At 71.6% G+C, this 115,343-nt stretch carries 97 protein-coding genes and 1 tRNA gene (1 of these 98 running past the window's edge); 74 read left to right on the top strand and 24 right to left on the bottom strand.

Annotated features, from left to right (window positions below):
• Positions 1–357, bottom strand: the 5' end (the start) of a protein-coding gene (locus ACYVK7_RS00490; protein ID WP_460885714.1) for a helix-turn-helix domain-containing protein. 453 nt of this gene lie to the left of the window's left edge; only the first 357 of its 810 coding nucleotides appear in the window; it begins with the start codon at positions 355–357; its stop codon lies off the left edge, out of view.
• Between the two features lie 97 nt (positions 358–454).
• On the opposite strand from ACYVK7_RS00490, the gene ACYVK7_RS00485 reads away from it, so the two are divergent.
• The gene (locus tag ACYVK7_RS00485; RefSeq protein ID WP_460885713.1) at positions 455–1,852 is read left to right on the top strand and encodes an MFS transporter; all 1,398 of its coding nucleotides are present in this window, start codon (positions 455–457) and stop codon (positions 1,850–1,852) included.
• On the opposite strand, the gene ACYVK7_RS00480 is transcribed toward ACYVK7_RS00485, so the two are convergent.
• The 3 genes from ACYVK7_RS00480 to ACYVK7_RS00470 are packed head-to-tail and all read right to left on the bottom strand — an operon-like array spanning position 1,842 to position 4,020.
• The gene (locus tag ACYVK7_RS00480) at positions 1,842–2,102 is read right to left on the bottom strand and encodes a DUF6457 domain-containing protein (protein ID WP_460885712.1); all 261 of its coding nucleotides are present in this window, start codon (positions 2,100–2,102) and stop codon (positions 1,842–1,844) included. The two genes, ACYVK7_RS00485 and ACYVK7_RS00480, sit on opposite strands and share 11 nt — an antisense overlap.
• On the bottom strand, positions 2,099–2,731 hold the full coding sequence (gene mobA, locus ACYVK7_RS00475) for a molybdenum cofactor guanylyltransferase (RefSeq protein ID WP_460885711.1): 633 nt from the start codon (positions 2,729–2,731) through the stop codon (positions 2,099–2,101). Before mobA ends, ACYVK7_RS00480 begins: the two co-directional genes overlap by 4 nt.
• Positions 2,728–4,020, bottom strand: a complete 1,293-nt coding sequence (locus ACYVK7_RS00470) for a molybdopterin molybdotransferase MoeA (protein ID WP_460885710.1) — start codon at positions 4,018–4,020, stop codon at positions 2,728–2,730. Before ACYVK7_RS00470 ends, mobA begins: the two co-directional genes overlap by 4 nt.
• 89 nt (positions 4,021–4,109) lie before the next feature.
• Here ACYVK7_RS00470 and ACYVK7_RS00465 point away from each other — a divergent pair, with 89 nt between their 5' ends.
• Positions 4,110–4,499, top strand: coding sequence for a VOC family protein (locus tag ACYVK7_RS00465; protein ID WP_460885709.1), 390 nt, complete (start codon positions 4,110–4,112; stop codon positions 4,497–4,499).
• A gap of 3 nt (positions 4,500–4,502) precedes the next feature.
• Here the strand turns inward: ACYVK7_RS00465 and ACYVK7_RS00460 are convergent, their stop codons facing one another.
• Complete coding sequence (locus ACYVK7_RS00460) at positions 4,503–4,823, bottom strand: antitoxin VbhA family protein (RefSeq protein ID WP_460885708.1); 321 nt, start codon at positions 4,821–4,823, stop codon at positions 4,503–4,505.
• Positions 4,824–5,050: 227 nt separating this feature from the next.
• Between ACYVK7_RS00460 and ACYVK7_RS00455 the strand changes: the two genes are divergently transcribed.
• The 6 genes from ACYVK7_RS00455 to ACYVK7_RS00430 all read left to right on the top strand — a co-directional run bounded on the left by ACYVK7_RS00455 (position 5,051) and on the right by ACYVK7_RS00430 (position 13,123).
• On the top strand, positions 5,051–6,397 hold the full coding sequence (locus ACYVK7_RS00455; RefSeq protein ID WP_460885707.1) for an MFS transporter: 1,347 nt from the start codon (positions 5,051–5,053) through the stop codon (positions 6,395–6,397).
• 2 nt (positions 6,398–6,399) lie between these two features.
• Positions 6,400–8,694: a molybdopterin oxidoreductase family protein gene (locus ACYVK7_RS00450; protein WP_460885706.1), complete on the top strand. Its 2,295-nt coding sequence runs from the start codon at positions 6,400–6,402 to the stop codon at positions 8,692–8,694.
• Positions 8,691–10,331 (top strand): FAD-dependent oxidoreductase, encoded by a 1,641-nt coding sequence (locus ACYVK7_RS00445; protein WP_460885705.1) that lies wholly within the window; start codon positions 8,691–8,693, stop codon positions 10,329–10,331. Before ACYVK7_RS00450 ends, ACYVK7_RS00445 begins: the two co-directional genes overlap by 4 nt.
• A 158-nt stretch (positions 10,332–10,489) precedes the next feature.
• Complete coding sequence (locus ACYVK7_RS00440; protein ID WP_460885963.1) at positions 10,490–11,254, top strand: oxidoreductase; 765 nt, start codon at positions 10,490–10,492, stop codon at positions 11,252–11,254.
• A 51-nt stretch (positions 11,255–11,305) separates the two neighbouring features.
• The gene (locus ACYVK7_RS00435) at positions 11,306–12,049 is read left to right on the top strand and encodes an SDR family oxidoreductase (protein WP_460885704.1); all 744 of its coding nucleotides are present in this window, start codon (positions 11,306–11,308) and stop codon (positions 12,047–12,049) included.
• Positions 12,050–12,103: 54 nt separating this feature from the next.
• Positions 12,104–13,123, top strand: coding sequence for a zinc-binding dehydrogenase (locus ACYVK7_RS00430; protein WP_460885703.1), 1,020 nt, complete (start codon positions 12,104–12,106; stop codon positions 13,121–13,123).
• A 27-nt stretch (positions 13,124–13,150) separates the two neighbouring features.
• Here the strand turns inward: ACYVK7_RS00430 and ACYVK7_RS00425 are convergent, their stop codons facing one another.
• Positions 13,151–14,047: a LysR family transcriptional regulator gene (locus ACYVK7_RS00425; protein WP_460885702.1), complete on the bottom strand. Its 897-nt coding sequence runs from the start codon at positions 14,045–14,047 to the stop codon at positions 13,151–13,153.
• 262 nt (positions 14,048–14,309) lie between these two features.
• On the opposite strand from ACYVK7_RS00425, the gene ACYVK7_RS00420 reads away from it, so the two are divergent.
• From ACYVK7_RS00420 to ACYVK7_RS00380, 9 genes are all read left to right on the top strand, one after another.
• Complete coding sequence (locus ACYVK7_RS00420) at positions 14,310–15,740, top strand: ATP-binding protein (RefSeq protein ID WP_460885701.1); 1,431 nt, start codon at positions 14,310–14,312, stop codon at positions 15,738–15,740.
• 461 nt (positions 15,741–16,201) lie between these two features.
• Positions 16,202–17,566 (top strand): MFS transporter, encoded by a 1,365-nt coding sequence (locus ACYVK7_RS00415; RefSeq protein ID WP_460885700.1) that lies wholly within the window; start codon positions 16,202–16,204, stop codon positions 17,564–17,566.
• 115 nt (positions 17,567–17,681) lie between these two features.
• Positions 17,682–20,279, top strand: coding sequence for a nitrite reductase large subunit NirB (gene nirB / locus ACYVK7_RS00410; RefSeq protein ID WP_460885699.1), 2,598 nt, complete (start codon positions 17,682–17,684; stop codon positions 20,277–20,279).
• Positions 20,276–20,692 carry a nitrite reductase small subunit NirD gene (gene nirD, locus ACYVK7_RS00405; protein WP_460885698.1) on the top strand — a complete coding sequence of 139 codons (417 nt, stop codon included), beginning with the start codon at positions 20,276–20,278 and terminating at the stop codon, positions 20,690–20,692. Before nirB ends, nirD begins: the two co-directional genes overlap by 4 nt.
• An 83-nt stretch (positions 20,693–20,775) precedes the next feature.
• Positions 20,776–21,588: a uroporphyrinogen-III C-methyltransferase gene (cobA, locus tag ACYVK7_RS00400; RefSeq protein ID WP_460885697.1), complete on the top strand. Its 813-nt coding sequence runs from the start codon at positions 20,776–20,778 to the stop codon at positions 21,586–21,588.
• Positions 21,589–21,640: 52 nt separating this feature from the next.
• Positions 21,641–22,732 (top strand): uroporphyrinogen-III synthase, encoded by a 1,092-nt coding sequence (locus ACYVK7_RS00395; RefSeq protein WP_460885962.1) that lies wholly within the window; start codon positions 21,641–21,643, stop codon positions 22,730–22,732.
• 79 nt (positions 22,733–22,811) lie between these two features.
• Positions 22,812–24,593 carry an RNA polymerase sigma factor gene (locus tag ACYVK7_RS00390; RefSeq protein ID WP_460885696.1) on the top strand — a complete coding sequence of 594 codons (1,782 nt, stop codon included), beginning with the start codon at positions 22,812–22,814 and terminating at the stop codon, positions 24,591–24,593.
• A 121-nt stretch (positions 24,594–24,714) separates the two neighbouring features.
• Positions 24,715–25,293 carry a sigma-70 family RNA polymerase sigma factor gene (locus ACYVK7_RS00385; protein ID WP_460885695.1) on the top strand — a complete coding sequence of 193 codons (579 nt, stop codon included), beginning with the start codon at positions 24,715–24,717 and terminating at the stop codon, positions 25,291–25,293.
• Positions 25,290–27,038, top strand: a complete 1,749-nt coding sequence (locus ACYVK7_RS00380; RefSeq protein ID WP_460885694.1) for a hypothetical protein — start codon at positions 25,290–25,292, stop codon at positions 27,036–27,038. The genes ACYVK7_RS00385 and ACYVK7_RS00380 overlap by 4 nt, the downstream gene beginning before the upstream one ends.
• 12 nt (positions 27,039–27,050) lie before the next feature.
• Here ACYVK7_RS00380 and ACYVK7_RS00375 read toward each other — a convergent pair whose 3' ends face one another.
• Positions 27,051–28,487 carry an oxygenase MpaB family protein gene (locus tag ACYVK7_RS00375; protein ID WP_460885693.1) on the bottom strand — a complete coding sequence of 479 codons (1,437 nt, stop codon included), beginning with the start codon at positions 28,485–28,487 and terminating at the stop codon, positions 27,051–27,053.
• A 154-nt stretch (positions 28,488–28,641) separates the two neighbouring features.
• On the opposite strand from ACYVK7_RS00375, the gene ACYVK7_RS00370 reads away from it, so the two are divergent.
• The 5 genes from ACYVK7_RS00370 to ACYVK7_RS00350 all read left to right on the top strand — a co-directional run bounded on the left by ACYVK7_RS00370 (position 28,642) and on the right by ACYVK7_RS00350 (position 36,330).
• Positions 28,642–29,754: a hypothetical protein gene (locus tag ACYVK7_RS00370; RefSeq protein WP_460885692.1), complete on the top strand. Its 1,113-nt coding sequence runs from the start codon at positions 28,642–28,644 to the stop codon at positions 29,752–29,754.
• A 97-nt stretch (positions 29,755–29,851) separates the two neighbouring features.
• Positions 29,852–31,177, top strand: coding sequence for a M18 family aminopeptidase (locus ACYVK7_RS00365; protein ID WP_460885691.1), 1,326 nt, complete (start codon positions 29,852–29,854; stop codon positions 31,175–31,177).
• A gap of 419 nt (positions 31,178–31,596) precedes the next feature.
• Complete coding sequence (locus ACYVK7_RS00360) at positions 31,597–33,090, top strand: helix-turn-helix domain-containing protein (RefSeq protein ID WP_460885690.1); 1,494 nt, start codon at positions 31,597–31,599, stop codon at positions 33,088–33,090.
• Entirely contained in the window at positions 33,087–33,839 is a 753-nt protein-coding gene (locus ACYVK7_RS00355) for an HAD family hydrolase (RefSeq protein WP_460885689.1), read from the top strand. Before ACYVK7_RS00360 ends, ACYVK7_RS00355 begins: the two co-directional genes overlap by 4 nt.
• Positions 33,840–34,026: 187 nt before the next feature.
• Positions 34,027–36,330, top strand: coding sequence for a sodium-translocating pyrophosphatase (locus tag ACYVK7_RS00350; RefSeq protein ID WP_460885688.1), 2,304 nt, complete (start codon positions 34,027–34,029; stop codon positions 36,328–36,330).
• An 83-nt stretch (positions 36,331–36,413) separates the two neighbouring features.
• Here the strand turns inward: ACYVK7_RS00350 and ACYVK7_RS00345 are convergent, their stop codons facing one another.
• Positions 36,414–36,992 (bottom strand): DinB family protein, encoded by a 579-nt coding sequence (locus ACYVK7_RS00345; protein ID WP_460885687.1) that lies wholly within the window; start codon positions 36,990–36,992, stop codon positions 36,414–36,416.
• A 160-nt stretch (positions 36,993–37,152) separates the two neighbouring features.
• Here ACYVK7_RS00345 and ACYVK7_RS00340 point away from each other — a divergent pair, with 160 nt between their 5' ends.
• The 8 genes from ACYVK7_RS00340 (at position 37,153) to ACYVK7_RS00305 (ending at position 48,914) form a co-directional block, all read left to right on the top strand.
• Positions 37,153–39,822 carry a M14 family zinc carboxypeptidase gene (locus ACYVK7_RS00340; protein ID WP_460885686.1) on the top strand — a complete coding sequence of 890 codons (2,670 nt, stop codon included), beginning with the start codon at positions 37,153–37,155 and terminating at the stop codon, positions 39,820–39,822.
• Positions 39,823–40,000: 178 nt separating this feature from the next.
• A complete protein-coding gene (locus ACYVK7_RS00335; RefSeq protein ID WP_460885685.1) occupies positions 40,001–41,596 on the top strand; it encodes a M20/M25/M40 family metallo-hydrolase in 1,596 nt (531 codons plus the stop codon).
• 67 nt (positions 41,597–41,663) lie between these two features.
• Entirely contained in the window at positions 41,664–41,996 is a 333-nt protein-coding gene (locus tag ACYVK7_RS00330; protein ID WP_460885684.1) for a CD225/dispanin family protein, read from the top strand.
• A gap of 79 nt (positions 41,997–42,075) precedes the next feature.
• Positions 42,076–43,278: a hypothetical protein gene (locus ACYVK7_RS00325; protein ID WP_460885683.1), complete on the top strand. Its 1,203-nt coding sequence runs from the start codon at positions 42,076–42,078 to the stop codon at positions 43,276–43,278.
• 63 nt (positions 43,279–43,341) lie between these two features.
• The gene (locus tag ACYVK7_RS00320; RefSeq protein ID WP_460885682.1) at positions 43,342–44,913 is read left to right on the top strand and encodes a DUF7059 domain-containing protein; all 1,572 of its coding nucleotides are present in this window, start codon (positions 43,342–43,344) and stop codon (positions 44,911–44,913) included.
• A 137-nt stretch (positions 44,914–45,050) separates the two neighbouring features.
• On the top strand, positions 45,051–45,992 hold the full coding sequence (locus ACYVK7_RS00315) for a LysR family transcriptional regulator (protein ID WP_460885681.1): 942 nt from the start codon (positions 45,051–45,053) through the stop codon (positions 45,990–45,992).
• 177 nt (positions 45,993–46,169) lie between these two features.
• Positions 46,170–47,294, top strand: a complete 1,125-nt coding sequence (locus ACYVK7_RS00310) for a S1 family peptidase (RefSeq protein ID WP_460885680.1) — start codon at positions 46,170–46,172, stop codon at positions 47,292–47,294.
• A 162-nt stretch (positions 47,295–47,456) separates the two neighbouring features.
• A complete protein-coding gene (locus tag ACYVK7_RS00305; protein WP_460885679.1) occupies positions 47,457–48,914 on the top strand; it encodes a S1 family peptidase in 1,458 nt (485 codons plus the stop codon).
• Between the two features lie 76 nt (positions 48,915–48,990).
• Here the strand turns inward: ACYVK7_RS00305 and ACYVK7_RS00300 are convergent, their stop codons facing one another.
• Positions 48,991–49,929 (bottom strand): phosphatase PAP2 family protein, encoded by a 939-nt coding sequence (locus ACYVK7_RS00300; RefSeq protein WP_460885678.1) that lies wholly within the window; start codon positions 49,927–49,929, stop codon positions 48,991–48,993.
• A 220-nt stretch (positions 49,930–50,149) separates the two neighbouring features.
• On the opposite strand from ACYVK7_RS00300, the gene topA reads away from it, so the two are divergent.
• Complete coding sequence (gene topA / locus ACYVK7_RS00295; protein ID WP_460885677.1) at positions 50,150–52,966, top strand: type I DNA topoisomerase; 2,817 nt, start codon at positions 50,150–50,152, stop codon at positions 52,964–52,966.
• A 57-nt stretch (positions 52,967–53,023) separates the two neighbouring features.
• On the opposite strand, the gene ACYVK7_RS00290 is transcribed toward topA, so the two are convergent.
• Positions 53,024–53,425 (bottom strand): pyridoxamine 5'-phosphate oxidase family protein, encoded by a 402-nt coding sequence (locus ACYVK7_RS00290; protein WP_460885676.1) that lies wholly within the window; start codon positions 53,423–53,425, stop codon positions 53,024–53,026.
• A gap of 73 nt (positions 53,426–53,498) precedes the next feature.
• Between ACYVK7_RS00290 and tmk the strand changes: the two genes are divergently transcribed.
• The 6 genes from tmk (at position 53,499) to ACYVK7_RS00260 (ending at position 59,888) form a co-directional block, all read left to right on the top strand.
• A complete protein-coding gene (gene tmk / locus ACYVK7_RS00285) occupies positions 53,499–54,209 on the top strand; it encodes a dTMP kinase (protein WP_460885675.1) in 711 nt (236 codons plus the stop codon).
• A complete protein-coding gene (locus ACYVK7_RS00280) occupies positions 54,206–55,342 on the top strand; it encodes a DNA polymerase III subunit delta' (RefSeq protein WP_460885674.1) in 1,137 nt (378 codons plus the stop codon). Before tmk ends, ACYVK7_RS00280 begins: the two co-directional genes overlap by 4 nt.
• A 155-nt stretch (positions 55,343–55,497) precedes the next feature.
• Positions 55,498–57,168, top strand: coding sequence for an enoyl-CoA hydratase-related protein (locus tag ACYVK7_RS00275; RefSeq protein ID WP_460885673.1), 1,671 nt, complete (start codon positions 55,498–55,500; stop codon positions 57,166–57,168).
• 243 nt (positions 57,169–57,411) lie between these two features.
• Positions 57,412–58,086, top strand: a complete 675-nt coding sequence (locus tag ACYVK7_RS00270; RefSeq protein ID WP_460885672.1) for a hypothetical protein — start codon at positions 57,412–57,414, stop codon at positions 58,084–58,086.
• Positions 58,087–58,149: 63 nt separating this feature from the next.
• A complete protein-coding gene (locus ACYVK7_RS00265; RefSeq protein WP_460885671.1) occupies positions 58,150–59,691 on the top strand; it encodes an alpha/beta hydrolase in 1,542 nt (513 codons plus the stop codon).
• Positions 59,692–59,815: 124 nt separating this feature from the next.
• Positions 59,816–59,888, top strand: a tRNA-Thr gene (locus ACYVK7_RS00260).
• 78 nt (positions 59,889–59,966) lie between these two features.
• On the opposite strand, the gene ACYVK7_RS00255 is transcribed toward ACYVK7_RS00260, so the two are convergent.
• Both ACYVK7_RS00255 and ACYVK7_RS00250 read right to left on the bottom strand, forming a co-directional pair.
• Positions 59,967–60,353, bottom strand: coding sequence for a DoxX family protein (locus tag ACYVK7_RS00255; protein WP_460885670.1), 387 nt, complete (start codon positions 60,351–60,353; stop codon positions 59,967–59,969).
• A 69-nt stretch (positions 60,354–60,422) separates the two neighbouring features.
• Positions 60,423–61,265 (bottom strand): SDR family NAD(P)-dependent oxidoreductase, encoded by an 843-nt coding sequence (locus ACYVK7_RS00250; RefSeq protein ID WP_460885669.1) that lies wholly within the window; start codon positions 61,263–61,265, stop codon positions 60,423–60,425.
• A gap of 114 nt (positions 61,266–61,379) precedes the next feature.
• Here ACYVK7_RS00250 and ACYVK7_RS00245 point away from each other — a divergent pair, with 114 nt between their 5' ends.
• A complete protein-coding gene (locus ACYVK7_RS00245; RefSeq protein WP_460885668.1) occupies positions 61,380–61,988 on the top strand; it encodes a TetR/AcrR family transcriptional regulator in 609 nt (202 codons plus the stop codon).
• A 29-nt stretch (positions 61,989–62,017) separates the two neighbouring features.
• Here the strand turns inward: ACYVK7_RS00245 and ACYVK7_RS00240 are convergent, their stop codons facing one another.
• Positions 62,018–63,535, bottom strand: coding sequence for a hypothetical protein (locus ACYVK7_RS00240; protein ID WP_460885667.1), 1,518 nt, complete (start codon positions 63,533–63,535; stop codon positions 62,018–62,020).
• Between the two features lie 43 nt (positions 63,536–63,578).
• Complete coding sequence (locus ACYVK7_RS00235) at positions 63,579–63,971, bottom strand: ribosomal maturation YjgA family protein (protein WP_460885666.1); 393 nt, start codon at positions 63,969–63,971, stop codon at positions 63,579–63,581.
• Between the two features lie 23 nt (positions 63,972–63,994).
• On the opposite strand from ACYVK7_RS00235, the gene def reads away from it, so the two are divergent.
• Positions 63,995–64,684 carry a peptide deformylase gene (gene def / locus ACYVK7_RS00230; protein ID WP_460885665.1) on the top strand — a complete coding sequence of 230 codons (690 nt, stop codon included), beginning with the start codon at positions 63,995–63,997 and terminating at the stop codon, positions 64,682–64,684.
• A gap of 12 nt (positions 64,685–64,696) precedes the next feature.
• Here def and ACYVK7_RS00225 read toward each other — a convergent pair whose 3' ends face one another.
• The 3 genes from ACYVK7_RS00225 to ACYVK7_RS00215 all read right to left on the bottom strand — a co-directional run bounded on the left by ACYVK7_RS00225 (position 64,697) and on the right by ACYVK7_RS00215 (position 66,877).
• Entirely contained in the window at positions 64,697–65,275 is a 579-nt protein-coding gene (locus ACYVK7_RS00225) for an alpha/beta hydrolase family protein (protein WP_460885664.1), read from the bottom strand.
• 77 nt (positions 65,276–65,352) lie between these two features.
• Positions 65,353–66,222, bottom strand: a complete 870-nt coding sequence (locus ACYVK7_RS00220; RefSeq protein WP_460885663.1) for a hypothetical protein — start codon at positions 66,220–66,222, stop codon at positions 65,353–65,355.
• A 34-nt stretch (positions 66,223–66,256) separates the two neighbouring features.
• Entirely contained in the window at positions 66,257–66,877 is a 621-nt protein-coding gene (locus ACYVK7_RS00215; protein ID WP_460885662.1) for a hypothetical protein, read from the bottom strand.
• 299 nt (positions 66,878–67,176) lie between these two features.
• On the opposite strand from ACYVK7_RS00215, the gene ACYVK7_RS00210 reads away from it, so the two are divergent.
• The 7 genes from ACYVK7_RS00210 to ACYVK7_RS00180 all read left to right on the top strand — a co-directional run bounded on the left by ACYVK7_RS00210 (position 67,177) and on the right by ACYVK7_RS00180 (position 75,486).
• Positions 67,177–69,738, top strand: a complete 2,562-nt coding sequence (locus tag ACYVK7_RS00210) for an ATP-dependent Clp protease ATP-binding subunit (protein WP_460885661.1) — start codon at positions 67,177–67,179, stop codon at positions 69,736–69,738.
• Positions 69,739–70,062: 324 nt separating this feature from the next.
• The gene (locus ACYVK7_RS00205; protein WP_460885660.1) at positions 70,063–71,109 is read left to right on the top strand and encodes a TRAP transporter substrate-binding protein; all 1,047 of its coding nucleotides are present in this window, start codon (positions 70,063–70,065) and stop codon (positions 71,107–71,109) included.
• A 23-nt stretch (positions 71,110–71,132) separates the two neighbouring features.
• Positions 71,133–71,636 (top strand): TRAP transporter small permease, encoded by a 504-nt coding sequence (locus ACYVK7_RS00200; protein WP_460885659.1) that lies wholly within the window; start codon positions 71,133–71,135, stop codon positions 71,634–71,636.
• A gap of 14 nt (positions 71,637–71,650) precedes the next feature.
• Positions 71,651–72,955, top strand: coding sequence for a TRAP transporter large permease (locus ACYVK7_RS00195; RefSeq protein WP_460885658.1), 1,305 nt, complete (start codon positions 71,651–71,653; stop codon positions 72,953–72,955).
• The gene (kduI, locus tag ACYVK7_RS00190; RefSeq protein ID WP_460885657.1) at positions 72,925–73,824 is read left to right on the top strand and encodes a 5-dehydro-4-deoxy-D-glucuronate isomerase; all 900 of its coding nucleotides are present in this window, start codon (positions 72,925–72,927) and stop codon (positions 73,822–73,824) included. The genes ACYVK7_RS00195 and kduI overlap by 31 nt, the downstream gene beginning before the upstream one ends.
• Positions 73,825–73,882: 58 nt before the next feature.
• On the top strand, positions 73,883–74,632 hold the full coding sequence (locus tag ACYVK7_RS00185) for an IclR family transcriptional regulator (RefSeq protein WP_460885656.1): 750 nt from the start codon (positions 73,883–73,885) through the stop codon (positions 74,630–74,632).
• 104 nt (positions 74,633–74,736) lie between these two features.
• Complete coding sequence (locus tag ACYVK7_RS00180) at positions 74,737–75,486, top strand: SDR family oxidoreductase (protein WP_460885961.1); 750 nt, start codon at positions 74,737–74,739, stop codon at positions 75,484–75,486.
• Positions 75,487–75,549: 63 nt separating this feature from the next.
• Here the strand turns inward: ACYVK7_RS00180 and ACYVK7_RS00175 are convergent, their stop codons facing one another.
• Positions 75,550–76,302 (bottom strand): IclR family transcriptional regulator, encoded by a 753-nt coding sequence (locus tag ACYVK7_RS00175; RefSeq protein WP_460885655.1) that lies wholly within the window; start codon positions 76,300–76,302, stop codon positions 75,550–75,552.
• Positions 76,303–76,371: 69 nt separating this feature from the next.
• Between ACYVK7_RS00175 and eda the strand changes: the two genes are divergently transcribed.
• From eda to ACYVK7_RS00160, 3 genes are read left to right on the top strand one after another with little or no spacing between them, the layout of a single operon-like run.
• The gene (eda, locus tag ACYVK7_RS00170) at positions 76,372–77,037 is read left to right on the top strand and encodes a bifunctional 4-hydroxy-2-oxoglutarate aldolase/2-dehydro-3-deoxy-phosphogluconate aldolase (RefSeq protein ID WP_460885654.1); all 666 of its coding nucleotides are present in this window, start codon (positions 76,372–76,374) and stop codon (positions 77,035–77,037) included.
• Positions 77,034–78,134 carry a sugar kinase gene (locus tag ACYVK7_RS00165; RefSeq protein WP_460885653.1) on the top strand — a complete coding sequence of 367 codons (1,101 nt, stop codon included), beginning with the start codon at positions 77,034–77,036 and terminating at the stop codon, positions 78,132–78,134. The genes eda and ACYVK7_RS00165 overlap by 4 nt, the downstream gene beginning before the upstream one ends.
• A gap of 48 nt (positions 78,135–78,182) precedes the next feature.
• Positions 78,183–79,178 (top strand): NAD-dependent epimerase/dehydratase family protein, encoded by a 996-nt coding sequence (locus tag ACYVK7_RS00160; protein ID WP_460885652.1) that lies wholly within the window; start codon positions 78,183–78,185, stop codon positions 79,176–79,178.
• A 3-nt stretch (positions 79,179–79,181) separates the two neighbouring features.
• On the opposite strand, the gene ACYVK7_RS00155 is transcribed toward ACYVK7_RS00160, so the two are convergent.
• Positions 79,182–80,228, bottom strand: coding sequence for a LacI family DNA-binding transcriptional regulator (locus tag ACYVK7_RS00155; protein WP_460885651.1), 1,047 nt, complete (start codon positions 80,226–80,228; stop codon positions 79,182–79,184).
• A gap of 282 nt (positions 80,229–80,510) precedes the next feature.
• On the opposite strand from ACYVK7_RS00155, the gene ACYVK7_RS00150 reads away from it, so the two are divergent.
• From ACYVK7_RS00150 to ACYVK7_RS00130, 5 genes are all read left to right on the top strand, one after another.
• Positions 80,511–81,539, top strand: coding sequence for an ABC transporter permease (locus tag ACYVK7_RS00150; protein WP_460885650.1), 1,029 nt, complete (start codon positions 80,511–80,513; stop codon positions 81,537–81,539).
• Positions 81,533–82,456, top strand: coding sequence for a carbohydrate ABC transporter permease (locus ACYVK7_RS00145; RefSeq protein WP_460885649.1), 924 nt, complete (start codon positions 81,533–81,535; stop codon positions 82,454–82,456). Before ACYVK7_RS00150 ends, ACYVK7_RS00145 begins: the two co-directional genes overlap by 7 nt.
• 84 nt (positions 82,457–82,540) lie before the next feature.
• Positions 82,541–84,202: an ABC transporter substrate-binding protein gene (locus ACYVK7_RS00140; protein WP_460885648.1), complete on the top strand. Its 1,662-nt coding sequence runs from the start codon at positions 82,541–82,543 to the stop codon at positions 84,200–84,202.
• Between the two features lie 120 nt (positions 84,203–84,322).
• Entirely contained in the window at positions 84,323–85,864 is a 1,542-nt protein-coding gene (locus tag ACYVK7_RS00135) for a GH39 family glycosyl hydrolase (protein WP_460885647.1), read from the top strand.
• 210 nt (positions 85,865–86,074) lie between these two features.
• Positions 86,075–86,719 (top strand): DUF624 domain-containing protein, encoded by a 645-nt coding sequence (locus ACYVK7_RS00130; RefSeq protein WP_460885646.1) that lies wholly within the window; start codon positions 86,075–86,077, stop codon positions 86,717–86,719.
• 92 nt (positions 86,720–86,811) lie between these two features.
• Here the strand turns inward: ACYVK7_RS00130 and ACYVK7_RS00125 are convergent, their stop codons facing one another.
• Entirely contained in the window at positions 86,812–88,434 is a 1,623-nt protein-coding gene (locus ACYVK7_RS00125; RefSeq protein WP_460885645.1) for a GH35 family beta-galactosidase, read from the bottom strand.
• Positions 88,435–88,587: 153 nt separating this feature from the next.
• On the opposite strand from ACYVK7_RS00125, the gene ACYVK7_RS00120 reads away from it, so the two are divergent.
• Both ACYVK7_RS00120 and ACYVK7_RS00115 read left to right on the top strand, forming a co-directional pair.
• The gene (locus tag ACYVK7_RS00120) at positions 88,588–90,264 is read left to right on the top strand and encodes a metallophosphoesterase family protein (RefSeq protein WP_460885644.1); all 1,677 of its coding nucleotides are present in this window, start codon (positions 88,588–88,590) and stop codon (positions 90,262–90,264) included.
• Between the two features lie 57 nt (positions 90,265–90,321).
• Positions 90,322–91,242 (top strand): hypothetical protein, encoded by a 921-nt coding sequence (locus ACYVK7_RS00115; RefSeq protein WP_460885643.1) that lies wholly within the window; start codon positions 90,322–90,324, stop codon positions 91,240–91,242.
• On the opposite strand, the gene ACYVK7_RS00110 is transcribed toward ACYVK7_RS00115, so the two are convergent.
• A complete protein-coding gene (locus tag ACYVK7_RS00110; RefSeq protein WP_460885642.1) occupies positions 91,239–91,610 on the bottom strand; it encodes a winged helix-turn-helix transcriptional regulator in 372 nt (123 codons plus the stop codon). The genes ACYVK7_RS00115 and ACYVK7_RS00110 overlap by 4 nt on opposite strands.
• Positions 91,611–91,614: 4 nt before the next feature.
• On the opposite strand from ACYVK7_RS00110, the gene ACYVK7_RS00105 reads away from it, so the two are divergent.
• The 4 genes from ACYVK7_RS00105 to ACYVK7_RS00090 all read left to right on the top strand — a co-directional run bounded on the left by ACYVK7_RS00105 (position 91,615) and on the right by ACYVK7_RS00090 (position 93,894).
• Positions 91,615–92,424 (top strand): SDR family NAD(P)-dependent oxidoreductase, encoded by an 810-nt coding sequence (locus ACYVK7_RS00105; RefSeq protein ID WP_460885641.1) that lies wholly within the window; start codon positions 91,615–91,617, stop codon positions 92,422–92,424.
• A gap of 130 nt (positions 92,425–92,554) precedes the next feature.
• Entirely contained in the window at positions 92,555–92,794 is a 240-nt protein-coding gene (locus ACYVK7_RS00100) for a hypothetical protein (protein ID WP_460885640.1), read from the top strand.
• Between the two features lie 44 nt (positions 92,795–92,838).
• A complete protein-coding gene (locus ACYVK7_RS00095; RefSeq protein ID WP_460885639.1) occupies positions 92,839–93,192 on the top strand; it encodes a YnfA family protein in 354 nt (117 codons plus the stop codon).
• A gap of 171 nt (positions 93,193–93,363) precedes the next feature.
• Positions 93,364–93,894 carry a pyridoxamine 5'-phosphate oxidase family protein gene (locus tag ACYVK7_RS00090; RefSeq protein ID WP_460885638.1) on the top strand — a complete coding sequence of 177 codons (531 nt, stop codon included), beginning with the start codon at positions 93,364–93,366 and terminating at the stop codon, positions 93,892–93,894.
• Between the two features lie 91 nt (positions 93,895–93,985).
• Here ACYVK7_RS00090 and ACYVK7_RS00085 read toward each other — a convergent pair whose 3' ends face one another.
• Complete coding sequence (locus ACYVK7_RS00085) at positions 93,986–96,106, bottom strand: alpha-glucuronidase (protein WP_460885637.1); 2,121 nt, start codon at positions 96,104–96,106, stop codon at positions 93,986–93,988.
• A 179-nt stretch (positions 96,107–96,285) separates the two neighbouring features.
• Between ACYVK7_RS00085 and ACYVK7_RS00080 the strand changes: the two genes are divergently transcribed.
• Positions 96,286–97,467, top strand: a complete 1,182-nt coding sequence (locus ACYVK7_RS00080) for a GDSL-type esterase/lipase family protein (protein WP_460885636.1) — start codon at positions 96,286–96,288, stop codon at positions 97,465–97,467.
• 23 nt (positions 97,468–97,490) lie between these two features.
• On the opposite strand, the gene uxaC is transcribed toward ACYVK7_RS00080, so the two are convergent.
• Positions 97,491–98,921, bottom strand: a complete 1,431-nt coding sequence (gene uxaC, locus ACYVK7_RS00075) for a glucuronate isomerase (RefSeq protein WP_460885635.1) — start codon at positions 98,919–98,921, stop codon at positions 97,491–97,493.
• Between the two features lie 230 nt (positions 98,922–99,151).
• Here uxaC and ACYVK7_RS00070 point away from each other — a divergent pair, with 230 nt between their 5' ends.
• The 12 genes from ACYVK7_RS00070 (at position 99,152) to ACYVK7_RS00015 (ending at position 113,705) form a co-directional block, all read left to right on the top strand.
• Positions 99,152–100,159 (top strand): LacI family DNA-binding transcriptional regulator, encoded by a 1,008-nt coding sequence (locus ACYVK7_RS00070; RefSeq protein WP_460885634.1) that lies wholly within the window; start codon positions 99,152–99,154, stop codon positions 100,157–100,159.
• Between the two features lie 55 nt (positions 100,160–100,214).
• Positions 100,215–101,450 carry an extracellular solute-binding protein gene (locus ACYVK7_RS00065; protein ID WP_460885633.1) on the top strand — a complete coding sequence of 412 codons (1,236 nt, stop codon included), beginning with the start codon at positions 100,215–100,217 and terminating at the stop codon, positions 101,448–101,450.
• A complete protein-coding gene (locus ACYVK7_RS00060; RefSeq protein ID WP_460885632.1) occupies positions 101,451–102,569 on the top strand; it encodes an ABC transporter ATP-binding protein in 1,119 nt (372 codons plus the stop codon).
• Positions 102,570–102,603: 34 nt separating this feature from the next.
• Positions 102,604–103,533, top strand: a complete 930-nt coding sequence (locus ACYVK7_RS00055) for an ABC transporter permease (protein ID WP_460885631.1) — start codon at positions 102,604–102,606, stop codon at positions 103,531–103,533.
• Complete coding sequence (locus tag ACYVK7_RS00050; protein WP_460885630.1) at positions 103,533–104,387, top strand: ABC transporter permease; 855 nt, start codon at positions 103,533–103,535, stop codon at positions 104,385–104,387. The genes ACYVK7_RS00055 and ACYVK7_RS00050 overlap by 1 nt, the downstream gene beginning before the upstream one ends.
• Positions 104,380–105,873, top strand: coding sequence for a mannitol dehydrogenase family protein (locus ACYVK7_RS00045; RefSeq protein WP_460885629.1), 1,494 nt, complete (start codon positions 104,380–104,382; stop codon positions 105,871–105,873). The genes ACYVK7_RS00050 and ACYVK7_RS00045 overlap by 8 nt, the downstream gene beginning before the upstream one ends.
• Before the next feature lie 129 nt (positions 105,874–106,002).
• Positions 106,003–107,106, top strand: a complete 1,104-nt coding sequence (locus ACYVK7_RS00040) for a Gfo/Idh/MocA family protein (RefSeq protein ID WP_460885628.1) — start codon at positions 106,003–106,005, stop codon at positions 107,104–107,106.
• Positions 107,107–107,303: 197 nt separating this feature from the next.
• Positions 107,304–108,635, top strand: coding sequence for an ABC transporter substrate-binding protein (locus ACYVK7_RS00035; RefSeq protein WP_460885627.1), 1,332 nt, complete (start codon positions 107,304–107,306; stop codon positions 108,633–108,635).
• 50 nt (positions 108,636–108,685) lie between these two features.
• Positions 108,686–109,627, top strand: a complete 942-nt coding sequence (locus tag ACYVK7_RS00030) for a carbohydrate ABC transporter permease (RefSeq protein ID WP_460885960.1) — start codon at positions 108,686–108,688, stop codon at positions 109,625–109,627.
• Entirely contained in the window at positions 109,624–110,511 is an 888-nt protein-coding gene (locus tag ACYVK7_RS00025) for a carbohydrate ABC transporter permease (protein ID WP_460885626.1), read from the top strand. Before ACYVK7_RS00030 ends, ACYVK7_RS00025 begins: the two co-directional genes overlap by 4 nt.
• Before the next feature lie 5 nt (positions 110,512–110,516).
• The gene (locus tag ACYVK7_RS00020; protein WP_460885625.1) at positions 110,517–111,221 is read left to right on the top strand and encodes a Poxvirus protein I5; all 705 of its coding nucleotides are present in this window, start codon (positions 110,517–110,519) and stop codon (positions 111,219–111,221) included.
• A 126-nt stretch (positions 111,222–111,347) separates the two neighbouring features.
• Positions 111,348–113,705 (top strand): rhamnogalacturonan lyase, encoded by a 2,358-nt coding sequence (locus ACYVK7_RS00015; RefSeq protein ID WP_460885624.1) that lies wholly within the window; start codon positions 111,348–111,350, stop codon positions 113,703–113,705.
• A 61-nt stretch (positions 113,706–113,766) separates the two neighbouring features.
• Here the strand turns inward: ACYVK7_RS00015 and ACYVK7_RS00010 are convergent, their stop codons facing one another.
• Positions 113,767–114,789 (bottom strand): LacI family DNA-binding transcriptional regulator, encoded by a 1,023-nt coding sequence (locus tag ACYVK7_RS00010; RefSeq protein WP_460885623.1) that lies wholly within the window; start codon positions 114,787–114,789, stop codon positions 113,767–113,769.
• A gap of 86 nt (positions 114,790–114,875) precedes the next feature.
• Between ACYVK7_RS00010 and ACYVK7_RS00005 the strand changes: the two genes are divergently transcribed.
• Complete coding sequence (locus ACYVK7_RS00005) at positions 114,876–115,259, top strand: L-rhamnose mutarotase (RefSeq protein ID WP_460885622.1); 384 nt, start codon at positions 114,876–114,878, stop codon at positions 115,257–115,259.
• The last annotated feature ends 84 nt before the right edge of the window (positions 115,260–115,343 follow it).

The raw sequence follows: 115,343 nt of genomic DNA, 5'->3' as shown, positions 1-115,343 counted from the left end.
GAGCAGGAGCCGGTGGGCCAGCTCGGTGGCACCGTCGACCCGCACGACGGCAGGTGGGGGCCGGTCGCCGGCGATCTCCTGCCAGAGGGTCGCGCCGACCGAGACGAACGTGCACACGTCGCCACCCGACGGGTGCGCGAACCGCTGCTCCCGACCCGGCACCTGGGCGTAGCCCCGCGTGACGTCCACCGACTGCTCGACGCCCGCGCTCAGCCGCCGGAAGCGTCCGCGCCGAGGTAGCACCAGCCCGAACGTGCCGGCCGGCTCCGCGGCGGACCACCCGGTGTGCTCGTCGGCGCACTCCACGACCCGCACCGAGTACTCGGATGCGGTGAGGACCGGCGTGGAGCGGCGCACGAGCCCACCGTAGACGGGCTCACCGACACCCGGTCGGCGCACTGTGCCGAGCAAGGATGTTCAAGACCCGTCCGTCCGGCCGCCGGACGCTGGGACCATGCGCAAACCCCTGCTCCTCGTGGTGCTCCTCGCCGCGCAGACCATGGCCTCGATGGACGGTTCCATCGCCAACGTCGCCCTGCCCGCCGTCCAGCGCGACCTCGGTGCGACCGGTGCGACGCAGCAGCTGGTGCTGTCCGGCTATCTGCTGGCTCTCGCGAGCCTGATCGTCACGGGCGCGCGGCTCGGTGACCTGCTCGGGCACCGCAGTGCGTTCCGGTGGGGGCTGGCCGTCTTCACCGCCGCGTCGCTGGCCTGCGGCCTGGCTCCGACGCCGGGCGTCCTGGTCGCCGCGCGCGTGGTCCAGGGAGCGGGGGCGGCGCTGCTGGTCCCGCAGGTGTTCTCGCTGATCCAGCACCACTTCCAGGGCCCTGCCCGACGCCGGGCCGTCGGTGTCTACTCGACGGTCCTCGCTCTCGGGGTCGCGCTGGGCCAGGTGCTCGGCGGACTGCTGGTCTCCGCGGACCTGTTCGGGCTGTCGTGGCGGCCGGTGTTCCTGGTGAACGTGCCCGTGGGCGTGCTGCTGCTCGTGGCGTCGGGGAGGGCGCTGACGGCCGCCGCCGGAGCACCGTCGGGGCGTGTCCGGGTACGCGATCTCGACCCCGCGGGCATCGCGGTCCTCGCGCTCGGCATGGGTGCGTTCACGGGGTCTCTCACGCTGGGGCGGGAGGCGGGCTGGCCGTGGTGGGCGCTGGGCGCCCTCGCACTGTCGGTGGCGCTGCTCGCGTGGTTCCTGCGGCATCAGGCGCGAACGGACCGGCCCCTGCTCGACCTGGCCGTCCTGCGCCCGCGCGGCCTGAAGCCCGGCCTGCTGGCCTGCGCCGTCGTGATGGGGTGCTACGCGGCCTTCCTGTTCGTCTTCACGCTGCACGTGCAGGACGACCGAGGCTGGACGCCGCTCGCGGCCGGCCTCGCCTTTCTCCCGTACACGGTCGGGTTCGGGGCCATGAGCCTGACCTGGGCGCGGATGCCGGAGCGCCTGGTGCGTGCGTTGCCGGTGGCAGGGCCGGTCGTGCTGGCGGCCGTCGTCACCGCCGTCTCGACCGGGGCGTCGCCCTGGAGCCTCGCCCCGCTGCTCGTCCTGGCGGGCGCGGGTCATTCGGCCGGGTACAGCCCCCTGATCGCCGGGCTGTCCGAGCTGGTCCCGCCCGGCAGGGCATCCGCCCTCTCGGCGCTCAACACCACCGGTCCGCTCGTGGCCCAGACCGTGGCGATCGCCGCCATCGGCGGGGTCTACCTGGCCTCGGGAATGTCCAGGGCGCTCCTCACGGTCGCGGTGGTGCTCCTGATGGGAGCGGCCTGCGCCGCGGTCGCCCGGCACACCGGCCGCCCGCAGGCCACCGGTACCGACACCGCTACCGGCGCCTCCCCCGGCACCGCACGCGTCAGCCGGTGACCCAGCGGGCCGCGAGACCGCTCGCCTTCTCGGTCGCGTCGGGTCCGCTGCTCGTCGTCGCCGCCATGTCACCGGCAGCGGCCAGCCCGTCCGCGAAACCCACGGCGTAGGTGGTGACCGGCGCGGCGGGCCGGGCGACGGCGTGCGCGGCGTCGCGGGCCAGGTCGAGCACCTCCGGGACGTCGATGGTGCCAGGGGGAAGGCCCAGCTCGGCCTCCAGGGCCTCCACCCAGCTGTCGAGGTCAGTCATCTCGGGTCCTTTCGGTCGTCGTCCGCCGCGGCGCCGAGCCGGGCCGCGTCCGCCGGGGTGTCGATGTCGTCGCTCCAGCCTGCCGGGTCCGGCACCTCCGCGCAGCGCAGCCCACCGACCAGCCGCCGCATGGCGGCGCCGTCCGCCTCGATCCCGCTCAGGGCGAGGTCGAACGCCGAACGGCGGTACAGCCCGACCAGCCACTGGGGCCGGCCGTCACGGACCAGGTAGGCGCCGTCGACGGGTTCACGTGAAACGGTCCGCTCGAGGAGCCCGACGGCCCCCGCGGCGTGCGGCACGTCGACCGCCAGCAGCAGCACCCACGGTGCGCTCGGGCCCGGGACGGCGCGCAGCCCCGCCGCCACGCCGGCGACCGGCCCACCGAACGGCGGGTCCTCCTGGGTGAGCACGACACCTGGACCGCGGTCGCCCGCGGCCGGGAGCGACTGGGCGAGCTCCGGCGGACCCACCACGACGACCGCTCGCGCCCGCGTGCTCGCCTCGAGCGCCCGGTCGAGCAGGCGCGCGCCGTCGACGACGAGGCCCGCCTTGGACATACCGCCGAGCCGCGCCGCCCGGCCACCGGCCAGGATCACCGCGTCGTACGCGACGCCGGGGGCATCTGTCATCGGAGCATCAGCACCTGGACGGGGTCGCCGGCGCACACCTTCTCCACGTCGGGCGGCACCAGCGCCAGGCCGTCGGCGGCGGCGAGTGCCGACAGTGCGTGGTGGGACCCCGTCGGTACGACGCCGACGGCGCTCGGGTTGGTGCCGACCGCCGCGTCGCCGTCCGGCAGGGGGACCAGGCGGACCGGGACGACGCGCAGCCGCCCGGGCGAGCCGGCCCAGCCGGCGGCGGCCACCTGCGCGACCAGCCGTGGTCCCCCCGGAGTCTTCGCGCCGCGCAGCCGGTCGATCGCGGGGTGCGTGAACAGCTCGAACGAGGCGTACGCCCCCACCGGGTTGCCGGGCAGCGCCAGCCAGGGCACGCCGCGCCAGCGGGCAAGGGCCTGGGGCTTGCCGGGGGAGATCGCGACGGCGGCGACATCGGCGTCGGTGACGGAGGGATCGCCGGCCGCGGCACGGGCGGGCGCCGCCAGCACCTCGCGCACCACGTCCGCGGCGCCGGCCGAGACACCGCCCGCCGTCACGACCAGGTCTGCCCCCGAGCCCACGGCCTCGTCGAGTGCGGCGCGGAGGGCCACCGGGGCGTCGGGCACCGGCCCGAGCCGGACGACGTCGGCGCCGGCCGCCCGGGCCGCCGCCGCGAGCATCGGGCCGTTGGAGTCGGTGATCTGTCCCGGCCCCAGCGCCGTGCCGGCCGGCACCAGCTCGGACCCGGTGGAGAGGACGGCGACCAGCGGCCGGCGTCGAACCGGGACCCGCACCGTCCCCGACGCCGTCAGCGCGCCCACGAGTGCCGCCGTCACCTCCGTACCGGCGGGCGCGAGGAGGTCGCCCCCGCCCACGTCCTCGCCCGCGCGCCGGACGTGCGGCCGGGGGCGCCGGGCAAGCGTGACCGACGACTCCGTCCAGGGCGCACCCGCGACGAACCGGCCGGTGGAGGTGTGCTCGACGGGTACCACGGCGTCGGCGCCGGACGGGAGCGGGGCACCGGTCATGATCCGCAGGGCCTGCCCAGGGCCGACCACGGGCAGGTCGCTCTCGCCTGCCGCGACGTCGCCCGTCACCTGGAGCGTCACCGGGCTGCCGTCGGGCGGCAGGTCTGCCAGCCGTACGGCGTACCCGTCCATGGCCGCGCCGTCGAAGGGCGGGACGGAGGCGGCGGCGTACTGGTCCTCCGCGAGCACCGAGCCGAGCGCGTCCTCGAGGTCCAGGTCCACCGCCCGCAGCGGCGTGACGAGGGCGAGCACGCGCTCGACGTGCGCGGTGACGCTGCGTGCCTGCGGCTCCATGGGACCGACCATAGGACAGCCGGAGGCGGCGGGCGTTTCCGATCCCGCACAGCCCGCCGGCGTGCAGGGTGAGCAGTGATAATCGCCGTATGCGCCTCCACCACATCCAGGTCGCCTGCCCACGGGACGGCGAGGACGTCGCCCGACGCTTCTACGGGGACGGGCTCGGGCTCACCGAGGTGCCCAAGCCCGAGGCTCTCGCCGGTCGCGGTGGCTGCTGGTTCCGGGCCTTCGACGACGAAGGCCGGACGACCGCCGAGATCCACGTCGGCGTCGAGGAACCGTTCACGCCCGCGCGCAAGGCGCACCCGGCCCTCGTGGCCGACGACGTCACGCACCTCGAGACCGTCGGTGCCCGCCTCGCGAGCCTCGGGTTCGAGATCACGTGGAAGGACCGCCACACCTTCGACGGCTACGAGCGCTTCCACGCGTTCGACGGCGCGGGCAACCGCGTGGAGGTGCTGACGCCGGCCGGGTGACGATCAGGGCGACCTCGTCACGAGTGCGTCGAACATGGTGGATGGCGCAGAACTCGTCGAGATCGTTGGTGCGCGGAGTGGCACCGATGACGTTGCGGAGGACACCGGTCTGCTGGTCGACGTATTGCCGCTCACGAACGCGACGGCATCCGAGCGCGCGGCATCGGTGACCGGGAGGCCTTCCATCGTGTTGTTGTGCATGGCTGCTTCGACGATCCGCAGTCGTTCAGCTCGTTGCGGGAGACCCCGAGCATGTCCGCAGCTTCCTGTGTGGAGAGCATGCGTGCGCGACGGCGAGGACCACGAACCCGGCGGTGGTTTCACCTGCGTGAGGTGAGATCGCGACCGGGGCGACGGGGCAACCTCTCACACTGTGAAGTGGCCCCCTGTGCGTTCTTCCTTACGGTCGATTAACTGCTCTTTGTCAGGCGATGAAACACCGCCTCCCTAGGTTCATCGCGTCGGTCCGACGTCGGGCCGGCCCCGGACACGGCACCTGTCGGTCCGGGCGCGCCCGGCGTCGTCGGGCACCCGCCTGCAGGGAGGACGACGTGTCCACACCGACAACACGCGACGACACACGCGGTGACACACACGACGACAAGGCCTCGGCCACGAGCGCCCAGCACCGCACCGGGCGCTGGATCGAGCACTGGGACCCCGAGGACAAGGCCCTCTGGGAGGACGGCGGACGCCGCACCGCCCGGCGTAACCTCGTGCTCTCGATCGCCGCGGAGTTCCTCGGGTTCGGCGTGTGGGCACTCTGGTCGATCGTCGTGCCGCAGCTGCCCGCGGCGGGCTTCGACCTGACCGTCGACCAGATGTTCTGGCTCATCTCCGTACCGAGCCTGGTCGGCGCGACGCTCCGCATCCCCTACACGTTCGCCGTCCCGGTCTTCGGCGGCCGCAACTGGACCATCGTGTCCGCGCTGCTCCTGCTGCTGCCCACGGGCGCCATCGCCCTCACGGTCGGCGACCCGACCACGCCGTTCCCCGTGCTGCTCGGGGCAGCGGCGCTCGCGGGCTTCGGCGGTGGAAACTTCGCGTCGTCCATGGCGAACATCTCGTTCTTCTTCCCCGAGCGCGAGAAGGGCGCGGCACTGGGCTGGAACGCCGCGGGCGGCAACATCGGCACGGCGGCGGTGCAGCTCGCGGTGCCGCTCGTGATCGTGACCGGCGCGGGGGTGGCGCTCGAACGGGCCGGCCTGATCTTCATCCCGTTCATCCTGCTGGCCGCGTTTCTCGCGTGGCGCTACATGGACAACCTCACCGAGGCGAAGGCCGACCCGCGGTCGTTCGCGGTGGCGACCCGGAGCGCGCACACGTGGGTCATCAGCTTCATCTACATCGGTACGTTCGGGTCGTTCATCGGTTACGCGGGGGCCTTTCCGACGCTGCTCGCGTCCCAGTTCCCCGAGGCCGCGCTGTCGCTCGCGTTCCTGGGAGCCCTCGTGGGGTCGGTCGCGCGGCCGCTCGGCGGCGTCCTCGCCGACCGGGTGGGCGGCACGGTGGTGACGCTCGCGTCCTTCGCGGTCATGGCCCTCGGTGCCGTCGGCGCGATCATGGCCCTCGGATCGGGCAGCTTCGCGCTGTTCTTCGGGTCGTTCCTCGTGCTCTTCGTCGCGACGGGCGTCGGCAACGGCTCCGTGTACCGGATGATCCCCGCGGTCTTCCGGGTGAGCGGCGGGACCGCGAAGGCGGCGGCCGGGTGCATCGGCATCGCCGGCGCGGTGGGTGCCTTCGGCGGGTTCCTGATCCCGCGCGGGTTCGCGCTGTCCACGACGGTGGCGGGCTCGATCGTGCCGGCGTTGTGGCTGTTCGTCGCCGGGTACGCCGTCATGGCCTTCGTCTGCTGGTTCGTCTACGGTCGCGGCGCCATGGCCGAGGCGCGGGTCTGAGCATGGTCACCTCCTCAGGCGCCGGCCCCGCGGTCCGGGTCGACTCGCACTGCCCGTACTGCGCCCTGCAGTGCGGGATGTCGCTGACCCGACCTCCGGCGGGCGAGCCCGGTGCGAACAGGCCGGGCACGCCGGAGGTCCAGCCTCGTGACTTCCCCACCAACCGGGGCGGCCTGTGTCAGAAGGGGTGGACGTCGGCAGCGGTGCTCGGGGCGGCCGACCGGCTCGTCACCCCGCTGGTCCGGGGCGCGTCCGGTGAGCTGGAACCGACGAGCTGGGACGTGGCGCTCGACCTGGTCGCGACCCGGCTCGGCGCCCTGGCCGCCGAGCACGGACCCGAGGCGGTGGCCGTGTTCGGGGGCGGCGGCCTCACCAACGAGAAGGCGTACGCGCTGGGCAAGTTCGCGCGCACCGTGCTGCGTACGCCGAACATCGACTACAACGGGCGGTTCTGCATGGCGTCCGCCGCGGCGGGGATGAACCGGTCGTTCGGTGTGGACCGCGGGCTGCCCTTCCCGCTGGCCGACGTCGGGGGAGCTCAGGCGGTGCTCCTCCTCGGGTCGAACCTCGCGGAGACCATGCCGCCTGCCGTGCAGCACCTCGCCGGGGCGCGGGCGGCGGGCGGGCTCGTCGTCGTCGACCCGCGGCGGAGCGCGACGGCCCGGCTCGCGGACGCCCCCGCGGCGGATCAGCCCGCCGAGGGCGTCCACCTCGCCCCCGTGCCGGGCACCGACCTCACGGTGCTGCTCGGGCTGCTGCACGTGGTGCTCGCGGAAGGGCTCGCGGACGGGGAATATCTCGCCGAGCGGACCACCGGGTTCGACGACGTCGCCCGGTCCGTCGCGGGCTGGTGGCCCGAGCGGGTCGAGTCCGTGGCGGGCGTGCCCGCCGACGAGCTCCGGCGCGTGGCCCGGCTGCTGGCCGCCGCGGCCCCGGTGCACGGCGGCGCGGGCGCCTACGTGCTGACCGGCCGCGGCGTCGAGCAGTCGACGCAGGGCACGGCCACCGTCACCGCGGCGATCAACCTGGCACTGGCACTGGGCCTGCCGGGCAGGGGCGGGTCCGGGTACGGCGCCATCACGGGGCAGGGGAACGGGCAGGGCGGCCGGGAGCACGGGCAGAAGGCAGACCAGCTCCCCGGCTACCGCAAGATCGACGACCCCGCGGCGCGCGCCCACGTGGCGGCGGTCTGGGGCATCGACCCGGAGACCCTTCCGGGCCCCGGCCTCCCGGCGGTCCAGCTCCTCCGCTCCCTCGGCGCCCCGGCCGGCGACGCGGAACGGCCGGGCGGCCGGGCCGGCCCCAGGGCGCTGCTCGTGCACGGGTCCAACCTCGTGGTGAGCGCACCCGACGCGAGCAAGGTCGTGGGCCGCCTGAAGAGCCTCGACCTGCTGGTGGTGTGCGACGTCGTGCCCAGCGAGACGGCGCAGCTCGCCGACGTGGTGCTCCCCGTGACCCAGTGGGCCGAGGAGGAGGGCACCATGACGTCGCTCGAGGGGCGCGTCATCCGCCGCCGGGCCGTCGTGGCGCCGCCGGGCGAGGCCCGTTCGGAGCTGTGGGTCCTCGCGGAGCTCGCCCGACGCCTCGGTGCGCCGGAGTCGCTCGCCTTCCCGACCGATCCGGCCGCGGTGTTCGACGAGCTGGCACGCGCCTCGGCGGGCGGCCCGGCGGACTACTCCGGGCTGTCCCACGCCCGGCTCGACGCCGACGAGGCCGCGGGCGGCCCCGGCCTGTTCTGGCCGGTCCCCGCAACCCCCTCCGACGTGTCAGATCTACAGGTCACCGGAGTGACGCACACGTCTGACACGTCCCGGCATCCCGGGACGCCGCGGCTGTTCCTCGAACGGTTCGGCACCCCGGACGGGCGGGCGCGGATGGTCGCCGTCGACCACGTGGGCCCGAGCGACGACGTGCGTCCGGACGCGCCGTTCTACCTGGTCACCGGGCGGGTGCTGCAGCACTACCAGTCGGGCGCGCAGACGCACCGCGTCGCGGAGCTGGAGCGGATCGTGCCCGAGCCGTACGTCGAGCTGCACCCGGTCCTGGGCTCCCGCGCCGGTGTGCCCGACGGCGCCCGCGTGCGGCTGACCAGCGCGCGCGGCCGGGCCGAGGCGACGGCCCGCTGGACCGACACCGTGCGCCCCGACACGGTCTTCATGCCGTTCCACTGGAGCGGCATCGGGTCGGTCAACCAGGTGACCACGGACGCCACCGACCCGATCTCCGGGATGCCGGAGTTCAAGGTCTGCGCGGTCGACGTCTCGGCAGTCACACCACAGAAGGAGCCCTCGACATGAACCTACGTGTCCCCGTGAAGATCGTCGTGGTGGGCTTCGGGATGGTCGGCTCGCGGCTGGTCGACGAGCTGCTGCGTCGCGAACCGGAGGCTTTCGACATCACCGTGCTCGGCGCGGAACCTTATGAGCCGTACAACCGGGTGCTGCTCAGCGACGTGGTGGCCGGGCGTACCGAGATCGGCGCCATCACCATGCCGCTGCCCGACGGCGCCCGGGTCACCGTGCTCCGGGGCGTCACCGCGACATCCGTCGACCGCGAGTCGCGCATGGTGACCGCCGACGACGGCACGACGCACGCCTACGACCACCTGGTGCTCGCGACCGGCGCGGCGGCCCGCATCCCGCCGATCCCCGGCCTGCGCACCGCCGACGGCGGACTGCCCGCCGGCGTGCACGCACTGCGAAACCTCGACGACGCACGGGAGATCGTGGCGGCCACCGCGAACGCCCCGCGTGCCGTGGTGGTGGGCGGCGGGGTGCTGGGGCTGGAGGCCGCCGTCGGGCTGGCGGGACGAGGCCTGAGCGTGACACTGGTCCACAACGCCGAGTCGCTCATGGAGCGCCAGCTCGACCCGGCGGCAGCGGACGTGGTCCGGGCGGGCCTCGAGGCACAGGGCGTCACCGTGCTGCGGAGCTGCCGGTCCAAGGAGGTGCTCGTGGCGGGTGGGCGGGCGGTGGGCATCCGGGTCGAACGTCAGGCCGGGCCGCGTGACGTCGAACCGCGTGACGCCGTGCCGCGGGACGAGGTCGTCGCCGCCCGGCTGATCGTCGTCTCCGCGGGGACGGTGCCGGAGACAGGTCTCGCCGCCGCGGCCGGGCTGACGACCGAGCGCGGCGTCGTCGTCGGCCACGACCTCGCGAGCCCCGACGACCCGCGGGTCCACGCGATCGGCGACTGCGCCCAGCCGCCGGCCGGCTCGCGTGGGCTCGTCGCGGAGGGCTGGGACCAGGCGCGTCGCCTGGCGGAGCTGCTCGTCTCCCTGGTGGAGCCGGTCACACCGCCCACCCTGTCCCACCTCCGCCTGCCGAGCGCCGCGGCCCGGCCCAGCATGGCCGTGCGGCTGGGAGCCCTGCTGGCGGGCGGTGCCACCAGCCGTGCACAGTCGGACCGAGGGATCGACACGCGGGGGACCGACGTCGTCAAGGTCAAGGGCGGTGCGCTCAGCGTCACCACGATGGGGGTCTGCGGCCCGTCGCGGCCGCACGGTGACGCACAGCGTGCGGTGCGCCTCGCCGACCCGGCGGCAGGCCGGTACGTCGAGGTGGTGGTGTCGGACGGCATCCTCGTGGGCGCCACGTGCGTGGGCGACCCGCGGGTCGCCGCCGACCTCACGGCCGCCTACACCCGCCGTACGCCGGTCCCGCTGGACCCCGCGTTCCTGCTCCTGACACCGGTGATGCCGACGGCGGCCCCGGCGACCTCCCCCGAGCACATGCCGGACGACGCGGTGGTGTGCCGCTGCAACGGCGTGACCAAGGGCGACATCGCCGACTCGTGCGAGGCGGGCGCGCACACGGTCGACGACGTCGCGCGCGACACCCGGGCGACGACGGGCTGCGGCTCCTGCCGGGACGCGGTCTGTGGCCTGGTCGACTGGCTCCGGGAGCGTGAGGACGCGGTTCCGGAGCCGGCGTGAGCGCCACCCAGCGATTCGGCCCGTACATCGCGACGAAACCGGGCCCCATCGCTGGGTGACCGCGCAAACGGGGGTATAGGCATCACCTATGACCTCTGCTGTCTTTTGGTCTTTGCTTCCCGTTCTTGGGTGCTCATACCGTCAATGGCGTGAACACAATGCAGAACACGTCAGCATTTTCTGGTCTCGCCGGTCAGCGGGCACTCGTCACCGGTGGCTCTCGCGGCATCGGCGCGGCGATCGTGCGCCAGCTCCTCGAGGCGGGTGCCGACGTCCTGGCCACCGCCAGGTCGACTGCGTACACGCCGCCGGACGGCGCCGCGTTCGTCACGGCCGACATCCGGACCGAGGCCGGCACCCAGGCGTTGGCCCAGGCCGCGCAGGAGACGCTCGGCGGAGTGGACGTACTGGTCCACAACGCGGGCGGAGCCCAGGCCAACGCGGACGCCAGCGCGCTCTCGATCAGCGACGAGGGCTGGCTCGACGCGCTCGACCTGAACCTCCTGGCCTCGGTGCGGCTGGACCGGCTCCTGGTCCCGGCGATGCGGGACCAGGGCTCCGGGGCGATCGTGCACATCTCCACGGCCGCGCTCCTCCCGCCCGTGCCCACGTTCGCGCACTACCAGGCGGCCAAGGCAGGCCTGGAGACGTACAGCCGGGCGCTCGCGGCGGAGCTGGCCCCGTCCGGGGTCCGCGTCAACGCCCTGGCCCCTGGCCGGACCGCCACGCCGGGCGGCGAGGCGACGCGGAAGCGCTGGGCGAGCGACGACGCCGGATCGGGCGCCGTCGACACGCCGCCGCTGGGGCGGGACGGCCGGCCCGAGGACATCGCGAACGCGGTGCTGTTCCTCGTGTCCGACAAGGCGAGCTGGATCACCGGGACCCATTTCAACGTGGACGGCGGGGAATACCCGCGAGGCTGACCTGGGAAAAATTTCCCTCTCGTTCACCACAGGAAACAAAGGAAAGCCGGTATGGGCAGGTACATCGGAAAGAACACGGTGATCACGGGCGGCAGCAGCGGCATCGGGTTCGCGATGGCGAGGTTGCTGGCCGACGGCGGGGCCCGTGTGCTGATCACGGGCCGGTCCGCGGCGGCCCTCGACGCCGCGCGGGACCGCCTCGGGGCGAACGCGATGGCGGTCCGGGCCGACGTGGCGTCGCTTCCCGACCTCGAGACCCTGGCCGGCCGCGTGCGGGACGAGCTCGGCACGGTCGACGCCCTCTTCGTCAACGCGGGCATCTCGGTCCCCACCACCTTCGGGTCGACGACGGAGGAGGAGTACGACGAGCTGTTCGCGGTCAACGTCAAGGGCGCCTTCTTCACGGTGCAGCGGCTCGCCCCGCTCCTGAGCACGGGCGCCGGCGTGGTCCTCACCACGTCGGTCGCCGGGTCCGTCGGCATCGTGGACACCAGCGTCTACGCGGCGGGCAAGGCGGCGCTGCGCTCCATGGCACGCACCTTCTCCCGCGAGCTGCTGCCGCGCGACATCCGGGTCAACGCGATCAGCCCGGGCCCCGTCGACACCGGAACCCTGGAACGCACGATGACCAAGGAGGCCGCCGAGCAGTTCAAGGCGGAGCGCGCTGCTACCAACCCCATGCGGCGCTTCGGCACACCTGAGGAGATGGCCGCGGCGGCCGCGTTCCTCGCCTTCGACGCCACCTACACCGCGGGCGTCGAGCTCGCGGTGGACGGCGGCGCCACGCAGCTCTGATCGCCCCGAGGCGTGCCGCCCGGCACGCCGGGGACCCGACCGAAAGGATTCCCCATGCCTGTCCACGCATCGTCAGCGGTCGTGCTGCGCGCGCACCGTACGGACCTGACCCAGCGCCCCGGCTCACTGCTGGAGGTGGTGCCCGTGGAGCTGCCACCTCTGAGTGATGGCCAGGTGCGGGTGGAGAACAGCCTCCAGCAGATCATCGCGGCCGCGGGCGACCTCCTGTTCGAACGGCCCCAGCTGCCCGTCCCGCCCTTCCAGGTCGGCGAGCCGCTCTACGGCCCGGCGATCGGCCGGGTCGTCGAGTCCCGCGCCGCGGGCCTTCCGGTGGGCACCTCCGTGCTCCACCTCGCGGGCTGGCGCGAGCACAGCACGCTCGGCGCCGCCGAGGTCTTCCCCGTGCCCGACGGCGTCTTCCCCGGTCCCGAGTACCTGCTCAACCAGGGCGTGCCCGCCTACCACGGCATCGTCGACATCGCGGAGGTCGGCGAGGGCGACGTCGTGCTCGTCAGCGGAGCGGCCGGCGGCGTCGGCTCGATGGCGGCGCAGATCGCCAAGGCCCGGGGCGCAGCCGCGGTGATCGGGATCGCCGGCGGACCGGACAAGGCGCGCTTCCTCGTCGAGGAGCTCGGCCTCGACGCCGCGATCGACTACCGGTCCGAGAACCTTGACGACCGGCTCGCCGAGCTCGCCCCCGACGGGATCACCGTGTTCTTCGACACCGTGGGCGGTACCCAGTTCGAGGCCGCGATCCGGCACGCGGCGCCGGGTGCCCGGTTCGCCCTGTGCGGCGTGCTCGCCGGGCAGATCGGCGGTGGCGACGGTGGGTTCCCGCGCCTGGACATCATGACGGCGCTCGTCAACGAGATCCAGATCCGGCCCTTCTCGACCAAGCACACCCCCGACCAGATCCAGGCCTGGAACAGCCACTACGCCCGGTGGTACGCCGAAGGCCGGATCACGTTCGCGCACACGCTCCTCGAAGGCGGCCTCGAGCGAGCCGTCACCGCCCAGGACGAGCTGCATGCCGGGGTGCATCGCGGCAACGTGATCGTGCGGTTGGCCCGGTAGTCGGCGGCGCCCCTTTCCTCTCGCCGGTCAGGCCACCGACGAGAGGGAAGCGGACCGGGCCCAGGTCTCCTGGTGCAACAGCTCGAGCAGGGCGGTCTCCGCAGGGCCGGCGTCGCGCCGGAGCACCGCGACGACGGGCTGCGACACGGCAGGGAAAACGGGCCGTGCCAGGTGCTCGTAACCGTCGGGCACCGCCGAGGCAGGGACGAGCGTGACCCCCAGCCCGTGGGCGGCCCAGCGCGCGGCCGTCGCCGTCTGGGACACGCGGGCGGCGGTGGCCGGGGACAGCTCGTTGTTCCGCAGCACCTCCCGCAGCACCCCGTCGAGCGCGCTGTCGCGGTCGAACCGCACCCAGGGCTCGCCCGCCAGCTCGCGCAGGTCCACCCGGTCCGCTGCGAGCTGCCGGTGCCCATCGCCCAGCACCGCGACGAACTCCTCCTCGCCCAGGTGGTGGGCGTCGTCGGGCGTCTGCTCGCACTGCGCCATCAGGGCGAGATCCAGCACACCACGGCGGCCGAGCCGATCCATCTCGGCGGAGCTCGGCTCCTCGAAGACGGTGACCTCCAGCCGCGGGAAGCGGCGGCGCAGCGCGCCCAGCGCGCGGGGCAGCTGTCGGGTGCCGAAGCCCAGCTGCGCCGAGACCACCAGCTCGCCCACCAGATCGTCGGCGCCGGCCCGCGCCATGGCCGTCGCCCGGCGCGACGCGTTCACCGCGACTTCCGCCTCCCGCAGGAACGCGCGGCCGACCATGGTGGGCACCAGTCCGGTCGGGGTGCGGGCGAACAGCTTGACGCCCAGCTCCCGCTCCAGTCCACGGATCTGCTGGGACATCGACGGCTGGGCGACGTGCAGCAGCTCGGCCGCCGCCGTCACCGAACCCTCCTCGGCGACGGCGAGGGCGTACTCGTACTGGCGAAGGCTCATCGGTTCTCGTCCCGTTGGTGCGGCGGACGGCGTCCACCGAGTGGTCATCGTTGCGATAGCAACCGCTACAACACGGAAGGAGGCGTGCGTACTCCGTGGTATGCCTGCGGACGCACCAGCGTCGTCCCCGGGTACACGCAGGGGCCTGTGTGACCCGACCGACAGGTTGGATCACGTTCCCTCGCGCGTGGATTGCCGACGACGGTACCCTGAATGTTGGTAACTTCAATGTTACTAACATCGATGGGAGTGAGGTGGGCGGATGTCGGGGTACGTCGAGCGGCAGCGGCAGACCGCTGAACTGCAGCACCTGTTCGACCAGGTGACCGGAACGACCGATCGCCCGGGTCGGGCAGTCCTGATCAGAGGGCGGCGCCGCGTCGGCAAGTCGCGCCTCGTCGAGGAGTTCGTCGAATCGGCCGGGGTGCCCAGCGTGTTCTTCACGGCGTCCGGCCGGTCGATCAGGGACGATCTCTCGGCGTTCGCTGAGGACGTTGCGACATCGACGTTGCCTGGTGCGGACCTGTTCGCGGGGGACCCGCCATCGAGCTGGGACAACGCCCTTCGTCTGCTCGTAGCTGCGCTACCGGCGGACGGACCATCGATCGTGGTTCTGGACGAGCTGCCCTACGTGACGTCCGCAGACGATGGCTTTGAGGGGGTGCTGCAACGGCACTTCGACCGTGAGCTCAGCAGGCGACCTGTGCTCTTGATCGGGATCGGCTCCGACCTGGCAATGATGGAGGCGCTCAACGACTACGACCGGCCCTTCCACCAGAGGGCGACCGAGATGGTGGTGCCGCCGCTGTCACCCTCCGAGGTCGGGCGGATGCTCTCTCTCGAAGCCGGTGATGCTCTGGACGCCTATCTCGTGACTGGTGGATTCCCCTTGATCTGTCGTGACTGGGGGAAGGGCAATGACCTGTGGTCATTTCTCGAGTCAGCCCTCACGCACGCGACGTCGTCGCTCCTGGTCAGTGCCGAGCGTTCGCTGGCTGCCGAGTTTCCGGGTGATGTTCAGGCCCGTCGTGTCCTGGAAGCGATCGGACAGGGTCAGAGACGCTTCGGCGAGATCGGCTCGAAGGCCGGGGAGATCAAGAGCACGCCGCTCACCAGATCATTGGGGCTGCTGAGGGCAAAACGTGTAGTCACGGCAGAACGCCCGCTCGCGCTCAAGATGTCGGCCGACACGAGATATCGGATCGACGACCCCTATCTGCTGTTCTGGCTGCGCTTCCTCGGGCCGCATCTCGCGGAGATCGAACGCGGACGCGGCGACAGGGTCCTCAAGCGGATCCGTGACGAGTGGACACGATGGCGCGGTCGTGCGATCGAGCCGGTCATCCGGGAGTCGATCGCGCGGATGTCTCACGAGGACTTGCAGGTACCTGTTGACGCATCGATGGCGGTCGGAGGTTTCTGGAATCGCACCAACACCGTCGAGGTCGACCTCGTTCTGGCGGACAAGGAACCGGTTGCGAAGAGCATCTTCGGCGTCGGCTCGGTCAAGTGGACCACCAAGCCGTTCGGTGCCAAGGAACTCGGGGAGTTGGTAACTCACCGGAGCCAGGTTCCCGGCGCGCTGGACGATGGCACGCTAGTAGTGGTCAGCCGGAGCGGCGTCGATGATCGGGTCCGTGCTTCCGGGGCTGTTGTGCTCGGCCCTGATGAGCTGCTTGCCCAGTGGAAATGAGCTGTCGTGACGTGAACCCGCGGATTAAAAGTTCGCTGCCTGAGCGCGGCCGTCAGACAGGCAGCCGTGGAAGTGGTCGTTGTGGCTCCACGGGTGCCTGTCGTTGATCCGGCGGAGCCGGCGACCGCCGGCTCGGGCGATCGGGTTGGGCACGGTCCGGAGGTCCATGCGACTCCACGCTAGCGGTGCAACCTGGAATAAGAGCTCGCGCGGACAGGGGCCACAGGCCTAGCATCTGCAGCATGTCAGCCGCTTCGTGCTCGGCCGCATGCGCGGCAGTGACCAGGACGTCCCGCTAGCGGCGGGACGTCCGGCTCACAGCAACACCTCACCTGGAACGTCCAGTCGCTTCGTGACTCATCCGGAGCGGCCCTTCGTGCTGCTCGCAACTCTTCAGAGCGACGGAGCAACAGATGCGTCCAGGCATTTCCTCTTCTACCCGCGTGCACGGTGCCACCCCTGTGCGCGCATGGCTCGTGCTGTGCGCGATGTCCATGCTGCAGTTCTTCATCGCGGTCGACGTGACCGTGGTCAACATCGCGTTGCCCTCGATCGGCGCGGACTTCGGCGTCGAGGGCCACTCCCTGACCTGGGTCGTGGTCGGTTACACGATCGCCGGCGGCGGGCTGCTGATGCTCGGCGGTCGGCTCAGTGACCTTCTTGGCCGCCGCCGCACTCTTCTGGCCGGTACGACTCTCTTCGGCGCGGCTTCCCTGCTGGCGGGCCTGGCCCCGTCCTTCCCGGTCCTGGTCGCCGCGCGCCTGCTCCAGGGAGCTGGCGAGGCCGTCGCCCTGCCCGGGGCGATGGCGACCATCGTGCTGCTCTTCCCTGAGGGTCCACGCCGGTCGCGCGCCCTGAGCGTGTGGGCCGCCGTGGCCAGCTGCGGCCTGGTTCTCGGGTTCGCCCTGTCGGGGATCATCACCGCCCACCTGGGCTGGCGCTGGATCTTCCTGATCTCGGTGCCGTTCATCCTGGTCGTTGTCGTGGCCGCGCTCGTCCTGGTCCCGGCAGACCGGTCCGCGTCCCGGGAGCGGGTCCGACTGGACATTCCGGGCTCGCTCCTGCTGACCGCGTGCCCGTTGTTGTTCGTCTACGCCGCGGTCGAGGCGGGCGAGCCTGCGACCAGTCCGTGGGTGAGCGTGGCCGTGCTGGTCGGAGCGGTGCTGGCCGCTGTCGGGTTCGTGCGGGTCGAGTCGAGGTCGCCGAACCCGCTGGTCCCGCTGACGTTCTTCGCGGACCGCGCACGGCTGCGGGCGAACCTGACGACGATGCTGCTCAGTGGTGCGTTGTCGACCTCGTTCCTGCTGTTCACCTTCTACCTGCAGGACAGGCTCGGTATCGGGCCTCTGGGGGCAGGCCTCACGATGCTGCCCCTGGCCGTGGCGCTGATCGCGGCATCGGTGCTCGTGCCCCGGCTGCTGGGGCGCTGGGGCGCTCGCGCGTGCGTGCTGGTCGGGCTCGCGGCTGCTGCCAGCGCGATGGCTGTGGTCGCGCTCGTGGCCGTCCTGGGTGGCGGGGCGGCATGGCTGCTCCCGGCGATGCTGCTGATCGCAGCGGGCATGTGCTTCGGAATCGTGGGTCTGCAGTACATCGCGGTCAGCGGGACCACCGACGAGGACGCCGGGATCGCCTCCGGCGTCCAGCGAGCAGCGGACCAGCTCGGCGGAGCAGCCGGTGTGGCTGTCTACGTAGGTCTCGGGTTCGCCCCCGCCCTGCACGCCGGAGATCCGTTCGTGATCGCCGCGGTACTCGCCGTCATCGGGCTGATCGTCGGTGCCCTGGTCATCTCCCGCTCGCCGGCCACGATGCGCACGCCCAGAGTCTGATCCGCGCCTGACCCGAGCGCGCTCACCGGTCCTCGCGCAGGCCTGTGAGGAAGATGTTCGGCCCGGGTAACGACCGGCGCACCAGCGCGAAAAACCCGCGCCCTACGGTCAAGACATGGTCAATTCCGGCACATCCCAGCACCTTGTCGTGGTCGGCGGTGGCATGGTCGCGCAGCGGCTCGTCGAGGCGTTGCGCGCCCGGGACACCGCCGGCCGCTACCACGTCACCGTCTTCGCGGAAGAGCCCCGCGCGCCCTACGACCGGGTGGGGCTGACCCGCTGGTTCGAGGACGGCGCCGAGGGAATCGCCCTCGGCGACCCGGCCCTGTGGGTCGACCCGCACGTCACCCTGCACACCGACCGCAAGATCGAGTCGATCGACCGCGAGGCGAGGACGGTCACCGACCGCCTCGGCCACGTGCACGCCTACGACGAGCTGGTGCTCGCCACCGGCTCCAGCGCCGCGATGCCGCCCATCCCGGGCAACGACCTGCCGGGCGTCTTCGTGTACCGCACCATCGATGATGTTGCGGCCCTGCGCGGCTGGGTGGAGCAGAAGCGCAAGAGCTATCCGGAAGGCAAGCCGGTGCGCGGCGCCGTGATCGGCGGCGGCCTGCTCGGGCTGGAGGCCGCCGGTGCGCTCACGGCGCTGGACGCCCAGGCCACGGTTATCGAGTTCGGCACGCACCTGATGGGCGTGCAGGTCGACCTCGGCGGCGGCCAGGCGCTCAAGCGCCTCATCAACGGCAAGGGCATCGGCGTCCGCGCCGAGACGGCGACCAGCCAGATGAAGCCGCACCGCCGCACGGGTCACGTGGGCCGGCTCGACTTCGCCGACGGCGGCCGGCTCGACGTCGACGTCGTCGTGGTGGCCACCGGGGTGCGCCCCCGGGACGAGCTCGCCCGCGCGGCCGGGCTGCCGGTCGGGGAGCGTGGCGGCGCCGTCGTCGACCTGTCGTGCCGCACCGAGGACCCGCACATCTGGGCCGTGGGCGAGGTGGCCTGCATCGAGGGCCGCTGCATCGGCCTGGTCGCGCCGGGCAACACGATGGCCGAGGTGGTCGTGGACCGCCTGCTCGGCGGCCTCGCCGAGTTCCCCGGCGCGGACACCGCGACCAAGCTCAAGCTCTCGGGCGTCGACGTGGCGTCGTTCGGCGACGCGCACGCCCGGACCGAGGACGCCGTCGAGGTGGTCTGGGCCGACCCGGTGGCCGGCGTCTACAAGAAGCTCGTCCTGTCCGACGATGCCCGCACCCTGCTGGGCGGCGTCTTCGTGGGCGACGCCGGACCGTACGCCAGCCTGCGCCCGATGCTCGGCGCCGAGCTGCCCGGCGACGACCCCAGCGCGTTCCTGCTGCCGGAGGGTGGTGGCGGCGCCCCGAACCTGGAGCTGCCGGACGAGGCCAACATCTGCTCGTGCAACAACGTCTCGGCCGGGACCGTCCGGGGCGCCGTCACCGAGCACCGGTGCACGGACGTCCCGGGGGTGAAGGCCTGCACCCGGGCCGGGACCACCTGCGGCGCCTGCCTGCCGCTGGTGAAGAAGCTCGTCGACACCGAGCTGGAGCGCGCGGGTATCGAGGTCAGCACCGCCCTGTGCGAGCACTTCGACCTGTCCCGCGCCCAGCTCTTCGACGCCGTCCGGGTGGCCGACCTGCACTCGTTCAGCGAGATCGTGAGCCGGTTCGGGACCGGCCCCGGCCACCGCGGCTGCGACATCTGCAAGCCCGTCGTCGCGTCGATCCTGGCGAGCCTCGGCAACGGCCACATCCTCGCCGGCGAACAGGCCACGCTGCAGGACACCAACGACCACATGCTGGCCAACCTGCAGAAGGACGGCACCTACTCGGTGGTCCCGCGGATGCCCGGCGGCGAGGTCACGCCGGAGGGCCTGATCGTCGTCGGCCAGGTCGCCAAGGACTTCGGGCTGTACACGAAGATCACCGGTGGCCAGCGCATCGACATGTTCGGCGCCCGCGTGGAGCAGCTGCCGGAGATCTGGCGCCGTCTGGTCGACGCGGGCTTCGAGTCCGGGCACGCGTACGGCAAGTCGCTGCGCACGGTGAAGTCGTGCGTGGGTTCCACGTGGTGCCGCTACGGCGTGCAGGACTCCGTGGGCATGGCGGTCGAGCTGGAGCTGCGCTACCGCGGTCTGCGCTCGCCGCACAAGCTCAAGATGGGCGTCTCCGGCTGCGCCCGCGAGTGCGCGGAGGCACGCGGCAAGGACGTGGGCGTCATCGCGACGGACAAGGGCTGGAACGTCTACGTGGGCGGCAACGGCGGCCAGACGCCGCGGCACGCGAAGCTGCTCGCCGAGGACCTGACGTCGGAGGAACTCCTGCGCACCATCGACCGGTTCCTCATGTACTACGTGCGCACGGCCGACCGGCTGCAGCGCACCGCGCCCTGGATCGAGGAGGTCGACGGCGGCCTGGACGGCGTGCGCGAGGTGATCATGGCGGACTCGCTCGGCATCTGCGCCGACCTGGACGCCGCGATGGCCCGCCACGTCGAGCACTACGAGGACGAGTGGAAGGCCGTGCTGGAGGACCCGGAGAAGCTGCGCCGGTTCTCGTCGTTCGTCAACGCCCCCAAGGACGCCGACCCGACGCTCGCGTACGTCGAGGAACGCGGCCAGCGCCGCCCCGCGACGTCGGAGGAGCGCGCGGCCGGCGTGATCATCGCGGGCCCGAGGCTGGAGGTACGAGCATGAGCGTTCACGACGTGTCAGAAGCACAGGTCACCGGGGTGACCTGGGAGTCCGACAACTCGGGGGTGGCTCGGTTCGAGCCAGCCTGCCTGGTCTCCGAGCTGTTCCCCGAACGTGGGGCGGCGGCGCTGTTCGGGGACGTACAGGTGGCGCTGTTCCGGCTGCCCGACGGGCGCGTCTACGCCGTCCAGAACCTCGACCCGTTCTCCGGCGCGTACGTGATGGCGCGGGGGATCGTCGGCACGCGGGCCGGAGTGCCCACGGTGGCCGCCCCGGTCTACAAGCAGGTCTTCTCCCTGGTCACGGGCGAGTGCCTGGTGGCGGCCGACAAGGTCCCCCAGGGCAACCTGTCGCCGAACCTGGCGACCTACCCGGTCGAGATCCGTGCCGGCGTGGTCCACGTGGGGCTGCCGTGACCACCCCCGCTCAGTGCGGGATCTTCGCCCCTCCAGGAGGCCCTGAGGGGGCGAAAAGCCAGCACTCAACGAAGAAGGGGCGGGTGACGCTTGTCGGGGGTGGGCCCGGCGCGGTCGATCTCCTGACCGTGCGGGCCTGGCGGGCCCTGCAGGCGGCCGACGTCGTCGTGGCCGACCGGCTCGGGCCCGTCGAGATCCTCGCCGAGCTCCCGCCGCACGTCCGCGTGATCGACGTCGGCAAGGAGCCCGGCCGGCACCCCGTACCCCAGGAGCGCATCAACGAGCTGCTCGTCGAGCACGCCCGTGCAGGCGACCACGTGGTGCGGCTCAAGGGCGGTGACCCGTTCGTGCTCGGCCGGGGCGGTGAGGAGGTCGTCGCGTGCGTGGCCGCCGGTGTTCCCGTGGAGGTGGTGCCAGGCGTGACGTCCGCCGTCGCGGTGCCGGGCCTGGCCGGCATCCCGCTCACCCACCGCGGGGTCACCACGGCCTTCCACGTGGTCTCGGGCCATTGCGCCCCCGACCTGTCAGACCCTCAGGTCACCGGAGTGAACCGTCGGTCTGACAGCTCGGGACCGCTCGACGACGCAGCCCTCGCCTGTGTGCGGGACGGCGCGGCTACTCTTGTCGTACTGATGGGAGTGCGGTCCCTCGGCGCGATCGTGGCGCAGTCCCTGGCCGCCGGCGCCGATCCCGGAACTCCGGTGGCGATCGTGGAGAACGGCTCCACGTCGGAGCAGCGCGTCACACGGGCGCGTCTCGAAGAGGCAGCCGACGTGGCGTCCACCCGCGGCGTACGGTCACCCGCGGTCGTCGTCATCGGCCGCGTGGCAGCGGCAGGACTCCTGGTCGAGGTGGAGGGTACGAGTGAGCGACGTCTGGCAGGTGCCGGTGTCTGATGTCGCAGCGCCCGCGCACGCCCAGGCGACCCGTCCGGCACTGGGCCAGGTCATGGCCGGCGCCACGGTGCTCGTCACCGCGGAGCGCCGGGCCGGGGAGCTCGCCGCGGCGCTGGAGCGGCGGGGGGCCACGATCCGGCACGCGCCGGCGCTGAGCATGATCCCCCACGTCGACGACGAGACCCTGATCGCGGCGACCCGCGCGATCGTCTCCGCCCCGCCGGACGTCGTCGTGGTCACCACCGGGATCGGCTTCCGCGCCTGGATCGAGGCCGCCGACGCGCACGGCCTCGCGGAGCCGCTCCTCGGCCTGCTCGCCGGGACCCGGATCGTCGCGCGCGGCCCCAAGGCCCGCGGCGCGATCCAGGCGGCCGGGCTGCACGCGGACTGGGTCGCGGAGTCGGAGACCTCGGCAGAGGTGGCTGAGGTGCTGCTCAGCGAGGGTGTGCAGGGCCTGCGCATCGCCATCCAGCACCACGGCGCCGGTGCCGACGGGCTGGACGAGGTGTTCGAGAAGGCAGGTGCGCAGGTGGCGAGCCTCGTCGTGTACCGGTGGGGCCCGGCGCCCGACCCCGCGGCGGTCCGCGACTCGGTGCACGCCGTGGCCGACGGCGAGATCGACGCCGTGGTCTTCACCTCGGCCCCCGGAGCCGAGGCGTGGCTGGGGGTCGTCGAGCAGGAGCGGCTGCTCGACCGGGTCCGGGCACGGTTCGTCGATGGCGGGATGGTCGCTGCCGCCGTCGGGCCGGTGACCGCCAAGCCCCTGGAACAGCGCGGGATCGTGCCGCTGCAGCCCGAGCGCGGGCGGCTCGGGGCGCTCGTCCGGGCGCTGGTGGGCCACTACGAGCACATCGAGTCCGTGGCGCTGGGCACGGTCGCCGGCTCGCTGGTGATCCGCGCCCGTGTCGCGGTGCTGGACGGCAAGGTGTTGCCCCTGTCACCCACCGGGGTGGCCGTGCTGCGGCTGCTCGCCGCGGCCGAGGGCGACGTCGTGTCGCGCGAGGAGGTGCTGGCGGCACTGCCGGGCGACTCGCAGGACCCGCACGCCGCGGAGGTCGCGATCGCGCGCCTTCGCGAGGCTGCCGGGCGGCGTGACCTCATCCGCACGGTGGTGAAGCGGGGCTACCGCATCGAGCTGGCCTGAGCCCACGCCTCGAAAGGGTCCGGGCTCAACGGTCCGCTCCCTCCGTCCGTTACAGGCGGTGGGACGAGAGGAGACCGACATGGTCCAGTGGGAGGCCGAGCTGACGGAGCTCGTGACACGGCGCAGCGGCGCGCTGGTGGGATACGCGTACTCGCTCACGCGGGACAAGCCGCAGGCCGAGGACCTGGTGCAGGACGCGCTGGTCAAGGTCTACTCCAGGCTGCGCCGACCGGGTCTCTCCGGCGACCGGCCGGCCCGGATCAACCTGGACGCGCAAGAGGCGACCAACGCGGAGGGCTACGTGCGGCGCGCGATCCTGACCATCTACCTGGACGGGTACCGCCGGCGCAGCCACTGGTCCGGGCTGAAGCACCTGCTGGCCGAGGACGCCCAGTCGCCCGGCGCCGACCGGGTCGCCACCGCCCGCGTCGACGTGGGGGTCGCGCTCAGGCGGCTCTCGCCGCGGCAGCGCGAGGCCGTGACGCTGCGGTTCTTCGAGGACCTGACCGTGCCGCAGATCGCGGCGGCCCTCGGGACCAGCCAGGGCACGATCAAGCGACACCTGTCCGACGCGACGACCGCGCTGCGGGACCTGCTCGCCGAGGTGCCGGTGCCGGAGGTCGAGACGAGCCTGGACGAGCGGCTGGGCAGCGTGACGCGTGCGGTGCGCCGCCGCCGGACGGCGAAGGTCGGTGCGGTGGCAGGGGTCTCGATGGTCCTTGCCGTGGTGCTCGCCTACGGTGCGCTCGCCGCCGCGCCGTGGGTCCGGTCGGAGCCGGTGCCGCCGGCCACGCCGAGCCCCGACGCGGCGGCGGTCGGTGGGGGCTGGGCACCCTCCGGCTGGCGCCAGCTGGGCCCGGAGTTCCACTGCGGCATGGAGGTGACGGCGCTGACGTCGTCGTCCGACACCGTGCGGCTGGAGCTCACGGGCGACATCGAGGTCGCGGAGGGCGTCGAGGGGCAGGGCCCCTTCCTGGAGGCGCCCCTGCGGATCACGCGGACGGACGCGGCAGGCTCCGAGCTCGGCGGCATGGTGCCACGCCTCGTCTTCGCGCAGGACGGCCAGGTGGTCGACCTCGGCCCGGGCTGGAACGAGGGCGGGTACGACATGCCCGACGGCGGCGGGTCGGCCGACGTCGTCGCCGAGGCGGGCCCCGCCACCACGTGCGGGGCGTGGACGATGAGCATGTCGGGCTTCGAGTCGTACCAGGACCAGCGACCGGCCGGCACGTACGACGTGTACGCCGTCCAGGCGTGGGCGGCTTTCGACGGCCCGGACGACGAGTCCGGCACGTTCGGCCTGGCCGTCAGCGAGCCCGTCACCATGGAGGTCCCGGCGGTCGAGATGCCGGACGACCTGCCGGTAGCCGTCGAGATCCGCGACGGTTACCAGCCGCCGTGGCTCGAGGGGACCAGCCTCGCCTGCGGCGTCCACGCGTCCGACATCCCCGCGGGCCCGCGGGTGCCCGCCGAGCGGTCGGGCCTGCGGCTGGGCACCGAGACACCCGGTGCCTTCGGCGAGGGCGACGACGTGACGGTGACGTTCACGGAGACCGAGGGGCAGCCCGTCCACACGACCCGCACGCCGATCAGCGTGCTCTGGCTCAGCGGGGGGCGCGTGGTCGGCGTCGGCAGGGACGTGTGGTCCGAACCGACCGAAGACCTGCACGTCGACGCGGACGGCACGACGTCCGTCGTCGTACCGGTCGAGCCGGACCGGACGTGCCTCGCAGACCCGGAGGGCGGGATGCCGGAGTCGGGCTACGAGCTGTACGTGCTCACGGAGCTCGCACCCGGCTCGGGCGGCGAACGGCAGTTCGTGTCCGTCAGCACGCACCACCACTACAGCGTCACGGACTGACCGCCGCGGCGTCACGGGTGGCCGCAGCGTTTCGCGAGACCGGAGACCAACGAAACCTTCCCGGTGCGCGTCATGGTGGGTGTGGAGACGATGACAGCACACACGCACCGGGGAGGTGGCCATGGCGGGATGGGAGAACGAGCTCGATGAGCTCATGCGGGTGCGCGGCGGCGCCCTCGTCCGCTATGCCTACATGCTCTCGGGAGACCGTGCGCTCGCCGAGGACCTGGTCCAGGACGCACTGGTGAAGGTCTACTCACGGCTGCGCGGCCGGCCCGGCCGCTCCGGGACCGTCGGTGTGACCGCGGGCAACCTCGCGCACGACCTGGACTCCCCGTTCACGAACGCCGAGGGCTACGTGCGGCGCGCGATCCTCACCATCTACCTGGACGGCTACCGCAAGCGCCAGCGCTGGGGCGGCATCAAGCACCTCCTGGCCGACGACCCCAGCACGCGTGGCGCCGACCAGGCGGCCTCGGCCCGGGTGGACGTGATGGCGGCGCTCGCGCAGCTCGGCGCCCGGGAGCGAGCCTGCGTGGTGCTGCGCTACTTCGAGGACCTGACGGTGCCGCAGATCGCCGAGTCGCTGGGCACCGCCCAGGGCACGGTCAAGCGTTACCTGTCCGACGCGACCAAGAACATGCAGGAGATCCTGCGCCCCGACGACTTCCGTCCTGCCGAAGGGAGGGCCGCCCGATGAGCCGCATCGACCGGAACGAGAACCCGAACAACGACGACGACTTCCTGCGCGGCGCGCTCCACGGCGCTGCCGACGCGATGCCTGGTGCGGGGGTGGACGACCTGAACGTCTCATTCGGTGTGGTGCGAGACCGCGTCCGACGGCGTCGGGCGGTCAAGATCGGCGGTGCCACCGGCGCCGGTCTCGCCCTGGTGGGCGTGCTGGCCTTCGGCGCCACGCAGACGCCGCTGTTGGACCGGAACGAGCCGGTGCTCCCGGGCCAGTCCCAGAGCGCGACCCCGGAAGAGCCCCCGAGCCAGGATCCGGACGCTGCCCCGAGCGGGCCGTCGGCGACGAGCGTGATCCAGGACGGGTACGCCCCGCAGTGGATCGAGGACCTGGGCGCCGGCCTGACCTGCGGTATGCCCGCGGAAGACCTGGAGACGACGGCGCAGGGCTGGACGGCCTCGTCGGCCGGTGACGTCTACGCGCTGGCGTCCGACCAAGATGGTGGGTCCGTGCCGTCGTGGGGCATGTCAGCGCTGGTGGCGGGTAGTGAGGGAACGCTCGGCGTCCCGCCGGTCCTCGTCTGGAGCCAGGACGGCGTGGTCGTGGACCTGGGCCCGAATGTCTTCGACGGAGCCGGCCAGCGCGCGCCGCTGCTCAGCTCCGAGGCAGGTGACGTCACCGAGGCACAGGGAGGCGCGTACACGTCGTGCGCGCCCACCGAGACCGAGACCTATCAGACGCCGTTGCCCGAGGGCGACTACGAGGTGGCCGTGGTCGCGTTCCCCGAGGTTTCGTCCGGCCAGTGGGCGACGGCCGTGAGCGAGGCGGTCTCGGTCCGCGTCGACGCGGACGGCGCGCACAGCCTGAGGGGGCCGCGTGGTGGTGCGGGCACGATCGAGCCGCCGGAACCCGCCGAGGGCGAGCTCACCCGTCTCGTGCTGGACCGCAGCACCGACTGGGTCACCGCCGAGCAGACCCAGCGGGGGTACGTGACCACCGGCACGCCGTCGGTCACGGCACGGTGCGAGAGCACCGACCCGGGCGACGTGGTGCGGTACGAGGTGGTGCAGGCGTCCACCGACGAGTCGTTCGCAACCGACGAGGTTCCGTGCGACGGCGCTCCCTTCGAGTCCGCGGCGGTGGTCGGTGGCGGGGAGGAACTCATCGGCATCCGCCTGACGAGCGTGCCTGACGGCGTCGCCCGGTTCTGGGCCGTGCTGGGACCTGGGGGCGGGGCCGGGAGCGGGGCCGGGGGTGGGAGCGGTGACGCCGCGGGCGGGTGCTCGGCGAGCAACCTCGACCTGGAGTACGACCCGGCGACCGCCCCGACCGAGGCTGCCGGGGCGACCGCTGCGGCCATCGTCGAGGCGGCGAAGGCGTGCGACTCCGACCAGCTGATCCAGCTCGCGACGGACGACAGCACCCAGCTCATGTTCACCGCGGAGACCCCGGAGCAGGTCTTCGGCCTGCCCGAGGTCGACACGCTTCCGTACGAGACGGTGGTGCGGCTGCTGGCCGGCACCGGGGGCGTCGTCAACGGCGGGGACCCCGGGAACGAGACGATCACGTGGCCGCGGGTCTCGACAGAGGAGTTCGCGGACTCGGACGAGGCCTGGGCGGAGGTCGTCTCAGCGGGCCTGCTCACGCAGGCGGAGGCCGAGATCCAGCGGGCGGACGAGGCGTTCGGGTACACGGGGATGGTCATCGGCATCGACAGGTCCGGCACCTGGCGCTATTACGAACCCAGCAGCCCCTGAGGTGTCAGACGCTCAGGTCACCCCGGTGACCTGAGCGTCTGACACGTCGGGCCGCTCTGCGCCGTAGCTCGCCAGGATCGCGTCGCTACGCCGGCGCCCCCAGCTCGCGAGACGTTCCCTGCCCCGGCGGGTGCGTCCGAGCAGGTGGTATCGCCACACGTTGAGCGGCAGCAGGTAGGCGTGTGCCCACGGCGGACGCAGCGGCAGGCCGAGCTCGCGCAGGCTGCGGGTCCCCAGGAACACCGTCAGCATCGACAGCAGGCGCTCGCGCTCCAACCGCGCCCGCCACGGCTGCCACCAGGACGGGCCCGGGTAGGTCCGGTCGGCCTGTGCGGCGACCACGGCCCGGGCAAGACGCGGACCGGCGTCCGAGATATCGGCCTGAGCGAGCAGCACGTGATGGTTCATGCGGTGCCGCGCCCACTCGTCGTCGACCAGGAAGTCGGGGTGCACGCCCATCAGGTGCCCCACCCACTTCCACAGGTGCATCAGGGCCTGGCTGTCCGACGGCGGGATGCGCACCCCGAGCGCCCGGCACCCCAGGATCAGCGTGCCGTCGAACAGCCCGAGCGTCGCCGCCTGGTCCGCCTGGTTGATCGGCAGGCCCCAGCGCGCGGTGTCCCAGCGGCCGGGCCGGTCGAGGAACGACGCGTTGACCAGGGCGTGCATCGCCCGGACCTGCACCGTGGCCCGCCAGGCCGGGGCGTAGGGCCGGAGCGCCCCGGGCTCGGACAGCCCGACCGTCCACTCCTGCGTCTCCGCGAGCCGGCGCAGCGTGTTCCCGGTCAGAGCACCGGTTGCCGCGAGCAGGTCGGTCGGTCCGCCGAACCGGTAGCCGCCCACCAGCGAGAGCTGGAGCAGCACGTCGCCCGCGTTCTGGCCCAGGCGCCGCTGCACGGCGGCGCCCTGCTCGACGAGGTCCCAGTCCACCCAGTCGGGCACGGTCGTGACCTCGGCGAGGAACTCGCGGAGCGCCCGCGGCGCTGTGCTGAGTTCGGTCGGTTGCACGGGTGCTGCGCTGAGTTCGGTCGGTTGCACGGGTGCTGCGCTGAGTTCGGTCGGTTGCGCTGACTTCGGTCGGTTGAATGACCGATCTCGAGGCAACGGACCGATCTCGCCGTCCGGCCCGTGCAAGGGACCGATCTCATTGCTGACCCCCGCCCCCGGCCCCCGTCCGGCCAGCGCCGCCCGGAGCTGGGCATGGGTCACCCGCCCGGGTGCCCCGGACGGGAGTCGCATCGCCGCCGCGAGCGCCGCACCGGCGTCGTCCGCCTCGAGGAACGCGCGGCCGATCCGGTCCATGAGCGCCTCGTCCACGCCGCGTGCTCGCCCGAGCAGGCGCAGGGGCCGGCCGATCCGGACCCCGCGGGCCTCGGCGGAGCGGAACCGGGTGGGGTACGCGGGCGCGCCGGGCCGCCCGACGTCGTTCGCTGTCTCCCCGCGCACCATGTCCCCATCCTGACCCGCGAGCGCCGAGGACCAGAACACAAGCCAGTACCGAGCGCCCAACGGTTCCGGGGTGTGGTGCGTCCTAGGGGGTGAAAGCCAGGGAAGCACTGGCGGACGCGACCGGTCGTAGACGGTCACACCAAGGAGGCGGACGATGAGCAACGACGACAACCACGAGCTGGGCGGCGGTGCGGTGGAGCTGGGTTCGACGGCGGTGCGAGCCCGCACGACGGGGCGCCGGACGATCCGGAGGGTAGCCATCGGCGGCGGTGTGCTGGCGCTGGCCGGAGCCTCCGTCCTGGGCTCGACGCAGCTCGCGGCGGCCGGTCTGCCAACGCAGGTGCCTGCTGGGTCGGGGCAGTCGGTGTCGGCCGAGCTCCGTGACGCGGACCAGCCCGAGCTCCTGGCCGGCACCGGGCTGGAGTGCGGGGCGAACTTCGCCGGTCTCGACCTCGCGACGACGGTGCGTCTGGACGCCACCGGCGACCTGACCACCGAGTCCGTGCACTACGAGGGCGAATGGTCCACCTACTCGTCCCTGCCCCTGCGGGCGGCCGACGCCGCGGGTGCCGACGCGTCGGAGCGTGGCCTCAACTCGCCCACCCTCGTGTGGGTCGACGAGGAGGGGACGGTGGTCGACCTCGGCGGCTGGGACGAGTACCCCATGTACCTCGCGCACGAGGACACCGGGCCGCAGGCCCAGGAGGACGGGACGTCGTCGTGCGCCGCTGACGGCGCCGACCAGTGGCTCCCCGACGGCACGTACGACGTCTACCCGATGACCGTCGAGTACTCGACGAGCACCCTCGTGGCCGGCGACGCCCTGTCCGCGACGATCGTGGACGGGAAGCCGCGGTGGGCTCCGGGCAGCCAGGAGGCGCCGGTGCCCTTCGACCTCCCGGGCGACCCCGACGAGACGCTGGTCCCCGACCATGCGCTCGGCAGCGTGGTGGTCGACCGGACCGGTACCTGGGAGCGCCGGGACACCTACCGGGTCGTCCGGCCGGAGGCCGACCTCGTCGAGGGCGAGCGGTACGAGCTCCAGGCCCGCTGCACATCGTCCGACCCGGCCGACAAGGTCACGTACCGGCTGGTCGGCGCGTGGGGTGACGTCACCGGTGAGATCCCGTGCGACGGCCACGACATCACCGACGGGCCGTGGGGCTACTCGCACCCCGTCGTCCCGGGCAGCCCCACCGGTGTCGAGCTCACCGACGTGCCCGACGGCGTCGCGCTCGCCTACGCCCGCCTGGCGCTCGCTCCCTGACCCTGCGCCGGCTGTGAGCGTGACGGCTGCGTCCTCGTGCCCGTACCGGGCGCAACGGTCACGCTCACAGCCAAGAGGGAGCGGACATAATGGGGCGGTGACTGTTCCGACATCGCCCATCCAGCCCGCCGTCGTCCCCGAAGAGGCTCGCGCCCACACCGAGGACCTCGGCGCGTTCGTGACGGCGTCGCCGTCGTCCTACCACGCGGCCGAGGAGGCGGCGCGGCGCGCGCAGGAGGCGGGCTTCACCCGCCTCGCGGAGGACGCCGCGTGGACCGTGACCCAGGGCGGGCGCTACGTGGTGGTGCGCGACGGCTCGGTCATCGCGTTCACGGTGCCCGACGGCGCCGGTCCCACCACGGCGTTCACCATCGTGGGCGCCCACACCGACTCCCCGAGCTTCAAGCTCAAGCCCCGGTCGACCACGCACGGCGCAGGCGGCTGGTGGCAGGCGGGGGTCGAGGTGTACGGCGGGCCGCTGCTCAACTCCTGGCTCGACCGGGAGCTGGAGCTGGCCGGGCGGATCGTCACCCTCGACGGCACCGAGCACCTGGTGCGCACCGGTCCGATGCTGCGGATCCCGCAGCTGGCGATCCACCTGGACCGCGGGGTCAACGACAACGGGCTCACCCTGGACAAGCAGCGGCACACCCAGCCCGTCTGGGGGCTCGGGGACGCGGAGGGCGCCGACGTGCTGGGGGCGCTCGCGGCGGACGCCGGCGTGGACCCGGCGACGATCGGCGGGTACGACGTGGTGCTGGCCGACACGCAGCAGCCCCGCACGTTCGGTGCCGGCCAGGCACTGTTCGCCTCGGGGCGTCTGGACAACCTGCTCTCCACGCACGCGGGCCTGACGGCGCTGCTGCGGGCGTCCGCCGGCTCGACCGCTGGAGGCTCGATCCGGATGTTCGCCGCGTTCGACCACGAGGAGATCGGCAGCGCGTCCCGCTCGGGCGCCGCCGGACCGTTCCTCGAGGAGGTCCTGGCGCGCGTCTCGACGGCCCTCGGCGCGACGGCGGAGGAGCGCGCCCGCGCGTTCGCCGCGTCGCTGCACGTGTCGTCCGACGTCGGGCACGCGGTGCACCCGAACTACGTCGAGCGCCACGATCCGGCAAACCACCCGGTGGCAGGTGGCGGCCCGATCCTCAAGATCAACGCCAACCAGCGCTACGCCACGGACGCGCACGGCGCGACCGCGTGGAGCCTGGCCTGCTCGACGGCCGGCGTGCCCACCCAGGAGTTCGTCTCCAACAACGCGCTGCCGTGCGGCTCGACGATCGGACCGATCTCCGCGACCCGTCTGGGCATCCGCACTGTGGACGTCGGCGTACCAATTTTGTCGATGCACTCGGCGCGCGAGCTCACCGCCGTCGTCGACCCGTGGTACCTGGCGCGCGCCATGGAAGCGGTCCTCCTCCGCTGAACCGTCGAATCCTCCCGGAACCGGGTGGATGCGCCGCTAATCGGAGTGACCTGCGCTTACGCATGTTTCGTTGGTTCTGTCCCGGTCTACAATTGGCGTAATTCGGGCACTAGTTGGACGTTTGTCCAAAAAAGATCTGGGCTGACCTGCGAAAACGTACGGTCTAGGTTGCCCGTTGGTCTGGAAGAAAATACCTAGTACGGTCCGGATGCATGGACCTCAGGGGGGTGATACCACTGTGGTCATCCGAGCCGTGAACTCGGCAAAAGAGAAATGCCGGACCTCAGGAGCCCCCGTTGCCTCGTGCCACCGTTCGCACTTGTGCCCGATGCGGTTGTGTACTCAGCCGTTACAACTCCGAAGCACGGTGCGCCGCGTGCCGGCGCACCGAGTCAGTTCCCGTAGTCTCCCTCCCCAGCGTGCCCACCCGGGTCTGGCAGGACGAAGCGGTCCGGGCGGCGCTCGCCGACTGGGACTTCGGTCAGGTCAGCCGCATGGTGCGGCAGCTCGTCCCCCTGCGCCAGGAGGACGTGGCGGCCCTGACCGGGCTGAGCCAGTCCTACCTGTCGATGCTCGAGTGCGGTGACCGCCGGCTCACCGACGTCTCGCGGGTGGTCCAGTTCCTCACCGGCCTGGGCACGCCACCGGACCTGGTCCGGCTGCCGCTCCCCGGCATCAGCCCGCTGCCCGACGCCGCGCCGGCGCGCACCGCCGTGTCCGGTCAGCCGGCGGCTCCGGAGCCGGTCACGCCCACGGCGCCCGACCCCACGCTGCCGTGGACGGCGGACCGCATGCTCACCGCGCTCCGCCTGGCGCACGTCGCCGACAACACGGCCGACTGGCTGCCCACGGACGCCAACGGCCCCGTGTCGGCCACCGCGATGAGCGACGCGGCGGGGAGCGAGACGCCGCGTCCGGCGTCCGGCATCGCCCTGAACTCGATGATCCAGCGCTGGGACGCCGAGCAGGCCGAGCCGCTGCGCCGTGCGACGGCGGGCACCCGCGTCTCCCACGAGCTGTGCGGGCACCTGCAGGGCACGCTGGACGAGCTGCGGGTCATGGACAAGGGTTCGGGCAGCGGGGCGGTGGCCGACCTGGCCCGCGCCCACCTCGCCCTGGTGGTCCGCGTCCTGGAGCGCAGCACGTACGACGAGGTGACGGGCCGCCGGCTCACCGCCGTCGCCGCCGACACCGCCACGCAGGCCGGCTGGTTCGCGTTCGACGCGGGGCGCCCGGACGCGGCACGCGCCTACATGCTCGCCGGGCTGCGCGCCGCGCACGCGGCGGCCGACGACCGGCTCGGCGCCGGTGCCCTCTCCTACCTCGCGATCCACGGCTACTCCAGCGGCGACCCGCGGGACGCGGTCCGCGCCGCGGAGGCGGGCCGACGCCGGATCGCCCGCCTCGACGCGCCGCACCTGTCGGCGACGCTGCTCACCCGGCAGGCGCGCGGCCACGCCGCCGCCGGCGAGGGCGAGGCGGCACGCCGGGCGCTCGGCGAGGCCTCGGAGCTGTGCGCCCGCGGACGCGGGGAGGACGACCCGCACTGGCTGTACTGGATGAACGAGGGCGAGATCCACGGACAGTCCGGGTCGGCGCACCTCGCGCTCGGCAACACGGCGCGCGCCGTGGAGAGCTTCGGCCACGCGATCCAGGCGGAGCGCGCGGGCGAGCGCCGGACGCACGGGCTGTTCCTGAGCCGGGCGGCTCAGGCGCACGCCAGGGCCGGCGACCTCGACGCCGCGTGTGCCACCGGCGACGAGGCGGTGAGCATCGCGGAGACGGTGCAGTCGGCGCGGCTGCGGGAGCACCTGCGCGACCTGTCGGCCGACCTCCGCCGTGGCGGGTCGTCAAGGCGGTCAGGGGTGGGTGCCCGGGTGCTGACCGAGCGGATCGCGGCACTCGCGTCGTGACCGCACCGGCCACCTCCCGCGGTGCGGCCAGAGCCCTCGTGCTCTGGGACATCGACCGGACGCTCGTCTACGTCGGTGAGGTGGACCGGACGGCATACCGGGAGGCGTTCGCCGAGGTCGTCGGCCGACCCGCCGAACGCCTCCCGGCCAAGGGCACCGGCGTGACCATGCCGCTGGCGATCCGCGGGCTGCTGGAGGACAACGGTGTCGGCGCGCGCGAGGCGGACGAGCTGCTGCCGCGCATGCTCGAGGCGGTCCCGCTGCGGTTCGCCGCCCACGCCGAGGACGTACGGCGGCTCGGCGTCGTGCTCCCCGGCGCCATGCAGGCGCTCAAGACCGTCGCGGCCGAGCCGGACCTGGTGCCGACCGTCGTGACGGGGAACCTCGAGGCCAACGCCCTGATCAAGCTCCGTGCCTTCGGCATGGACCAGTACGTGCACGCCGCGCTGGGCGGGTACTCGTCCGACGACGCGCACCGGCCCGCGCTCGTGGCCGTCGCCCAGCGCCGCGCGGGCGACCGGTACGACCACACGTTCGACGCAGCCAACACGGTCATCGTCGGGGACTCCCTCGAGGACGTGCGCACGGGGCTCGAGGGCGGCGCGCACGTGGTCGGCGTGGCCTCCGGCACGACGTCGGCGGACCGGCTCGCCGAAGCGGGTGCCGACGTGGTGCTGCCCGACCTCACCGACTCCGCACGGCTGCTCCAGGTGATCCGGGTGCTCACCACCGAGGACGAGGCGCGGTAGGCACGACCGGTACGGGGTGCGGAACACCCGGTGCCACGACATAGTGACCGTCATCACATGTGGGTAGACTCTGGTCTCTTCCCGCCATCGACGTTGCCGGCGGGACGCAGAGGCCTTGTACGGGTCAACCCCGTGCAGGGCAACACACTTTCTGGGGGACCTCCCCGGAGCTCGTCGAGGAGGACGAATGCTCGAAGACGGCATTGTTTTCGGCGCAGGCAGCTACACCACGGTGGCGGTGATCGCCCTCATCGCGGCCCTCGCCCTCGGGTGCGCGTTCGTGCTGCGCCGCCAGGTGCTCGCCGCACCCGATGGAACCGCCAAGATGCAGGACATCGGCCAGGCCGTGCAGGAGGGCGCCTCGGCCTATCTGAAACGACAGTTCCGCACCCTCGTGCTGTTCGCGGTCGTGGTGTTCGGGCTGCTCTTCCTGCTGCCCGGTGACGGCGGCGTGCGAGTGGGACGCTCCATCGCGTTCCTGTTCGGCGCCGGGTTCTCCGCGGCCATCGGCTACCTGGGCATGTGGCTCGCGGTGCGGGCGAACGTCCGCGTCGCCGCGGCCGCCACGCGCCCCGGCGGCCGGGCCGAGGGCGCCCGGATCGCCTTCCGTACCGGCGGCGTCGTCGGTATGTCGGTGGTGGGCCTGGGTCTGCTCGGTGCGGCGCTCGTCGTGCTCGTCTACGACGTGGACGCGCCCGCCGTGCTCGAAGGCTTCGGCTTCGGTGCCGCGCTGCTCGCCATGTTCATGCGGGTGGGCGGCGGCATCTTCACCAAGGCGGCCGACGTCGGCGCCGACCTGGTCGGCAAGGTCGAGCAGGGCATCCCCGAGGACGACCCGCGCAACGCGGCCACCATCGCGGACAACGTGGGCGACAACGTCGGCGACTGCGCGGGCATGGCCGCAGACCTCTTCGAGTCCTACGCCGTGACCCTCGTGGCCGCGCTGATCCTCGGCAAGGCCGCCATGGGCGAGCAAGGTCTCGTGTTCCCGCTGATCGTCACCGCGATCGGCGCGTTCGTCGCACTGCTGGGCGTGTTCATCACCCGGGTGCGCGGGAGCGAGAGCGGCCTGGCCGCGATCAACCGCGGGTTCTACGTCTCGGCGATCGTCGGTGCCGTGCTGGCCGGCATCGCTGCCTTCTCGTACCTGCCGTCCTCGTTCGACCAGGTGCCCGGTACCGCTGACCTCTCCGGCGTGACCGCCGACCCGCGCGTCGTGTCCGCGCTCGCCGTCCTCATCGGTGTGGTGCTCGCCGGCGTGATCCTCTGGGTGACCGGCTACTTCACCGGCACGGACAAGAAGCCGACGCTGCACGTGGCCGCGACCTCCCGGACCGGCGCGGCGACCGTCGTCCTCTCCGGTATCGGCGTGGGCTTCGAGTCCGCCGTCTACACGGCGGGCATCATCGCCGCGGCGATCTGCGGCGTGTTCCTGCTGGCCGGCGGCTCCGTCCCGCTCGCGCTGTTCCTCGTCGCCCTCGCGGGCTGCGGCCTGCTCACCACGGTCGGCGTCATCGTCGCCATGGACACGTTCGGCCCGGTCAGCGACAACGCGCAGGGCATCGCCGAGATGTCCGGCGACGTCGACGAGGAGGGCGCCCAGATCCTCACCGACCTGGACGCCGTCGGCAACACCACGAAGGCGATCACCAAGGGCATCGCGATCGCCACGGCGGTGCTCGCCGCCACCGCGCTGTTCGGCTCCTATGCCGACGCCGTGTCCCACGCGCTCGCGCAGGTCCAGAACGTCGGGACCGGGCTCGTGACCTCGATGCTCAGCTACGAGATCATCTCGCCGGTCACCCTCGTCGGCGTCATCCTCGGTGGCGCCACCGTGTTCCTGTTCTCCGGTCTCGCCGTCGACGCCGTCACGCGTGCGGCCGGCGCCATCGTGTTCGAGGTGCGCCGCCAGTTCCGCGAGCACCCGGGCATCATGACGTACGAGGAGCGCCCCGAGTACGGCAAGGTCGTCGACATCTGCACCCGGGACTCGCTCCGCGAGCTCATCACCCCGGGCCTGCTGGCGGCGTTCGCTCCCATCGCGGTGGGCTTCGGGCTCGGCGTCGGACCGCTGGCCGGGTTCCTGGCCGGCGCCATCGGCACCGGTGTGCTCATGGCAATCTTCCTGGCCAACTCGGGCGGTGCCTGGGACAACGCGAAGAAGATCGTCGAGGACGGCAGGTACGGCGGCAAGGGCTCCGACGCCCACGCGGCGACAGTCATCGGGGACACCGTGGGTGACCCGTTCAAGGACACCGCCGGCCCCGCGATCAACCCGCTGATCAAGGTGATGAACCTGGTGGCGCTGCTGATCGCTCCGGCGGTCGTGGCGATGAGCGTCCCGGCCGACGCCAACCACACGCTGCGCATCGGCATCGCCCTCGTGGCGGCGGCCGTGGCCTTCGGCGCGGTCATCTGGTCGCGCATGCGGGCCTCTCGCGTGGACGCGGAGCAGCAGGCGGAGCAGGACCGCGCGGAAGCGGTGGTCTGACCCCGAGGTAGTCATGAGGCGAGGTAGTCAGCCAGCTCCACCCGGCTGACTACCTCGCTGCATGACTACCTCGGCGGGGTCGGTTACTGGCCTGTCCGGCCGTCTATGCACTCGCGCAGCAGGTCCGCGTGGCCCAGGTGGCGCGCGTACTCCTCGATCATGTGGACCAGCACGTCGCGGACCGGGATCTCGTCCTCGCCGCGCCACACGGTGCGCCCCAGGTACTCCTCGGGCAGCGCCGCCAGCCAGGCGTCGGCGTCCCGGACCTCACGACGCCAGCTCGCCCAGGCGTCCTCGACCATCGCGGGGTCCGCGACGACGTCGTCGAAGTCCGCGTCGGGGTTCTCCGGCGTCTTGCCGAACAGCCTGGGCAGGTCCGGCTGCTCCTGCAGGACCCGCTGGAACCAGCTCTGCTCGACGTGCGCGAGGTGCCGCACCAGTCCGAGCAGCGAGAGGGTCGACGGCGGCACGGACCGCCGTGCGAGCTGCTCGGCGTCGAGCCCCTCGCACTTCATCTCCAGCGTGATCCGGTAGTGCTTGAGATAGTTCCACAGGGTTTCCTTCTCCCCGACCGGCTTCGCCAGCGCCTCGCGCGGGTCGTCGTCCGGGTCCGTCCACATGTCGGGGTAGACGGTTGCCGAGGTCCAGCGTTCGGTGGTCATGACCCCAGTGCACCGGCGGTCGCGGGCCTGGTCAATGACATTGCCGGCGGCGTCGTTCCGCGGTCCGCGAGGGCCTGGTCGTGAGGCCTCCGGTCCCGCCGTTCCCGTCCGCCCGGGCAATAGGCCAGAATTGGCCGACTTGCCCCTGGGGAGGCACCTCTTGCTCGTTCGTTCTCGTTCGCTCACTGCCCTGACCGGCGCTGCCCTGACCGGCGTGGCGCTCGCCGCGGGCTCGCTGACCGCGCCCGCCGCCGCCCAGCCCTCCGGCGCGCCGGTGAACGGGCACACCGTCGCCGGGGTAGCGGTCGCGCAGCTCGGCAGAGGCGTCGAGGCCGACGTCCTGACCGGGCCCACGGCGGAGAGCCTGGAGGCGGCCGACCCGCCGGGTCCGCTGACGCCGGGCGGGGGCGCCGACCTGCGCATGCCGGCGTCGTACCCGCACCAGCCCGAGCTCCGCGTCTTCCCGGCCGACGACTCGGACGCCACCGACCGGAACGGGACGGTGGGCCACGCGGACCTCGCGCCTCGCCTCACCCGGCTGATGGAGCGGAGCGACCGGGTGTCGACGCAGGTGGTGGGCCGGTCCTCGCAGGGACGCGACCTCTACCTCGTCACCGTGACCGCGCCGGAGCGTCGCTCCGAGACCGCCAGACAGGCCGCGTGGCGCGAGAAGATCCGGGAGCGCCCGGAGCGTGCGGCGCGCGACCGTGCCCTCCGCGCGGGGTACAAGGCGCCGATCTGGGTCAGCGCGAACATCCACGGCGACGAGTGGGAGGGCACCGACGCGGCGCTGCGGGTCATCGAGCGCCTGTCGCGTGCGGACGACGACGCCACGAGCCACCTGCTGGAGCAGCACCGGATCACCTTCAGCCTGACGCTCAACCCGGACGGCCGCACCGACGGGACCCGGTCGACGGCGCTCGGCCTGGACGCGAACCGCGACATGATCACGCTCGCCACGCCGGAGGCGCGCTCGTACGTGCGCACGGCGCAGGCGGTGCAGCCGTTGTTCACGGCGGATTTCCACGGGTACACCGACGTGCTGCAGGTCGAGCCGGCCGGCCCGCCGCACGGCGAGAACCACGAGTACGACCTCTTCCTGCCGCACGGCTACGCGATCGCGCGCCAGGTGGAGGACGACGTCGTCGCGGCGCGGATCGACGGCAACACCTACTTCGAGCCGGCCAGCGGTGCCGCGGTCGCGCGGAACACGGGGTTCATCAAGATCCCGTACCGGGACACGCCGTCGGGCTGGGACGACTACCCGCCCGTCTTCACCGCCCAGTACGCCTCGCTCCAGGGTGCGGTGACCAGCACGGTCGAGCTCCCGCTCGGCCCGACGGGCCGCACCACCACGCGGGCGGACGCCGCGGTCAACACGGAGGTCGCCGTGACGACCATGACGGCGATGATCGACTACGTCCACACCCACTCCGACGCGATGCTCGCCGACCAGGTCGAGCTGTTCCGTCGCGGCGTCGCCGGCGTGCCCAAGGTTGCGCTGACGAGGGAGAACGTCGACCAGGTACCCGGCCCCGACGAGTGGAAGGCGCTCTGGGACGCCGCCGACGACCAGGAGGCCGTGCGACTCCCGCGCGCGTACGTGCTCCCGGCGGGTCCCGGCCAGCGGTCGGTGAGCGACGCGGAGGACCTGGTGGACGCGCTGCTGTTCCACGGCATCGAGGTGGGCCGCCTGGACGGCCCCGCGCACGTCGACGGCACCACCTACCCGGCCGGTTCCTACGTGGTCGACCTGCACCAGCCCTTGCGCGGGCTGGCGGCCTCGCTGCTCGCGCGCGGCGCGGACATCTCGGCCAAGGTGCCTGCCATGTACGACATCTCGGCCTGGTCGACCGCCTACCTCTGGGGTGCGACGGTGACCCGGGTGGGTGCCACCACGGACGGCCCCGTCGGTCGGACGGTCCCGGTGGACGGTGCCGGCCCGCCCGGCAGCGTCCCGTCCGGGGCCCGGTACGCGGGCTTCGACGTGGCAGGCGTCAGGGATCACCGTGCCCTGAACGACCTCCTGGAGCAGGGCGTGCCGGTGCGGCTGACGGCGGACGGGCGTGCCGTCGTCGGACCGCGGGGGCTGCAGGCGGCCCGCGCCGTGGCCGAGCGGCACCGCATCGGTTTCGAGGCCGTCGCGCGGGCCGAGTACGCCGCCGCGGAGCGGGCCGAGCACGTGACCGTCGCGTACGCGGGCAACCAGGACGACCGGCTGTCGCTCCTGGAGCTCGGGTTCGACGACCTGGTCCCGGTCTCCGCTGCGGGGATCGAGGCCGCAGCCGCTGGCGGCAACGCCGTCCTGGACGGCGTCGACGTGCTGTGGGTCGGCTCCTCGCTGGACCTGCCGGAGGGTTCGGTGGGCCACGCCGCCGTCACGTCCTGGTTGCGCGACGGGGGCGCCGTCGTCGGGCACGGAGCGGGTGCCTTCGCGGCCGCCGAGGCGTACGGGCTGGTGAGCGGTACCGCCGTGACGGGCGATCCGGCGGGCAACGGCATCATCGCCACCAGGTCTCCCGGCGCGGTGCTGGCCGCCCACGGGCAGGCCCACGGCTTCGTCTACCCGGCCGTCTGGTTCACGGACCTGGGCACAGGCACGGCCGCGGAGCTGACCTACGGCAGCTTCCTGGCAGGCCACTGGCCCCGGCAGGGGGCGGTGGGCTCGACGGGCCCGGGACATGACGCCGCCATCGGGCAGGCGGCGGCCGTATCCGGCAAAATGGGACAGGCGCGGGCGTTCGTGTTCGGCACCTCGGTCTTCTTCCGTACCCACCCCCGGGGTGGCCTGAGCCAGGCGGCGACGGCCATCCACTGGGCAGCGCTGTGACCTCGGTGGATGTCGCGATTCCGTGACATCCAGCAGCACCAGGGGTCTGTGGAGAACCAGGTGCGGGACGCTATCGTCTGCGGTGTTGTGCTCCCAACGCTCCGCGGTCCGCGGGTGCCGACGAGAGCCCCGACGCAGGAGCCCCCCTCGTGGGAGACCCGGAGCAGGAGAAGGTCCCGTGAGTGCCGACATCGACCCGACCGAGGCCATCCCTCAGGTCACGGCCGAAATGATCGCGAAGGCGCCGGCCCAGCCGGCCGCGCCCACCGCTGAGCCCACAGCCGAAGCCGAGCCGACGCCGGCACCCGGAGCGCGGGAGCGTCCGGTCGCCGAGCAGCCGGCAGCACCGGACGCGGTGCTCCGCGACCAGCCGGGCGCCTCGGCCTTCGCCCCCTCGGAGCCGTACGGCGACCGGCACACCTCAGCCGGGCACATCGCCGCGGGGCACCTCTCCTCGCTCGTGCAGATCCCCACCGTCTCGTCCTGGGACCTGCTGTACCTCGACCACGAGGCGTTCAGCAGGCACCGGGCCGCGCTGGCGACGTTCTACCCGAGGGTGCACGCCCTGCAGAGCGAGCCGGCGGGCGACCACGGCCTGCTCTACCGGTGGCCGGGCCGAGGGCGGGAGGACGTGCTGCACCCGTACCCCGTGGTGCTCATGGCGCACCAGGACGTGGCACCGGTGCAGGTGGCGGACTGGCCGGCCAACCCCTTCTCCGGCGAGATCCGGGACGGGGCGGTGCACGGCCGCGGCACGCTCGACGACAAGGGCGGGCTCGTCGCGGTGCTCGAGGCCGTCGAGGCCCTGCTCAACGACGGTTTCGTGCCGGAGCGTGACATCTGGCTGTTCTTCGGCGCCGACCAGGAGGCGGCGGGCCAGACCGCCGGGATCGCCGTCCGGCGCCTGTACGAGCTGGGCGTGCGGCCCTGGCTCGTGATCGACGACGGCGGGGGCGTGGTGACCGACGCCTTTCCCGGGGTGGAACGCCAGGCGGCCATGGTCGGGGTGGCGGAGAAGGGCCTGGTCGGGATCAACCTGTACACCTCCGACACGGGTGGCCACGCGGCGACGCAGGGCAGGCGGTCGGCCACCACACGGCTCGCTCGCGCGGTGACCCGCGTGACCCGGCGCCGGTTCGCGGCACGGGTCAGCGCGCCGACGGCCGACATGCTGGAGCGGGTCGCCCCGAGCGCCGGCGGTGTCAAGGGCCTGGGTCTGAGGGTGGCGACCAGGCTCGCCTCGGGTCCGTTGCGCAAGGTCGCCGCCTGGATGGTGGCGGCGGCCGGACCGGAGGCCTCGGCGCTGGTCCGCACCACGGTGGCAGTCACCGAGCTCGAGGGCAGCGCGGGGGCGAACGTCGCCGCGTCGTCGGCCCGTGCCCGCCTCGACGTCCGGGTGGCGCTCGGGGAGACGGTGGACCGGACGGTGGCGCGGGTGCGGCGCGCCGTCGGGGACAAGAAGGTCGAGCTCCAGGTCGTGGAGAGCAGCGAGCCAAGCGAGGTCTCACCCGTGGACAGCCAGCAGTTCACGCTGCTCGGCGAGGCGATCGGCGCGTCGTACCCGGACGCGGTGGTGGTCCCGTACGTGCTGCCGAGCGCTACCGACGCGCGTACCTTCACCCCCATCAGTGACCACGTCTATCGGTTCAGCCCGTTTGCATTGTCGCGGGCACAGCGGCAGTCGATTCACGGGGTCGGTGAGCATCTGAGTGTCGATTCCCTGGGCCGCGGAGTGCATTTCTACCGTGAGGTGCTGCGCAAGATCCCGGGCTGACCTGCGGGTTCAACAAATCGCCGAAATTGGACTAAGTTCTCCCTTTACGTCAGTGAGGGGGACGTCCATGAGCAGCTCCGCCGTACCACCCGCAGTGCCGCGTGGCTCGCGCTCGCCCGTGAACGTCAACGTCCACACGTACCCCGCGCAGCTGCAGTACCCGCCGCGGTCCTATCTCGTGTTCGCCGTCCTGGTGACGATCTTCTGCTTCTGGCCCACGGGAATCGTCGCCCTCGTGAACGCGCTGCGCGTCAATTCCCTGTGGAAGACGCAAGAGCACGACAAGGCCCGAAAAGCATCTCGCCGCGCGCGCAACTGGGGTCTCGTGTCGCTCGCCATCGGAATCGTCGTGCTGGTGGTCGTGGTGTTCTGGGCGAGCATCACCTACCTGAGCGGGTAGCAACTTCACCCGCGGTTCGCGGCGTATCACACGGTTGCCCCTCCTGTCCCGGTGGGACTTGCGGGTAAAGTTCGCGGCTATGAGTGCGACACGGCGCAAGGGCTCGCGGGGCGGTCGTGCTGCGTCTCGCGCCGGCGGCCCCCCCGCAACCAATGCGCTCACCTGGGCGGAGAGTCTCGCGGCGGGCGAGCCCGCCCCCGGTGCCAGCGCCCTGGAGTGGGCCGAGGGGCTCACGGAGAAGGACCAAGCGCCCACCCCGTGGGGGAGCGGCGCGACCGCCGCACCCGCGGACCCTGCCGCCGACGAACCGGGCGGTACGCCATGGGGGCCGGTGCCGACGCCCGCCGTGCCGGAGGGCGAGAGCGACGGCGACGCCAACCCGTGGGGGTCCGTTGCGGCCGCCGAGCCGGCCGTGCCGCGCGGCCGCGGCAAGAACGCCGGTGGAAAGAGCGGCAAGGGCGGCAGGTCCCGGTCCAAGGGCAAGGGTGCCAAGACCGTCGCGAAGGACACGCCCAAGAGCGAGCTCACGCCGACACCCGCTGCCGGCTTCCCGCTCGTCCCGGCGACGGCCGCGGGGCAGGGGGGCGACAGCGCCGAGGCCGCGTCCGCGCCGCTGCCACCCGACCTTCCGACCGAGGTCGCGCCGGACGGCGCCCCGTCCGCCGCGCCGGACCAACCCCACCCCGCCGACCTCGCGGACGGGCCCGCCGCCCCCGCCAAGACCGAGTCGCGGAAGGCCGGCAAGAAGCGCGGCAGGAGCCGCATCTCGGCCCCGAGCACCGCGCAGCAGAAGCGGATCAGGAAGACGCTCCGTCGCGGGCTGCCCAAGGCGCTCGACCGGCCGCTCGTGCTCGTGCTGGCCGGTGTGACCGCTGGAGTCCTCGGCCTGGGTACCGGCTGGGGGACCACCCTGTTTCAGGGGGACGACGTCGTCTCGGACGCCGACGCCGCCTCGTGCGCGCAGACCCAGATGGCGTGGACGCAGGCCGCCAACGCGCAGTCCGCGATGGTCGAGGACCAGCCCGAGACGCTGCGCAGGGGATTCATCAACGCCCGCAACGCCATGGAGGGCGTGACGCCTCCGGAGCCCATCGCGCAGGACTGGGCGGTCGCCTTCACCTACTACTCGACGGTGGCCAACAACATCGAGAAGGTCAAGGAGAACGACGGCCCGGCGGTGAGCTCCGCCGTCGGCGGCGCGCAGGAGGGACTCGACACCAAGGCCATGGTCGAGTCCTTCGAACGGGTGCAGCAGTACGTGGCGTCGAACTGTCAGGACTAGGCCGTCCGGCCCGCGTGGTGGGGGCCAGGGGTCTGCAGGCAGGATAGGCCCGTGCACCCTCCTGTGACCGATCCAGACCTCGTCGCCTCGCTCCGTGCCGACCTGGTCTCCGCCGCTTACGACGTCGACGGCGTCGAGGGCCTTCTGGGGCCGCTCGCCGCGGCCGCGTTGCACCGGGAGCAGGCGCTGCCCGCTCGTCGGGCGGTCGCCGGGGCGGTCGGCGGCAGGTCGCCGTCGGAGCACGACCCGCTGGCCACGCTCGTCGGCCTGTTCCTGCTGGGCGCGGCCGTGCCCCGCGCGGCGGTGGACCGGGCGCTGCCGGCCGTGGGGACGGCGGGCGCCGAGCGGCTCGGCCTGGTCGCGGCCCAGGGCGCCGGCGACGACGACGAGGTGCGTGCCGCCGTGGACCTGCGCCCCTACTCCTCGGTCGACGCGGTCGGCGACGCGCGCTGGTGGCTCGCGTCCGACCTCGGCGAGCTGGCGACCGGCGGCCGGCTCGCCACCGACCACGTGCTCGGCGCCGGTGGGGCGTCCCTCACGCTGGCGCAGGTGACGGTGCGCAACCCGACCGGGCGCGTGCTCGATCTGGGCACCGGCTGCGGCATCCAGGCGCTGCACGCGGCGCGGCACGCGCGGCACGTGGTGGCGACGGACGTGTCGCGCCGGGCGCTGTCCTTCGCGGGGTTCAACATCGCGCTGAACACCGAGGCGGGAACCGTGCCGGAGCTGCGGCACGGATCCATGCTGGAGCCGGTCGCGGGGGAGCGGTTCGACCTCGTGGTCTCCAACCCGCCGTTCGTCATCACCCCGCACGCCGGGACAGCGGGGCGGGCGGTCGCCGAGGCGATCGGTGACTACGAGTACCGCGACGGCGGCCGCGCGGGCGACGACCTGGTCCGAGACCTGATCCTCGGCGTCGGCGACGTGCTCGCCCCGGGCGGGACGGCTCAGCTCCTCGGCAACTGGGAGCACCGCGGGGGTGAGCCGTGGACCGAGCGGGTGGGCGCGTGGCTCGACGCCGCAGGCCTGGACGGCTGGATCATCCAGCGCGAGGTGCTCGACCCCGCCGAGTACGCCGAGACGTGGATCCGTGACGGCGGCACCACTCCCGACCGTGAGCCGGACGCCTGGGCCGCCGCGTACGGCGCGTGGCTCGACGACTTCCGGTCCCGGGACGTCGAGGCGGTCGGCTTCGGGCTCGTGACCCTCCGGCGCCCGGCCTCGGGGCAGGTCACGCTGCGGCGCCTGGAGGAGCACACCGGCTCCGTCCGACAGCCGCTCGGCGCCCACATCGCCCGCAGCCTCGCGGGGCACGACTGGCTCGCGGCACGCGACGACGCGGCGCTGGCCGCCGCACGGCTCGTCACCGCGGCGGACATCACCGAGGAGCGCTACCTGACCCCCGGCGCGGCCGACCCGAACATCGTGATCCTGCGCCAGGGGGACGGGCTGGGGCGCGGGGTGCAGGCGTCGAGCCCGCTCGCGGCCCTCGTGGGGGCCTGCGACGGGGAGCTGACGGTGGGGCAGATCATCGGCGCGCTCGCCGCCCTGTTCGACGTCGGGGCGGCCGACCTCGCCGCGGAGCTGCTCCCCGCCGTGCGTGGCCTGGTCCGGGACGGCTTCCTGGCGGAGTGAGGCGGCCTCCTCCGGCGCGTCGCGAGTGTCGTGTCCGTTTCGTGGGGGTAACGGTCGGTCGCTCGAACCGATAAATCTTGTTCAGAACAGAGACATCCGCGCCTATGACAGATATTTTCCACCGTGTGGAACTCGACATGCGGCACCTGAGGATGGTCGTCGCGGTTGCCGAGTCGGGCAGCGTCACCAAGGCGGCGGCCGCCCTCGGCATCGCGCAGCCGGCACTGACCGCGCAGCTCAACCGGATCGACCGGTCGCTGGGCGGCAACGTCTTCGTCCGCGACCGCTTCGGTGCGCGCCCGACCGAGCTCGGCGACCTGATACTCCGGCACGCCCGCGTGCTGCTCCCGGCCATGGCCGCCCTCGCCGACGACGCCGAGCGGCTGGTGAACGGTGACGTCGCCCTGGGCGAGACCGTCCGGATCGGCCTCAGCGGCACGGCGCTCGGCGGCCTGTTCGTCAATCAGCTGCACGTCGCCATCCCCGGCATCCAGGTCACCACGGCCATGCCCCACCTGGTGGACGACGTCGCGTCCCGGCTCGCTCGGGGCACCATCGACGTGGGGCTCGTCGGTATGTGCTCGGAGGCCTCGCCGCCGGCCGCGGTGGAGGTCGCCTGGACCAGGGTCTGCGCCGACCCGATGTTCGTCCTCATCGACGAGCACCACCCCTACGCGGGCAAGCCGGAGGTGTCGCTCGCGGAGCTGGCCGAGGAGCAGTGGCTCTGCGTGCCCTCGTACGGCTGCCTCGAGGAGTGCTTCGTGTCGGCGTGCGTCCGTGCGGGATTCACGCCGCGCGGCCTGGGCGAGGCCGAGTGGACCACCGCCGTCGACCAGGTGCGGGCCGGGCGCGCCGTCGCGCTCGTCGAGCCGGGGCAGCTCGACCCGCCCGGGGCCGTGACGGTCCCCCTCGCGGGTGCGCCGCTGCGCCGCACCCACTACCTCGGCTGGCGCAACGACGCCGACCTGCGGGTCGACCTCGAGGCCGTCGAGGGCGCGGCCCACCGCGCGCACCGCGACGCCGTCCGGCGCAGCCCGCAGTACGAGCAGTGGCTGGCGATGTACGGCATGCTCGGCTGACCCGCCCCCGCCCCATCCCCGCCTCGGCGCGTACGTAGTTTGCCCTCCATAGGAAGTATGTATGACCTGAGTGTGATCTGGGCGCGACGTCCACCTCCTCCTACAGTGTCGCTGCGGGTGAAAAATCGCCCGTGGGTGGACCTTTCACCCGCTCTACGACACAAGGAGTCGCTGGAGATGAGACGTACTTCCCTCCGGGGCGTCGCCGTGGCAACCGCCACCGTGGGCCTCTTTGCCGGCACCATCAACGCCGTCGCCGCTGTTGGACAGTCCGACGTCGAGACCGCCACAGCGGGCTACGCACCAGGCCTGGTCGCCGCGATGGAGCGCGACCTGAACCTGAGCACGACCGAGGCCGTGGCCCAGATCGAGGCCCAGGAGTCCCTGGCCGACACGCAGCGCAGCCTGGAGAAGTCGCTCGGCGCCTCCTACGCCGGAGCCTGGGTCGAGGGCGCCGACGCCCTGCACGTCGCCGTGACGGACTCCGCGGAGGCCGCCGACGTCCGTGCGGCCGGGGCCACCCCCGTCACGGTCGACAACTCGCTCAAGGCGCTCGACGCCTGGACCGCCGACCTCGACGGCGCGCTGTCGGGCTCCGACGTCACGTCGTACCACGTGGACGTGGAGACCAACGAGATCGTCATCGACGTCGTCGACGGCGCGACGGCCGACGTCAGGGCCGCCGTGGCCGAGGCGGGCGTGCCCGCCGCCGCGGTCACCCTGAACGAGGCCACGGAGCGGCCCCGGACCTTCGCCGACGTGATCGGCGGCGAGGCCTACTTCATCGACGGCAGCTCGCGCTGCTCGGTCGGCTTCGCCGTCACCGGCGGGTTCGTCTCGGCCGGCCACTGCGGCTCGGTGGGCTCGTCCGCGAGCGAGCCGTCCGGCACGTTCGAGGTCTCGGAGTTCCCGGGCAGCGACTACAGCTACGTCTCGGTCGACTCGGACACCCCGGTCGGCGTGGTGGACGACTGGAACGGCGGCACCGTCGCCGTCGAGGGTTCGTCGCCGGCCGCCGTCGGCGCGTCGGTCTGCCGGTCCGGCTCCACGACCGGCTGGCACTGCGGCACCATCGAGGCGCTCAACGCCACGGTGAACTACGCCGAGGGCAGCGTCTCCGGTCTCATCCAGACCGACGTCTGCGCGGAGCCGGGCGACTCGGGCGGTTCGCTGCTCGCCGGCTCGCAGGCCCAGGGCATGACCTCGGGCGGTTCGGGCAACTGCTCGTCCGGCGGTCAGACCTTCTTCCAGCCGGTCGGCGAGGCGCTGAGCGCCGCTGGTGTCTCACTGCTGACGAACTGATCGACAGGTCCGAGGCGGGTAGGGGCATCCCCTACCCGCCTTCGGCATGCCCGCATATCGCTCAAATATGTCCTAATCGGTATCTGGGAGTTACCTGAAAGCGACCCTACGCTGTGCCGCACTGGGTGAATTCATTGCCCCGACGACAAGGAGTCGCTGGACATGAGACGAACATCCTTCAGAGCGATCACCGTGGCCACAGCCGCTGCGACGCTCCTCGCCGCCAGCATCACCGCCGCTACCGCAGCCACTGCCGCCGGTTCTGACAGGCCCGAAGCTGCCGACTACGCACCGGGCATGGTCGCCGCACTGGAGCGCGACCTCGGCCTCACCACCACGCAGGCACTCGCCCGGCTGAAGACCGACGAAGCGCTGTCGGAGAAGCAGCTCACCATCGCCAAGTCCCTCGACAAGGGCTACGCGGGCGCCTGGGTCGACGGTACCGAGCTGTTCGTCGCCGTGACCAGCGCGGCAGGGGCCGCAGAGGTGCGCGCCGCCGGCGCCACGGCCGTCACCGTCGACACGTCGCTGGACCAGCTCGACCGGCTGGCCACCCGGGCCTACCAGGCCGCTCCGGAGGCCAAGGTCGCCGCCACCTATGTGGACGTCGAGTCCAACTCGGTGGTCATGGAGGTGGCCGAGGGCGCGAAGGGCTCCGTCGCCGCCGCCGTCGCACGGGCCGGGATCTCCGCGGGCTCCGTCTCCGTCGTCGAGGTGGCCGAGACGCCTCGCACCCTCATCAACGTGATCGGCGGCAACGCCTACTACATCGGCGGGTCCCGCTGCTCGGTCGGCTTCTCGGCCACCGGCGGATTCGTCACCGCCGGGCACTGCGGCTCGCGCGGCGCCACCACCAGCCAGCCGAGCGGCACCTTCCAGGTGTCCTCGTTCCCGGGCAACGACTACGCGTACGTGAGCGTCGGCTCCGACGACAACCCGGTCGGCGCGGTGAACAACTACAACGGTGGCACGGTCAACGTCGCGGGCTCGTCCCAGGCCGCCGTCGGCGCCACCGTCTGCCGGTCCGGCTCCACGACCGGCTGGCACTGCGGCACCATCCAGGCGTTCAACGCCACGGTGAACTACGCGGAGGGCAGCGTCCACGGCCTCATCCGCACCAACGTGTGCGCCGAGCCGGGCGACTCGGGCGGCTCGCTGCTCGCCGGCACGCAGGCGCAGGGCCTGACCTCCGGTGGTTCCGGCAACTGCTCCTCCGGCGGCACCACGTACTTCCAGCCGGTGAACGAGGCTCTCAGCGCCGCGAACGTCTCGCTGGTCACCGGTGGCGGTGGCACCACGCCGCCTCCCACGGGCTGCTCGGACGAGCGGACGGCGTTCAGCGGCTCGCTGAGCTCCGGCGGCCAGGCCGCCGAGCCGGGCCTCACCGGGTTCTCCTCGCTGTCCGGCACGATCACGGGCTGCCTCGACGGACCCAGCGGGACCGACTTCGACCTCTACCTGCAGAAGGCGCGGAACGGTTCCTGGACCACGGTGGCCCAGGGCATCACGGCGTCCCCTGACGAGAGCGTGCGGTACACGGGCACCTCCGGCACCTACCGGTGGGTCGTGGACGCGTACTCCGGCTCGGGCTCCTACACGGGCGGTTACACCACCCCGTGATCCCGGCCACCTGACAGGTCGGACGCCCGGGCCGCCACACGGTGGCCCGGGCGTCCGGCCCGCGGGCGGGCACGGCTCAGCGGGCTCGGCTCAGCGGGCGCGCCGTGGACTGGCGCACGAGGAGCAGGAGCGCGAACGACCCGAGGGTCACCGCGACGACCCCGAGCATGCCGCCCATGTACGCGGTGAGGTCGCCGCCCAGCGGCAGCCCCCAGCCGTAGCCGCGCACGCTGCCGAGCGCACCCAGGGCGAGGACGCCGGTGCCGGCCGTGCCGAGCAGCAGGAGTCCCGCCGCGCCGGACGATCCGGGGTCCAGGCCGTCCCTCGGTTCGTCGAGGGACGAGGACGAGCTCAGCGCGCAGACGCCCGCACCCCAGGCGAGCACCACGAGGACGGCGGCGACGACGTCGGACGGCCGGTGCCACTGCCCGACCAGGGTCGAGACGCCGGTGGCCGCGGTGTAGGCGGCGCCGGCCACCGCGACGACCGGCCGCCAGCGCCGGGGTACCGCGATGAGGAGGCCCGCCGCGACCGAGGCCGCGACCGTCGTGTGGCCGCTGGGCAGGGTGTTGATGTCGGCACGTGCGATGTCCAGCAGCGCGGGCCGGTCGAGGACCACGTGCTTGAGCACCTGCGTGGTCAGGTTCGACCCGGCGACCAGGACCGCGACCTGTGCGGCGAGCCACCAGCGACCGCGGACGAGCGCGAGCACGACGGCGGTCGCCAGGCCCAGGCCGACGAATGAGTTGGACACCACACCGAGCACCGGCTCGGCGACCTCCCAGAGCAGGCCCTGCCCGCTGGTGGCGCCCTCGAGCGCGAGCTGGTCGGCACGCTGGCCGCGGGCCGACACGACGAAGGTGTCCCAGGTGGCCCACACTCCCCAGAGCGCCACGACCGCCAGCACACCAGCGGCGATACGTGGACGAAGGCGGGGCCGGTGCCCCGGCGTCGCCGTCGGAGGAGTGCCGACCGCGTTCCCGTGGGCGGGCAGCGGGAGAGTGCGGTCCGTCATGGGCTCCACCGTAGGCGTACCGCCTGAAGAGACCGTGGTGCTGGTGTGAGACTCCGCCGTGCATCACGCCCTGGGTGAAAATCACGACGGTCATGTGAGACCACCGGGCGACCGGCTGATGGCCCGGATAGGGTGCGATCCGTTGCGCCTGGCGTACCGTGAACTCTCCAACGCCGCTCGGCGCCCACCCCCAGACCCCGCAGGAAGCAGGCAGGACCGGATGTCCCAGGCACGCAAGCTCGTAATCGTGGAGTCGCCCACGAAGGCTCGAAAGATCCAGAGCTACCTCGGCGACGACTACGAGGTCGAAGCGAGCGTCGGGCATATTCGCGACCTTCCGCAGCCCAAAGACCTGCCGGTGGAGATGAAGAAGGGTCCCTACGGCAAGTTCTCGGTCGACGTCGAGAACGGGTTCGACCCTTACTACGTGGTCCACGCGGACAAGAAGAAGAAGGTCAGCGAGCTCAGGAAGGCGCTGAAGGATGCCGACGAGCTCTTTCTCGCGACCGATGAGGACCGCGAGGGCGAGGCCATCGCCTGGCACCTGATCCAGGAGCTCAAGCCCAAGGTCCCCGTCAAGCGCATGGTGTTCCACGAGATCACCCGCGACGCGATCCTCCGCGCCCTGGAGAACACGCGCGAGCTGGACCAGGACCTCGTGGACGCCCAGGAGACCCGCCGCATCCTCGACCGCCTGTACGGCTACGAGGTGTCGCCGGTGCTGTGGCGCAAGGTGCGCCAGGGTCTGTCGGCGGGCCGCGTGCAGTCCGTGGCGACGCGTCTCGTGGTCGAGCGGGAGCGCGAGCGCATGGCGTTCGTCTCGGCGGACTACTGGGACGTCGCCGGCACCTTCGCGGTCACGGGTGACGGCGGCGCCGCGACGGCCGACCAGCCCTCCTTCCGTGCCCGGCTCACGCAGCTCGCCGGCGACAAGGTCGCATCGGGCCGCGACTTCGACGACCGGGGGCGGCTCAAGGTCCGCACCGGCGTGGTGCAGCTCGACGAGGCCACGGCGAACGCCGTCGTCTCCGGGCTCGCGGCCGCCGACTTCTCCGTGCGCAGCCTGGAGACCAAGCCGTACACGCGCCGGCCCGCCGCGCCGTTCACGACCTCCACGATGCAGCAGGAGGCCGGCCGCAAGCTGCGGATGTCCTCGCGGCAGGCGATGCGTACGGCCCAGGGCCTGTACGAGAACGGCTACATCACCTACATGCGTACCGACAGCCCTTCGCTGTCGGCCGAGGCGACGAACGCCGCGCGCAGCCAGGCCGCCGAGCTCTACGGTCCCGAGTACGTGCCCGGCGCGCCGCGCCTGTACCAGTCCAAGTCGAAGGGCGCACAGGAGGCGCACGAGGCGATCCGCCCGGCGGGCGACTCGTTCCGTACGCCCGCCCAGGTCGCCGGTGAGCTGAGCGGTGACCAGTTCCGCCTGTACGAGCTCATCTGGAAGCGCACGGTGGCCTCGCAGATGGCCGACGCGAAAGGCTCGACGGCGTCCGTCCGGCTCGGCGCGGTCGTCGTGGGCGGCGAGCAGGACGGCAACGAGGCGGTGTTCTCGGCGTCCGGCACGGTGATCTCGTTCCGCGGGTTCCTCGCGGCCTACGAGGAGAGCGCCGACGCCGACGCCGAGGCCGCGGAGAGCAGCGCGGCGGCGAAGGAGACGCGCCTGCCGACGATGGCGGAGGGCGACCCGCTGGTCGGCACCGACCTCGCCGCGGACGGTCACGCCACGTCCCCGCCCCCGCGCTACACGGAGGCGTCCCTGGTCAAGGCCCTGGAGGAGCGCGGCATCGGCCGTCCGTCCACCTACGCCGCGACGATCTCGACCATCCAGGACCGCGGCTACGTGATCACGCGCGGCCAGGCGCTGGTGCCCACGTGGCTCGCGTTCGCGGTGATCCGGCTGCTGGAGGAGCACTTCGACCGGCTGGTCGACTACGACTTCACGGCGACGATGGAGGCCGACCTCGACCAGATCGCCGCCGGGTCGCGGGAACGGGTCGCGTGGCTCAAGGAGTTCTACTTCGGTGAGACGCCCGGCAACCTCGGCACGTCCGACCCGCTCGGCGTGGACAGTGACGGGGGCGGTCTCCGTGCGCTCGTCGAGAACCTCGGCGAGATCGACGCGGCGGCGATCAACTCCGTGGAGATCGGCGAGGGCATCCGGGTGCGCGTCGGCCGGTACGGCCCGTACCTCGAGGACCTCGCGGCCGAGGTCGAGGAGGGCAAGAACCCGCCCCGCGCCTCCGTGCCGGACGACGTCGCGCCCGACGAGCTGACCGTCACCAAGGCCCGTGAGCTGCTCGCTGCGGGGGCCGACGACGGCCGCGTGCTCGGCACCCACCCGGAGACGGGCAACCCGATCGTGGCGAAGAACGGCCGCTACGGCCCGTACGTCACGGAGCAGCTGCCGGAGCCGGACCTCGACCCCGGCCTGTCGGCCGCTGCCAAGAAGCGCGCCCTGGCCGCCCTGCCGAAGCCCAAGACCGCGTCGCTGCTCAAGACGCAGGCCCTCGACTCGGTGACGCTGGAGGACGCGCTGCAGCTCATGTCGCTGCCGCGCGTCGTGGGCGTGGACCCGGAGTCGGGCGACGAGATCACCGCGCAGAACGGGCGGTACGGGCCGTACCTGAAGAAGGGCACGGACTCGCGCACCCTGCCGTCGGAGGAGGCCATGTTCACGGTCACCCTCGAGGAGGCGCTCGAGATCTACAAGCAGCCCAAGCGAGGGCGCGGGCGCACGGCGGCGCCGCCGCTGCGCGAGCTCGGTGACGACCCGAACAGCGGCAAGCCGATCCACGTCAAGGACGGCCGGTTCGGTCCGTACGTGACCGACGGCGAGACCAACCGCACGCTGCCGCGCGACCTCACCCCCGAGTCGGTCACCGCGGAACGCGCGATCGAGCTGCTCGCCGAGAAGCGTGCCCAGGGCCCGGCGAAGAAGCGCACCACGCGGACGGCGGCGAAGAAGGCCCCCGCCAAGAAGGCACCCGCAAAGAAGGCTCCGACGAAGAAGAGCACGAGCACCAAGAAGTAGTGGAGCGCCGGACGCGTGCGGTGACGCGCGTCCGGCCGCCGCGTGGACGTCGCGCCGTCAGCGCCGCAGCCTGCGGCCCGTCACGGCCGACGGCGTGATGCGCACCCAGGTGTCGCGCGTGTCGTCCAGATAGCTGACCAGGTCGGTCGACTCGGCGGCCGCGATGTCGGCGTCGGACTCCAGGATCTGCGCCGTACCCTTCACGAGCACGCTGTAGGCGATCTCAGGGCCCCACTGGTCCACCTCGAACGCGACCTTCGCGTTGACCGCCACCTCCGCGACCTTGGTACCCGGGATGGTGTGGAAGTAGATGGCCCGGTCGGCGACGGCGAAGTTCAGCGGGAAGATCTCGGGGTCTCCCGCGACAGCCGTGCCGAGCCGGCCGATGGGCTGCATCGACAGGAACTCCCAGCACTCGTCCTCGGTCATCGGCGTGATGCTCTGCTCGTTGTCGGCCATCTCTCCATCCTGCGCCGCCCGTGCGGGCCGCGCACGGCCGGTCGATGTCGGTGTGCGCGGTTAGGGTTGCCGCGTGAACGCACCGGGCTACTTCATCTCCTTCGAGGGCGGCGAGGGTGTCGGCAAGTCGACGCAGTCACGCCTCCTCGGCGACTGGCTGGCCGACCTGACCGGCCGCGAGGTCGTGCTCACGTTCGAGCCCGGCGGCACCGCGCTCGGCAAGGAGCTGCGGGCGGCGGTCATGCACGGCCAGGACATGGGCCCGCGGGCCGAGGCGCTGATCTACGCGGCGGACCGCGCCCACCACGTGGAGACCGTGGTGCGACCCGCCCTGGAGCGTGGCGCCGTGGTGATCACGGACCGCTACCTCGACTCGTCGGTCGCGTACCAGTCCGGCGGCCGCGACCTGCCGGGCACGGAGGTCGAGCACCTCTCCCTGTGGGCGGCCAAGGGCCTGCGGCCGGACGTCACGGTGCTGCTCGACCTCGAGCCGGGTGCGGCGGCGGCCCGCCGGGCGACGGCCGACGGCAAGGGCGCGCTGGACCGCCTGGAGCGGGCAGGCCTCGAGTTCCACACCCGCGTCCGCGACACGTTCCTGCAGCGGGCGGCGGCGGACCCCGAACGCTGGATCGTCATCGACGCGTCCGCGCCGGTCGGGGACATCCAGGCGCAGATCCGGGTGGACGTCTCGGCCCGGCTGGGCCTCACGCCGGTCGTCGCCGAGGCGAACAGCGTCACCGAGCCGGGCCCCGGCCCGGACCCGGCCGGGGAGCGCCCGGCATGACGGTGTGGGACGACGTCGTCGGGCAGGAGTCCGCCGTCGCCGCGCTCCAGGGGGCCGTGGCCGACCCGGCGGCGATGACGCACGCGTGGCTGGTGACCGGGCCGCCCGGATCGGGCCGGTCAGTGGCGGCCCGCGCCTTCGCCGCGGCGCTGCAGTGCCCGCAGGGCGGCTGCGGCGTGTGCCAGGCGTGCACCACGACCATGGCGGGCACCCACCCGGACGTGACGCTGCTGGCCACCGAGAAGGTGGTCATCGCCATCGACGAGGTGCGGGACCTGATCATGACGGCGTCCCGGTCGCCGTCGGGCGGCCGGTGGCGAGTCATCGTGATCGAGGACGCCGACCGCATGGCGGAGCGCACCACGAACGTGCTGCTCAAGACCATCGAGGAGCCGCCGCCGCACACGGTGTGGGTGCTCTGCGCGCCGTCGGTCCAGGATGTGCTGCCGACCATCCGGTCGCGCTGTCGCGCCGTGGTGCTGCGCGTGCCGCCACCGCAGGCGGTCGCCGACCTGCTCGTGCGGCGCGACGGAGCCGACCCTGCGGTCGCGCTGACCGCGGCCCGTGCGGCGCAGAGCCACGTCGGCCTCGCGAAGCGGCTGGCCCGCGACGCCGGCGCGCGCGAGCGGCGCACCGCGGTGCTGAGCATCGCGCGCCGGATCCGCGGCGTCGGGGACGCGGTGCTCGCCGCGGGCGAGCTCGTGGACGTGGCCAAGGCGGAGGCGGTCTCGGCCACCCAGGAGCGGGACGCGGCCGAGAAGGCCGAGCTGCTGCGCACGCTGGGCGTGGCCGACGGCGAGACCCTGCCACCGCGTCTGCGTTCGCAGCTCAAGCAGCTCGAGGACGACCAGAAGCGGCGTGCCACCCGGCACCAGCGTGACGTGCTCGACCGCGCGATGGTGGACCTGCTCTCCCTGTACCGGGACGTGCTCGTGGTGCAGCTCGGGGCAGAGGTGGACCTGGTGAACGCGGAGCTCGCCGAGACGGTGCGCTCGCTGGCCGCTGACTCCACGCCGGAGCAGACGGTGCGGCGGATGGACTCGATCGGGGTCGCTCGCACGCGTCTCGGCGGCAACGTGGCGCCGCTGCTCGCTCTCGAGGCGATGACCATAGCGCTGCGTCCGCAGGGCTGACCGGCGCCCGGTCGTCGCCCGTCCGGTCGGCTCCTGTGAAGATTTAGCACGGGTGAAGCTGAACCACCGAGGCAGATTGTCCCGGTTGGCGTCCGTGGTTAGGCTGCGGGACGCTACCCCAGAGTTTTTCCGTGCGACAAGGAGTCCACCGCCCGATGAGGATCCTCCTGCTGGTCTCAGCCTTCAACGGTCTCACCCAGCGGGTCTGGTGTTCCCTGAGGGAACAGGGGCATGACGTAGGCGTCGAGCTCGCCCCGACGTTCGAGTCGGGCGCCGCCATGACGCGGGCCGTCGAGCGCGCCGACCCCGACCTGATCCTGTGCCCGTTCCTGAAGCACCGCGTGCCGGACACGATCTACGACCGGTGGCCGACCGTGATCGTGCACCCCGGGCCCGTGGGCGACCGCGGTCCCTCGTCGCTGGACCACGCGATCCGTGACGGCCGGGACAGGTGGGGCGTCACCGCCCTCTCCGCGGTCGAGGAGCTGGACGCCGGCCCGGTCTGGGCCACGGCGGTGTTCGACATGCCGGACCAGCCGATCGCCAAGAGCGCGCTCTACAACAGCCGCGTCGCGGACGCCGCGATGGCCTGCATCGGCGAGGTGGTGCGCAAGGTGGCCGACGGCGAGCGGCCGATCCCGGCGGAGGCCTGCCTGCGGATCGTGCCCGTGGACGGTGAGCTGCCGCTGCTGCGCCGCGAGGACTTCCGCATCGACTGGAGCCGGCCCGCGACCGAGCTGGAGCGGCTCGTCGCGGCGGCCGACGGCGCACCGGGCGCCCCCGCCGGCGTGAACGGCCGGTCGGTCTGCGTGTTCGACGCGGTCGCGTCACCGGAGCACACCGGTGCGGCTCCCGGCACCGTGGTCGGCCGCAACGTCGACGCGGTGGCCATCGCCTGCGGCGTCGGCACGCTCTGGGTCGGCTACGCGGCCGAGCTCAGCGGCCGCCGTGGCGCCAAGCTGCCCGCCGCTCAGGTGATCGACGCGAGCGGCGCCCCGTTCCGCCGGGTCCCCGACGCCCTGGCCGAGACCACGTACGTGCGCGACGGCGCCGTCGGATACCTGACGATCCGCTCGTACAGCGGCGCGATGTACACCGAGCAGTGCCGCCGGCTGACCAGCGCCGTCGAGAAGGCTCTCACCGAGGACACCCGGGTGCTCGTCATCAAGGGCACCGAGCACGCGTTCTCGAACGGGATCCACCTGGGCACCATCGACGCCTCGGCGGACCCGGCCGCCGAGGCCTGGGACAACATCTGTGCCATCGACGAGCTGTGCCTCGCGATCGCGACCGCCGATCAGCTCACCGTCGCCGCGTTCACCGCGAACGCGGGCGCGGGCGGCGTGATGGCCGGGCTCTGCGCCGACGTGACCCTCGCTCGCGAGGGCGTGGTCCTCAACCCGTACTACGACATGGGCATCTACGGCTCCGAGCTGCACTCCTGGAGCGTCCCGGCCCGCGTGGGCGAGCACCGCGCGTCACTGCTGCTGAACCGCAAGCTGCCGATCTCGGTGGCCGAGGCGGCACGCATCGGGCTGATCAGCGCTGTCGGGCCGCGGGAGTGGGGCGAGTTCACGACCTGGCTGTCCTCGGCCGCCCAAGGCTACGAGGAGCCGGCCACCCTCGGCTGGATGCTCGCCGCACGAGCCGAGCGCCGCGCGACGGACCGGCCGCTGTCGTACTACCAGACCATCGAGCTGGCCGAGATGGCGCGCGACTTCTTCGACGACCGCAACGCCTTCTCCGTGCACCGTCGTGCCTTCCTGCGCAAGACCGCGGCGGACGCCACCCCGGAGAAGCTGCGCTTCTCCACGGCCCGCGTGTGACGGACGGGAACAGCCGCCGACGCGCGTGATCCCTCGCGAGCGCGGATGATCGACACGGGGCCAGGTGACCGATAGCTCGGACTGTCGGTCACCTTCCTCTGTGTCGATGTGGTTTTGTGCCGATGTGCCGGGAGCGTGCAAGACCGGTGGCCCTCGCCACATGACAAGGGTGGAGGCGTCGTCACCTGCGACGGCCACCAGGTGTCAGGCGAGCGGAAGGAGCTGGGCATGAAGGAGCTGGGCATGAGGATCAGGCGGACGGACCGGTTCGGTGCGGCGGCGCGGCCACTGGGCCGTGCGGGCGCGGCGGCGCTGGGCCTCGGCGTCACGGCCGCGCTCGCGCTGTCCGGGTGCGCGCAGTCCGACGTCGGGGGGTCCGAGGCGGGCGAGTCGACGACCACCACGTCACCGGCACCGGAGGAGAGCGACATGACCAGCCCCAGCCCTTCCGACAGCGCGAGCCCTTCCGACGGTGCGAGCGAGGACGGCCGGCTGCCACAGGCCGCCGACATGGAGATCGAGGCGGGCAGCTCCGGTCGCGGCCTCCCTCCGGGCCTCGAGGGCAACACGAACTCGACGGTCGGCGTCGCGTGGGCGCCTGAGGCGGGTCTGCTGTACGTGGTGACCAACGGGTCCAGCTCCTGTCCGACGCTCGCGGAGCCGGAGGCGACCATCGGTGCGGGTGGCAAGGCGCCCGGCGTCGCGGCGGCGGACGGCGTGCTCTCGGTCCGGCTCGTGCCGCCGAGCAACGGCATCTGCACCATGGACTTCGTGCCCACGACCACGGTGGTCGAGGCGCCCGCGGAGACGGACACCGGCCAGCCGGTACCCGTCATGCTGGGTGACAAGGGCAAGGTCGAGCTCCAGCCCCGCGGCGCCGAGGGCGAGCCGGGACCGGTGGCCTGGCTCGACTCGTGAGGGTCGCGTGTCGGTTCGCCAACGGGTAAGAAATCTTCCCAGCACAACCGATAGGTTGTTCGGGTGATTCGCCCCGCCCGCCGTCGTCAGCCTGCGGCCGTCGTCGCCACGCTGCTCACCACCGTTCTTTTCCTCGCTGCCTGTGGCGCGCCGCCCAAGGTGCAGACCGCGCTGGAGGACGTGGGCAAGTCGGACGGCTCGGCGATCGAGGGCGCGCCGAAGGGGTACGAGGACTTCTACGGTCAGTCGCTGGAGTGGACCGACTGCGGCGAGGGCTTCCAGTGCGCCAAGGCCTCGGCCCCGCTCTCGTGGCACGACGCGGGCGCCGGCAGCATCGAGATCGCGCTCAAGCGGATCCCGGCCTCGGGGCAGAAGGTCGGGTCGCTGCTGGTGAACCCGGGCGGGCCGGGCGGGTCGGGCGTGGACTTCGTGGGCGATCCCGCGCGGTTCGGCCAGTCGCTCCGTTCGTCGTTCGACATCGTGGGCTTCGACCCGCGTGGTGTGGGGCAGTCGACGCCGGTGAAGTGCTTCGACGACGCGGGCAAGGACGAGTTCCTGAGCACCGACTACCCGTACACGCCGGAAGGTCTGGCGGACCGGCAGGACGCCGTCCGGGCGTGGGGACAGGCGTGCGCCGAGAACACCGGGCCGCTGCTCGGCAACGTGGACACCCAGTCCGCGGCACGGGACATGGACATGCTCCGCGGTGCGCTCGGGGACGACAAGCTCAACTTCCTCGGCTTCTCCTACGGCACCCAGCTCGGCGCCACCTACGCGGGTCTGTTCCCGGACCGGACCGGCCGCCTGGTGCTCGACGGCGCGCTCGACACCACGCTGGGCTCGGACGAGGTGGCGCTGCAGCAGGCAGAGGGCTTCGAGAGCGCCCTGCGTGCCTACGTGGCGGACTGCCAGGCGAGCAGCGACTGCCCGCTCACCGGTGACGTCACCAGCGGCCTGCAGCAGATCCAGACGATGGTCGAGGACGCGGAGCCCAACCCCATCCCTACGTCGTCCGAGCGGTCCGTGACCAAGAAGCTCGCGTTCTACGGCGTGGCCGTGACGATGTACGACGAGGGATCCTGGTCGTTCCTCACGCAGGCTCTGCAGGAGGTCCTCTGGGAGGGCACGGGCGACGACCTGCTCTACCTCGCCGACGTCTACAACGACCGCAACGAGGACGGCAGCTTCAAGTCCAACAGCGAGGAAGCCTTCCGGGCGATCAACTGCGCCGACGGCCGCGCCGAGGAGGACATGGCGAAGATGCAGGAGCTGGCCGCGGAGATCCAGGCTGCCGCGCCCACCCTCGGCGAGTCCTTCGGCTACTCCGGCATCGAGTGCACCGACTGGCCCTACCCGCCGGCGGAGCAGGAGTTCGACCAGGAGGCCAAGGGCGCCCCGCCGATCGTCGTCGTCGGGACCACCAACGACCCGGCCACCCCGTACCGCTGGGCGGAGTCGCTCGCGAAGACGCTCTCGTCCGGCACCCTGGTCACGTACGAGGGCGAGGGTCACACGGCGTACGGCCGGTCGAACACCTGCATCAGCACCGCCGTGGAGGACTATCTGGTGGAGGGCACGGCCCCGAAGGACGGCCTCACCTGCTGAGCCAGGTGGTCCCGGTCGAACGGGTTGAGGACGTCACACGGTTTCGCTTTGAAACCTGGGCCTTCCATTGGGTACAGTGAGGGCCGCTCACCGATCCGGTTCGTAACGGCTCGCGGTGCGCAACGCCGCCTTAGCTCAGTCGGTAGAGCGTCTCACTCGTAATGAGAAGGTCGCGAGTTCGATTCTCGCAGGCGGCTCCGTACGTCAAAGGCCCGGAACCTCAACGGTTCCGGGCCTTCTTGCGTACCAGGCGGCGCGGCTCGCGGCCGGCCGGGTCAGCCCGCGAACGCCTCCGGACCGAAGCGGCCCCACGCCACGAAGGCGATCAGGACCAGGTAGGTCAGGTCCACCAGCATGAGCTTGTACTCGCGCCGGCTCAGCCGGGTGACCGCCGCGCCGACCATGATCATCGCGAGCCCCAGCGCCGCCAGCGGCACCAGGTCGGGCGCGAAGCCGAGCACGGCGGGCAGGACCAGGCCGAGCCCGCCCAGCACCTCGAAGGCGCCGATGAGCTTGATGCTGCGGGGCTTGAAGTCCTCGACCCAGCCGGCGGCCGGCCCCGTCGCGGCGATCCTCTCCTTGCTCGCGATGATCTTGAGCCCACCGCTGCCCACGTAGACGACGGCGAGCAGCCCGGCGACGACCCACAGGGCGATGTTCATACGGTTCTCCTTGGAGCCGGGGTGACTGTTCGTTCCGCCGACGACGCAGGACCCTGGTGTGTGACTCCCCTAGCTCTGCGGCGCCGGAACCGCCTCCTCCGCGGCGCGGCTGACGGCCTCCCACTCCTGCCAGGTCCGGCGCCGTTCGTCGGTGACAGCGAACGCAGTGTCGTACGCCGTGCCGCCGAGCAGGAGCCGGCGCGGCGGGTGCGCGCTGGCGACCAGCTCGAGGATCGCCTCGGCGGCGCGCTTCGGGTCGCTGTCCACGCTGTTCTCCGCGAACTGCGCTGCCAGCCGCTCGCGCAGACCGTCGTACTCCGGCAGCGGTGCCGCGGTGTCCATGGCGGTGTACAGGTCGGTCCAGTAACCGCCGGGCTGCACGATCGTGACGTCGACGCCGAAGTCGGCGAGCTCGTGCGCGACGGCCTCGCTCAGGCCCTCGAGCGCGAACTTGCTCGCGCTGTACAGGCCGGTGCCCGCGAAGCCGGCCAGGCCGCCGATGCTGGAGATCTGGACGAGGTGGCCGGACCCCTGCCGGCGGAGTACTGGTGCCACCGCCTGGGTTACCCACACGGCGCCGAAGAAGTTGGTCTCCAGCTGGGCGCGCACCTGCGCCTCGGTGAACTCCTCGACGAACCCGTACGACATGGTCCCGGCGTTGTTGACCACGATGTCGAGCCGGCCGAAGGTCTCGACGGCCTGCTCGACCGCGGACCGCACCGCGGCAGGGTCGCGCACGTCCGCGGTGATCTGGAGCAGGCCGGCCCGGGCGTCATCCTCCCTCGTCGTGCGGGACACCGCCGCGACCCGGTCGCCCCTGTCGAGGGCCGCGTCGGCGAAGGCCCGGCCCAGGCCGCGGCTCGCTCCGGTGATGAACCAGGTGCGGGAGCTGGTGGTGGGTCGATCGGTCATAGGTGCTTCACCTTCCCCCTTTGTCGAGACGGTGCGTCTCGACAACAACTCTGACGCGGCGTTCATGGTTTGTCAATACGCAACGTCTCGTCTCTTAGGCGTTAGGCTTCCCGCATGCCGACCGCACAGCCGTCGTCCACCGGGCGCCGCCGCAACCCCGCCACCCGCGCGGCGATCCTCACCACGACCTTCGACGTCGTCGCTGAGCTCGGCTACGCGCGGCTGACCATCGAGAAGGTGGCCGCCAAGGCCGGCGTCGGCAAGCAGACGATCTACCGCTGGTGGCCGAACAAGGGCTCGCTGGTGCTCGACGCCGTGCTCGAGCGCTCGCTGGGGCCGGGGGAGCCCGTCGGGCTGCCCGACACCGGGGACCTCGAGGAGGACCTGACGGCGGTGCTGGTCGCGACGGTCGAAGAGTTCGCGGACCCCGCGTTCGACCGTGCGCTGCGCGGTCTCACCGCGGCGATCATCGAGGACGAGGAGCTCAGCCGGGCCTACCGCGAGCGGCTGGACGAGCCGATGCGCGAGCTCAAGAGGCGGCGGCTCCGCCAGGCGCAAGCTGCCGGCCAGCTCGACGCCGATGTCGACCTGGACCTGGCCGTCGACCTGGTCTTCGCGCCGGTCACCCGGCGCTGGACGGAGCGGTCCGGAGACCTGACCCCTGCCGGTGTGCGGGCGATCGTCCGGCACGCGCTGCACGGATTGTCGGCGTCGGGCGCCTGACGGCGGACCGGAGGCAGCCGCGCGCCGCGTCAGCCCTCGGGACCGGCCGACGGCGGGGCGCAGGCGCGATCGACCAGCTCCCGGACCGCCGGGGGTCGCACGCTGAGCCTCTGCTCCGGTGGCGAGTCCGCCGCCCGGACGCCGGCGACCTCGTACGGCGTGCCCTCGAAGGCTGCGACCAGGTCCGCGACGCCCTCGTCGCACTCGACCCGGACCGGGCAGGTCGCCTGCTCAGGGCCCGTGACGTTGCACCCGTTCCAGTCCAGGTCGCCGACCCTCGCGAGGTCTTGGCCCGCTGCCCACTCCCGGAGCGAGACGTCCCACTGGCACCAGGGATCGTCCGCCAGGCAGTCGGCCGCCGTCGACTTGTCCGCGTCCGGGTCGGCGGACGTCGCCTCGCCATCGGTGCGAGACATCGACCAGGCGGCTCCGGCGATCACCGCCACGATTGCCACGGCGGCCAGGACGAGCCGGCCGCTTCGGGGGCGAGCCGCCGTGGCCCCATCCTTCTCGGACTCCTGTCGCGTCGTCATCCCCCTGACGAGCAGGGCGGCCAGCCACAGCGTCGCGGCCACGAGCACCGTGACCGCGAGCCGCGCCGCCAGCTGGTCGCCCGGGAGGTGGTCGTCGATGACCGACATCGTGATAGCGATGAGGAGCGTCACGCCGACGAGGAACGCGAGCGTCAGTCCGACGACCCACAGCGGGCCGCGTTGCCGCCGCTTCCTCGCCTGGCCGGGCGACCAGTAGGGGCTCGGACGGTCGGGCACGTCCTCCTCGTACCGCGCTCCGAGACCGCTCGGGCGCGGCTCCGTGACGAGAACCGCGTCGGCACACGCGACGAGCTCCTCGGCGAGCGCGAACGCCTCCGCGACGCGGCCCGGCGTGCCGGTCTCGAGCGGGCGGCTGCCGAACAGCGTGAGCTCGTCGCCCGACACCTCGACCGTGTACGGCCCCGCGAGCGCCGTGAGCCGCTCGTGGAGCTCCGGCGTGATCAGCTCGCCCTCGTGCGGTTCACGGGATGCCGGGCCGGCCAGCCGCGCGCGGAGGAACATCTCAGGCCGGTTGGTCCGCGTGACGCTGACACCGAGCGGCGACGGCACGGCGACGGGCGCCTGGATGCGGAAGCGGTCGCCCACCTCGACAAAGCTGCTCGTCCTGGTCCGGGCGCTCTGGTGGACGATGTGGGAGCCGTCGGCGAACTGGCTGCCCGCGTAGTGCGGTGCGGCCGTGGCGCGCACCAGCACCAGGCCGTTGGCCCGTGCGAAGACGCCGAACGCGCCGTCTGACCCCGCCTTGTGGAGTGTGCTGCCCACCACCCACAGGCCGCAGGCGAGCAGCATCCCCAGGAACACCAGCGCGCCGACGTCGGTGGCGCTGCCGGTGGCGATCAGTGCGGCGAGCACGATGCCGGGAACGACGACGAGGAGGACGCCGAGGGTGGCCCCCATGACCGCCAGGCTGCTGGTCCCGACGGTCCGCAGCCGGTCGCCGAGCCCGACGTGCCCGGACAGCCGGCTGTAGTCGAGGTGTCGTGATCGGGTCAACGTACTGTGCTCCTCCGGGTGATGGCTCGCTGCCCGCAGCCTGTCAGGTTCCGGTGCGAGCCGCGCGCGCCGCCCGGACCAGCACCCATCCCAGCGCCGCCCCGACCGCGTAGAACGGCAGGTCCGGCGCGTTGAAGGTGGTGCCGAGCACGAGTCGCGCGAGCGCGCTGTGGGCACCGAGCTCGGCGGGGATCCCGGTGAGCTGGAAGAGCTCGACCGCCGCGCTCACCGCGAACGCCACCACCGCGGCCGCCCCGGCGCGCGTGCGTGGCGCCACGACGAGCACGAGCCAGAAGATCAGCAGCGCGTAGAGCGCGTCACCCGCGTACTTCGCCGGATCGCCGCCGAGCACCGACCGCACGGACAGCCCGGCGGCCACGGTCAGCACAGCCGCGGCGGCGGGGCCCGCGGCGTCACGGATCGGCGTGGACCACATGCGACGAAGGTACTCTCTGTGCCATGGCATGGACCCGCGCCCGGCGGCGCAAGCCCGTCACCTATCTGCTCGGAGAACCGGTCGAGGAGTACCCGGCGACAGCCCCTGAGGTGGGCCGTGGCCGCGTGCTGCGCATCACCGAGATCGGGGAGCCGGTGCTGCACAACCCGGCCCGGACCGTCGAGAAGTTCTCGACCCCCGAGCTCGCCCGGCTGATCGACGACATGTTCGCGACCATGGAGTCGGCCCAGGGGGTCGGCCTCGCTGCTCCGCAGGTGGGCGTGGACCTCCGCGTGTTCGTGTACGACCTCACGGACTCGTCGGGCGACCGGCACGTCGGGCACGTGGTGAACCCGGTGCTCGAGATGGACCTCGAGGCCGAGCCGGAGACCGAGGAGGAGGGCTGCCTCTCCGTGGTCGGCGCGTACGAGCCGCTGGAACGCCCCGGAGCGGCCACGGTGCGCGGCGTCGACCAGCACGGTGGGCCGGTGCAGCTGTCGGGCACGGGCTACCTGGCGCGCTGTCTCATCCACGAGTCGCAGCACCTCGACGGCGTCCTGTACTGGGACCACCTGAGCACCGATCTCCAGGCGGACGCCCTGGAGCAGCGGGACGAGGAGCGGGACGGCATCATCGCGGAGCGTCGCGAGATCGCCATCGAGCTGGACAAGACCCCGCCGGAGTACCCGGCCAAGCCGGCCGGCGGTCGCTGACCTCCGTCGCCCTCACAACGAGGTGGCCCACTCCGCGACGGCGCGGGCCACCGCCTGCTGCCGCTCGGCGCCGCGCATGTCGTGCGCTCCGGGCAGCGTCACCGTGGTGACCGGCCCTGGGATCGTCGCGACGTGCTCGGCGAGCTCGTCGGGGGTGCCGAACTGGTCCTTGTCCCCGGACACGAACAGCGTGGGCACCTCGATCTGTCCGAAGTGCTCCACCCGGAGCTTCTCCGGCCGCCCCGGCGGGTGCAGCGGATAGCTGAGCAGCACCAGACCGGCGGCGGGCAGGCCCTCGGCCACGGCCATCGAGCACATCCGCCCGCCGTACGACCGTCCGCCGAGGAGCAGCCGGCCGGTCGGGACGCCGAGCTCGTCCGCCCAGCCGGTGGCCTCGGCCCGCAGATGCGCGACGGCGACCGGCGCCCGGTCCGGCATGCGCCGCCCCTCGAGGCGGTACGGGAAGTCGGTGCGGCGTACGGGCAGCGGTGGCGTGGCGTCGGACAGGGCCTGCTCGACGGCGACGAGGGCCGGGCTGTCACGGTTCGCGCCCGCGCCGGGGGTGAGCAGGAGGCCTGCGGGTGTGGTCACCCACCCAGTCTGCCCTCGGCGGCCGGATCGGGCCCCGCAGCCACGTCCCCTGGGCGGGTCGGGTGAGGCGACGCAGGTCAGGTGAGGCGACGCCAGAGCAGCAGCAGGCCGCCGGTGGTCAGCAGCGCGCCACTGCCGAGCACGGCCACCCAGCCGAGCGGGGTGGTGACCTCGTCGTCCCCGGCCGAGACCACCCGTGGCTCCGCGCCCTGCTGCTCGATCATGCCCTGCATGAGCGCCACGTCCGGCGATGTGGCGGAGGTCGAGGGGCTCGGCGTGCCGGAGGCGGACGGGGACGCACTGGGCGTGGGGGTCGGCGTCGGTGTCGGCGTCGGTTCGGGCGCGGAGCGGGGCGTCGGCGCGGCGGAGGGGGCCGGCGCGGCGGCCGAGGCCCGCGGTCGCGCCCGCTCCGGCCGCTGCTCGCGCTCCTGCGCAGGCTCCGATGTCGCGACCGGTGCCTGCGCCGGCTTGTCGGCCTTCGTGGCGGTCGGGGTCGGCGTGGGCGTCGAGGTCTCGGCTGGCTGGCCGGCCGTGCACGCGGTGCTGCCCTCCGACTCGTGCCAGCTGCCCGCGTCCTCGACCTCGACCCACACCACGCAGTAACCGTCCGGGTAGGCCCGCCGGGCCTCCCAGAACATGGTCCAGCCGTGGTTCTGCTCGTCCCGGGTGAGGTCGCGGGAGTACGCCTGCGCTCCGCGCCGCGCCCCCGCGGGCCGGACCACGTAGGCGACCTCGTCGCTCTCGCTGCCTCGCTGGAAGGCGACGCCGTCGGCGTTGACCCAGATGTCGTCCTGCGAGCGCTCGGCGGCGGCGGCATGCTGCCCGGCCACGGTGCCGGTCAGGGCGAGCAGCGTCGCCAGGAGCACGACGAGCGGGGCGGTGCGTCGTGCCGGGGCGTTGCGTACCGTCGGCCGCGGCGGCGCGGCGGAGGTAGTGGCGCGTGTCACGGCGGCGATCCTACCGCCGCCCCGGGCGGGCCGGTCAGAAGCGCGGCCCTTCCTCGCCGTGCAGGAGGTTGCGGATGGGCCGCGTGATGACGTCCATGCGGTCCACCAGGTCAGAGGGGCCGGTCACGACGACGGCCCGGTCGGCGGCCGGGGCGTACACGGCGGTCACGCCGCGCACGGTGACGCGCATGCAGCGCTTGCTCGTCCCGTCGACGCGGAACTGACGGGTCTCGCACGGCACGTCGTCGACCTCGGCGACGATCGCCCGCATCGCGCTGCGGTAGTCCTGGTACGACTCGGCCATCTGGGCCACGTCGACGATCTCCGGCGGCGCGGCCGGGTCGACGTCGGCGTGGAGCGGTGCGACGAGAGCGCCGCTGCAGGCGGCGCGGACGATGTCCTCGATCTGTGCCGGTGTCGCGGGCACGCGGAGGGTCTCGACCTCGACCGTCTCGCCGGAGAACGTGCGATACGAGCGCAGGAAGCGTTCCTCGGTGGGGTCCGCGCTGCCGGAGACGCCGGTGACCTCCTCCTCGACCAGGTCGAGTCCCCAGGTCAGCGGGTCGTCCACCTCGCCGACGACGCCCGAGAAACGCGCGAAGCGCGCGACGATCTGCTCCCAGGACTCGGGGGTCGGGCTCGGTTCGTCCGCCATGTGGCCTCCCGGGGCGGGTGCTGGTCTGACACCGAGACTGCCGGGTGCGGGGTGAGGCGTCAACGACCTCCACCAGAATCGGCCCGGAATCAGCCCGGACTCGCCGCCAACTGGCTGTGCCCGGGCGTGTCGCCGCCGCTGGGGTTTGCCGCACCCCCCGGCGGGGCCGGACATCGTCACGCCCCTGGCGAACATGGGCATCAACCGGCCCATGGTCGCGTTGTGAGCGCATAGAGTCGTTGCGGTCAGGCCTGGTACCGCCGGTGGCAGGTGCCCGCCGCCCGCGTGAGGAGCAGCACATGTTCGAGAGATTTACGGATCGCGCCCGTCGGGTCGTCGTCCTCGCCCAAGAAGAGGCGCGGATGCTGAACCACAACTACATCGGCACGGAGCACATTCTGCTCGGCCTCATCCACGAGGGTGAGGGTGTAGCGGCCAAGGCGCTCGAGTCGCTGGGAATCTCGCTCGACGGCGTCCGCACACAGGTCACCGAGATCATCGGTGAGGGGCAGCAGGCGCCGAGCGGGCACATCCCGTTCACGCCGCGTGCCAAGAAGGTGCTTGAGCTGTCGCTCCGCGAGGCGCTGCAGCTCGGCCACAACTACATCGGTACCGAGCACATCCTGCTCGGCCTCATCCGCGAGGGTGAGGGCGTCGCCGCACAGGTGCTCACCAAGATGGGTGCCGACCTGAACAAGGTGCGTCAGCAGGTCATCCAGCTGCTGAGCGGCTACCAGGGCAAGGAGCCCGTCTCCGCCGGTGGCCCCCAGGAGGGTCAGCCCGCCGGCTCGGCGGTGCTCGACCAGTTCGGCCGCAACCTCACCCAGGCCGCCCGCGAGGGCAAGCTGGATCCGGTCATCGGCCGTACGCAGGAGATCGAGCGGGTCATGCAGGTCCTGTCCCGCCGCACCAAGAACAACCCGGTGCTGATCGGCGAGCCCGGCGTCGGCAAGACGGCCGTCGTCGAAGGCCTGGCACAGGACATCGTCAAGGGCGATGTCCCGGAGACGCTGAAGGACAAGCAGCTCTACACGCTGGACCTCGGTGCGCTGGTCGCCGGTTCGCGCTACCGCGGTGACTTCGAGGAGCGCCTCAAGAAGGTGCTCAAGGAGATCCGTACGCGTGGCGACATCATCCTGTTCATCGACGAGATCCACACCCTGGTGGGTGCGGGTGCCGCCGAGGGCGCGATAGACGCCGCCTCCATCCTGAAGCCCATGCTGGCCCGTGGCGAGCTGCAGACCATCGGTGCCACCACGCTCGACGAGTACCGCAAGTACGTCGAGAAGGACCCGGCCCTGGAGCGTCGTTTCCAGCCGATCCAGGTCTCCGAGCCGTCGCTCGAGCACGCCATCGAGATCCTCAAGGGCCTGCGCGACCGCTACGAGGCGCACCACCGCGTGTCCATCACGGACTCCGCGCTGGTCTCCGCCGCCACGCTCGCCGACCGGTACATCAACGACCGGTTCCTGCCGGACAAGGCGATCGACCTGATCGACGAGGCCGGCGCACGTCTGCGCATCCGTCGCATGACGGCGCCGCCGGAGCTCAAGGAGCTCGACGAGAACATCGCCGAGGCGCGCCGCGAGAAGGAGTCGGCGATCGACGAGCAGGACTTCGAGAAGGCCGCCGGGCTGCGTGACAAGGAGAAGCAGCTCACGCAGGTCCGTGCGGACAAGGAGAAGGCCTGGAAGTCGGGCGACCTCGACACGGTCGCAGAGGTGGACGACGAGCTGATCGCCGAGGTGCTGGCGATGTCCACGGGCATCCCCGTCGTCAAGCTCACCGAGGAGGAGTCCAGCAGGCTCCTCAACATGGAGGCGGAGATCCACAAGCGGGTCGTCGGCCAGGAGGCGGCGATCAAGGCGCTGTCGCAGGCCATCCGCCGTACCCGTGCCGGACTCAAGGACCCGAAGCGTCCCGGTGGCTCGTTCATCTTCGCCGGCCCCACGGGTGTCGGTAAGACCGAGCTCGCGAAGGCGCTCGCCGAGTTCCTGTTCGGTGACGACGACGCCCTGATCCAGCTCGACATGTCCGAGTTCTCGGAGAAGCACACGGTCTCGCGCCTGTTCGGCTCCCCGCCCGGATACGTCGGCTACGACGAGGGTGGTCAGCTCACCGAGAAGGTGCGGCGCAAGCCGTTCTCCGTCGTGCTGTTCGACGAGGTGGAGAAGGCGCACGCCGACATCTTCAACTCGCTGCTGCAGGTGCTCGAGGACGGTCGCCTCACCGACTCGCAGGGTCGGGTGGTCGACTTCAAGAACACCGTCATCATCATGACCACCAACCTGGGCACGCGGGACATCGCCAAGGGCGTCCAGACCGGCTTCAACGCCGGCGGCGACCTGGTGACCTCCTACGAGCGCATGAAGGCAAAGGTCAACGAGGAGCTCAAGCAGCACTTCCGGCCCGAGTTCCTCAACCGTGTCGACGACACGATCGTGTTCCCGCAGCTCTCGCAGGACGAGATCATCCAGATCGTCGACCTGGAGATCGCGAAGCTCGACCGTCGTATGCGCGACCGGGACATGGGCCTCGAGCTCACGCCCGCCGCCAAGCACCTGCTGGCGGAGAAGGGCTACGACCCGGTGCTCGGAGCCCGTCCGCTCAAGCGGGCCATCCAGCGGGAGATCGAGGACACGCTGTCCGAGAAGATCCTGTTCGGCGAGCTCACGGCTGGTCAGCTGGTGATCATCGACGGCGAGGGCGAGGGCATCCTCGGCGAGTTCACGTTCCGCGGTGTGGAGCGCGACGAGCGTCGTCGGCCGGTCGAGGCCGAGCCCCAGTCGGTGCCCGCGGGCGCCGGGCTGGTGCCGCGCGACCTGCCGCCGTCGGGCCAGATGGCAGCCGGCGGAGCGTGACAGCCGCCTCGTAGTCCTCCGACTGCAACAAAGGCCCGGTCTACCCCGAGCAGGGGTGACCGGGCCTTTGGCGTGCCCGGTGGCGGGCCGGCTGCTCGACCCGTGGTCGGCAGAACGTCAGGTGATCGGCAGCCCGGGTTGCCGATCACCTGACGTTCTACCGACCACATCGCCCCGGGCCCGGGCCCCGGGCCCTGGGCCCCCGGCCCGGGCTGGTTTGACAGAGCTCCCATCGAGATGGTTCCGTACAACAGAACTCAGTTCCGCTAGACGGATCAAGGCACCGATGAACGTCCCGCTCGATGTTGAGCAGAAGGAGAAGCGATGAGGCTCAAGAAGATGGCTGCCGTCGGTACGGCGGCGCTCGTGGCCGTGGCACTCACGGCCTGTGGCGGTGGCTTCGAGGCCCCCGCCGAGGGGAGCGCCGAGTCCTCCGGCGGTGCCGGGGCTCCGGAGGCCGAGACGACCTTCAAGGTCGCCTTCAACCAGAATGCCGACCAGCCTGAGGCCGTCGCGATGACCAACCTCGGTGAGCGGCTGGCGGAGCGGACCGATGGCCGGTACACGCTCGAGGTCTTCCCGAACGAGACCCTGGGCGCCCAGAAGGACACCGTGGAGCTGGTCCAGGCCGGAACCGTGGACTTCGCGCTCGTGGCCGGGTCGCTGCTGGAGAACTTCAACCCGGACTTCGTCGCGCTGAACCTGCCGTACGTGTACGACTCGCAGGAGCACCAGGAGGCCGTGCTCAACGACCCGGCGATCACCGAGGACCTGTACACCTCGATCGAGGACCAGAACATCCGGGTGCTCGGTGGCTTCTCCGCCGGGACCCGCAGCGTCTACAACTCGTCGCACCCGATCGAGAAGCCCGAGGACCTCGCCGGTCTCAAGATCCGGGTCATGGAGTCGGACACGAACACGCGCATGCTCGAGCTCATGGGCGGCACCGGTACGCCGATGGGCCAGGGCGAGGTCTACACCGCCATCCAGTCCGGCGTGCTCGACGGTGGCGAGAACAACGAGTCGATCTACGCGAACCTCAAGCACGACGAGGTGGCGCCGTACTACTCGTACACCAAGCACCTCATGATCCCGGACCTGCTCATCACGAGCCCCGAGATCTTCGACTCGATGTCCGAGGAGGACCGCGCGGTGTTCCTCGAGGAGCTCCAGGCGGCGTTCGACGAGTCCAGCGAGCTCACGACCGAGGTCATGGCCGAGAGCCAGGCGGCAGCCGAGGAGGCCGGCGCCGAGTTCAACGAGCCGGACGTCGCGCCCTTCCGCGAGGCCGTCAAGCCGCTCCTCGACGAGAAGCTGACCACCGACACCGCGAGGGACCTGTACGACAGCGTCCGCGCGGCCGCCGAGTGACCCGGCGCTGAGGAGCTCGAGCGATGACATACGCCAAGCGAGGTCTTGACGTCGCGCTGCGGTGGTTGTGCATCGGGCTGTTCGCGGCCCTGGTGCTCATCGTGGTGTGGCAGGTCTTCTCCCGACAGGTGCTGAACGCGCCGAGCACCTGGTCCGAGGAGCTCGCCAAGTACGTCTTCATCTGGCTCGGGCTCTTCGGCGCAGCCCTCGTCTTCGGCGAGCGGGGCCACATCGCGGTCGACGCCCTGGTCCGCAAGCTGCCCGAGCGCGTGCAGCGCTGGAACGCCGTGCTGGGCCAGATCGTGATCGCGGTCTTCGCCGTCCTGGTGCTCGTCTACGGCGGGTGGCAGGTCTCGGAGCTCGCCTGGAACCAGAGCATGCCAGGGCTGCCGCTGAAGGTGGGCTGGCTGTACCTGGCGCTGCCCCTCTCGGGCGTGCTGGTGCTCTTCTACACCGTCTACCACCTGGTGGCCGTCGTGCGGGGCGTGGAGAACGCCACCGCCGACGGCGACCCGGAAGTCATCTGAGGAGGCCTGGACACATGGAGGTAGCTGCACTCGCCGGGCTCGTCCTGGTGGTAGGAATCGTTGTCCTGCTCGTGCTGGGGGTCCCGGTCTCCGTGGCGGTGGGTACGTCGGCCGCGGCCGCCGCGATCACCGCGCTCGGCTTCGACAACGGTCTGCTGACGTCCGCGCAGCAGATGTTCCGTGGCATCAACAACTTCTCGCTGCTGGCGATCCCGTTCTTCGTGCTCGCCGGCGTGATCATGAACAACGGCGGGATCGCCCTACGGCTCGTCAACTTCGCCAAGATGCTGGTCGGACGCACCCCCGGGTCGCTCGCCCAGACGAACGTCGCCGCCAACGCCATGTTCGGCGCGGTCTCCGGGTCCGCGGTGGCCTCGGTCGCCGCCGTCGGCTCCACGATGGGTCCGCTGCAGGCCAAGGAGGGCTACCCGAAGGACTTCGCCGCCGCCACCAACATCGCGTCGGCCCCGTCGGGAATGATCATCCCGCCGAGCAACCTGATGATCGTGTACTCGCTGGTCTCCAGCACGTCGATCGCGGCACTGTTCGTCGCCGGCTACCTGCCCGGCACCCTGTGGGCCCTGGTCTGCATGGCGATCGTCTACCTGTACGCACGCAAGCGGCCGGAGCTGCGCGTCACCGAGCGACTGTCCCTCGCGGCGGCATTGCGCGTGGCGCTCGAGGCGATCCCGGCGCTGCTGCTGATCGTCATCGTGATCGGCGGGATCCTCGTGGGCTTCTTCACCCCCACCGAGGCGTCGTGCATCGCGGTCGTCTACTCGCTGGTGCTCTCGTTCGTCTACCGGGCGATCAAGGTCCGCGAGCTGCCCGGCATCCTGCTCGAGTCCTCCCGGACCACGGCGATCGTGATGTTCCTCGTGGGCGTCTCCGCCGCGATGTCCTGGGTGATGTCGTTCGCGCAGATCCCGCAGCTCGTCACCGACGGGCTGCTGTCGGTCACGAGCAACCCGTACGTGCTGATCGTCCTCATCGCCGTGCTGCTGCTCCTCATCGGCTGCTTCATGGACCCGACGCCGGCGGTGCTGATCTTCGCGCCCATCTTCCTGCCCGTCGTCACGGCGTTCGGGATGGACCCCGTGCACTTCGGCATCTTCATCGTCATGGCCCTGTCGATCGGCACCATCACGCCGCCCGTCGGCCCGGTCCTGTTCGTCGGGGCCCGTGTCTCCGGGATGTCGATCGAGAGCATCATGCGGCGCATGATCCCGTTCTTCGTAGCCCTCGTGGTGCTGCTGATCGTGGTCGCCATGACCCCGGCGCTCTCGATGTGGCTCCCCACCCTTCTCGGGCTCGTCTAGCCCGTCACTCTGCCCAAGGAGGCATTCAGTTGGAACAGCGATACGCCACCGCACCCGACCAGGTTCCCAGGATGACGACGGAAGAGCTGCGGGACCGCTACCTCGTCCCCGAGCTCTTCGTCGACGACGAGATCCGTACCGTCTACACGCACCACGACCGGGTGGTCCTCGGCGGTATCAGCCCCGTCTCGGCACCGCTGACCCTGCCGGGGTACCCCGAGATCCGCTCGGAGCAGTTCTTCGAGCACCGCGAGGCGGGCATCGTCAACGTGGGCGGCACCGGCACCATCACGGTGGACGGCACCGAGCACCGGCTGGAGCACGGCGCCTGCCTCTACGTGGGACGGGGAGCCGTCGACGTCGTGCTCGCCTCCGACGAGCCGACGGCGGAGGCAGGGCCCGCGCGGTTCTACCTCTTCTCCGCGCCGGCGCACACCGCCTACCCGACCACGCTCGTCGCCCCGGGCCAGGGCACGGTGCGCGAGCTGGGCGACCCGCTCACGTCCAACCGCCGCACACTCAACCAGTACATCCACGAGAACGGCGTGCGGTCGTGCCAGGTGGTCATGGGGGTCACCACGCTGCACCCCGGTTCCATGTGGAACACGATGCCCGCGCACACCCACGACCGGCGCACCGAGTGCTACCTGTACTTCGACCTGCCGGAGGAGGCCCGCGTCATCCACATCATGGGCGAGCCCACCGAGACCCGGCACATCGTCATCGGTGACCGGGAGGCCGTGATCTCACCCAGCTGGTCGGTGCACTCGGGGGTCGGTACCGCCGCATACTCCTTCGTGTGGGCCATGGCGGGTGAGAACCAGGCGTTCGACGACATGGACGGATTCGCCGTCTCTACGATGCGGTGACGGCCATGCGCTGACGGCCATGCTGTGACGACGGTGCGGTGACGACGAGGAGACAGTGATGAGCGAGGCGACGACGGCCAGCGAGAAGACACTGATGGTGCTCGAGGCGGCGATGACGCACGAGCGGTTCAGCGAGATCGTGGCCGCGGTGCACCTGCCCAAGGCGACGGTGCACCGGATCCTCGCGACGCTCGTCGACCGCGACTTCATCAGGGTGGCCGACGGCGGCGCGTACGTCCCGGGCCCCAAGGTCCTGTCGCTCGCCGGCGTCGCCTACGACCGGGTGGACATCTCGACGATCGTCCAGCCGTACATCGACGACCTGGTGCGCCGCGTGCAGTGCACCGTGCACGTCGGGGTACGCAGCGGCGACGAGATCATCTACCTGGTCCGCACGGACTCCGACAAGCCGTACCGGATGCCGTCGCGGGTCGGTGCCGCGATCCCGCTGCACACCTCGGCGATCGGCAAGTCGATCCTCGCCCGGCTCGACGACGACGAGATCGAACGCTTCGTCAACCGGGCCGGGCTCGCGCGCCGGACCGCGCGCACCCTGACCACCCTGGAAGACCTGCGCGCCGAGCTCGCCGACATCCGCGAGGACGGCCACGCGTTCGACCGCGAGGAGAACGTGCCCGGCGTCGTCTGCATCGGCACGGCCATCAGCGACCACACGGGGCACTCCAACTACGGGCTGTCGATCTCCTCGCTCGCGCTCGAGCACACGGAGGAACAGCTCGCCGCGATGTCCGGCGACCTGTGCAAGACGGCCACCGACATCACCCACGCACTCGGGGGCGACCGGTAGGGCACCGTGTGCCCGGCCCGGGTCGCCCCGGACCTGACGAAAGAAAACACAACGTGAGTACTACGAGCACCATCGCGCCCGACACCGGCCCCGTGCTGGACCGGATGTTCAGCCTGTCCGGCCGCACCGCTGTCGTGACGGGTGCGAGCAAGGGCATCGGCCTGGGCATCGCGACCCTCCTCGCGCAGGCGGGGGCCGACGTGGTCGGCGTGAGCACGACCATGTCGGACGGCGACACCGACGCCCGCAGGGCCGTCGAGGCGGCCGGTCGCACCTTCACGCCGATCGCCGCCGACCTCTCGGACCGCGCGGCCGTGGCGGCGCTGAGCGACCGCTTGACGGGGCTCGAGGTGGACGTGCTCGTCAACAACGGCGGGACGATCCGCCGGGCCCCGGCCGCCGAGCACCCTGACGCCGACTTCGACCACGTGATCGAGGTGAACCTGCGGTCCGCCTGGACGCTGTCCCGCGAGGTCGGCCGGTCCATGCTCGCGCGGGGCCACGGCAAGATCATCAACACCGCCTCGATGCTGAGCTTCCAGGGCGGCGTCAACGTACCGGGGTACACGGCGTCGAAGTCTGCGCTCGCGGGCCTGACCAAGGCGCTCGCCAACGAGTGGGCCGGCCGGGGCGTGAACGTCAACGCTGTGGCCCCCGGCTACGTCGCGACCGACAATACGGAGGCGCTGCGCGGCGACGCGGGCCGCAACGCCGAGATCCTCGGACGCATCCCGGCCGGCCGCTGGGCCACGCCGGAGGACATCGCCGGCGCGGTGCTCTACCTCGCCGCGCCCGCGTCCGACTACGTGCACGGCACGATCATCCCGGTCGACGGCGGGTGGCTGGCCCGATAACCCCCACGTTGAGTGCTGGGTATGTGCCCTCCAGGAGCCTTCAGAGGGGCACATATCCAGCACTCAACGGGTGTGGGGGGTGGGCAGGGTCAGGCCGGCCGGGAGCAGGGCCGGCAGCACGTCCAGGAGCGCCGCGACCCGCTCCGCACGGGCCGTACCCCGCAGCCGCTCGACCGGCGCGGTGATGCTCACCGCCGCGACAGCGCGCCCGGCACGCAGCAGCGGCACGGCGATGCAGGCGATGCCCGCCTCGTTCTCCTCGGTCTCGCCGGCCACGCCGCTCGCCCGGGCGGCGTCCAGCACCGCGCGGAGCTGCTCGGTGCTGGTGTCCGCGCCGGCGAACCGCTCGAGCGCGGCGGCGTCGAGGTCCTCGGCGGACAGCAGCGCCCGGCCCAGCGCGGTGGTCGCCGCCGTGCGCCGCCGGCCCACGGCGGACCAGACCCGGACCGCGCGCTGCGGCTCGACCTTGTCGAGGTAGACCACCTCGCGCCCGGCGAGCACCCCGAGGTGCACGAGCTCGTCGGTCTTCTCGCTGAGCACCGTCAGGGCGGGATGCAGCAGGGCCGGCAGGTTCTCCTCGGCCAGGTAGGTGCTCCCGAGGGCCAGTGCCGCCGGGCCGAGCCGGTAGGCCCCGCTCGGCGTCTGCTCGGCGTACCCGCGGTGCCGCAGCGCGGAGAGCGTGCGGTGCAGGGTGGGCTTGCTGACCCCCACCGCCCGGGCCAGCACCGCGAGCGGGGCACCGGCCGCGCCGAAGCCGGCGAGCGTGTCGAGCGCCTGCAGCGCCTTGTCGACGCTCCCGAGCGGGCTGGCATCCATGGGGCTTCCTCACGTAGCATGCGTTCCGTAGTGAACAACAGACGTTCACCATAGCGAAACGGAGACCCGATGTCATCCCCGGACACCACAGTCCTCGAGACCCTCGCCGCCCACCGGCTCGTCCCGGTCGTCGTGGTCGACGGCGCTGACGAAGGCGCCCGCCTGGCCGACGCGCTCGTCGCGGGTGGCCTGCCCGTCGCCGAGATCACGCTGCGCCTCGCCGGCGGCGTCGACGCGATCCGCGCGGTCGCCAAGAACCAGCCCGACGTCGTCGTGGGAGCCGGCACCGTGACGACGGCGCAGCAGGTGGACGACGTCGTGGCCGCCGGCGCCCGCTACATCGTCTCCCCGGGGCTGTCCGCCGCCGTCGTGCGGCAGGCCCAGGAGCACGGCATCCCCGTCCTGCCCGGCGTGGCCACGCCGTCCGAGATCATGGCGGCGCTCGACCTGGGGATCGACGTCGTCAAGCTGTTCCCGGCGTCCGTCGTCGGCGGGCCCGCCGCCATCAAGGCGTTCTCCGCACCGTTCCCCGGCGTGCGGTTCGTGCCGACGGGCGGCGTCAGCGCCGCCAACCTCGGTGACTACCTGACCCTGGCGCCGGTGCTCGCTGTCGGCGGGTCGTGGATGGTCGACCGCAAGCTCGTCACCGCCGGTGACTGGGACCAGATCACCACCCGCACGCGCGACGCCGTGGCGCTCGCCGCAGAGCTCGACTCCAAGGAGAAGAACCGATGACCTCGCTGAACGTCCGCCCCGCCGCCGAGTGCGCCTACGACGTCGTCGCCCTCGGCGAGGTGATGCTCCGCCTCGACCCGGGTGCCCGGCGGGTGCGCACCGCCCGCAGCTTCGACGTGTGGGAGGGCGGCGGCGAGTACAACGTGGCACGTGGTCTGCGCCGCTGCTTCGGCCTGCGCGGCGCGATCGTGACGGCGCTCGCCGACAACGAGATCGGCCGGCTCGTCGAGGACTTCATGCTGACCGGCGGCCTCGACACCCAGTACGTGCAGTGGGTGCCGTACGACGGCATCGGCCGTGCCGTACGCAACGGCCTCAACTTCACGGAGCGCGGCTTCGGCGCCCGCGGCGCCGTCGGCGTCAGCGACCGCGGCAACACCGCGATCGCGCAGATGCAGCCGGACGACGTCGACTGGGACGCGCTGTTCTCCCGCGGTGTGCGCTGGCTCCACACGGGCGGCATCTTCGCGGCCCTGTCGGAGTCGTCCGCGGACGTGGCGGAGGCCGCGATGACCGCCGCCCGCCGGCACGGCACCATCGTGTCCTACGACCTGAACTACCGGCCCTCGCTGTGGAAGGGTATCGGCGGCGAGGAGCGTGCGCGCGAGGTCAACCGGCGTCTCGCCCAGCACGTGGACGTGATGATCGGTAACGAGGAGGACTTCACGGCCTCGCTCGGCTTCGAGGTCGAGGGCGTCGACGAGAACCTCACCGACCTGGACACCGGTGCGTTCCGCGCGATGATCGAGACGGCGTCGGAGGCGTACCCGAACTTCCAGGCGATCGGGACCACCCTGCGCGGGGTGCGGTCGGCCTCGCGCAACGACTGGGGCGCGATCGCCTGGTCGCGCAAGGAGGGCTTCGCCGAGGCCACCCACCGGTCCGACCTGGAGATCTTCGACCGCGTCGGCGGCGGTGACTCGTTCGCCTCGGGCCTCGCGTACGGGCTCATGGAGCTCGGCTCGCTGCAGGAGGCCGTCGAGTACGGCGCCGCGCACGGAGCCCTGGCGATGACCACGCCGGGCGACACCACGATGGTGACGTTGGCCGAGGTCGCCAAGCTGGCCGGGGGCGGGAGCGCCCGCGTCCAGCGCTGATCACGGCCCGTCTCCCGGGCGGCCGGACAGGGTGCAAGGATTGGCGCCATGTCGTCCAAGAGCATCCTGTTCATCGGTGGAAGCGGAATCATCAGCCACGCCTCGGTGGCCCGGGCCGCACGGCTCGGGCACCGGGTGACGGTGCTCAACCGAGGCCGGTCCTCGACGCGTCCGCTCCCGGCGGGGGTGGAGACCCTCGTCGCCGACGCGAACGACGCCGGGGCGGTGGCCGCGGCCCTGGGCGCCCGGGAGTTCGACGTCGTCGCGCAGTTCCGGGCGTTCAGCCCTGAGCACGTGGCGCGCGACGTCGCGCAGTTCGCCGGCCGGACCGGCCAGTACGTGTTCATCTCGTCGGCGTCGGCGTACCAGACGCCGCCGGCACGGCTGCCGGTCCGGGAGTCCACACCGCTGCGCAACCCGTTCTGGCAGTACTCCCGTGACAAGATCGCGTGCGAGGACCTGCTGGTCAGGGAGTACCGGGACAACGGGTTCCCTGCGACGATCGTGCGGCCGTCGCACACGTACGACCGCACGCTGCTGCCGACGTCGGGCGCGTGGACCGACGTCGCGCGCATGCGCACGGGCAAGCCCGTGGTGGTCCACGGCGACGGCACGTCGCTGTGGACGCTGACGCACACCGAGGACTTCGCCGTGGGGTTCGTCGGGCTGCTCGGTCATCCGCTCGCGGTGGGCGACACGTTCCACATCACCGGTACGCACGCCCCCACATGGGACCAGATCTACACCTGGCTGGCCGAGGCGGCGGGCGTGCCCGGCCCGGACCTGGTGCACGTGGCGTCCGAGACGATCACGCGGGTCCTCCCGGAGCTGGGCGCAGGGCTGGTCGGCGACAAGGCGCACTCGATGGTCTTCGACATCTCGAAGGTGCGCACGCTCGTGCCGGAGTTCGGCACAACCATCACCTACGACATCGGCGCCGTGGAGCAGATGGCGTGGTTCGACGCGCACCCGGAGGCCCAGGTGGTGGACGCCGACCTGGACGCGGCGTTCGACCGGCTGGCGGCCCACGCCCGCTCGATCTGAGGATCAGGGCAGCGGCGCGGTCGACTCCCGGACCACCAGCTCCGTGGAGAGGTTGAGGCGGCGCACCTTCGGTGACCGGCCGCGCGCCATGTCGATCAGGATCTGTGTGGCGGCCGCTCCCATCTCGGCGAGCGGCTGCCGCACCGTCGTGAGCGGCGGCCCCACCCACGAGGCGAGCGGCAGGTCGTCGTACCCCACCACCGACAGGTCCTCCGGCACGCGCAGGCCGAGCTGGTGCGCGGCGCGGAGCACCCCGAGCGCCTGCATGTCGGAACCGGCGAACACCGCGGTCGGGCGGTCCGGCAGGGACAGCAGCTCGACGCCGACGTCGAACCCGGCCTCGACGTAGAAGTTGCCCTCGCGCACCAGCGTGGGGTCGACGGCGACGCCGCGCTCCTCGTGCGCCGAGCGGAACCCGTCGACCCGGGCGCGGCTGCACAGCATGTCCGAGGGGCCCGTGATCATCGCGATGCGGTGGTGCCCCAGCGTGAGCAGGTGGCGCGTGGCCAGCAGCCCGCCGTTCCAGTTGTCCGAGCCCACCGCGGCGACGTCGGCCGGCGGCTCGCCGTCGGTGTCGATCACCACGTAGGGGATGCTGCGCCGGTCGAGCTGCTGGTGCTGCGCCTCCGAGAGGTTCGCCGCGACGAGCAGCACGCCGAGCGGCGGCCGCGCGATGGTCGTGTCGAGCCATGTGGCGGGCGGGCGGTGCTCGCCGCCCAGCTCGGACAGGATCACGCTGGTCCGGGACTCGGCGGCGGCCGCCTCGACGCCCCGGATGATCTCCATGGACCAGCCGGAGCCGAGCCGGTGGAAGACGAGGTCGATCAGGCCGGTGCCCAGTGGCGCGGTCGCCGGACGGCGACGCCGGTACTGGTGCTTCTCAAGGGCGGCCTCGACGCGCTCGCGCGTAGCCGGGGCGACGTCGGCCCGGCCGTTCAGCACCTTGGAGACCGTGGGCACCGAGACACCAATCTCGCGCGCGATCGTGGCGATCGTGGGCGTTGCCGCGACGGGGTTCAGTCCGCCCGGTCCTGTGTTGAGCTCAGCCATGCGGGTCGCCACCACCTTTCGCAGCTCGTCGTCGCAACTTTCGGCCCATCACATTCTGACCGTACACCGCTCGCACCGCCGGGTTGGCCAACACGAGGCTGACATCGAATCGTGACCTGACCCCGAGCAACCACGGCTTGACTGTGTGAGCGGAGTCACCCTACTGTCCGAGAAACCAAAGTATCGGCAATCGTGCCGATAGTTTTCGAAAACGTTCCACGACGAAGTGGACCGACCCCAGTGACGGGGTCAAGGACACGGCGCCGTGGCCGGAGGACATCGATGGCACGAGGCACCGGGACGGTCGAGACCGTGCCGCAGACGGCTGGGAAGCCGCCGGGTGGGACACCGCCGGGTGGCACGGTGGGCGTGAGCGCGGACAGCCCCCCGCCCCAGCAACTGCGGAACACCTACACATGGGCGCGCGCGCTGCGCAAGGACTGGCGGCTCTACACGTTCCTGATCCTGCCCGTCATCTACCTGATCATCTTCAGGTACGTACCGATGGCCGGGAACGTCGTCGCCTTCCGCCGGTTCCGGCCGGGCAGCTCGATGTTCGGCGACGAGTGGGTCGGCTTCTACTACATCGAGATGTTCATCCAGGACCCCAAGTTCTGGGACGTCTTCCTCAACACCGTCGTCCTGGGCACGCTCACCCTGGTGGTCGTCTTTCCGCTGCCCATCGCGCTAGCCCTCATGCTGAACGAGCTGCGGTCACGTCGGTTCAAGAAGATCACGCAGACGATCACCTACCTGCCGCACTTCATGTCGATAGTGATCGTGGCCGGCTTCGTGTACCAGCTGACGGCGCTCAACGGCACAGTGAACCAGATCATCTCCGCCGTCGGCGCCGACCCGATCTCGTTCATGCAGCGGGACGACTGGTTCCGGACGATCTACGTGACGTCGGAGATCTGGCAGGTCGTCGGGTTCGGCACGATCCTCTACCTGGCCGCGCTGACCACCATCGACGACCAGCTCTACGAGGCGGCTCGGATCGACGGCGCCAACCGGTGGCAGCAGACGTGGCACATCACGCTGCCCGGCATCCGTCCGACGATCGTCGTGCTCCTGATCCTGAACATCGGCACGTTCATGGCGGTCGGGTTCGAGAAGGTGCTGCTGCTGTACAACCCGCTGACGTACGCGTCGGGCGACGTCATCGCGACCTACATCTACCGCGTCGCACTGAACAGCGGGAGCTTCTCCTACGGCGCCGCGATCGGCCTGTTCGAGGCGCTCATCGGTCTGACCCTTGTCCTCTCAGCGAACGCGATCGCGAAGCGCACGGTTGGAGCCTCCCTATGGTGACCACAGATCCGGCTGTCCCGGACATCTCTCGGGTCCGGCAGGTCCCGAAGACCGTCAAGGACTCGCGGTCCTATACGGTGTTCCGCGTCGTCAATGCCACGGTGCTGGTGATCGTCTGCGGCATCACGCTGTACCCGTTCGTGAACCTGATCGCCAAGGCGTTCAGCTCGCACGGCTACATCGTCGCCGGCCAGGTGAACCTCTGGCCGATGGGCTTCAACACCACCACCCTCATGGAGGTGCTGACCCAAGGGCGGTTCTGGACGGGCTACGGGAACACCGTCATCCACACGGTCGGCGGAACAGCCATCGCCATGGCACTCACCACCACGATGGCCTACGCGCTGGCGAAGAAGCACCTCAAGGGCCGGTCGTTCTTCATCGGCATGGTCGTGGTGACCATGTTCTTCAACGGCGGTCTCGTGCCGAACTACCTGCTGATCTCCGGGCTGGGGTTCAAGAACACGGTCTGGGCGATCATCATCCCGAACGCGATCAGCGCGTTCAACCTGCTCGTGATGAAGGCGTTCTTCGAGAACTTTCCGAGCGACCTGGAGGAGGCCGCGGCGATCGACGGCATGACGGTCTACGGGATCTTCTTCCGGATCGTGCTGCCGCTGTCCAAGGCGGTCGTGGCCACCATGATCCTCTTCTACGCCGTCGCGTTCTGGAACTCGTGGTTCCCGGCGATGCTCTATCTGAGCGATCCGGAGCTCCAGCCGGTCACGCTCTACCTACGCAACCTCCTGGCCGGCGCGACGGGCGCGGGCCGAGAGGCGGGCATGGAGGAGGTGCAGATCGGCGCCAACCTCCAGGCGGTGACCATGCTGCTGACGGTGATCCCGATCGTGTGCGTCTACCCGTTCGTCCAGAAGTACTTCGTCTCCGGCGTGATGCTCGGCTCGGTCAAGGGCTGACGCCCGCCGTCCCGCCGGTACCCCACAGGTGCACCAGACCATCTGACCGTCGCGAACAACGACGTTCACTACTGGAGGAGAATCATGAGGATCACCCGCAGAAAGACTGCCGCGGGAATGGTTGCGTCGGTCCTGGCCGTCACGCTCACCGCGTGCTCGGTCGGCGGCGACGGCGACGACGGCGGTGGCGAGGCCGGCGCAATCGACATGGAGTCTCAGGTCGGCTACATGGAGGACTTCGAGGCCGGCACCACGTTCAAGGCGACCGAGCCCGTGAGCTTCGGCCTGCTGTACCGCGACCACCCGAACTACCCGTTCAAGGACGACTGGCCGATCATCCAGCACCTGGAGGAGGACCAGAACGTCACGTTCGACTACGAGAACGTGCCGCTGGAAGACATGGCCCAGCGCCGGTCGGTGCTGATCAGCTCCGGTGACGCACCGGATATCATGCCCGTCACCTACCCTGGGGACGAGGCGCCCTTCGTGAGCGGCGGCGCACTGCTGCCGATCTCCGACTACGTGCAGTACATGCCGAACTTCCTGGAGAAGGTCGAGGCGTGGGACCTGCAGGAGGAGATCGACGCCCAGAAGCAGGACGACGGCAAGTACTACATGATCCCGGGGATCCACGAGATCGTCATCCCCGGTGCCTACACCGTCGCGATCCGCAAGGACCTGTGGGAAGAGGCCGGCCTCGAGCACCCGAAGACCTGGGACGAGTACGCCGACCAGCTCCAGGTGATCAAGGACGAGAACCCGGACCTGAACTACCCGATGACCGACCGCTGGTCGATCAGCGGTCCGGTCGAGGCCACGATCTCCGCGGCCGCGCCGAACTTCGGCACGGTGGCAGGCTGGGGCTACGGCCTGGGCCTGCAGTGGAACCAGGACGAGGGTGTCTACGAGTACGCGGGTGGATCGGACGAGTACAGGGCCCTCGTGGAGTACTTCGCCGGTCTGGTCGAGGACGGGCTGTTGGACCCCGAGGCGCTCACCCAGGAGGACGAGCAGGCCGAGCAGAAGTTCGCGTCGGGCCAGGCCGCCGCGATCGGCACCAACGACCAGGTGATCCTGGAGTACCGGAAGGCCTTCGAGGAGATCGGCGACAAGGACTCCGAGATCGAGATGATCACGGTTCCCGGCGGGCCGGCCGGCGACTACATCGCCGGTGGCACGCGCCGCGAGTCCGGCCTGATGTTCGCCGCGGGCGCTGCCGAGCAGGAGGACTTCCTGGCGATGCTGCAGTTCGTCGACTGGCTGTACTACTCCGACGAGGGCCTCGAGTTCGCCAAGTGGGGCGTCGAGGGTGAGACGTTCGAGTGGGAGGGCGACAAGCGCGTCCTCAAGGACGACGTCACCTGGGGTGCCCTGAACGAGGGCGCGCCGAAGCTGCTGAACGCCGACTTCGGCTACTACAACGGCGTCTTCTCGCTGGCCCACGGCTCGACCGAGGACCTGGACCTGTCGATGCGCAGCGATGAGTCGATCACGTACATCGAGGACATGAACGCCACCAAGGAGGAGCTGGAGATCCCGCCGGCCGTCGCGTACGACGAGATGGAGCAGGAGCAGGCGGGCCTGCAGCAGACGACGCTGCAGGACATGGTCTTCCAGGCCACCGCCCAGTTCATCCTGGGCCAGCGCTCGCTGGACGAGTGGGACGCCTACGTCGCCGAGCTCGAGGGCGCCGGGATGCAGGAGTACGTCGACCGCGCCAACTCCGCAGCCGGCGTCACCGAGTGATCCACGCCTGACCAGCCCCGTCTGCCGGTCCGAGCCCACACCTGGTTCGGGCCGGCAACGGTGCCCGGATGTACCACCGCCCGTACGCCGGGCACACACGTACCAACCTCGAGGAGCCCAGTGTCCCGCATCGTTGTACCGGCCGAATCCTCAGGTGCCTTGGGGGACGCCTGGCGATCATGCGTCGGCACCGGCCGCTTCAACCTGGCGCTCCGCCAGGACTACCAGGAATCCCTGGCCCTGGTGCAGCAGGACATCGGGTTCCGCTACATCCGGGGTCACGGCCTGCTGTCCGACGACGTCGGGGTGCTCCGGCCGTACGACGCGGCCGGGTACTCCGGGACCCGGTACGCCTTCACCTACGTCGACCAGGTGGTCGACGCCTACCTGAGCCTCGGGATCAAACCATTCCTGGAGCTCGGGTTCATGCCGGAGGCGCTCGCGTCCGGGACCGACACCGTCTTCTGGTGGAAGGGGAACATCACGCCGCCGCGTGACCACCGCGAGTGGGCCGGGCTCGTGCGGGCAACCCTGCGACACCTGGTCGACCGGTACGGCCTCGACGAGGTGAGCACCTGGCCGGTCGAGGTGTGGAACGAGCCCAACCTCGTCAACTTCTGGAAGGACGCCGACCAGGCCGCCTACTTCCACCTCTACGAGGTGACCGCGGCAGCCGTCAAGGACGTGGACCCGTCGCTGCAGGTGGGCGGCCCTGTCCTGTCACCAGGCGCCGACGACTGGTGGGAGCCCTTCGCCGAGTTCGTCACCTCGCGCGACGTGCCGATCGACTTCACGTCCGTGCACGCGTACTCCTCCGGTCCCGCGCAGCACGTGCCGTTCGGCGTCTATCAGACGCTCCGGTCTCCGGAGACCCTGCTCGACCAGTTCGCGCGACCACGCAAGCTGCTCGCGGGCACGCAGCTGGCGGAGCTGCCGCTGCACGTGTCCGAGTTCAACACGAGCTACCGTCCCGACAACCCGATCCACGACACCGCCTACAACGCGGCCTATCTTGCGCCGGTCCTGGCCGGCGGTGGCGAGCTGGTGGACTCGTTCTCCTACTGGACGTTCTGCGACGTCTTCGAAGAGGTCGGGGTGCCCGCGTCGTTCTTCCACGGCGGATTCGGCATGCTCACGCACCGCCAGATCAAGAAGCCGACGTACCACCTGTACGCGTTCACAGCGCGCATGGGCCAGGACGTCCTCGCCCGCGGCACCGACCATCTCGTGACCCGGGACTCTTCGACGGGTCGGGTCACCGTGCTGGCCTGGCAGCCGGTGGGCGGCACGGACGCCCCACCTGAAACGGACCGGCACGAGCTACGCCTGAGCCTCCCCGTCTCGGCGACCGGGCGGGTGTTCATCATGCGGCACGACGTCGATCAGGCCGCCGGGAACGCCTGGGCGGCCTGGGGGGCCATGGGGCGGCCCGCATCGCCGTCGGGCAGGCAGCTGGATGCGCTGCGCGAGGCGAGCGAACCTGCCCGCCGCGCGTACTCGCTCCCCGTTGTCCCGACGGTGGACGCCGGCCGGGTCGACCTCGACCTGACCATCGGCCGCCACGGGGTCACGCTCGTCGAGATCGACCCCGTGTGCGACGAGACCCCGCCGTGGCTGGACGACGCCAGGATCCTCGGGAAGCCCACGTTCGACCTGACCTGACCTGACCTGCCTGACCCGACCGGCCGGTGAAAGGGCACGACAATGACGTCACCCGGCCACGCGGGTCGGAGCGGGAAGCCACATGAGACGGAGAACGAGCGAGTGACGACATCGGACGACGGACCCCGGCGCGACCCGCTGCACTGGCCGCACGAGAGGCCGGGCCCGCCTCCTGGGCGTCCCCAGTTCGGTGAGGGCCCGCTTTCCCGCGTGACCAACGCGATCTACTGGTACCTGGTCACTGGGTTCCTCATGATCCTGACCACGCTGCCGGGGACGCTGCCCCTGCTGCTGCTGGACCGGTCGGCCGGCAACGCACCGCTGGTGGCACTGTGCCTGATGCCGTTGGGCCCGGCGTTCTCGGCAGGGCTGTACGGGTTGCGGAACCGGGCAGGCACCGAAGGGTTGACCCCGGCGCGAACGTTCTTGCGCGGATACTGGCAGAACTGGGCGGACGTGCTCAAGGTGTGGGTGCCGGCGCTCGTCGGTGGGATGGTGTTGGGCGTCACCCTGGCGAACTTCGGTGCCACCGGCGTACCGGACTGGTATGCCGGGCTGCTGCTCGGGATCTCCCTGGTGCTCGTGCTGACGTGCATGAACTCGCTGGTCATCGCCTCGTTCTTCAACTTCCGCACGCGCGACGTCGCGCGGCTGTCCGTGTACTACCTGTTCCGGTTTCCGCTCGTCACGCTCGGCACCGTGTCGTTGCTGGTGCTCGCAGGCGGCGTCGTCTATCTCGCAACGGAGGTGGCGTTCGCCGCGCTGGCGGTGCTCTGGGTGGCCGCCGTGCTGCGGAACTACGCGAAGCTGATCCGCGACATCGAGGAGCGGTTCACGGTGCCGAGCGCCGACTGACGGTTTCAGGCCGGACCACCTCGCCGGACCACCTGGCCGGACCGCCCAGTCGGACCGCGCCCAGCCGGTCCGCACACGGTCGGCTCGGCCCTTCAGCTGTACCGGTAGAGCCGGATCCGCTGAATCGCGAACCGGCCGGGCTCCAGCCGCAGGTGCCGTCCCTGGTGGGTCTGGTCCCCGTTGAGCCACCGCTGGTGCTTCCAGACGCCGTCGTGGTACCGGCCCTCCGCGCAGTCCAGGATGCCAACGCTCTCCGCGCCCGACCGAGCGGACGAGAACGTGACGGTGACACCCGTACCGCCGATGACGAGTTCGTCAGGTGCCGTCCGGATGACTATCGCGGCCGCGGGCAGCCTGGTGAGATCCGTGGACCGGTCATCGGCCTCGTTGATGACACCGTCGGCCAGGCTCGGCGCTGCGATGCGCTCGTAGGTCACCTCGAGCACGAGCTCACCGAAGACGATCCGGTGCGGGGATCGCTGGCTCTCCGCGGGTGGCACCAGCGCCGTCATGGTGCCGTCGCCGGCATGGGCCGCGATCAGCGGCGAGAGCTGGTTCACGACGTCGTAGCTCGCAGTCAGCGCCTCCGCGGCGGGGCCCTCGATCGTCTCGATGCCGAACGGCGAGAACCCGATCGCCCCGTGGGCGCCGAAAGCGTAGAGCGCGTTGGCCGCGGCGTCGGTGCTGCGTAGCGCCTCCGGCACGAACAGGGGGTTGCCGTCGCGCGTGTAGCGGCCCGCCCACTCCGCGAACTCGGGGAAGTAGATGTCCGGGGCGATGAAGTCGAGGGCGGGCGCGCCGGCACGCCAGACGTCGATCAGGTGCGGCAGGGGGCCGGCGCTCGGGTACTGACCTGGGAGGTATCCAGGCCGGATCAGTGCCGCGTTCGTGTACATCGGCAGGTCGAGCTCTGCCTTGCCGGCTGCGGCGACTGGCTGGACGTATCGAGCGAAGGCCCAGGCCATGAACAGCTCCTCGGTGGCTGGGCCCTCGCCGAAGACCTCGGTCCACGTCCCGCCGGTGCGGCCTCCCGCCGTCGTCCACCTCTCCCGCAGCTCGGGGGCCAGCGCCTCGTGATGCGTCTGCAGGTAGGCCATCAGCTCGGCGGGCACCGGTCCGGCGAACGCCCGCTCGGCCTCGGCGGTGTGGTCGCGGGCCTCCGGGATCATCCCGATCTCGTTCTCGACCTGGACGAGGACGACGACGTGCTCCCGGTCGTACGCGCGCAGCCGGCGCATGAGGGCCGCGAACGCCCGGGCGTCGGCGTCCCGGTTGTTGTCGCTGAACGGTGTGAGGATCTCGAGGGCGCGCCCGTGGGAATCCCGGCTGCGCGGAAATCGTTCGACGTCCGTCTTGACCCAGCCCGGTGCGTAGCACGACATGCTGTTCTTCCAGCTGCCGAACCACAGCAGTACGAGGCGCATCGCGTGGGCGGCGGCGTCGTCGATCAGCTCCTCGACGCTCGTCCAGTCGAACGTTCCCTCGGCGGGCTCGACCACGTCCCAGTACACCGGTGCGACGACGGTGTTCAGCCCCAGTGCCTCGAGCCGCGGCCAGTAGCCGGCAAGGTAGGTCCGCTCGGCGCTGGAGTTGCCCAGCTCGCCACCGCGGATCAGGAACGGCTCCCCGTCGACGACGAGCTGCGTGGCCGTGCCGGAGCGTCGCAGCCGCGGGATCCGGGCCCCGCCCTCGGGAACGGCGGAGGCGGCAGGCATCGGAGATCCAGGCGTCATGGCACGGCAGTCTGGCACACCCGGTGCCGCGGATGACGGCGCCGTTCACCTGCGCGTCGACCGAGGGCCCGGCAGCGGACACCTCCCGGCCGTAGCCTCGGCGCCGGACGATCCAGGTCGACGAGAGGCCCACGCATGACCTCCACTTTCCGCGCTCGGACACGACGCACGGTCGCCGTGCTGCTCGGCACGAGCCTGCTCGCGGCAGGCACCGTGGGCACCGCCGTCGCGGGCCCCGGCCGGCCCGGGCAACCCGACACCCGCGGCACCGACGACGTGCTCTACCGGCAGGGCTTCGACTCCCTTGCGGACAGCCTGCTGCCGCGCGCCGAGGACCCGGGCATCGAGCCCGGTACGGTCGGCTGGACGCACGAGGCGCCACGGGGCTGGTCGGTCGAGAACGGTCCCGCCCTGGCGGACGGCGGCGTGGAGGAGTGGCGCGGCTGGTCGTTCACCACCCGTGACTTCTGGACGGACGCCGAGGACCAGATGCGCTACCGCTTCGCCCGCGCGCAGGACGTGATCGCCGTGGCCGACTCGGACGAGTTCGCCGACGGCCCCGGCACGCCGGACACCTACGCGACGACGCTGGCGTCCGCCCCGGTCAAGGTCAGGGGTCGCGACCAGGTGGAGCTCACCTTCGACTCCCACTACCGGGGCTGGGCCGGGCAGACCGGCAGGGTCACGGTCGCGTTCGACGGCGGCGCGGAGACCGAGCTGGTCCGCTACGACAGCGACACGGTGACCGACGACTACGACGGAGGCCTGCTGAACGCCTCCGAGACCGTGCCGGTCGACGTGCCGCGCGGCGCGAAGCGCGCCGTCTTCCGCTGGCACTTCACCGCGGACGCGAACTCCTGGTACTGGGCCATCGACTCGGTATCGGTCCGTGCGGCGCTGCCACCGGCCGCAGGCGACCCGACGACGGCGTGGGTGCTCAGCGACATCCAGGGTGACCCCGACGACCTCGGCCACGCGCTGCGCGACCTCGACGCCGTCCGCCCGGACGCCGGCGGGCTGCTCATGGTGGGCGACATCGTCGCCTCGGGCTCGCCCGACCAGTGGCAGGACGTGGACGACGTCATGTCCGGGGCGGCCGACGTGCTGCCCGAGCAGGTCGTGGCGGGCATCGGCAACCACGAGAGCTACACGGGCGAGCCGTGGGAGGTCCTGCGCGACCGGTTCCTCGACTTCGCCGGCCGGGACCGGGTCTGGGACGAGTACCTCCTGGAGGGATCGGGCGGTGAGGTGCCGGTGCTGGTCCTCGGCCAGGAGGAGGCCCGCCCGCCGGAGGTCCCCATGTCGCGCGAGCAGGTCGAGTGGCTGTGCGACCGGCTCGCGTACTGGTCCGACCGTGACAAGCAGGTGCTGGTCATGTCGCACTTCCCGCTCGGCGACACCGTCTCGGCGTCGTGGATCCCCTGGTACAGCGACAGCTACCAGTACAACGACGAGCTGACCGAGCTGCTCGGCGCCCACCCCAACGCGATCCTGTTCAGCGGGCACACCCACTACCCGTTCGAGCTCGGTGACTGGGCGGTGCAGCGCCGTACGGCCGAGGGACACCCGGACGGCTTCTGGACCGTCAACACCGGAGCCGTCCAGGTGGAGTGGGACGCGCGCGGCGAGAGCACGTCCGGCATCCAGGAGGTCGTGACGCGCGACATCAACCGTGGCCTCACCGTGGACGTGTTCGAGGACCGCGTGGTCGTCGAGGCGCGGGACTTCGGCACGGTGGACGCCCAGGCGCCCGACAACGACGTGAACGACGTGGTCCGGTCCGTGACCATCCCCAACCCGCTCGCGGAGTGACGGCGGTCGTGCAGCCCAGCATTGTCCGATCTGCGGCACTTGCGCCAGGGTGAGCGCATGGCGATCAAGCAGGGGGACCCGGGACGACTGACGTACCGCTATCTACGGGTGGCGATAGTGGCCGTGGTGCTGGTGCTGTTCGTGTCGTTGGTGATGCAGATCGTCGCCGACCACGGGCGGCTCGGCTCCGGCGAGGAGTGGTGGCACGCGTCGATCAGCGCGTACTTCTACTCGCCGGTGCAGAGCATCTTCGTGGGCACGCTGGTGGGGATCGGAACGTGCCTCATCGCGATCAAGGGCCGGCACGGCGCCGAGGAGGTGCTGCTCAACTTCGCGGGCATGTTCGCGTTCGTCGTGGCGCTGGTCCCGACGCCGCTCGACGCCGCGATGTGCACCCGCGAGCCGTACTGCCTCGACGTGCCCGAGCGGGTGGGCAACAACATGGGCACGCTGCTCCTGGTCGGCGGGCTGGTCCTGGTGCTGGCGACCTGGCCGCGGCGCCGCGACCTGGGTACCCGGGCGGGGGCCGACCTCTGGCTGACCTGGCTCACATGGGCGGCGACCGGAACGTGGTTGCTGGCGTGGTCCGAGAGCTTCCTGGCGTTCGCCCACTACGCCGCGGCGATCCTGCTGTTCGCCTGCCTCGTGGCCGTCGCCTGGATCAACGGCTCCGACCATGCGGTCACCGCCCAGGCGCTCGAGCGGCTGCGGGGCATGTCGGCGGCCGCCTACCGGGTCTGGTACCGGTGGATCGCCGTGCTGATGGCCGTGGTGCTCGTGGTGGGCCTGGCCACCATGGTCGTCCTCGACCGGTACCTCCCCGACCTGTTCCCGCAGACGCTGTTCGTGGTCGAGACCGTGCTGATGCTGACCTTCGCGCTCTTCTGGCTGCTGCAGACCATCCAGTTCTGGGACATCGGCCTGCCCGCACGCGCCCTCATCGGGGAGCGGAAGACCCCTGGCGACACCCCGCTCTAGTCACCGGCAGCGGCGTCGAACCGCTGACGCGCCGCCTCGATGCGCTCGATGTTGTCGAGCACCCAGCCACCCAGTGCCCTGACCGGCACGGCCATCTCCTGGCCGAGCTCGGTCAGGGCGTACTCGACGCCAGGCGGTTTCGTCGGGTAGACGGTGCGCGAGACGAGACCGTCGCGTTCGAGGCCACGGAGCGTCACAGCCAGCATCTTTGGCGAGATGCCGCTGATCTGACGCCGGAGCTCGTTGAACCGCATCGATCCAGCCTCTAGCTGCATGAAGATCAGGAACGACCATTTGTCGCCGGCTCGCGCCAGCGCACTGGCGACCCGGTGACAGTCGCCGGTTTCCTGAAGGTTATCTAGTTCCAAGTAAGTGCCTCCTTGGCTCAGGCAAGGTCTCCTACCTACATTAAGTATCCATTGGAAACCGAGCCTTCTCGACACAGGGAGACATCTCATCAACGCGCAACGAGTCGTCCTCATCACGGGCGGCACCTCGGGTATCGGTCTGGGCCTCGCCGAAGCCTTCATGGGCGAGGGAGACGCCGTGGTCGTCTGCGGTCGATCACGAGAAGCAATCGACCGATTCGCACGCACTCATCCGGACGCGTTGGCCATCCAGGCCGACGTAACGGTCCCGGAAGCACGATCGGCCATGCTCGACGCCGTCAACGACCGCTTCGGCCACCTCGACGTCCTCGTCAACAACGCCGGTACGTACGTCGAGCGAGACTTCACGGCATCCGGTGTCGCTACGCGGCACCTCGATCAGGAGGTCGGCCTGAACCTGACCGCGCCCATCCACCTGACCGGCGAAACGCTCGCTCGCTGGCCGTCCCTGGAGGCGATCGTGTTCGTCACCGCCGGCTTCGCCCTGGTCTCACCCGCCCGCGCACCGAGCTACGGAGCAGTGAAAGCAGGCCTGCACGGCTTCGCGGAGGGGATTCGCCGCCAGCTCGCACCGCATGGCACGCATGTGCTCGAAGTGTTGCCGCCCATGACGGACACGCCGATGAACGACGGCAGTGCGGGGAAGAAGCTCGCGCCCTCGGAGGTGGCCGACGTGACTCTTCGAGCGTTGCGGCGTCGACAGCCGATGGCGTTGCCGGGCAGCACGAGGATGCTTCCGACCCTGCTGCGGATCGCGCCCGGGCCGATCGGCCGGATCGTCGGGGCGCTCTGACGCATCCATCGGGACGGGCTCGGCTCGCTCGGGCTGGGTGCGAGCGGAGACTTCTCGCCGTACGGTCGAGGAGCGGCGGTGCGGTCGGGCTACCGGTCGCGCCGCCGCACCACTCCAGGGAGGAACCAGCATGAGCGAGAGCGAGAGCGAGAAGTACGACGCCGTCTCCGGTCACGTGCCCAGTCCTGGGCCGCCCGCGGTCCCTGGCGAGGACCGTGACGACGTCGACCGTGCGGACATCGACGCGGTGGGGACACCGACGGAGAACCCGGGACCCGCGGAGGAGGACGAGCGGCCGGAGGCGATCCCCGGCGAGTATCCCGAGGACAACCCGGACCTCGAGGGCGAGGAGCGGTTCGACGCCGGCTGAGCGCCGGAGCCTGACCTGCGTGTCCCGGCGGCTACCGTCGTGGCATGGACGGACTGCTGAACGTGTCGCGCTCGATCATCCTGTTCGTCGCCGCCGCGGTGTTCGAGATCGGGGGCGCGTGGCTCGTGTGGCAGGGCGTCCGCGAGCACCGGGGCTGGCTGTGGATCGGTGCCGGGGTGATCGCGCTGGGCCTGTACGGGTTCTTCGCGACCCTCCAGCCCGACGCACACTTCGGCCGGATCCTCGCGGCCTACGGAGGAGTCTTCGTGGCCGGCTCGCTCGCGTGGGGCATGGTCGTCGACGGGTTTCGCCCGGACCGCTGGGACGTCGCGGGTGCGCTCGTCTGCCTCGTCGGCGTCGCGATCATCATGTACGCGCCGCGGGCGACGGCAGGCTAGGCGCCTTCTTCGGTGAGGCGGAGTGTCAGCCGTGAGCGTCCGGTGTTCGTGCGGAACCGATGACTTCCCGGGCGGCTCCTCGTCGGGCCTGGCACGGCGAGCTGCGCCGTGAGCAGGGCCGGGACGCGCGTCCGCCTGCGCCTGTGTCGACCGACCCCGAGGAGCCCGATCATGGACGACCCCCTGACCACGCTCGACGCCCGGTTCAGCGACCCGGGCGCCGAACCGACCAGCTGGCAGGCCGCCCAGGAAGTGCTCGAGAACGCACAGATCTCCTGGGTGACCACGGTGCGCGCCGACGGCCGCCCGCACGTCACGCCCCTCGTCGCCGTCTGGCTCGACGGAGCGCTGCACTTCACGGTCGGCCCGGAGGAGCAGAAGGCCGTCAACCTGGCCACCAACCCGAACGTCGTGCTGACCACGGGTCGTGATACCTGGGACGAGGGCCTGGACGTGATGGTCGAGGGCGCGGTGCGCCGCGTCACGGACCGGGAGTCGCTGGAACGGCTCGCCGTGGCCTGGCGCTCCAAGTGGGACGGCCAGTGGCAGTTCGAGGTGGGTGACGGGGTGTTCCGCAACGACGTCGGCGGGCCGGCTCTTGTGTTCGCCGTGGAACCGGCCAAGGTGCTGGCCTTCGGACGAGGCACGAACACCCACACGCGCCACGTCCCCCGCCGCCCGCGGCGGGCGGCTCCCGAGTGATCGGTAGAACGTCAGGTGATCGGTAACCCGGGCTACCGATCACCTGACGTTCTGCCGACCACCAGGAGCCGACCGCGGCGGGCGCTCCCCGCTAGTAGATGCGGCGGCCGTGGGCGTCCGGGATGCCCGACTTGCGGAAGAAGTAGGTGTTGATCTGGTCGCGCCACTCCGTCGCGCTGCGGAGCTGCTCGGCGAACCGCTCCGCGACCCGCTCGGAGAGGCGCGGGTCCACGAGGGCCGAGACGGCGGACCACGCCTCGATCATCGCCTCGACCCGCTCGACGCCTTCGAAGTGGGTGTCGTAGATGTGCTGGATCACGGTCTTCCCGCTGTGCAGCACGTGCGTGTACGGCACATGGTGGAAGAACAGCAGCAGCTCGTCGGGGCAGGTCGACAGGGACTCGTAGGTCTCGCGCCACGGCGCGGGGTACTGCCCGGCGTACCCCGTGCCGGTCCGCGCCGTGCGGTCCACGCCGATCCCGTCGCGGTCCGCGAAGTGATAGGTGCCCCAGGGGGTGTACTCGTAGCCGTCGACGTCGGGCCCGTAGTGGTGGCCGGGGCGCACCATGAAGCCGACACCGAGGGGAGCGGTGTACTGCTCGTACGTCTCCCAGGACCGGTCCAGCACGGCGTGCACGGCGTGGCCGACGGCGTCCGTCGCCCCCGGGAACGTGAGGCCCACCCACTCGTCGAGCACCGCCGCCGGGTCGAGCGTGGGATCCCAGCACAGGCGCCCGTACGCGTAGAGGTTGGCCTGGGCGAACGGGTGCCCGGTCCAGAACTCGTCGTCACCCACGTTGGAGACGGCGGCGAACCCGCCGGCGGGCTTGCGCCACGTGCCCGTGCCGGGGTCCTCGGCGGCCTTGCCGCGGCCGGTCGCGAGGTCCGCGACGGTGGGTGACCCGCCGTCGCGGCCGGAGGGCTCCCAGAAGCGGAACCCCAGGATCTGGCTCCACTGCGGGCCGAGGTAGACGGCGTGCCGCTGCTGGCCCGTGTACTCCTGGGTGACCTGCAGCTCCAGGGCGACGCGGGTGTGCGGCATGGCCGCGACGACGGGGGAGACCGGCTCGCGCACCTGGAAGTCCATCGGACCGTACTTGACCTGCACGATCACGTTGTCGGAGAACGCGCCGTCCAACGGCTGGAAGTGGTCGTGGGCCGCACGGGCCCGGTCCGTGGACCGGTCGCGCCAGTCCTGCCGGTGGTCGTACACGAAAGCCCGCCAGTGGATCAGGCCTTCGTAGGGCTCGACGGCCGCCGCGAGCATGTTCGCGCCGTCGGCGTGGGTGCGGCCGTAGGCGAACGGGCCCGGCTGGCCCTCGGAGTCGGCCTTGACGACGAACCCGCCGAAGTCGGGGATCGCGTCCCACACCAGCGCCGCCGCCCGGGTCCACCAGTGCGCGACGTCCTGGTCGAGGGGGTCCGACGTGTCCAGCCCGCCCAGGGTGATCGGGGACGCGAACGACACCGACAGGTGCACCCGGATGCCCCACCGCCGGAAGACGGCCGCGATCCGTACGACGTCCCCCAGGTCGTCGGTGAGCAGCCGGGCCTCGTGCGCGTGCACGTTGACGTTGTTGATGGCCACGCGGTTGACCCCGACGGCCGCCAGCAGCCGTGCGTACCGCTCGACGCGCGACAGGTCCGCCCGGACGAAACCGTTGTCGTAAAAGAGGGAGCCGCCCGAATATCCTCGTTCCACCTGGCCCATCACCGGATGCGTGGCCACGTTGTCCCAGTGGTCGAGCATCCGCAGACCGGTGGCGGGCGCGTGCGTCTCGTCGGCGTCCGGCCCCTCGAAGGCGGCCTCGCCGAGGCGCACCACGTGGAAGAACCCGTACAGCAGCCCGGCGTCGCACCGCGCCTGCACGACGACGGCGCCCGACTCCCGCGTGAACCGGAAGCTCTCGTCGGCGTCGGCCAGGCAGGCGTCGTCCGGATCCGCGCCGCCCGGGCCGGTGTCTGCCGGTGTCGCCGCGGCCGGCGCGAGCGTCAGCACGAGCTCGGCGTCGGCCACGCCGTCGCCCACCTCGAGGCGGGAGAACGCGCCGCCGAACCGCGCGGTCGCGGCGGCTACCTCCTCGGCGACGGTTCCCGCGAGGGCGCCGTCACCGGCCACCACCACGCGGCGGCGGCCGAGGGCGGCGAACGCGTCGTCGGGCAGCCAGGCCGGATGGGGAACGAGGGTCGAGCGCGGAGAATCACCGGTCATAGGTCGTTGTCCCGTCCGTCTTGCGGTTGATGGCCAGATTTGTGGGGGTGTGCTCGAACTGTGCCGCAGCGAGCGGGTCCAGGTCCACTCCCGGTCCGGTTCCACCACCAGGATGCACCCGTTCGCTCGCGCGCCGACAGCCGTCCTGGCTCGCGTGAGCCCGTTCTACGCTGGTTGCCATGACCGCCGGAGCGCACCAGATCACCACACCTGTCACCGCCGACCTGCTGCGGGGCGCACCAGAGGTCGAGCAGACGCCGATCGGCGTGCGGGTGCACCGGCTGCCGGCCCGGGCGCTGGCCCAGGCCGCTGACCCCCAGCTCGCCATGGCCGAGTCGCAGCCGTCCGGGGTCCGCGTGGCCTTCACGACCACCGCCACGAGTGTCGAGCTGCGGGCGCACGCTGTCCGCTTCGGTTTTCGCGGGGCACCGGCCCGCGCGCTCGGTGTGTTCGACCTGGTCGTCGACGGCCGCGCGGCCGGGCAGGCCAGCCTCGCCCAGGCCACCGTGGTGACGATCGACATGGCCACCGGCGCACGAGAGACCGACCAGGGGGCCGTGGACGGCGTCCGGTTCGACGGGCTGCCCGCCGGTGAGAAGTCCATCGAGCTCTGGCTGCCCCACAACGAGACCGTCGAGCTGGTCGAGCTGCGCACGGACGCGCCGGTGCACCCCTCGCCCGCAGGTCGTCCGGTGTGGCTGCACCACGGCAGCTCGATCAGCCAGGGCTCCAACGCCGTGCGCCCCACGGGCATCTGGCCGGCCGTCGCGGCGGCCCGGGGTGACGTGGACCTGGTCAACCTCGGGTTCGGCGGCAGCGCGCTGCTCGACCAGTTCACCGCACGCGCCATGCGCGACACCCCTGCCGACCTGGTCAGCCTGAAGCTGGGCATCAACGTCGTCAACGCCGATCTGATGCGGCTGCGCGCCTTCGGGTCCGCCGTCCATGGTTTTCTCGACACTCTCCGCGACGGACATCCCGACACGCCGCTGCTCGTGGTCTCACCCATCCTGTGCCCCATCCACGAGGACACACCCGGCCCCGGCGCCTTCGACGAGGACGCCCTGGCCGAAGGCCTGCTGCGGTTCCGTGCGACCGGAGACCCCGCCGAGCGCGCTGCCGGCAAGCTCACCCTCACCGTCATCCGTGAGGAGCTCTCCCGCATCGTCCTGGACCGCGCGGCCGCCGACCCGAACCTGCACTATCTCGACGGCCTCGAGCTCTACGGCCACGCCGACGCAGCCGAGCTGCCCCTGCCCGACCGGCTCCACCCGGACGCCGCCACGCACCAGCGGATCGGTGAGCGGTTCGCGGCCCTGGCGTTCGGCCCCGGGGCCCCGCTCGCGCCGCACCCGGCCTGAGGGGCGGCGCGGCGGGGTCGCCGTCAGCGAGCCGTGTACGCCTGCTTGGGCAGGTGATAGGCGAGATCGGCAGCGGTGTCCACGGCCTCGTCCAGGTCGAGCCGGTGCTCTGCGACCAGCCGGGCCAGGTAGCCGGCGTCGATGCGGCGCGCCAGGTCGTGCCGCGCCGGGATCGAGCAGAACGCGCGGGTGTCGTCGACGAAGCCCGACATGTTCGAGAAACCGGCCGTCTCCGTCGCCGACTCCCGGAACCGGCGCATCGCGTCCGGCGCGTCCAGGAACCACCACGGCGCACCGAGCCGCAGCGCCGGGTACACGCCCGCGAGCGGCGCGAGCTCCCGCGAGTACACGTCCTCGTCCACCGTGAAGGCGATCATCCGGAAGTTCTCCGAGTTGCCGAACGCCTCCAGCACCGGCCGCAGCCCGTGCGCGAACTCCGCCGCCACGGGGATGTCGTACCCCTTGTCGGGCCCGAACCGGGCAGCCACCGCGGCGTCGTGGTCGCGCAGCACACCCGGGTGGAACTGCATCACGAGGCCGTCCTCGACAGCCATGGCCGCCATCTGGAACAACATGTGCGCGGAGAACGCCGCCTCTTCCGCGGCGGTGATCCCCGGGCTGTCCGGCCCGCCCTGCAGCGCCTTCTCGAAGAGGGCACGGGCCACGTCGTCCGGCAGCGGGGTGGTGTCCGCGCTGAAGTGACCGTGGTCGGTGGCCAGGCCGCCCGCCGCGACGAACGCGGCGCGGCGCTCGCGGAGCGCCTCCAGGTAGCCCGCGTACGTGGTGGTGTCGATGCCCGACGCCGTCGCGAGCCGCTGCAGGTCGCCCTGCCACGTGGGGCGGGCGGGGTGCAGCAGCGGGTCCGGGCGGAAGGTCGGCAGCACCCGGCCCGGCAGGTCGGCGGCGAGACGGGCATGCGTCTCGAGCGTGCTCCACGCGGGGTCCGTGGTGCCGATCGTCTCGATGTCGAACCGGTCCAGGAGGGCGCGCGGGCGGAAGGTCGGGTCCGCGATGCACTCGGCGACCTGGTCGTAGACCTCGTCGGCGGTCTCGGCCGAGGGCCGTACGGTCACGCCGAAGATCTCGACGAGCTCGTGCTCGACCCAGTACCGGGTGGGTGTGCCGCGAAAGTGCTTCCAGCCGGCGCAGAAGCGCCGGAAGATCTCGCGCGGGTCCGTCTCGAACCCGGGGCCGTCGGCCGGGCCGACGCCCAGCTCGGGGAGCTTGGCGCCCTGCGAGACGAGCATGCGCGTGAGGTAGTGGTCGGGGACCACGAGCAGCTGCGCGGGGTCGGGGAAGGGCTCGTCGTCGGCGAAGGCCGCCACGTCCACGTGGCCGTGCATCGACACGATCGGGAGGCCCTGCACCGCCGCGTAGATCTCGCGGGCGATCGGTCGCGTCACGGGGTCGGCGGGTAGCGCCCGGTCGGGGTGCAGCGTCCAGGTGTCGGTCACGGGTGTCCTCCTGAGGCATCGTTGCCGGGTGGGTCAGCGCTTGCGCGGCAATCGTAGGCCATCGCCGGAGGCAAAGTGCCTGGATATCTCGTCGCCGGAGCCAGGCTTGCGGCGCTGACCTGCGAAGATACGGATCCAGAATTGCTGCGAACGTTTGCAGCCGGTCATGCGGTAGGGTGCAAACGTTTGCAGAGCCGCAGCGTCACAGCGTCACGAGGAGGTGAGGTGTCATGGTCACGGTGCACGACGTCGCGAAGGCCGCGGGAGTCTCCATCTCCACCGTCTCGCGCGCGCTCAGCGCCCCTGAGCGGGTGGCCGCCGACACCAGGGAACGGGTGACGCGCGTCGCCGCCGAGCTGGGCTACCGGCCCAACCATGCGGCGAGCGGCCTGCGGATGGGGCGCACGCACGCCGTCGGCCTGGTGGTGCCCGACCTGGAGAACCCGTACTTCGCGTCGGTGACCAAGGGCGTGCAGGCCAGGGCCCGCGCCGAGGGGTACGAGGTGTTCGTGGCCGACTCCGACGAGGACGCCGACGCCGAGCCCGAGCTGATCGGCGCGCTCGCCGCGCGGACCGACGGCGTGATCGTCACCTCCCCCCGCTCGGCCGAGGGCACGCTGAGTGCCGCCCTCGAGGGCGTGACCGCCGTCCTGGCCAACCGCGAGCTCCCACCCTCCGCGGGCGCCGGAGCCTTCCCGTACATCGCGGTGGACGACGCCGACGGCGTGGCCCAGGTGCTCGGGCACCTCTTCGCGCTCGGGCACCGTTCCATCGGTGTCGCGGCGGGGCCGGTGTCGTCGTGGTCCGGCGGCAGGCGTGTCGCCGGGCTCTTCAAGGCTGCCGAGCTGCGAGACGTCGAGCTGGTGGAGCTGGGCAACTTCCAGCCGTACTTCGCCGGTGGCGTCCAGGCCGCCGACCACGCGCTGGCGAGCGGCGTGACCGCCGTGGCCGCGTTCAACGACCTCATGGCGCTCGGCATCCTCGACCGCCTGCGGCACCGCGGGGTCGACGTGCCCGGTGAGATGTCCGTCGTCGGGTTCGACGACGTGCAGCTCGCCACCGTCGTGTCGCCCGCACTGACCACGGTCCACGCGCCGCTCGCCCGGCTGGGCCGGCGCGCCGTCGACCTGCTGCTCGCCCGCCTCCGTGGCGGAACGCCGGCCAGCACACAGCTCCTCCCCGTGGAGCTCATGATCCGCGGGTCCTCAGGACCCGTACCGACAGAGACGGTCAACTGACGCCCGTCTCGGTGACCATACCTGGGCGAAGGAGCCCGAGAGAGAGGAAGGCACCATGCGCACCTCGAAGAAGGCAGCGGCGCTCGTCGGCGTCGCCGCACTGACCCTGCTGACCGCCTGTACCCCGCCGGCACCCGAGGACGGCGGGGGTGGCGCGGGCGCCGCCGTCACCGACCCGGCCGACGTGCCGGACACCCCGTCGGAGCCGGTCACCCTGAACATCCTCGACGTCGCGGGCAACCAGCGGCTCACCGAGGGCATGGTCGACGAGTTCGTCGAGAACAACCCGGACGTCATCGAGTCGGTCACCTGGGAGACCGGCGGCGCGCCCGACGTCACGGGCCTCGTCAAGCCCCAGGTGGACAGCGGCAACCTGTCCATCGACGTCGTGTTCACCGGCAACGACGGGCTCGCCGCGGGCATCAGCCAGGACCTGTGGCTGCCGGTGGTCGACGACTACGGTGACCGCGTCTCGAACCAGGACAACTACCTGGAGCCGGCCGCCAAGATGCAGGAGCTCGCCCAGGGCTACGGCGTGGTGACGACCTACTACCCGTCCGGGCCGTTGCTCCAGTACAACCCCGACGTGGTCGACGCGCCGCCCGCGACCCCGGAGGAGCTGCTCGAGTGGGCAGAGGCCAACCCGGGCAAGTTCGGGTACGCCCGTCCCGCGAACTCCGGCCCCGGCCGCACGTTCCTCATGGGCCTGCCCTACATCCTGGGCGACAAGGACCCGATGGACCCCGAGAACGGCTGGGACAAGACCTGGGCGTACCTCAAGGAGCTCGGCCAGTACGTCGACACCTACCCCACCGGTACCGGCCAGGTGGTGACCAACATGGCCGACGGCACCTGGGGCATGATTCCCACGACCACCGGCTGGGAGATCGCGCCGCGCGCCGAGGGCCAGCTCCCGAACACGCTGGAGGCGGCGGCGTTCGACGACTTCACCTGGGTGACGGACGCGCACTACGCGGCGATCCCGAAGGGCCAGAGCGCCGACAAGATCAGCGCGATCATGCTGCTCCTCCAGGACATGCTCACCCCCGAGCAAAACGCCAAGGCGTACGACGCCGGCTACTTCTACCCCGGACCGGCCGTCGAGGGCGCGACGCTCGACCTCGCGCCGCAGGAGTCGCAGGACGTGCTCGAGGAGTTCGGCCGCCCCGAGTTCGACGAGCTCATCGAGTCGCAGGACGCTGTCGTGCCGCTCGACGCCGACTCGATGGTGACCGCGTTCGACATCTGGGACCGCGAGGTCGGCGGCGGCAAGGTGGAGGAGGAGTCCTAGGTGAGTGCTTTCGAATCCCTGGAGATGCGGGGCGTCGGCCGGCGGTTCGGCGGCGTGGACGCGCTCGCCGGGCTGGACCTGACGATCAAGGCGGGGGAGTTCGTCGCCCTGCTCGGCCCGTCGGGCTGCGGCAAGTCGACGGCCCTGAACTGCCTGGCCGGCCTGCTCCCGCTCACGCACGGCGAGATCCTGCTGGACGGCAAGCGGATCGACACCCTCCCGCCGGAGCGGCGCGGGTTCGGGATGGTGTTCCAGTCCTACGCCTTGTTCCCGCACCTGTCCGTCGAGAAGAACGTCGCGTTCGGCCTGCAGATGCAAGGGCTGCCGCGAGCCCAGATCGACGCGCGGGTGCGCGAGGCGATCAAGCTCGTCAAGCTCGACGAGCACGCCAAGAAGCTGCCGGGCCAGCTCTCGGGCGGCCAGCAGCAGCGGGTCGCCATCGCGCGGGCCGTCGTGCTCGAACCGTCGCTCGTGCTCATGGACGAGCCCCTGTCGAACCTGGACGCGAAGCTCCGCCTCGACATGCGCACCGAGATCCGGCGCCTGCACCAGTCGCTCGGGCTGACCACGATCTACGTGACGCACGACCAGGAGGAGGCGCTCTCCCTGGCCGACCGCCTGGTGGTGCTCCGCAACGGCCGCGTGCAGCAGATCGGCACGCCCGACGAGCTCTACGAGAGCCCCACGAGCTGGTACGTCGCGGACTTCATGGGGTACCGCAACATCCTGCCTGCCACGGTCGTCTCGACGTCCGCTGACGAGGCGGTCGTCGAGCTGCCCGGCACGGCCGACGGCGCCGTCCGGCTCACCGGGCGCGCTGTCGGCGCCCTGAGTGCCGGCGACAGCGTGCGGGTCGCGATCCGCCCGGACGACTTCTCGGTCGCGACCAGCGTCCCGGACGGACTGGGCGCCGGGGCCATCCCCGGTGCCGTGTCCGTGGTGGAGTACCAGGGCCGCGAGCACGCCGTCGGGGTGCAGACCGGCGACACGATGCTGCACGCGCGCACGCCTGCCGCACCAGAGGTCGGCGGTTCGGTCTGGCTGACGGCGCCCGTCGAGCGGGTCCTGGTGTTCCCCGAGTCGCTGGACGCGCCGGTGCCCGCGGAGGTGGCGGCATGACGCCCACCGCCGGGAGTGGTCGGGGAGGGGCTCCGTGAGCGGCGTCGGCGAGCGGCAGCAGGCCCGGTCGACCGCCAGCCTGCGGCACCGGCTGGCCGAGCGAGGCATCGACCCGGCCCTGCTGATGCTGCTGCCCGGGCTCGTGCTGGCGATCGCGCTGTTCGTCTACCCGTTCTCGTACGGGATCGGGCTGACCGTGCAGCCGACCGCCGCCATGCGGGAGCAGTGGGGCGGTGGGATCTTCGCGAACTACGTGGCGTTCTTCCGCGACCCGTTCGTGTTCGACTCCATCTGGCTCACCATGCGGCTCGCGCTGCCCGCCGCGCTGTTCAACGTGCTGGCGTCCATCCCGGTGGCGATGGTGCTGCGGCACAAGTTCCGCGGCAAGCGGCTCCTGACGTCGCTGCTGGTGCTACCCATCACGCTGGGCACGGTGCTCACCGCCCAGGGCCTGCTGATCTTCGCGGGGCGGCAGGGCTGGATCAACCGGGTGCTGCTCGAGATCGGCCTGGTCGACGAGCCGCTCCGGCTGGTGAACAACTACCTGGGTGTCATGTTCTCCCTGGTGATCACCGGTTTCCCGTTCGCGTTCCTGCTCATCTCGTCCTACCTGTCGGGCATCGACCCGTCGCTGGAGCGGGCCGCCAAGACGCTCGGCGCCGGCTGGTGGCAGCGGTTCCGGCGCATCATCCTGCCCCTGCTCGCGCCCGGCCTCGCCACCACGTTCGTCCTGACGTTCGTGCTCGCGTTCTCCGTGTTCCCGTCCGCGCGGCTCGTCGGTGACGCCATGGGCTCCACCCGGGTCATGTCGCTGATGGCGTTCCGCGCGTTCGGCGAGCAGAACGACTACGCGATGGCGTCCACCATCGCGCTGATGATGGGTGTGGTCGAGCTGCTCGTCGTCGCGGTAGTGCTGGGCCTGCGCTCGCTGTTGTACCGAGGGACCACAGGAGGGAAGGGCTGATGGCCGTATCAACGCTGGAGCGGCCGATCGCCGCTCGGCCGTCCACGTGGTTCGTGTGGGCGGGGATGACCGCGTTCGGGGTGTTCCTGCTCGGGATCATCATCGCGGTGGTCGTCGACTCGTTCGGCCGCCAGTGGTTCGACACCTGGCTGCCCGAGGGCCTGACCACGGAACGCTACGTCGAGGCGTGGGACCGCTTCTCGCTGGGCGAGGTCGTCGGCGTCACCGTCGGGGTGGCGGCGCTCGTCGTCGTCATCTCCGTGCTGGTGGGCGTCCCCGCCGCCTACGTGCTGGCCCGGCGCGACTTCCCGGGCAAGCGCGCGGTGATGCTGCTGTTCCTGCTGCCGGTGCTGATGCCGCCCATCACGTACGGCATCCCGCTCGCCACGGTCATGTACTCGTTCGGGCTGGGGCGCACGCTGACCGCCGTGGTGCTGGTCAACCTCGTCCCGTCGGTGCCGTTCGTGATCCTGACGATGACGCCGTTCATCGAGCAGATCAACCCAGCCATCGAGTCCGCGGCCCGGATGTGCGGTGCACGTACCCGGCAGGTCTTCACGCGGGTCCTCGCGCCCCTGCTGGTGCCGGGCATCCTCGCGGCGGCGATCCTGGTCCTGGTCCGGACCGTCGGGCTGTTCGAGCTCACGTTCCTCGTGTCCGGCCCTGGATCGGACACGCTCGTCGTGGCGATCTACCGTGGGATGACGTCCGCCGGCGGTGGTGAGGCGCGACAGCTCATCTCCGCCATGTCGGTGATCTACACCGCGACCATGCTGATCATGCTCGTGGTGGCGCTGCGGTTCGTGAACCCGACGCAGCTCGTGGCACAGGTGAAGGAGACACGCGATGACTGAGGACCGCCTGCACAGGGACACCGTCCCCGTGGGCATCGACGCGCCCGTGATGCCGACGGCGGTGGGCATCGTCCACCTCGGCATCGGGGCGTTCCACCGGGCCCACCAGGCCGTCTACACGGAGCGCGCCGCGATCGCCACCGGCGACAGCTCGTGGGGGATCCTCGGCGTGACCCAGCGGTCCGCCCGGGTCCGCGACCAGCTGCGCCCCCAGGGCGGCGTGTACGCGGTGCTGACGGCGGGCGAGCAGGAGTCGTCCGTCGAGCTCATCGGGTCGGTCGTCGACGTCGCCTACCCCGCCGAGGAGACCGAGCGGGTGCTGGCGGTGCTCGCGGCACCGTCGACCCACGTGGTCACGCTGACGATCACCGAGAAGGGCTACGCCCGCCTGCCCGACGGGTCGCTCGACCTGGACGCGGTGGCGGGCGACCTCGCGGCGCTCCAGGCCGACGCCCGCGGGGAGACGCCGGTCCACCCGGCGAGCTCGGCGATCGGGCTCCTCGTGCGCGGCCTCGCCGCCCGCGCGGCGTCCGGAGCACCCATCACGGTGCTGACCTGCGACAACATGGTGGACAACGGTCGCGTCCTGCAGCGCCTCGTGCGGCAGGCGGCTGACGCCGGGCTGCCCGGCGCGGAGGGTGACGTGCTGCGCGGCTTCCTCGGCGCGCGGGTCACGTTCCCGTGCTCCATGGTCGACCGGATCGTGCCGGCGACCACGCCGGAGCAGCGTGACCACGTGAGCCAGGTGCTCGGCGCGCGGGACGAGGGGCTCGTGGTGGGCGAACCGTTCGCCCAGTGGGTCATCGAGGACCGGTTCGCCGGGCCGCGCCCCGCCTGGGAGGCCGCGGGTGCCACCCTGACCAAGGACGTGGCCCCGTTCGAGCAGGCCAAGCTCCGGCTGCTGAACGGGACGCACTCGCTCGTCGCGTACTCGGGCTGGCTCGCGGGCCACACGACCATCGCGGAGGCGGTGACCGACCCGGTGATCGCCGAGCGCGCCCGCCAGTACCTGTTCGAGGACGCGCTGCCGACGCTCACGCCACCCGACGGCCTTGACCTGCACCAGTACGGCGAGCAGATCCTCGCCAGGTTCGCCAACCCCCACACGGGGCACACCACCGCGCAGGTGGCCATGGACGGCACGCAGAAGATCCCGTTCCGGTGGGGCGGCGTCCTCGCGGACGCCCTGGCCGCCGGGCGGGAACCGCAGGGCGTGGCGTTCGGGCTCGCGGCGTGGGCCGAGTTCGTCCGACGCCGGACGCGCTCCGGTGAGGGCGTCGACGACCCGCGGGCCGAGGAGCTGGCGGCCGTGGTCAGCGCGTTCGAGGTGCCGGGTGGCTCCGACGGCCTGGGCGACGTCGAAGGGCTGGCCGGCAACGAGGAGGACGTCCGCGCGCTGCTCGGGCTGCCGGGCCTCCTGCCGGAGAGCACGCCGGAGAGCTTCCTGGACGCGGTCGCCGCCGAGATCGGCGCCGTGGAGCGCTGACGAGCAGGTCGCCACAGGTGGTGCCGGGGCCGGCCGAGAGGCCGGCCCCGGTCGGCCGCCGGGCGGGACGTGCAGCAACCGGGCATCTTGAAACGATTCGATCCACACGTCGACGAGGACGGAGCAAGAGTGAGAGTCACGATCCTGGGTACCGGCGCCATCGCCGGAGCCCACGCAGCAGCGGTCAGCGGGCTGTCGGACCACGGGGTGGACGCCGTCCTGGCGCACGCCGTCGACATCGACCCGGCCCGCGCCGAGGAGTTCGCCCGTACGCACGGTGTCGCCGGGCACGGGACCGATCTGGCGGCAGTGCTCGGCGACACGGACGTGCTGCACGTGTGCACGCCGCCGGGTGCCCACGTGGACGCGGCGGTGGCCGCGCTCGAGGCCGGCGTGCACGTCGTGGTGGAGAAGCCCGCCACGCTGTCGCTCGCGGAGCTCGACCGGATCGCGGAGGTGGAGGCGAGGTCGACCGCGTCGTTCACCCAGGTGGTGCAGCACCGGTTCGGGCACGGCGTGCGACAGCTCCGGCGCCTGCTCGACGACGGGTCGCTGGGGCGTCCGCTCGTCGCGACCTGCGACACCCTGTGGTTCCGCGCCCCGGAGTACTTCGAGGTGCCCTGGCGCGGACGGTGGGACACGGAGGGGGGCGGGCCGACGATGGGCCACGGCATCCACCAGTTCGACCTGCTGCTGGCGGTGCTCGGGCCGTGGACCGAGGTGACGGCGATGGCAGGGCGCCTGGCCCGGCACGTGGACACCGAGGACGTCTCGATGGCGATCGTCCGCTTCGCCGGCGGGGCGATGGCCACCGTCACGAACTCCCTGCTGTCCCCGCGGGAGACCTCCGACCTGCGCTTCGACACCGAGGCCGCGACCGTGGAGCTCTCGCACCTGTACGGGTACTCCGACGCCGACTGGACGTTCACGCCCGCGGCCGGCCGGGACGACGTCGCGCGGCTGTGGCAGCCGGACGCGGCGGCACTCCCGTCGGGGCATCTCGCCCAGCTCGTGCCGACCTACCGGGCGTTCGCCGCGGGTCAGGCGCCCCCGGTCACCGTGCGTGACGTGCGCGGCACGCTCGAGCTGGTCGCCGCGATCTACCGCTCGGCGTTCACCGGCTCGGTGGTCCGGGCCGGCGAGATCGGGCCCGGTGACCCGTTCCACGAGTCCATGCGCGGCACCGGCCCCGAGTGGGCTCCCGTGAAGGACCTGGACGCGCTCCGGCGCTGAGCGCCGCACACGCCCTGTCGGAGGGGAGGCCGGCCGGCTCCCGGCCGGCCTGCCCTCGACCTCTATCGATGTACATCGTTACGGATTCCTCACCGCCAGGCCCTGGACAACGCTTCCCGGGCGAGTATTGTATCGATTCAGTCGGCCGTCGAGGATGCAGCCGGCGTGCCAACAGCAGTATGAGCAAGGAGGCTCACGTGGTTCGCACACGCACCACCACCAGGAAGGCCGCCGTCCACGCCACGGCCCTCGCGGCGGCATCGGCGCTCGCCCTCTCCGCGTGCGGGGCCGGAGGCACAGCCGCCTCGGCCGACGCGGCCCCCGTCGCCACCGACCGGGACATCGAGCTGTCCCTCGTCTGGTGGGGCGACGACGACCGCGCCTCCCGCTACGAGGAAGCGGTCACGCTGTTCGAGGAGAAGTACCCGAACATCGACGTCCAGACGCAGTTCCAGGCCTGGGACGACTACTGGACCGCCCGCAGCACCGAGGCGGCAGGGCAGACCCTGCCGGACGTGTTCCAGATGGACCTCGCCTACATCCATCAGTACGCGTCGAACAACCAGCTCCTCGACCTGTCGACCCAGCTGGGTGTCAACCTGGAGACGGGCGACTACGACGAGACCCTGCTCGGCTCGGGCGCTGTCAACGGCGGGCAGTACGGCATCCCGACCAGCACGAACACGCTCGGCATGATCCATCATGACGACCTCCTCGACCAGCTCGGCATGGAGCCGCCGGAGGCGGGCCTGACCTGGGACGAGTACGACGCGTGGATCCGTGAGGTCTCGGCGGCCGGCGCCGACCACGACCCGCAGGTCTACGGCGGAACCGACTACACGGGCACCCTCTGGCTGTTCATCCAGTGGCTGCTCCAGCAGGGCAAGACCGCGTTCGCCGAGGACGGCTCGCCGGCCTTCGAGAAGGCGGACCTCGTCGCCTGGGTCGAGCGTACCCAGCCGATGCGCGACGACGGCGTGTTCTACCCCGTCGAGCGTGCCAAGCAGGTGGAGCCCCTCACGGGTCTCCAGGTCAACGAGGCGGCCACCGAGCTGACCTGGGACAACATGACGGCCGGGTACGCGGCGAGCGCGGGCACCGACAACGTCGGCCTGCTGCCGGTACCGACGGGCGCGGACGGCTCGCAGCAGTTCTGGAAGCCGTCGATGCTGCTCTCGTCGTCGGCCGCCACCCAGGAGCCGGACGCCGCAGCCAAGCTCATCGACTTCCTCGTGAACGACCCGGAGGTCGGCAAGATCTTCGGCACGTCGAAGGGCGTGCCCGCCGTGCCGGCCCAGAAGGACGCGATGGAGGTGGAAGAAGGCTCGGTGGACGACAAGATCGTGTCCTACGAGGACGACGTGGCCGAGCGTGTCACCGCCGACACCCCGATCCCCGTGGAGGGCTACGGCGTGGTCGAGGTCGAGTTCAAGCGGCTCGGCGAGGAGCTCTCGTACGGCAACATCACCGCCGAGGAGTTCGCCGACCAGTGGTTCCAGAGCGCCGAATCGAACCTCGGCGGCGAGTGACAGTGTCAGCTACCACTACCGAGCGCGGCCGCGGGGCCGGGAGCGGCAGCGTGCGGGGGACGGCGGTGCCGTCGGCCCCCGCACGGGGCGGCCCCGGAAAGCCGTCGCGCAGCCGGGCCGACACACGCGCCGGCTACGCGTTCCTCTCCCCGTGGCTGCTGGGGTTCGTGCTGCTGACGGCCGGCCCGATGCTGATGTCGCTGTACCTCGCGTTCACGGACTACAACCTGTTCCGGGCGCCGGAGTTCATCGGGATCGAGAACTTCACCGCACTGTTCGCCGACCCGCGCTTCCTGAAGTCCGCGCAGGTCACCGCCATCTACGTGCTCGTGGGCGTGCCGATCAAGCTCGCCGCCGCCCTGGCGGTGGCGATGCTGCTGAACGCCAAGCATCGCGGCCAGGGCGCGTACCGCTCGATGTTCTACGCGCCGTCGCTCATCGGGGCCAGTGTCTCCGTGGCCATCGTGTGGCGCGCCATGTTCATCGACGACGGCGTCGCGGACCAGGTCCAGCAGTTCTTCGGCCTGCCCGGCGGTGGCTGGGTGGGCAATCCCAACATGACCATGCCGATGATGATCCTGCTGGCGGTGTGGCAGTTCGGCGCCCCGATGGTGATCTTCCTGGCCGGACTCAAGCAGATCCCGGCGGAGCTGCACGAGGCGGCCGCCGTCGACGGCGCCGGACCCGTCCGGCGCTTCGTCTCCGTGACCATCCCGATGCTGTCCCCCGTGCTGTTCTTCAACCTGCTGCTCGAGACCATCGGCGCGTTCCAGATCTTCAGCTCGGCCTTCATCATCTCCGGCGGCACCGGCGGACCCGCCGACTCGACGCTGTTCTACACGTTCTACCTCTACATCAAGGGCTTCACGGAGTTCCGCATGGGGTACGCCTCGGCCATGGCCTGGGTGCTCGTGCTCGTCGTCGGCATCATCACCGCCGTCCTGTTCCGCACCTCGCGTGCCTGGGTCCACTACACGGGAGACGTGCGATGACCACTGCGACGACAACCGTCAGCGCGGCCGCCAGGTCGGTCGCGACCAGGAAGAAGCGCACCAGGTCCGTGGCGTTCCACGTGCTGGTGCTCGCCGTCGCCGTCGTGATCCTGTATCCCGGCGTGTGGATGGTGATGAGCTCGTTCAAACCGAGCGGCGACATCGTCGGCAACGTCAACCTGTGGCCGGAGACCTGGACGCTCGACAACTACGCCTCGGCGCTCGGCGGGATCGGCGGGGTCTCGTTCTGGACCTTCGTGCTCAACTCGCTGATCCTCGCGGTCGGGTCGGTGGTCGGCATCGTCCTGTCCGCCACGGTCTCCGCCTACGCGTTCGCGCGCATCAGCTTTCCCGGACGCGGCGTGTACTTCGCGGTCATGATCGGCACGATGCTGCTGCCGTTCCACGTGGTGATCATCCCGCAGTACATCCTGTTCAACTCCATGGGCCTGGTGAACACGTTCCTGCCCCTGCTGGCCCCGAAGTTCCTGGCCACCGAGGCGTTCTTCGTGTTCCTCATGGTGCAGTTCCTGCGCGGGCTGCCGCGTGAGCTCGACGAGGCCGCGCGCATCGACGGGTGCGGGCACTGGGGGATCTTCCGGCTCGTGCTGCTCCCACTGATGCGGCCCGCCGTGATCACCAGCTCGATCTTCGCCTTCATCTGGTCGTGGAACGACTTCCTCGGGCCGCTGCTCTACCTCAAGCAGCCCGACACCTACCCGCTGCCCATCGCCCTGCGGCTGTACGTGGACCAGACGTCGGTGTCCGACTACGGCGCCCAGATGGCCATGGCCGTGCTCGCGCTGGTGCCCGTCCTGCTGTTCTTCGTGCTGTTCCAGCGCTACCTCGTGGACGGCGTCGCGACGCAGGGCCTCAAGGGCTGAGCGGCGTGAGCACCGAGGAACCGGCCGACGAGCCCGAGACCCCGCGCGCAGGCCGGCGCAGGGTCCGCGGCGAGGGGTTCGCCCTGCTCGGCGAGACTCTGCTGACCGGGGTGCTCGTGCTGGTCGGGAGCATCCCTGTGGTGACGATCCCGGCGGCGCTCGCCGCCGGGGCGGCGCTGCTGCGGAGGCACGTCGGCGGGTACGACACGTCCGTCCGTAGCTACGCGCACGACTGGCTCGCGGCGGTACGCGACCTCTGGGTGCTGGGCCTGCTGCTGCTCGGCGCCGTGGCGGTCGTGGTCGTCAACACGGGGCTGACGGCGTCGGGCGCGCTCCCGGGGGCCGCGGCCGTCCGGTGGGTCACCTGGCTGGCGGCGGCCTGCGCCGCCGTGGTGCTGGTCCGGGCCGCGACGGCGTGGTCCGACGGCGAGGCGGGCGGGGCCGCGGGTGTGCGGGGCGGCGGGACCGGCGAGGCGGGTGGCCCCGTGCCCGGCGCCGCGGGGGTGCCCGGCGCCGCGGGTTGGCGGCAGGTGCTGTCCCGCGGGGCCGCTCGGTCTCGTGACGACCTGACCGGCTCGGCGCTGCTGCTCGCGGCCCTCGTGATGTGCGGCGTGCTGGTCTGGATGCTGGCGCCGCTCGTCCTGGTGACCGGCGGTCTGCTGAACCTGGCGGCGGTCGCCGTCGAGACCCGGCGCCTGGACAGGCGCTAGCTGGTATCGCAACCAAAGGTCCGCTTCGACCATGCAATCAGGCCTGGAGTCCGCCGGGACAGCAGGCCTGATCGCATGGTCGAGGCGGACATCCATGAGATCAAGAATTCAGAGAGGAATTCCACCATGGTCCCGAGGAGAATTCGGGCGGGCGTTGTCCTGGCGACAGCGTTCTGCCTCGGTCTGAGCGGCGTCGGCGTCGCGTCTGCTGCGGCTTCCGCCGCGGCGTTCACGCCGGCCTCCGACCCGACGACCGACCTGACCACCACCCACGGTGACCCGAGCGCCCGGGGCGGGCGGCCGGCGTCGGGCGCCGAACGGTTCGACCGCGGGCTGGTGGCGGCAGCGACCACCGAGGGAGTGTTCCTGAGCTGGCGGTTGCTGGCCGCAGAGGTCACCGGGCACACCGACTCGGGTCTGGCGGGCCCAGGCTTCGCCGTGTACCGCGACGGCAGGCGGATCGCCCGGGTGACGGACTCGACCAGTTATATCGACGCGGAGGGGTCGGCCGACGCGTGGTATCGCGTGGTGCCGCTCGGCGGACCGGACCGGGGTAGGGCGGCGTCCGCACGTGTCTGGGGCGAGGGCCACCTCGACATCCCGCTGAACAAGCCTGCCGACGGCGTCACCCCTGCCGGCGAGGCGTACACGTACCGCGCGAACGACGCGTCCGTCGCCGACCTCGACGGCGACGGGGACCACGAGATCGTGGTCAAGTGGGACCCGTCCAACTCGAAGGACGTGTCCCAGGTGGGGTACACGGGCAACGCCTACCTCGACGCCTACGAGCTCGACGGCACGCAGCTCTGGCGCGTGGACCTCGGCGTCAACATCCGTGCGGGCGCGCACTACACGCAGTTCCCCGTCTACGACTACGACGGCGACGGCCGTGCCGAGCTGATGGTCAAGACCGCTCCCGGAACCCGTGTGACCAGGTACGACGACGGCGAGCCCGCCGGCCGGAGCTACGTCAAGATCCCGCGCGACGACCGTGCGGCGGGCGTCAGCCACGCCGACGACTACCGGATGTCGGCCGACGACTACTACGAGCACCTCGTCGACCTGTTCCGCGGCTGGTCGTCGCGGTCAGAGGTGACCAGCGGGCAGTGGCCCGCCACGCTGGAGGAGGCCTGGGGCGTGGAGGCCAGGTGGTCGTACCCGCTGTCCGACGCCGACGCGCGGGCCGCCGCCGACCACTTCGTCGACGTCTACGCGCCGGCCCGCTCGGCGCGGAACCAGCTGCGCCAGTTCGAGGGCTTCGTGCTGAGCGGCCCGGAGTACCTCACCGTCTTCGACGGGGTCACCGGCCGGCCGATGGGCACCGTCGACTACGAGCCGGGGCGCACCGACGACGGGCTGCTCTGGGGCGACTACGCGATGTCCCGCATCGAGCCGGGCAACCGGGTGGACCGGTTCCTCGCGGGCGTGGCCCACCTGTCCGAGGGCCGGCCCAGCGCGATCTTCGCGCGCGGCTACTACACGCGGTCCACGATCGCCGCCTATGACTGGGACGGGCGGCACCTGACCAAGCGCTGGCTCGCGGACTCGGGCTGGACGCCGATGAGCAACCCGTTCGACGACAGCCCGCACGGGGTACCTGGCACCTCGCCGGAGTGGGGCAGCCTGACGACGCAGGGCTTCCACTCGCTGTCGGCGGCCGACGTCGACGCGGACGGCAAGCAGGAGATCGTCTACGGCTCCGCGACGCTCGACGACGACGGCTCGCTGCTGTACTCGTCGTCGGACACGCTGCCCGAGGGGTCCGCGAACCCCGGGGCGAGTGCGGGGCTCGGCCACGGGGACGCCATGCACGTGACCGACATCGACCCTGCGCGGCCAGGGCTCGAGATCTGGACCGCGCACGAGGGGGGCGCCTGGGCGCCGTACGGTTCCGCGATGCGTTCGGCCGAGGACGGGGCGGTGCTGTTCGGGCAGTACTCCGGCCGGGACACGGGCCGGGCGATGATCGGCGACGTGCTGCCGGACGTGCCGGGTGTGGAGGCGTGGGCCTCCATGCCGGACGGCACCCTCGGGTCGGGCACGCTGAGCGCGACGGGCGAGCAGGTGTCGACGTCGACCATGGGGACCAACCAGTCGGTGCGCTGGGCGGGCGACGGGACCACACAGGTGATCGAGGGCTCGGGCGACGCGGTGCCGACGATCCGGGACTGGTCGCGTGGTGTGGTCGCGACCCTCGACGGGACGCTGACCAACAACGGGACCAAGGGCAACCCGTCGCTCGTGGCCGACGTGCTCGGCGACTGGCGCGAGGAGGTGCTGGTGCGGACCACCGACTCGAGCGCGCTGCGGCTGTTCCTGTCGACGGAGCCGACCGACATCGCGATGTACACCCTCATGCAGGACCCGCAGTACCGCGCCGAGGTGGCGCGCCAGCAGACGGCGTACAACCAGCCGTCGTACCCGGGCTTCTACCTGGCCTCGGACACGACGTGGTCGACGATCCCGGTCCCAGCCCGCGACTGACCTCCGTTGAGTGCTGGCTATTTGCCCTCCCACAGCGGTATCGGGGGCACATATCCAGCACTCAGCGGGGGGTGGACGAGCTCGACCCACGCACCACCAGCCTCGGCTGGAACATCACGTGCTCTGCCGTGTCGGTCCCGCTGAGCAGGAGGTCGGCGGCACGGAGGCCGAGCTCGTGGGTCGGCTGGCGCACGGAGGTCAGGGGGGTGGACAGCTCGGCGGCGAAGGACACGTCGTCGTACCCCACGACCGCCACGTCGCCGGGTACGGCGATGTTCTCCGTGCGGAGCGTCCGCAGCACCCCCAGCGCGACCAGGTCGTTGACGCAGAAGACGGCGGTGGGCCGGTCTCCCGATTCCAGCAGGCCGCGGATCGCCGCCTCGCCGCCGTCGGCGTTCAGGCTGGTCACCGTGGTCTCGACCAGCGCGGACGCCGGGTCCAGGCCGGCGGCGACCAGCGCCTTGAGCACGCCCTCGTGCCGGTCGGCGCACTGCCGGATCGTGTGCGGGCCGTTGAGGAACGCGATGCGCGTGTGGCCCTGGTCCAGCAGGTGGCGGGCGGCGAGCTCACCGCCGCGGACGTCGTCGACGGCCACCGACGAGATGCTCGGGTCGGACGACGGGCGGTCCAGCAGCACGACGCCGGTGCCGCGGCGGCGGACGGCGAGCAGGTGGTCGATGTCGTTCGTCGCCGGCACGACCATGACGCCCTGGACGCCGTGCTCCTCGAACAGACGGAGGTAGCGCTGCTCCCGGTCGGGGTCGTCGTCGGACGACGCGACCATGAGCGTGAAGTCGTCCCGGTCCAGGCGCTCCTCGATGCCCCGCGCGACGTCGGTGAAGAACGGGTTGGCGATGTCCAGGACGATGGCGCCGATGGTCGTGATCGTGCCGGCCCGGAGCTGCCTGGCGGACCCGTTGCGCACGAAGCTGAGATCCTCGATGGCGGCCTCGACCCGCTCGCGGGTGCCGGGTAGCACGCGCTCGGGCCGGTTGAGCACGTTGGAGACCGTGCCGACGGAGACGCCGGCGGCACGGGCGACGTCGGCGATGGATGCTCGTCGGTGAGCGGCCGGCTGGGTCATGGAGCGCCTCCTTGCTTCGGGCTACATTATGAACCGTTTCATGACACGGGTCGCCCGTTCGCGGGCGGGGAACCGGAGGACCGGAGATGACGAGCGGGTCAGCGGGCGCACGCGTCTGCTTCACGTCCCGGGTGCGGGCCGACCGTATCCCGGAGTACCGGGCGGCCCACGCCGCCGTCTGGCCGGAGATGCTGGAGGCCCTGCGGGACACGGGCTGGCGCGACTACCACCTGTTCCTGCGGGACGACGGTCTGCTGGTCGGGTTCCTCGAGACCGACGACTACGCGGCGGCGCAGCGCGGGATGGCCGCGACCGAGGTCAACGCACGCTGGCAGGCGGCCATGTCGGGGTTCTTCGTGGACGAGGGCAACCCCGATGACGGCTTTGTGCTCCTGGACGAGGTGTTCCACCTGGAGTCCCAGCTCGCGGCCCTGAACCTCCCGACCCCCACAGACACCTCCGCGAGGTAGGGCGGCGTCAGGGGGTCGTTGCATCACTCTAGATGGATTAGGGGTGGTGTGGGATGACTCGTGGTGGTGTTCCGGTCTCGCGGG

The organism is Promicromonospora xylanilytica, from assembly GCF_054782895.1.
The sequence above is the reverse complement of the archived record's forward strand: the minus strand, read 5'-3'. Positions and strand labels throughout refer to the sequence as shown.

Excerpts from the sequence above, each read along its gene's own strand:
- ACYVK7_RS00485 (WP_460885713.1), top strand. The coding sequence starts at position 455 with ATGCGCAAACCCCTGCTCCTCGTGGTGCTCCTCGCCGCGCAGACCATG.
- ACYVK7_RS00480 (WP_460885712.1), bottom strand. The coding sequence starts at position 2,102 with ATGACTGACCTCGACAGCTGGGTGGAGGCCCTGGAGGCCGAGCTGGGC.
- mobA (WP_460885711.1), bottom strand. The coding sequence starts at position 2,731 with ATGACAGATGCCCCCGGCGTCGCGTACGACGCGGTGATCCTGGCCGGT.
- ACYVK7_RS00470 (WP_460885710.1), bottom strand. The coding sequence starts at position 4,020 with ATGGAGCCGCAGGCACGCAGCGTCACCGCGCACGTCGAGCGCGTGCTC.
- ACYVK7_RS00465 (WP_460885709.1), top strand. The coding sequence starts at position 4,110 with ATGCGCCTCCACCACATCCAGGTCGCCTGCCCACGGGACGGCGAGGAC.
- ACYVK7_RS00450 (WP_460885706.1), top strand. The coding sequence starts at position 6,400 with ATGGTCACCTCCTCAGGCGCCGGCCCCGCGGTCCGGGTCGACTCGCAC.
- ACYVK7_RS00445 (WP_460885705.1), top strand. The coding sequence starts at position 8,691 with ATGAACCTACGTGTCCCCGTGAAGATCGTCGTGGTGGGCTTCGGGATG.
- ACYVK7_RS00440 (WP_460885963.1), top strand. The coding sequence starts at position 10,490 with ATGCAGAACACGTCAGCATTTTCTGGTCTCGCCGGTCAGCGGGCACTC.
- ACYVK7_RS00435 (WP_460885704.1), top strand. The coding sequence starts at position 11,306 with ATGGGCAGGTACATCGGAAAGAACACGGTGATCACGGGCGGCAGCAGC.
- ACYVK7_RS00430 (WP_460885703.1), top strand. The coding sequence starts at position 12,104 with ATGCCTGTCCACGCATCGTCAGCGGTCGTGCTGCGCGCGCACCGTACG.
- ACYVK7_RS00425 (WP_460885702.1), bottom strand. The coding sequence starts at position 14,047 with ATGAGCCTTCGCCAGTACGAGTACGCCCTCGCCGTCGCCGAGGAGGGT.
- ACYVK7_RS00420 (WP_460885701.1), top strand. The coding sequence starts at position 14,310 with ATGTCGGGGTACGTCGAGCGGCAGCGGCAGACCGCTGAACTGCAGCAC.
- nirB (WP_460885699.1), top strand. The coding sequence starts at position 17,682 with ATGGTCAATTCCGGCACATCCCAGCACCTTGTCGTGGTCGGCGGTGGC.
- nirD (WP_460885698.1), top strand. The coding sequence starts at position 20,276 with ATGAGCGTTCACGACGTGTCAGAAGCACAGGTCACCGGGGTGACCTGG.
- ACYVK7_RS00395 (WP_460885962.1), top strand. The coding sequence starts at position 21,641 with ATGGCCGGCGCCACGGTGCTCGTCACCGCGGAGCGCCGGGCCGGGGAG.
- ACYVK7_RS00390 (WP_460885696.1), top strand. The coding sequence starts at position 22,812 with ATGGTCCAGTGGGAGGCCGAGCTGACGGAGCTCGTGACACGGCGCAGC.
- ACYVK7_RS00385 (WP_460885695.1), top strand. The coding sequence starts at position 24,715 with ATGGCGGGATGGGAGAACGAGCTCGATGAGCTCATGCGGGTGCGCGGC.
- ACYVK7_RS00380 (WP_460885694.1), top strand. The coding sequence starts at position 25,290 with ATGAGCCGCATCGACCGGAACGAGAACCCGAACAACGACGACGACTTC.
- ACYVK7_RS00375 (WP_460885693.1), bottom strand. The coding sequence starts at position 28,487 with ATGGTGCGCGGGGAGACAGCGAACGACGTCGGGCGGCCCGGCGCGCCC.
- ACYVK7_RS00370 (WP_460885692.1), top strand. The coding sequence starts at position 28,642 with ATGAGCAACGACGACAACCACGAGCTGGGCGGCGGTGCGGTGGAGCTG.
- ACYVK7_RS00350 (WP_460885688.1), top strand. The coding sequence starts at position 34,027 with ATGCTCGAAGACGGCATTGTTTTCGGCGCAGGCAGCTACACCACGGTG.
- ACYVK7_RS00345 (WP_460885687.1), bottom strand. The coding sequence starts at position 36,992 with ATGACCACCGAACGCTGGACCTCGGCAACCGTCTACCCCGACATGTGG.
- ACYVK7_RS00330 (WP_460885684.1), top strand. The coding sequence starts at position 41,664 with ATGAGCAGCTCCGCCGTACCACCCGCAGTGCCGCGTGGCTCGCGCTCG.
- ACYVK7_RS00325 (WP_460885683.1), top strand. The coding sequence starts at position 42,076 with ATGAGTGCGACACGGCGCAAGGGCTCGCGGGGCGGTCGTGCTGCGTCT.
- ACYVK7_RS00315 (WP_460885681.1), top strand. The coding sequence starts at position 45,051 with ATGCGGCACCTGAGGATGGTCGTCGCGGTTGCCGAGTCGGGCAGCGTC.
- ACYVK7_RS00310 (WP_460885680.1), top strand. The coding sequence starts at position 46,170 with ATGAGACGTACTTCCCTCCGGGGCGTCGCCGTGGCAACCGCCACCGTG.
- ACYVK7_RS00305 (WP_460885679.1), top strand. The coding sequence starts at position 47,457 with ATGAGACGAACATCCTTCAGAGCGATCACCGTGGCCACAGCCGCTGCG.
- ACYVK7_RS00300 (WP_460885678.1), bottom strand. The coding sequence starts at position 49,929 with ATGACGGACCGCACTCTCCCGCTGCCCGCCCACGGGAACGCGGTCGGC.
- topA (WP_460885677.1), top strand. The coding sequence starts at position 50,150 with ATGTCCCAGGCACGCAAGCTCGTAATCGTGGAGTCGCCCACGAAGGCT.
- ACYVK7_RS00290 (WP_460885676.1), bottom strand. The coding sequence starts at position 53,425 with ATGGCCGACAACGAGCAGAGCATCACGCCGATGACCGAGGACGAGTGC.
- ACYVK7_RS00280 (WP_460885674.1), top strand. The coding sequence starts at position 54,206 with ATGACGGTGTGGGACGACGTCGTCGGGCAGGAGTCCGCCGTCGCCGCG.
- ACYVK7_RS00275 (WP_460885673.1), top strand. The coding sequence starts at position 55,498 with ATGAGGATCCTCCTGCTGGTCTCAGCCTTCAACGGTCTCACCCAGCGG.
- ACYVK7_RS00270 (WP_460885672.1), top strand. The coding sequence starts at position 57,412 with ATGAGGATCAGGCGGACGGACCGGTTCGGTGCGGCGGCGCGGCCACTG.
- ACYVK7_RS00255 (WP_460885670.1), bottom strand. The coding sequence starts at position 60,353 with ATGAACATCGCCCTGTGGGTCGTCGCCGGGCTGCTCGCCGTCGTCTAC.
- ACYVK7_RS00250 (WP_460885669.1), bottom strand. The coding sequence starts at position 61,265 with ATGACCGATCGACCCACCACCAGCTCCCGCACCTGGTTCATCACCGGA.
- ACYVK7_RS00245 (WP_460885668.1), top strand. The coding sequence starts at position 61,380 with ATGCCGACCGCACAGCCGTCGTCCACCGGGCGCCGCCGCAACCCCGCC.
- ACYVK7_RS00235 (WP_460885666.1), bottom strand. The coding sequence starts at position 63,971 with ATGTGGTCCACGCCGATCCGTGACGCCGCGGGCCCCGCCGCCGCGGCT.
- def (WP_460885665.1), top strand. The coding sequence starts at position 63,995 with ATGGCATGGACCCGCGCCCGGCGGCGCAAGCCCGTCACCTATCTGCTC.
- ACYVK7_RS00215 (WP_460885662.1), bottom strand. The coding sequence starts at position 66,877 with ATGGCGGACGAACCGAGCCCGACCCCCGAGTCCTGGGAGCAGATCGTC.
- ACYVK7_RS00210 (WP_460885661.1), top strand. The coding sequence starts at position 67,177 with ATGTTCGAGAGATTTACGGATCGCGCCCGTCGGGTCGTCGTCCTCGCC.
- ACYVK7_RS00205 (WP_460885660.1), top strand. The coding sequence starts at position 70,063 with ATGAGGCTCAAGAAGATGGCTGCCGTCGGTACGGCGGCGCTCGTGGCC.
- ACYVK7_RS00200 (WP_460885659.1), top strand. The coding sequence starts at position 71,133 with ATGACATACGCCAAGCGAGGTCTTGACGTCGCGCTGCGGTGGTTGTGC.
- ACYVK7_RS00195 (WP_460885658.1), top strand. The coding sequence starts at position 71,651 with ATGGAGGTAGCTGCACTCGCCGGGCTCGTCCTGGTGGTAGGAATCGTT.
- ACYVK7_RS00185 (WP_460885656.1), top strand. The coding sequence starts at position 73,883 with ATGAGCGAGGCGACGACGGCCAGCGAGAAGACACTGATGGTGCTCGAG.
- ACYVK7_RS00180 (WP_460885961.1), top strand. The coding sequence starts at position 74,737 with ATGTTCAGCCTGTCCGGCCGCACCGCTGTCGTGACGGGTGCGAGCAAG.
- ACYVK7_RS00175 (WP_460885655.1), bottom strand. The coding sequence starts at position 76,302 with ATGGATGCCAGCCCGCTCGGGAGCGTCGACAAGGCGCTGCAGGCGCTC.
- eda (WP_460885654.1), top strand. The coding sequence starts at position 76,372 with ATGTCATCCCCGGACACCACAGTCCTCGAGACCCTCGCCGCCCACCGG.
- ACYVK7_RS00165 (WP_460885653.1), top strand. The coding sequence starts at position 77,034 with ATGACCTCGCTGAACGTCCGCCCCGCCGCCGAGTGCGCCTACGACGTC.
- ACYVK7_RS00160 (WP_460885652.1), top strand. The coding sequence starts at position 78,183 with ATGTCGTCCAAGAGCATCCTGTTCATCGGTGGAAGCGGAATCATCAGC.
- ACYVK7_RS00155 (WP_460885651.1), bottom strand. The coding sequence starts at position 80,228 with ATGGCTGAGCTCAACACAGGACCGGGCGGACTGAACCCCGTCGCGGCA.
- ACYVK7_RS00150 (WP_460885650.1), top strand. The coding sequence starts at position 80,511 with ATGGCACGAGGCACCGGGACGGTCGAGACCGTGCCGCAGACGGCTGGG.
- ACYVK7_RS00145 (WP_460885649.1), top strand. The coding sequence starts at position 81,533 with ATGGTGACCACAGATCCGGCTGTCCCGGACATCTCTCGGGTCCGGCAG.
- ACYVK7_RS00140 (WP_460885648.1), top strand. The coding sequence starts at position 82,541 with ATGAGGATCACCCGCAGAAAGACTGCCGCGGGAATGGTTGCGTCGGTC.
- ACYVK7_RS00125 (WP_460885645.1), bottom strand. The coding sequence starts at position 88,434 with ATGCCTGCCGCCTCCGCCGTTCCCGAGGGCGGGGCCCGGATCCCGCGG.
- ACYVK7_RS00120 (WP_460885644.1), top strand. The coding sequence starts at position 88,588 with ATGACCTCCACTTTCCGCGCTCGGACACGACGCACGGTCGCCGTGCTG.
- ACYVK7_RS00115 (WP_460885643.1), top strand. The coding sequence starts at position 90,322 with ATGGCGATCAAGCAGGGGGACCCGGGACGACTGACGTACCGCTATCTA.
- ACYVK7_RS00100 (WP_460885640.1), top strand. The coding sequence starts at position 92,555 with ATGAGCGAGAGCGAGAGCGAGAAGTACGACGCCGTCTCCGGTCACGTG.
- ACYVK7_RS00095 (WP_460885639.1), top strand. The coding sequence starts at position 92,839 with ATGGACGGACTGCTGAACGTGTCGCGCTCGATCATCCTGTTCGTCGCC.
- ACYVK7_RS00090 (WP_460885638.1), top strand. The coding sequence starts at position 93,364 with ATGGACGACCCCCTGACCACGCTCGACGCCCGGTTCAGCGACCCGGGC.
- ACYVK7_RS00085 (WP_460885637.1), bottom strand. The coding sequence starts at position 96,106 with ATGACCGGTGATTCTCCGCGCTCGACCCTCGTTCCCCATCCGGCCTGG.
- ACYVK7_RS00080 (WP_460885636.1), top strand. The coding sequence starts at position 96,286 with ATGACCGCCGGAGCGCACCAGATCACCACACCTGTCACCGCCGACCTG.
- ACYVK7_RS00070 (WP_460885634.1), top strand. The coding sequence starts at position 99,152 with ATGGTCACGGTGCACGACGTCGCGAAGGCCGCGGGAGTCTCCATCTCC.
- ACYVK7_RS00065 (WP_460885633.1), top strand. The coding sequence starts at position 100,215 with ATGCGCACCTCGAAGAAGGCAGCGGCGCTCGTCGGCGTCGCCGCACTG.
- ACYVK7_RS00050 (WP_460885630.1), top strand. The coding sequence starts at position 103,533 with ATGGCCGTATCAACGCTGGAGCGGCCGATCGCCGCTCGGCCGTCCACG.
- ACYVK7_RS00045 (WP_460885629.1), top strand. The coding sequence starts at position 104,380 with ATGACTGAGGACCGCCTGCACAGGGACACCGTCCCCGTGGGCATCGAC.
- ACYVK7_RS00025 (WP_460885626.1), top strand. The coding sequence starts at position 109,624 with ATGACCACTGCGACGACAACCGTCAGCGCGGCCGCCAGGTCGGTCGCG.
- ACYVK7_RS00015 (WP_460885624.1), top strand. The coding sequence starts at position 111,348 with ATGGTCCCGAGGAGAATTCGGGCGGGCGTTGTCCTGGCGACAGCGTTC.
- ACYVK7_RS00010 (WP_460885623.1), bottom strand. The coding sequence starts at position 114,789 with ATGACCCAGCCGGCCGCTCACCGACGAGCATCCATCGCCGACGTCGCC.
- ACYVK7_RS00005 (WP_460885622.1), top strand. The coding sequence starts at position 114,876 with ATGACGAGCGGGTCAGCGGGCGCACGCGTCTGCTTCACGTCCCGGGTG.